Genomic DNA, 111,112 nt, shown 5'->3' with positions numbered 1-111,112 from the left:
GCCCGCCGTACTGCACGTTGTCACCGAAGCGGGCCAGCCCCGCGATGCCCGCGTAGAAGGGGACCGCCTTCTCGATGTCGGAGCGGATCGCCGGGGTGCCGGTGTAGCGGACGTCGGCCGCCGGGTTCACCAGCGCCGCGAGCTCGCCGAAGATCTTCCACTCCGGCCACGCCTCGCCGATGCGCCGGCCCTGGACCTCGGGGGAGAAGATGATGCGCCGCTCGGTCGAGGTCTCGGTGACGCCCCCGGCCATCTCGTACCGCGTCTGCGCGGGCAGCAGCAGCACGTCGCCGTCGGCCGGGACGAGCATCTGTGAGGAGAGCACGATGTCGATGTGCACCCGCAGCTTCAGCCGCGACAGCGCCTCCCGGCAGTAGGCGGGGTCGGGCAGCACCTCCAGGAAGTTGCCGCCGCTGGAGATCAGCACGTCCAGCTCGCCGGCGTGCGCGGCGTCGATCATCTCGGTCGCGGTCCGCCCGGGCTCGTCCGGCACCTCGAAACCCCACAGCTCGCTGAAGCGGGCCGCGTTCTCCGGGGTGATCGGCAGGCCGCCGGGCAGGCCGGTGGCGTAGGCGCCCATCTCCGCGCCGCCCTGCACGCCGCTGTGCCCGCGGATGGGCATCAGCCCGCACCTGTCGCGGCCCACGAAACCGCGCGCCATCGCCAAGTTGACGATCGCGCGCACGTTGTCCTCGCCGAAGGTGTGCTGCGTGATGCCCATCGACCAGACCAGCACGCCGGTCCTCGCCTCGCCGAGCAGCTTGGCCAGGCGGTACATCTGCTCGCGCGTCGAGCCGGACAGCGCCTCCAGCTCGGCCCACTCCATGGCCTCGACGCTCCGCCGTACCTCCTCGAAACCGGAGGTCCGGGCGTCGAGGAAGGCCTGATCGAGCCAGTCGTTCTCGATGAGGTGCTTGAGCACGCCGTTGAGGAAGCCCAGATCGCCGCCGACGTTGACGCCGAAGAACTCGTCGGTGATCTTCGTGCCGAACAGCGCGGACTCGGCGTTGGAGGGCACCCAGTACTTCTCCATGCCGGGCTCGCGGTAGCTGTTGACCATCACGATCCGGGTGCCGGCCTTCTTGGCGTGGTAGAGGTACTTCATCGCGACCGGCTGGTTGTTCGACGGGTTCGAGCCGATGAAGACGATCACATCGGAGCCGATCCAGTCGGTGTAGGAGCAGGTCGTGGCCGCCGCGCCGATCGTCTGCTTGAGCGCGACGGTCGAGGGGGAGTGGCAGATGCGCGCGGCGTTGTCGATGCTGTTGGTGCCCATCGCCCGCACCGCCTTCTGCGCGGCGAAGTAGTTCTCGTTCGGCATCCCGCGGCTGGTCAGATACGCCCCGAACCGCGAGCCGCCGGCCGCGCGCACCGCCTCGGCCGCCAGCCGCAACGCCTGGTCCCACCCGATCCGGGTGAACCCCGCCTCGCCCTTCCTGCGCAGCATCGGGTACGGCAGGCGTCCCAGCTCCCGCAGCTCGGCGGACTTCTTCCCGGCCAGCGCGGACACCTCGCCCAGCAGCCGGTGATCCAGCGCGGGCATGGTGTTGAGCGGCAGCAGCCGGAGCCGGATGTTGCACAGGTGGATCTCGTCCATCGTCCAGTCCCGCATGCCCTGCGTGCCGAGCGCGCAGCCGTCGCAGGTGCCCTGGTTGAGGATGCGCCAGGCGAACCGGCGCTCGCCCTTGACCGCCTTGAAGGCCTTCCAGAGCTCCAGGTAGTTGTTCGGCTTGCGCAGGCCGAGACCGAACGGCCGCCAGGAGGCCCAGTTGCGGGGGTCGAGACGCTTGCTCATCCGGCCATCTTCTCTCGTCTGCTCGGACGGGCACAGCCGCCCTTCCGTACAGTGGTCCCAGACCAACCTTCACCACCGCGATGGGACGACGTGTCCGACTCTCGATACACCGACCTCGATCGGCCGCCGCTGTCCCAGCAGGCGCTGAGCCGCGCGCTGGTGCGCCCCGGCAGCCTGTGGACCGCCCTGTCCGTCGTGGACCGCACCGGCTCGACCAACGCCGACCTGGCCCAGACCGCCCGAGCCGGCGCGCCGGAGGGCGCCGTGCTGGTGGCCGAGACGCAGTACGCCGGCCGGGGACGGCTCGGCCGCCCGTGGAACGCGCCGCCGCGCTCGGGGCTGACCTTCTCGGTGCTGCTGCGGCCCCGGGTGCCGGTGCAGCGCCAGGGCTGGCTCCCGCTGCTGTTCGGCGTCGCCGCGGCCTCGGCCGTCCGCCGGCTGGCCGAGCTGGACGTGCGCCTGAAGTGGCCCAACGACCTGCTGGTCGGCGAGCGCAAGCTGGCCGGCATCCTGGCCGAGCGCAGCGACGGCGCGGTGGTCGTCGGCATGGGCCTCAACGTGTCGCTGCGCGCGGACGAGATCCCGGTGCCGGGCGCCACCTCGCTGGCCATCGAGACGGCCGGGCGCACCGCCGCCGACCACGAGCGCACCGGCGGGCTCGACCGCGACCCGCTGCTGCGCGACATCCTGCGCGAGATCGAGACGCACTACCGCGACTGGTGCGAGGCGGACGGCGACGCCGACCGCTGCGGGCTGCGCGCCGCCTACCAGGCGATCAGCGCCACCATCGGCCAGGAGATCCGGGTCGAGCTGCCCGGCGAGCGGCTGCTGAAGGGCACCGCGACCGGCGTCGACCGCAACGGGCACCTGGTCGTGGACGAGCAACACACCCTGAGCGCGGGAGACGTGGTCCACGTGCGTGCCGCGCACTAGCCTTTGGCCATGACACTCCCCGACCACCATCTCACGCAGGGCGAGCGGCGGCTGCGCTCGTTCCACCCGCACTGGAAGCGGCTGCTCGGGCCGTTCACCGCCCTCGTCGTGCTGGCCCTGGCCAGCGGTGCCGGCCTCTACTTCGTCCCGGGCGACTGGGAGTACGCCACCTACGCCCGGCTCGCCATCGGCGCGCTCGCGCTGATCCTCATCACCATCTGGTCGTTCGTCCCGTACCTGCAGTGGAAGAACACCGGGTACGTGCTGACCACGCACCGCTTCAGCATCAGCACCGGGGTGCTCAACAAGTCGACGGACGAGATCCCGATGACCAAGGTCAACACGGTCAGCTCCGACCAGACCATCGTCGAGCGCATGCTGGGCTGCGGCACCCTGACCGTCGAGTCGGCCTCGGAGAAGGGGCAGATGATCCTCAAGGACATCCCGCAGATCCAGGAAGTGCGCGCCGAGCTGTTCCGCCTGGTCGAGGACGCCTCGGACGGTGACGTCGACGAGCATGTCTAGGCCGACCGCCGAGCAGATCGAGCGGCTGTTCGCCGGCCAGCGGGCCCGGCACACCCGCGCCGAGGTGGCCGCGGCGGCCGGGGTGTCCGGCGAGCTGGCGGCGCGGTTGTGGCGGGCGCTGGGTTTCGCGACGCTGCCCGACGACACGGTCGCCTTCACCGACGCCGACGTGGACGCGCTGGGCGTCGTCCGCACGCTGCTCGACGGCGGGCTGCTGGACGCGGAGAGCGCGATCCGGATGGCCAGGGCGCTCGGCCAGACCACCGCCCGCCTGGCCCAGTGGCAGGCCGAGATCGTGATCGGCGCGATGTTGCCCGGCGACGGCCCGCCCTCCGACGAGGAGCTCACCCGGGTCATGGAGGCCGCCGGCCGGCTCCTGCCCGATCTGGAGCAGTTGCTCGTGCACGTCTGGCGGGCCCAGCTCGGCGCCGCGGGCAGCCGGTTGCTGGCCCTCGCCGACCTGACCGACGAGGCCGCCCCGACCCGCGCCACCCTCGCCGTGGGCTTCGCCGATCTGGTCTCCTTCACCAGCCGCGCCCGCGAACTGGACGAGCGCGAGCTGGCCGAGCTGGTCGAGGGCTTCGAGTCGCGCGCCGCCGACGTCATCGCCGGGCACGGCGCCCGGCTGGTCAAGACGCTCGGCGACGAGGTGCTGTTCACCGCGCCGACCGCTCAGGTCGCCGCCGCGGTCGCCCTCGACCTGGTGGGGCCGGAGCTCCGCATCGGCCTGGCCTACGGGCCGGTGGTGCCCATGATGGGCGACGTGTTCGGCACCACGGTCAACCTCGCCTCCCGGCTGACCGGGCTGGCCCGGCCCGGGACCGTCCTGATCGACCAGGCCCTGGCCCGGCACGTCGCGCCCGAGCGGACCCGCCGGCTGCGCAGGCGCACGGTCGCGGGGCTCGGCCCGGTGCAGCCCTACCTGCTGCGCTCTTGACGGTGATCAGGCCGCCTGCTCACGATGTGGGGCATGCCGTACGAAGTCCAAGGTGTCATCGCACGTGGCAAGGGCGAGGCCGTCTCCCTGGAGACCGTGCTCGTCCCCGACCCCGGTCCGGGTGAGGCGGTCGTCCAGGTCAAGGCCTGCGGCGTGTGCCACACGGACCTGCACTACCGGGAAGGCGGCATCAACGACGACTTCCCCTTCCTGCTCGGCCACGAGGCGGCGGGCGTCGTCGAGGCGGTCGGACCCGGCGTGTCCGGCCTGGAGCCGGGCGACTACGTGATCCTCAACTGGCGCGCGGTCTGCGGCCAGTGCCGGGCGTGCGTGCGCGGCCGGCCGTGGTACTGCTTCGCCACGCACAACGCGGCCCAGAAGATGACCCTCGCCGACGGCACCGTGCTCTCGCCAGCGCTGGGCATCGGCGCCTTCGCCGAGAAGACGCTGGTGGCGGCGGGGCAGTGCACCAAGGTCGCGCCCCAGGCGCCGGCCGAGGTGGCCGGCCTGCTCGGCTGCGGCGTCATGGCCGGGCTGGGCGCCGCGCTCAACACCGGGGCGGTGACGCGCGGCGACACGGTCGCGGTGATCGGCTGCGGCGGCGTGGGCGACGCGGCGGTTCTCGGCGCCTCGCTGGCCGGCGCGTCGCGGATCATCGCCGTCGACGTGGACGACCGCAAGCTGGCCTGGGCGCGCGACTTCGGCGCGACCGACGTGGTGAACTCCGCCGAGCGCGACGCGGTCGAGGCGATCCGCGAGCTGACCGGAGGGTTCGGCGCGGACGTGGTGATCGAGGCGGTCGGCCGGGTCGAGACCTACAAGCAGGCCTTCTACGCCCGTGACCTGGCCGGGACGGTCGTACTCGTCGGCGTGCCGACGCCGGAGATGACGCTGGAGCTGCCGCTGCTGGACGTGTTCGGACGCGGCGGGTCGCTCAAGTCCTCGTGGTACGGCGACTGCCTGCCCTCGCGGGACTTCCCGATGCTGATCGACCTGTTCCTGCAGCGGCGGCTGCCGCTGGACCGGTTCGTCTCCGAGACGATCGCCCTGGATCAGGTGGAGGAGGCCTTCGCCAAGATGCATCGCGGCGAGGTGCTCCGCTCGGTGGTGGTCTTCTAGCGCGCCGTACCCATCAATCGACGGAGAGTAACCAAACCGCAGGGTGGAATGTCCTGTCCTGAGAGGTTCATGCCTGTGTCGCACGACACATAGGCAAGCCTTACCAAAGTGAGCTATCTTAGGTGTGCCTTACCTATCACTTCGAGAGGCTCTCCCCCGTGGCGTACGTCTGCATCTGTCGTGCTGTGACCGAGAACGAGGTCCACGACTGCATCACGGCCGGTGCGCGCTCTGCCAAGCAGATCCGCGACACCACCGGCGCCGGTGCCGACTGTGCCTCTTGCGTGCGCAAGATCTGTGCGATCCTGAAGCGGTCCGACGACCTGATTCCGACCGCATAGTACGAGGGGCCCGTTCAATGCAGGGCGACAAGCAGATCATCGAGCTGCTCAACGAGCAGCTCACCGCGGAGCTCACCGCGATCAACCAGTACTTCCTCCACGCCAAGATGCAGGAGAACTGGGGCTACACCAAGCTCGCGGCACACACCCGCGCCGAGTCCATCGACGAGATGCGGCACGCCGAGACGCTGACCGACCGCATCCTCTTCCTGGAGGGTCTGCCCAACTACCAGCGACTCGGCACGCTGCACATCGGGCAGACGGTCGAGGAGCAGCTCCGCGCCGACCTCGAGGTCGAGATGAGCGTGGTGCAGCGGCTGCGCCCGGCGATCCAGCTCATGCGCGAGAAGGGCGACAGCACCTCCGCCCGCATCTTCGAGGACATCCTCGCCGACGAGGAGCACCACATCGACTACCTCGAGACCGAGCTCTCCCTCATCCAGAGCCTCGGCGAGCAGCTCTACCTGGCGCGCTACGCCGAGCCCCCGTCGGCCGACTAGACGCCCTGAATTCCTGCGACACGCCCGCCGAATGACTATCCGGTGGGCGTGTCGCTTTTGCGATACGGAAAGAATCCCCGATCCTGACGGAGTTCGCGGTTATTTAACCCCGACTAACCGACATTTATCTGCGTTTGCCCAGGTCAATGGATAGGTCAACGACAAGTCAAACCGCGCGCTGTGGCCGGGAAACGATCGCTTAAGGTCCTACGATCGCTTCATGACCAGCGTACTTCTCGCCGAGGATGACGCCTCGATCTCGGAGCCGCTCGCACGCGCCCTGCGCCGCGAGGGTTACCAGGTCGAGGTCACCCCCGACGGCCCACAGGCCCTGGAGCGGGCCCTTTCGGGCGGGATAGACCTCATCGTCCTCGACCTCGGCCTGCCCGAGATGGATGGACTTGAGGTCGCTCGCCGGATCCGCGCCGAAGGGCACGGCACCCCGGTGCTGATCCTCACCGCCCGCGTCGACGAGGTCGACACCGTCGTCGGCCTCGATGCCGGCGCCGACGACTACGTGACCAAACCATTCCGTCTGGCCGAACTCCTCGCCCGCGTCCGGGCGCTGCTGCGGCGCGGCACCTCCGAGACCCCCGTGGTCCAGGGCGTGCGCATCGACGCCGACTCGCGCCGCGCCTGGATGGGCGACAAGGAGCTCCACCTGACCACCAAGGAGTTCGACCTGCTGCGCGTCCTCGTGCGCGACGCGGGCAAGGTGGTCACCCGCGAGCAGATCATGCGGGAGGTGTGGGACACCAACTGGTGGGGATCCACCAAGACCCTCGACATGCACATCTCGTGGCTTCGCCGCAAGCTGGGCGACGACGCCGCCAAGCCCCGTTACATCACCACCGTCCGGGGAGTCGGCTTCAGGTTCGAGCGCGAGTAGGCGATGCGGCGTCGCCTGCTCTCCTCCACTCTGGTCGTCGCGGTCATCGCGGTGCTCCTGCTGGGGGTCCCCCTGGGCGTGGTGGTAAGCCGCCTGATCGTCGACGAGGCGGCCGCTGAACTCCAGGGCGAGGCCAATCGCCTTGTTCAGGAGGTGGGATACGCGCAGATCCAGGAAACCCCCATCGATCCACAGCAGATCGAGCAGAACTACCCTGACCGCTACATCCAGATCTACACCACCGGCAATCCGCCGAAGGCCATCATCGTCGGTAGTGAGGTGGCGGCCGACCACGCCATGTGGGAGGACGCCAGATCCGACGACGGGGTCTACGTCCGCGTCACCCGCGACCGCGGCGAGGTCGAGCAGGACGTGCACGCGCGCCTGCTCCTCATCGTGGCCCTGGCGGCCGCGGCCCTGGCCGTCGCGGTGGGGCTGGCCATCGTCCAGTCCCGCCGGCTGACCCTGCCCCTGCGCGACCTGGCCAAGATCGCCGAGCGGCTGGGTTCGGGCGACGCCCGGCCCAGCAAACACCGCTACGGCATCCCCGAGCTCGACCGGGTCGCCGAGGTGCTCGACCGCAGCGCCTCCCGCATCTCCGACCTGCTGACCAGGGAACGCGAGTTCGCCACGGACGCCTCGCACCAGCTCCGCACCCCGCTCACCGGCCTCACCATGCGGCTGGAGGAGATCGTCGCCGCCTCCAACGAGCCGGCGACCGTACGCGAGGAGGGCGAGGCCGCGATCGTGCAGGCCGAACGGCTCACCGCGGTCATCGACGAACTGCTGGCCGCCGCCCGCCGCCAGCGGCACGCGCAGGCCGAGCCCATGTCGGTGGACGAGATCCTCATCCAGCAGGTCACCGAGTGGGAACCCGCTTTCCGCCGCGCCGGCCGTCAGCTTCTGCTGGAGGGCGACCGCGGGCTGCGCGCCCTGGCCACCGAGGGCGGATTCGGCCAGGTCATCGCCACGCTGCTGGAGAACTCCCTCCGCCACGGCGGGGGCGCGACCGTGGTCACCACCAGCAAGAGCGACACCTACGTGGTGATCGAGGTGGCCGACCAGGGGCCCGGCATCGCCGACGAGCTGGCTCCGAAGGTCTTCGAACGCAATGTCAGCGGGCGGGGCGGCACCGGTCTGGGGCTGACCCTGGCCCGCGCGCTGGCCGCCGCCGACGGCGGCCGGCTGGAGCTGGTACGGCGGCGCCCGGCCGCGTTCGCGTTGTTCCTCCGCCCGGCCGTCGACAACGCTCGTAACCGGGTGGTCAGCGGTCCTGCTTGATCGCCGGCAGCTCCGTCGGGATGGGCTCGGTGGCCTCCAGGAAGACCCACCGCTTGTAACTCCAGTAGCGGAACAGGGTGCCGAGCCCCACCCCGATGAGGTTGGCCACGTTCGTGCTGATCGGGTCGCTCAGCTTCAGCGTGTACTCGGTGAAGCCGAGCACCAGCAGGCTGATCAGCAGCCCGATGCCGTTGAGCAGGAAGAACAGGAAGTACTCGCGGCCCAGGCCGGACTGCTCGCGGTGCCGGAAGGTCCAGTACCGGTTGCCGAGGTAGGCGAAGGTGGTCGCGACGACGGCGGCGCCCACCTTCGACGACAGCACGCCGATGCCCATGACCACGTTGAGCAGGTTGAACAGGCCCAGGTCGAGCACGAAGGCGATGGCCCCGATGGTGCCGAACTTGGCGAACTCGTGGACCAGGTCGGTGAACCGGTGGTAGGCGCGTTTCAGGAACTGCACGGTCCTCGCACGGTCCTTCCTGGTCAAGAGGGCACGACCACCTCAGCGTACCGGCCGTGCCGCAGGGTCGGGGTCGAGGCCGGTGTAAAGAGTGCTCCCCGCAATATCTCCCCAAGAACGGAAATAACCCGACTTGTCCGCTCCAGGGGCGGAAAGCCCCAGGGTGGGCGCGGGAAAATGCCGGGTGAGCGGGTCAAGTATGCTCACTGCACGTGAGCAACCCCGTTGTCGGCATCGTCGGCGCAGGCCAACTGGCCCGGATGACGCAGCCCCCCGCCATCGCCCTGGGCGTCGAACTGCGCGTTCTCGCCAACTCCCACGACGAGAGCGCGGCCCGCGTGATCGTCGACACGCGACTCGGAGACTACCGAGACCTCGCCACGCTGCAGGAGTTCGCCAAGGGCTGCGACGCGGTCACCTTCGACCACGAGCACGTGCCGACCGAGCACATCGCCGCGCTGGCCGCCGAGGGCGTCGAGATCCATCCCGGCGCCGAGGCCCTGGTCCACGCGCAGGACAAGGCGGTCATGCGGGAGCGGCTCACCGCCATCGGGGCGCCCTGTCCGGCGTGGACCCGGATCTCCGGCATCGAGGACGTGACCCGGTTCGCCGACGAGCACGGCTGGCCGGTCGTGCTCAAGGCGGTGCGGGGCGGTTACGACGGCCGCGGGGTGTGGGTCGTGCGCACGCGCAAGGCCGCCGAGGAGGTGCTCGGCCACGGCGTCGAGCTGATGGCCGAGGCGTTCGTGCCCTTCCAGCGCGAGCTCGCGGTGCTGGTCGCCAGGTCCCCGCACGGCCAGGGGGTGAGCTACCCGGTCGTGGAGACCGTCCAGGAGGACGGCATCTGCGTCGAGGTGATCGCGCCCGCGCCTGGCCTCGACCCCGAGGACGCCGCCCAGGCCCAGCGCATCGCGCTCAAGATCGCCAACGAGCTCGGCGTGACCGGGCTGCTGGCCGTCGAGATGTTCGAGACCGAGCAGGGCCTGCTGGTCAACGAGCTGGCCATGCGCCCGCACAACTCCGGCCACTGGACCATCGAGGGCGCCCGCACCTCGCAGTTCGAGCAGCACCTGCGGGCCGTGCTCGACCTGCCGCTGGGCTCGCCCCGGCCGACCGCGCGCTGGGTGGTGATGGCCAACCTGCTCGGCGGCGACGATCCGGACATCTTCGCCCGCTACGAGCACGTCATGGCCCACGACCCCGCGGTCAAGGTGCACTTCTACGGCAAGGAAGTCCGGCCGGGCCGCAAGATCGGGCACGTCACCGCGCTCGGCGACGACCTCGACACCGTGCGCGCCAAGGCCCGGCACGCGGCCGTCTACCTCACCACCGGGGAGTACACATGAGCGTCGGCATCGTCATGGGCAGCGACTCCGACTGGCCGGTGATGCGGCTGGCCGCCGAGGCGCTCGCCGAGTTCGGCGTGCCGTTCGAGGCCGACGTCGTCTCCGCGCACCGCATGCCCACCGAGATGATCGAGTACGGCAGGCAGGCCGCCGGCCGCGGCGTGCGGGTCATCATCGCCGGGGCGGGCGGCGCGGCGCACCTGCCAGGCATGCTGGCCAGCGTGACCCCGCTGCCGGTCATCGGGGTGCCGGTGCCGCTGAAGTACCTCGACGGCATGGACTCGCTGATGTCGATCGTGCAGATGCCGGCGGGGGTGCCGGTGGCGACCGTCGCCATCGGGGGCGCCCGAAACGCGGGGTTGCTGGCCGTACGGATCCTGGCGGCGGCCGACCCGGAGCTGCGCGAGAAGATGGTGCGCTTCCAGGACGAGCTGCGCGAGCAGGCCTACGCCAAGGGCGAGAAGTTGCGCGCGGAGGCCGCCGAGCTGGGCTAGCGGCCCCCGCGCCGGGTCAGGCGGCCCGGACGAGCGAGCCCTTGACCGTCACCGGATTGCGGATCAGGTTGAGGATCGGGCAGACCCGCTCGACCTCGGCCTGCAACCGGGCCAGGTCCTCGTCGGAGGCAGGGGAGGCGAGCCGTACCTCGTAGCGGAAGTCGTAGGGGTTCTTCGGGATCGACGGGTCGTCGCCGCCCTGCGCCCGCGGGTCGTACTCCGCCTCGACCTCGACGGCGAGCGAGTCGAGCGGGATCTCCAGCTCGGCCGCCTTGATCAGGAAGATGTGCGTCACGCAGCTCCCGAGCACCCCGGCCTGCAGCTCGGGGGAGCCGGGGCCGAGGTCGTAGCCGGCGAAGTCGGTGGCGCTGTCGCTGAGGATCTGGAAGTCGCGGATCCGGATCCGCCGCACGCCGCTCCGGCCTTCGGCGGTGACCTGCGCGTGGAGCCGGACGGGCGTGCCCGGGCCGGGAGCCGCGCGGCGGGCCAGCAGGGCTTCGCGCTTGTGGGCGAGGTACTCGCGCAGGCTGCTCATCGCAACGTCACCAGGCCGTTCGGGGTGTGCAGCGCCGCCTCGAGCGCGGGCTCGCCGGCGGCCACGTCGAGCTTCGCGCCGAGGGCGTGGAGCGCGGCCTCGATCTTCGCCGGTTCGGGGTGGGTGCCGCTCAGCGCGACCAGTTCGAGCTGGGGCAGGCCCTCGGACGGGTGCGTGGTCGCGCCCCAGTCGATCACGAACGGCGCCAGCCGTACCGCCTCGGGGTTGTCGATCCGGGTCAGCCGCCACTCCAGCAGGGTGCCGTCCGGCTTGCGGCGGGACAGCGGGCTGACCTCGCCGGGGTCGTAGCCGGCCGCGCGGGCGCGGGCGACCAGGTCGTCGATCTCGGTGGTGCGCACCGCCCAGCCGGCCAGCCGGGGCTCGGCCAGCGTCTCCAGGCCGAAGGCGCGCGGGCGCTCGTCCTGCTCGGGGTCCGGGCCGATGATCTCCAGGTAGGCGCCGGAACCGAGGCCGACCAGGTAGTTGGCGGTGCCGCCGGGATGCGCGCCGCCCTTGACCGGGGCGACGCCGGTGAGGCGCGTGAAGGCGGCGACCCCGGCCTCCAGGTCGGGAACGGCGTAGACGAGGTGGTCGAGCACGGTCATGAGGGTTCTCCCAGGGAAAGCATGAGCCGGTTGGCCCAGTTGAAGAAGGCCGCCGCGTGGACGAGGTCGGCGATGGCCAGGTCGTCGAGCCCGGCCTCGCGCAGCGGCGCCGGGTCGAAGCTGGGCGGGGTGGCGGTGAGGGCCGCCGCCGCGTCGATGATCGCCCGCCACCGTGGCTCCTGCGGGCCCTCGACGCCCTCGTCGAGCAGGCGCTGGACGTCGTCGTGCCGCTTGGAGTGGTGGGTGGCGAAGCGGGAGTGCACCGAGGCGCAGAACACGCAGCCGTTGACCCGCGAGACCGCGGTCGCGGCCAACTCGCGCTCGGCCCGCGGCAGGCCGCCGTCGGCGTTGTAGAAGACGTCCAGGTCGGTCTGCGTGCGCGCGTGCAGGATGCCCGGATCGCGGGCCAGCAACCGGAAGTACGGCGAAGCCGCCCGCGCCCGGTCGACGAGCGCTTCGAGGTGGGCCTCGGTCAGCTCCTCCTCGGCCAGCGGTTCGAGCCACGGGCTCCAGCCGAGCGAGTCCTGGGTGAAGGCGGTCATCGGAGTCCTCTCAGCGCGCTGATCACCCGGATCTGGAAGGCCAGGAAGGCCACAAGCTGGGCGACGGTGACGATCTCGTCGGTGCTCCAGCCCGCCTTGGCCAGCGCCTCCAGCGCCTCGGGCGAGGCCTCGCGCGGGCGCAGGACGAGCAGGTGGGCGTGGGTGAAGGCGGCGTTCATCCGCTCCCCGAAGGGACCGGCGGCCTGGTAGACCGGGCCGAGCACGTTCTCGGCGGCCAGTTCGGGCTCGCGGTAGGCGCCGTACGGTCCGGTGGTGCGGGCCGCCTCCGCCTCGGCCCTGATCGACTCGGCCAGGCCGGGGTCGAGCCGCTCGGCGTAGAAGCGGGCGACGGCCGGCTGCTCGTGCAGCGTGGCGACGAAGGCGGCCAGCGCCAGCAGGTCGGGCCGGGCCTGCCCGAACAGCGCCTCGTAGCTGCGCTGGGCGTACTCGCGGGTCCGCGGCCGGCGGCGGCGCAGCTCGTCCAGGGCCGAGCCGGGCGCGATGCCGGCGAGGTGGTCGATGACGTCGATGCTCATGTCCTGCTCAAGGTGGTCGAAGGGGTCCAGCCGAGCGCGGGGGCGACCTCGGTCGCCAGCAGCTCGATGGAGCGAAGGATCAGAGGGTGGGGCGGGTCGATGGAGTGCACCTGGAAGACCAGGTCGGTGACGTGCTCCAGGACCGGGTCGGCGCTCAGCGAGGCGACGACCTCCTCCGGCGTGCCCACGTGCGCGTCCCAGGCGGCGACGAGCTGGTCCACCCCGCCACCGTCCGGCACCGGCCAGCCGGCCACCGCCCGGCTCAGGCCCAGCTCGGCGTGGCGCAGCGCCTCCTCCCGGCTGTCGGCGACGAAGGCGGTGCGGGAGGCCACGATGCGCGGCGGCACGCCCGCCGGGAGGTTGGCGTGGTAGGCGTCCACGATCGGCTGCTGCACCTCGGCCAGGCTCACGCCGGGCGCGCGCGGCTGGGTGCGCGACAACATCAGCCCGTTGCCCGCCCGCCCGGCGCGCTCGCCGCCCGAGACCGAGAAGGTCGCCTCCCACACCGACTCCAGCAGCCGCGGCGCCGCCGGATAGAGCCGGTTGCCGCCGCCCAGGTCGCCGCCCGACCAGGCGTCGACCAGCACCGCGAGGTGCTCGGCGTACACCTCGGCACGGCGCGCGTTGTCGACGCCGAAGGCGGCGAAGCTCGTCGGCGTGCCTCCGCCGCCGACCCCCACCTCCAGCCGGCCGCCGGACAGCAGGTCCAGCACCGCGGTGTCCTCGGCCACCCGCACCGGCTGCTCCAGCGGCAGCGTGATGATGCCGGTGCCCAGCCGGATCCGGCTGGTGCGCGCGGCCACGTGGCTCAGGAAGACCAGCGGCGCGGGCAGGCCGCCCTCGCCGCCGTCGAAGTGGTGCTGGGCGACCCAGGCGCTGTCGAAGCCGAGCCGCTCGGCGTGCTCGATCTGCTCGGCGGCCAGTCGGTAGCGCTCGCCGGCCGGCGCGTCGTCCAGCAGCCGGGTGAAGAAGCCGAGGCGCCTGGTCATGCGGCCCTCACCGGGACCGCGGCCAGCAGCTCACGGGTGTAGTCGTCCTGCGGGTCCTGGAAGACCCGCGAGGTGGTTCCGGATTCCACGATGCGTCCCTTGTTCATGACGGAAACGGTGTGCGAGATCTGCCGCACGACGGCCAGGTCGTGCGTGATGAACAGGTAGGTCAGGCCGAGGTCGCGCTGCAGCTCGGCGAGCAGGTCGAGGATCTGCGCCTGCACGCTGACGTCGAGAGCGGAGACCGCCTCGTCCAGCACGAGCACCTGCGGCCCGACGGCCAGCGCGCGGGCGATGGCCACCCGCTGGCGCTGCCCGCCGGACAGCTCGCGGGGCCGCCTGGTGAGCACGTCGGCGGGCAGCGCGACCCGCTCGACCAGCTCCTTCACCCTGGTACGGCGAGCCGCCCGGTCGCCGAGCCGGAAGTTGCGCAGCGGCTCCTCGACGATGTCGGCGATCCTCTGCCGGGGGTCGAGCGAGCTGTAGGGGTTCTGGTGGACGAGCTGCACGTGCCGCCGGAAGTCCGGCCCGGCCCCCGGGAGCTCGACCGTGCCGCCGGTGGGCTTCTCGAAGCGCACGATCATGCGCGCGGTCGTGGTCTTGCCCGAGCCGGACTCGCCGACCAGCGCGTGGGTGGTGCCGCGGCGGACCTCGAAGGACACCCCGTCCACCGCCCGGACCCGGCCGAACTCCTTCACCAGGTCCGTGACGACGATCGCGGCTGGGCCCGCCGCGGGCTCCTCGCGGAAGTCGCGGCCGGACAGCGCGGGGGCGTCGGCCAGCAGCCGGGCCGTGTAGGCGGCACGCGGCTCGGCCAGCACCGCCGGGGTCGGGCCCTGCTCCTCGATGCGGCCGTCCTTCATCACCACCAGCCGGTCGGAGCGGCCGGCTGCCACCCCCAGGTCGTGGGTGACCAGCAGGACCGCCGTCCCGTACTCCTGGCGCAGGTCGTCGATGAGATCCAGGATGCGGCGCTGGACGGTGACGTCAAGGGCGCTGGTGGGCTCGTCGGCGATGATCAGACGCGGCTTGAGCGCGATGGCGGCGGCGATCAGGACCCGCTGGCGCATGCCGCCGGAGAGCTGGTGCGGGTACTGCTTCGCGCGCAGCTCCGGGTCGGACAGGCCGACCCGCTCCAGCAGGTCGAGCACCTCGCCCTTGCGCTTGTGCAGGTGGAACACCTCGCCGAGCTGGGCGCCGATGGTCTTGACCGGGTTGAGGGAGGTGATCGGGTCCTGGGGGATGAGGCCGATCTGGGTGCCGCGGACGGACCGCCAGGCCTTCTCCCCGTACCCGGCGATGTCGGCGCCGTCGAGCAGGATCCGGCCGCCGGAGGCGGGGTGCAGGCCGATGAGCGCGTTGGCGGTGGTGGTCTTGCCCGAGCCGGACTCGCCGACGACCGCCAGCACCTCGCCGGGGTCGAGGTCGAAGGAGATGCCGTGCACGACCTCGCGCCTGCCGTACTGGATCTTGAGGTCACGGACCTGGAGCAGGCTCATCGGATCTCCTTCGCCAGCCGGCCGGCGGCCAGCACGACCGCGACCACGACCAGGCCGGGCAGGGTGGTCAGCCACCACGAGGTGGCCAGGTAGTTGCGGCCCTCGGAGATCAGCAGCCCCCACTCGGGCGTGGGCGGCTCCGCGCCGTACCCGAGGAAGCCGAGCGTCGAGATGGCCAGGATGGCCACCCCGAACTGCAGCGCGGCCAGCGCGATCACCGGGCCGAAGGAGTTGGGCAGGATGTGCCGCCAGAGCACCGAGGCGAAGCCGCCGCCGCTGCCGAAGGCGGCCTCGACGTAGTCGGACCGGCGGGTCTTGACCACCTCGGCGCGGGTCACGCGGGCGAAGGCGGCGATCGAGCCGACCCCGACCGCGATGGCCACGTTCACCGTGCCCGGGCCGAGCAGGATGATCACGACCAGCGCCAGCAGCAGCCCGGGTACGGCGAGCAGGACGTCCGCGAAGCGCATCACCGCCGCGTCCAGCACCCCGCCGGCCGACCCGGCCAGCAGGCCGAGCAACGTGCCGGCGACCAGCCCGACGCCCACGGCGACGGCCGCGCCGGACAGCGAGTGCACCGACCCGTGCACCACGCGGGCGAACAGGTCGCGCCCCACCGCGTCGGTGCCGAACCAGTGCGCCACGCTCGGCGGCTGCAGCTTGTCCGCGGGCACGCCGTTGAGCGGGTCCTGCCCGGCGAACAGACCGGGCAGCAGGGCCCAGAGCAGGACGAGGGCGACGACCGCCCAGGAGAGGACCTTCATGCCAGCCTCGGATCGAGCACGGGATAGAGCAGATCGACGACCAGGTTGACCAGGACGAAGACGCAGGTGGCCAGCACCACGATGGCCAGCAGGACCGGGGTGTCCTGCGCGTTGACCGACTGCTCGGTGAGCCGGCCGATGCCGTTGCGGCCGAAGACCGTCTCGGTGACCACCGACCCGGCGATCAGCTCGCCGAAGGTCAGGCCCGCGATGGTCAGCGTGGGCAGCAGGGCGTTGCGCGCCACGTGCCGGTGGAGTATCCACCGCCGCGAGGCGCCCTTCGCCGCGACGACCTGGATGAACGGCTGCCGCAACGTCTGGTCGATGCTGCGGCCGAGCACCTGCGCGATGGGCGCGGCGATCGGGATGGCCAGCGTCACCACCGGCAGCAGGAGCTGCTGCGCCGGGGTGCCGCCGATCACCGGGACCAGCTTGAGCTGGAAGGAGAAGACCTGGATGAGCACGATGCCCAGCCAGAACACCGGCACCGAGACGAACAGCGGCGGCAGCGCCCGCAGGAACCCGCGCGCGCTGAACGCGATCACCACGGCCAGCACGAGGGCGAGCAGGAAGGCCGGCCCGGCCAGCTTCGCGGTCTCCGGCAGGCCCTCGGCCAGGCGCTCGATCACCGGGGTGCCGGTCTCGACCGAGTAGCCGAAGTCGCCGCGCAGGAAGCCGAGGAGCGTGTGCAGGTAGCCGCCCGCGTCGTAGAACCGCCGGATCTCGGCGATCTGCTCGGGGGACAGGCCCAGCTCGGGGTTCTGGAACTTGATCAGGATGGAGTCGCCGGGCAGGGCCTGGAGCAGCAGGTAGGCCACGGTGAAGGCGGCCCACAGGACCAGGGCCGCCTGTCCCGTCCTGCCCGCGAGGTAGCGGGCTCTCACGACTTCCAGACCGAGTAGAACGTGGGCCTGGCCACGGCCTCGAAGTCGACGCCGTGCACGTTCGGGGCTCCGCCGTACACCTGGGGCTCCTCGAACAGCGGGATCGCGTAGGCCTGCTCGATCACGTAGCGCTGGATCTCGCCGACCTTCGCCGCGCGCTTGGCGGGATCGGCCAGGGCCGACTGCTCCTCCAGCAGGCGCTCCAGCCGGGCGTCGTTCGACAGGATGACGTCACGGTTCTTGGTGTGGAAGTGGCTCTTGATCACGTCGGGGTCGGCGCGGCCGACCATCGAGTGGTTGACCGCGGTCTTCTCCGCGTCCTTGATGTCCACGGCCAGCGTGCCGGCGTCCGCGGGGCGGATCTCCAGCTTCACGCCGAGCTTGGTCCACTGCTGGGCGATCAGTTCGAGGGTCTGCTTCGACAGCGGCTGCGGGCCGGCCACGAACACGCCCAGCTCCAGCCGGCGGCCGTCCTTGATCCGGACCCCGTCCGGGCCCGGCGTCCAGCCCGCCTCGTCCAGCAGCCTCTTCGCGCCGTCGAGGTCGTAGGCCAGCTCCTTCGACAGGTCGACATAGCCGGTCGCCAGCTTGCTCAGCACGCTGGTGGCCTGCGGGTAGCTCTTGGTGAACAGGGTGGCGACGACCTCCTTGGCGTCCGTGCCCCGCTGGAGCGCCTGGCGGACCTTGAGGTCCTTCAGGATGCTGTTGGCCGGACGCAGGTACAGGCCGTTGTTGACGCCCCTGGTCGGCTCGGCGTAGATCCGGAAACCGGCCTTCTCGACCGTCTGCTCGTCGTACGCCTGGACGTAGCGCACGAAGTCGGCCTGACCCGACGTCAGCGCGCCCACCCGGACGCTGTCCTCCGGGGTGACGATGATCTGGATCTTGTCCAGGTAGGCGCGGCCCTGGTGCTTGCTGCTCGGCGGGGCCCAGCCGTAGTCCTTGCGGGCGGCCAGGTCGATCTGCTTGTCCACGATCTGGTTGGCCACCGTGAACGGGCCGGAGCCGATGACGTTCTTGAGCTGGCACTGCTCCTCGTACGGCAGGCTGATCGTCTTCTTCGAGACCAGGCCCGCGCCGATGACCGACGTGCCCTGGAGGAAACCGGGAGAGGGCTTGGAGAAGTGGAACCGGACCGTCCTGGGGTCGATGACCTCGCTGCGGTCGTAGTTGTTCACGAACTCGGCCGGGGGGAGCTTCAGCGTCTCGCTGCCCTTGCCGTAGACGTCGAAGTTCGCCGCCACGGCGGCGGCGTCCAGGGGGGAGCCGTCGGAGAAGGTCACGCCGTCGCGCAGGTGGAAGGTGTACTCCGTGGCGTCGGCGTTCACCTCCCACTTCGTGGCGATCCAGGGCTCGATCTCCAAGGTGTCGGGGTTCTGCCAGGTCAGCTTGTCGGTGAGCTGGTTGAGCAGGCCGCCGTTGGGATAGAAACCGGCGGCCGGGAGGTACAGGCAGGTGGGGGGCTGGTGTTCCAGGTAGGTCAGGGTGCCGCCGTACACCGGGCTGCCTGTTGGTCCCGGGGTGCCGGGCTGGGCTTGGGTGGCCGTGCCGCAGGCGCTGAGCAGGCCCATGGCGACGAGGACAACTAGGGATCGCGAAACAGACATGGGGGAACAGCTCCTCACAGGCTCGACTCAATCCCACCATATCCTACTTGTATAGTCGGGAATGCCTCGGCCTCCGTCCCGGGCGCGCTTCACGCGTTCGAGCTTGGGCTCCTCTTATGGGGGTCCAGCTCCCCATAAGCCCTCGCCGGGGGCCCGAGCGTGAGGCGGGTCGGTCAGAAGGGGAGGGTGAGGGGTAGGGGCGCCCCCGTGATCACAGCCCCAGGAAGGACGGTCACGTCGGCGCGGTGAGTGAACAACCCGCCCAGGTCGGCGGTAGGTAAGATTCGCGGCGCGGTGGGAGAGAAGCGGGGTGTGGCTGCCCGAGGGAAAAGAGGAGGCGTCACTCCTTTCCACTCTCAACGTATAGCGCACCAGGGGGCTTGCCACAAGCCCCCGGTCATGGCGCAGAATCGTCCGCCGAGGCCAGAAGCTGCGAAAACGGGGGACGAGCAAGTGCGAGTGGTGTTGTCGACGTACGGGTCACGCGGTGACGTGGAGCCGCTGGTCGGGCTGGCGGTCAAGCTACGGGAGGCCGGTGCGGAGGTGCGGGTGTGCGCGCCGCCGGACGAGGACTTCACGGCGCGGCTGGACGGGGTAGGGGTGCCGCTGGTGCCGGTCGGCCCGTCGGCCAAGGCGCTGACGACGGCGAAGCAGCCGCCGGCGCCCGCCGATCTGCCACGGCGCGCGGCGGAGGTGATCGCGAGCCAGTTCGAGGCGGTCACGGAGGCCACCGAAGGGGCGGACGTGCTGATGGCGACCGGGATGATGCCGGCGGCGGCCGGTGCGCGGTCGGTGGCCGAGCGGTTGGGGGTGCCGTCGGTGTCGGTGACGTTCCAGCAGGTCACGCTGCCCTCGCCGACCCATGCGCCGCTGGCGTACCTGGGACGGCCGTTCCCGCCGGAGGTGACCGACAACGCCGAGCTGTGGGAGCTGGACGCGCAGAGCATCGACGCGTTGTTCGGGGACGCGCTCAACAGCAGCCGGGTGGCCGCCGGGATGGCGCCGGTCCGGCACGTGCGCGACTACGTGATCGGGAAGCGGCCGTGGCTGGCGACGGATCCGGTGCTGGACCCCTGGCGGGGGACGCTCCAGGTCGTGCAGACGGGCGCGTGGATCTCGGCGGACGAACGGCCGCTCCCGCCCGAGGTGACGGAGTTCCTGGCGGCGGGCGCCCCACCGGTGTACGTCGGGTTCGGGAGCATGCCGATGCGGAAGGCGGCGGACGCGGCCGAGGTGGCGATCGAGGCGGTGCGCGCCCAGGGGCGGCGGGTGCTGATCGGGCGCGGGTGGGCCGATCTGGCGCTGGTCGACGACCAGGACGACTGCCTCGCCGTACACGAAGCCAACCATCAGGAGCTGTTCCGGCGGGTGGCGGCGGTCGTGCACCACGGCGGGGCGGGGACGACGACCACGGCCGCGCGGGCGGGCGCGCCGCAGGTGGTCGTGCCGCAGGGCGCCGACCAGCCGTACTGGGCCGGGCGGGTGGCCGAGCTCGGGATCGGGGCGGCGCACGACGGGCCGGTCCCGACGGTCGAGTCGCTGTCGGCCGGGCTGAGGGTGGCGCTGAGCGACGAGGTCCGTGACCGCGCGGCGGCCGTCGCCGGTCGCATCCGCGCCGACGGGGCCGAGGTGGCGGCGAAGCTGCTGCTGGACCCCGCCACCTGGGAGATGCCGTCCGCGTGAGCCGCCACCAGAACAATGCCGAAAGAGCTACGCAGATCGGAGCCGATGTAGTGACCCCGCTGTCCACCAGCGCGTTCGACCTTCCCGAGCACCTGGCGGCCAAGGCCGACCCGGCCTTGATCGCCGGGGACGAGGCGCACTTCGCCGCCATCGCGGCGAGCCTGGAGCAGTCGATCGCCGAGCTGTCCGCGCGGCTGGACGCCGAACGTCTGGCGCCGGGCCGCAAGGGCCGCGAGGCGCTCGAACGGGACCTGGAGATCCACCGGCTGAGCGGGCGCCTTCGGGCGCTGCGGCGGTTCGGGCTGGACCTGTGCCTGGGGCACATGGTCGCCGAGGACGACCCCGAGCCGGTGTACATAGGCCGCCTCGGCCTCACCGACAAGGACGGCCGGCGGCTGCTGCTCGACTGGCGCTCGCCCGCGGCGGAGCCGTTCTTCGGCGCCACCCACGGCAACCCGATGGGCCTGGCCAACCGCCGCCGCTACCGCTGGACGCGGGGCCGGGTGAGCGACTACTGGGACGAGGTGTTCACCGCCGACGGGTTCGAGGGGCACGCCGCCGCGCTCGACGACCAGTCCGCCTTCATCGCCAGCCTGGGCGCCAACCGCTCGCCGCGGATGCGGGACGTGCTCGGCACCATCCAGGCCGACCAGGACGCCATCATCCGGGCCGGTTCGCGCGGCGCGCTGGTGGTGGACGGCGGCCCAGGCACCGGCAAGACGGTCGTCGCCCTGCACCGGTCCGCCTACCTCGTCTACTCCGACCCGCGCCTCGGGCACCACCGTGGCGGCGTGCTGTTCGTCGGCCCGCACCAGCCGTACCTGGCCTACGTCGCCGACGTCCTGCCCAGCCTGGGCGAGGAGGGCGTGCAGCTCTGCACGCTGCGCGACCTGGTCCCGGAAGGTGCGGAGGCGAAGATCGAGAGCGACCCGGAGGTGGCCCGGCTGAAGGCCAGCGCGGACCTGGTCAAGGCCATCGAGCCGGCGGTCAAGTTCTACGAGAACGCGCCGGACAAGGGCATGTCGATCACCACCCACTGGGAGGACATCTGGCTCAGCCCCGAGGACTGGGCCGAGGCGTTCGACGCGCCCGACCCGGGCACCCCGCACAACGACGCGCGCGACCAGATCTGGGCCGCCCTGATCACCATCCTGGCCGACAAGCATGACGGCGACGTCGCCCCCCAACTGCTGCGCAAGTCGCTGCTGCAGAACCGGGAGCTGCTCACCACTTTCAACCGCGCTTGGCCGCTGATCGAGGCGAACGACCTGGTCGGCGACCTGTGGTCGGTTCCGGCCTACCTGCGGATGTGCGCGCCGTGGCTCAGCGTCGAGGAGATCCGGCGGCTGCAGCGCGAGGACCCCAACGCCTGGACGGTCTCGGACCTGCCGCTGCTCGACGCCGCCCGGCAGCGTCTCGGCGACCCCGAGACCTCCCGGCGCAAGCGCAGGCAGGAGGCCGCGCTGGCGGTCCAGCGCGAGCGCATGGCCCAGGTCGTCGAGCACCTCATCGAGGCCGACGACGACGGCGAGGGCCTGGTGACCCAGCTCGGCCGGGCCGACCTCCAGCGCAACCTCATCGACGAGTCCGAGCTGCCCACCGTCGACCCGGACGTGCTGGCCGGGCCGTTCGCGCACATCGTGGTGGACGAGGCGCAGGAGCTCACCGACGCCGAATGGCAGATGTTGCTGCTGCGCTGCCCGTCACGCAGCTTCACCATCGTGGGCGACCGCGCCCAGGCCCGGCACGGGTTCACCGAGACGTGGCAGGAACGGCTGGAGCGGATCGGGCTCGACCGGGTCACCCTGGCCTCGCTCAGCATCAACTACCGCACGCCCGAGGAGATCATGGCGGAGGCCGAGCCGGTCATCCGGGCCGCGCTGCCCGACGCCAACGTGCCGACCTCCATCCGCAGCAGCGGCGTCCCCGTCGTCCGTGGCTCCGTCTCGGAGCTCGCCGCCGTCCTGGACGGCTGGCTCGCCGACCACGCCGAGGGTACGGCATGCGTCATCGGAGCCCCGGGCTTCGCGGAGAGCGCCCGGGTGCGGTCACTGACGCCGGAACTGGCCAAGGGGCTCGAGTTCGACCTGGTCGTGCTGGTCGACCCGGAACGCTTCGGCGACGGCATCGAGGGCGCGGTGGACCGCTACGTCGCCATGACGCGCGCCACCCAGCGGCTGGTCATCCTCACCAGTGCCTGAGGGGTGTGCGGCCGGCCGTCACGGCGGCCGGCCACGCACACCTCCTGGCCGTCTCCCTGGACAGGGCCCGGCCACGTGCGGCGACTGGGTCTGACCCATGCTTGCCGTACCGGGACTTGGAATGGGTCAGCCCGGCACGGGCGGGTCAGGGGCGGCCGAGGGCGCGGTAGTGCCAGCCGGCGGCGCGCCAGACGGTCGGGTCGAGGGCGTTGCGCCCGTCGACGATCTTGCGGGTGGCGACGACGGACCCCAGCTCGCCGGGGTCGAGCGCGAGGAACTCGGCCCACTCGGTGAGCAGCAGCACGACGTTCGCGCCACGGACGGCCTCGACGGCGGAGGTGGCGTAGCTGAGCTCGGGGTGCGCCTTGCGCGCGTTGTCGAGCGCGATCGGGTCGTAGACGGACACGAGCCCGCCGAGCTGCCCGATGGTGACGGCGACGTCGAGCGCGGGGGAGTCGCGGATGTCGTCGGAGTTGGGCTTGAAGGCGGCGCCGAGGACGCCGACGGTGCAGCCGTGGAAGGAGCCGCCGGCCAGCTCACGGGCGAGATCGACCATGCGCGCGCGGCGGCGCAGGTTGATCGCGTCCACCTCCCGCAGGAAGGTGAGGGCCTGGTCGGCGCCGAGCTCGCCGGCGCGGGCCATGAAGGCGCGGATGTCCTTGGGCAGGCAGCCGCCGCCGAAGCCGAGACCGGCGTTGAGGTAGCGTCCGCCGATGCGGTCGTCGTAGGACAGGGCCTCGGCGAGCTGCTTGACGTCGGCGTGCGCGGCCTCGCAGACCTCGGCCATGGCGTTGATGAAGGAGATCTTGGTGGCGAGGAAGGCGTTGGCGGCGGTCTTGACCAGCTCGGCGGTGGCGAAGTCGGTGACGACGATCGGGATCTCGCCGAGCGGCGCGTAGACCTCGCGCAACTTCTCCTCGGCCTGCGCCGAGCGCACGCCGATGACGATGCGGTCGGGCTTGAGGGTGTCCTGGACGGCGAAGCCCTCACGCAGGAACTCGGGGTTCCAGGCGAGCTCGGCGCCCGCACCGGCCGGGGCGAGGCGCTGCAGGCGCTCGGCGAGCCGGTCGGCGGTGCCGACGGGGACGGTGGACTTGCCGACGACCAGGCAGTCGCGCGTCAGATGCGGCGCGAGCGCCTCGATGGCGCTGTCGAGCTGGGAGACGTCGGCGGCGTACTCGCCCTTCTTCTGCGGCGTGCCGAGGCACAGGAAGTGGACGTCGCCGAAGGCGGCCACCTCTTCGTAGGAGGTGGTGAACCGCAGGCGGCCGGAAGCCAGGCCGCGCCGGAGCAGCTCCTCCAGGCCCTCTTCGTGGATGGGCAGTTCGCCGTTCTGCAGCCGGCGGATCTTGTCGGCGTCGATGTCGAGGCCGAGAACCTCGAAGCCGAGATCAGCCATGCACGCCGCGTGGGTGATCCCTAGATAACCGGTTCCGATCACCGTCAGGCGATTTGGCACGTGGAGGCTCCCTTCATCGGGACGCATGTTACCGGCCCCCCGCTACTACCTCTGTGCCACCTCCTTACTCCGGCAAACCGTACCGGCTAGTAACAAGATGCTCGGACGTCCTAGTATTTGTGCCATGTCTTTCTACGCGCCCACCGAAGAGCACGAGATGCTGCGCGAGACCGTCCGGGCGATCGCGGACGAGAAGATCGCGCCCCGCGCCGCCGAGACCGACGAGACGGCCGAGTTCCCCTGGGACGTCTACAAGGCCCTCGTCGCGGCGGACCTGCACGCGGTGCACGTGCCCGAGGAGTACGGCGGGGCGGGCGCGGACGCGCTGGCAGCGGTGATCGTCATCGAGGAGGTCGCCCGCGCCTGCGCCACCTCCTCGCTGATCCCGGCGGTCAACAAGCTCGGCACGGTTCCGCTGCTGCTGTCGGCCTCCGATGAGCTCAAGCAGCGCTACCTGCCACCGGTCGCGCGCGGCGAGGCGATGTTCTCCTACGCGCTCTCCGAGGCCGAAGCCGGCTCCGACGCCGCCGCCATGAAGACCCGCGCGGTGCTCGACGGCGACCACTACGTGCTCAACGGCACCAAGATGTGGATCACCAACGCGGGCGTCTCCGAGTACTACACCGTCATGGCGGTCACCGCCCCCGGCGAAGGCGCCCGCGGCATCTCCGCCTTTGTCGTGGAGAAGGACGACGAAGGCGTCTCCTTCGGGCCGAAGGAGAAGAAGCTCGGCATCAAGGGCTCCCCGACGCGCCAGGTCATCCTGGAGGACGTCCGCATCCCCGCCTCCCGCATGATCGGCGAGCCCGGCACCGGCTTCAAGACCGCGCTGGCCACCCTCGACCACACCCGGGTCACCATCGCCGCCCAGGCCCTCGGCATCGCCCAGGGCGCCCTGGACTACGCGATCGGGTACGCCAAGGAGCGCAAGCAGTTCGGCAAGCCGATCGCCGACTTCCAGGGGCTGCAGTTCATGATCGCCGACATGGCGATGAAGCTGGAGGCCGCCCGGCAGCTCACCTACCACGCCGCGGTCAAGTCCGAGCTCGCCATGCACGGGCAGCCGCAGAAGGACCTCACCTTCCTGTCCAGCGCGGCCAAGTGCGCGGCTTCCGACGCGGCCATGGAGATCACGGTGGACGCGGTGCAGTTGCTGGGTGGGTATGGGTATACGCGGGAGTTCCCGGTCGAGCGGATGATGCGGGATGCGAAGATCACGCAGATCTATGAGGGGACGAACCAGATCCAGCGGATGGTCATGGCTCGGCAGCTCCTCAAGTAGCTGACTGCTCGGGCCTTCGCCGGGGCGCGCTTCGCGCGTGCGGGGGGCTCGTCTTAGCGGGGGGCCGAGCCCCCCCGCACCCCCAGCCGGGGCTGCCGCCCCGGACCCCGGCCTGTGGTGCGGCTGCCCCGTGGCTGGGACCATGGCACGTCATGGACATCGACGGCTTCTGGGACCTGGTCGAGCGGTCCGACAGGGAGAGCGGCTCCAGGGCCGAGCGTCTGGCGTGGCTGGATGCTCACCTGCGTACCCTGCCGGTGGAGGAGATCCTCGACTACCAGGTGTGGATGAACCTAGCTGAACGGCGTATCCACGTGTGGGACATGTACGGGATGTACTGGCACCTGTACGGGTTCGGGTCAGGCGACGGATTCCTCTACTTCGTGCGGTGGCTCATCAGCCTGGGCCGTGACGCCTTCGAGTTCGCAGCCGAGTCGCCTGACCGCATCGCGGAGTTGCCACAGGTCCTCCACTCCCTCACCGACGAGGACTGTCGGACCCAAGAGTTCGAGCGCTTCGGATACGTCGCTCAAAAGGCCTATGACGTGGTCTCCGCTTCCGGCATCGATTCCATGCCGGACGCGCTCACCGTTCGTGCGGCTGAACTCGGCGTGGTCAGTGACTGGAACAGCTTCGGTGACGGTGAGCATTGGGACTTCGAGGACGAGGCCGAGGTCGAACGACACCTGCCCGGCCTGATCGAGTACCGGGCTCGCCTGGAAGGCACGACTCCGTCATGAGATGGCTCTCTTCCGCCTAGGTCATCTAGGCGCGACCGGCCGCACCTTCCAAGGCTTCGGCGTCTCTCGCGCCCAGGAGGCGTGCCGTCTGGGCCCACAGCTCGTCGAGCAAAGCAGGGTCGTCGTTCAGCTTGGCGAACAGGATCATGCCTTCCATCTGCGCCACCATGGCCCGGGCCGTGCCGCGGCCGGCGCTGGCCGCCGGGATGTCCCCGGCAGCGGCAGCCTCTTCCAGCACCGACAGGATGAGCCCGATCTCGTCCTCGAAGACCTCCCGAAGGCGGGCCTGGACCGCGGCTTCCTGGCCGCTCAGCTCCAGCGCCAGGTTGGCGAGCAGGCAGCCGCTGACCGCTCCGGCGGTCTCGCGCAGGGCCTCCTGAGTGGTCCGGGTGGCACGGAAGAGCTGTTCGAGGCGGTCGAGGGGGCTGCCGGGCTGCGACAAGGTCGCCACCCACTCCATCCGCTGCCCGGCCCAGTGGCTGTCGATCACCGCGAGGGTGAGCGCCTGCTTGGACTCGAAGAAGTGGTAGAAGCTGCCTTTCCGCACGTCGGCCAGGGCGCAGATCTCCGCGACCCCGACGCTGGCGTACCCGCGTCGCCGCATCAGCTGGCAGGCGGCGTCGAGGAGTCGCTCGTGCGCGGTGCTGGATCGTCCCATGCGGCGAGTATACGGCCGGTCAACTATGACTTGCAGATTAGTTGACCGGTCGTCTAGTGTCGCCTCCATCGAGATCCGAGAAAGGGACCGTCCATGTCAGAACCCATCACCGTCGTCATCGCCTTCCACAGCGGCCACGGCCACACGGCCCGCCAAGCACGGGCGGTCGCGGCCGGCGTGTCCTCCGTGCCAGGGGCCCAGGCCGATCTGCGCGATGTGACCGTCCTGGACGACGAGCTGTGGGCCGCCCTCGGCCGGGCGGACGCGATCGTCTTCGGCTCACCGACCTACATGGGCAGCCAGTCGAGCGCGTTCCAGACGTTCGCCGAGGCCAGCAGCTCCGTTTGGGCCACGCTCGGCTGGCGCGACAAGGTCGCGGCCGGCTTCACCAACTCCGCGGGCCTGAACGGCGACAAGCTCAACACATTGACGTCGATCGCCCTGTTCGCCGCCCAGCACGGCATGCACTGGGTGAACCTGGGCCTGCCGCCCGGCTGGCTCTACACCTCGACCGGAAGCGTCGACGACCTGAACAGGCTGGGCGGCTTCCTCGGCGCCATGGCGCAGTCCCCGTCCGACCTCGGCCCCGAGGAGGCGCCCCTGACGTCGGATCTGATGACCGCCGAGAATCTCGGCCGCAGAGTGGCCCTGACCGCCACGCAACTGGCGCACGGGCGCCGGGCGTTCACCGGCGTCGCAGCCGGCTGAGGGGACACGCGATGATCACGCGAGGACGGGTCGAGGCGCTGTTCGGCCTGGAACACCCCATCGTGCAAGGTCCCTTCGGGGGAGGGCTGTCCACCGTACGGCTGGCCGCCGCGGTGTCGGAGGCCGGCGGCCTCGGCTCCTTCGGCGCGCACATCCTCGAACCCGAGCAGATCACCAAGCTCGTCGCGGAGCTGAAGGCGGCCACGGACCGGCCCTTCGCGGTCAACCTGTGGGTGCCGCAGGCGGGGGAGACCGAACCCGCCGAGCTCGCCGCCCACATCGACCGGCTCCGCCCCTACTACGAGGAGCTCGGTGTCCCCGCGCCCGGACCGGTCCTGCCCCCGTCGCCGTCGTTCGCCGAGCAGGTGGAGGCCCTCGTCGAGGCGGCTCCCCCCGTGATCAGCTTCGTCATGGGCATCCCCTCCCCGGAGGTGCTCGCCGAGGCCGGGCGGCGCGGCATCCGCACCATCGGCACCGCGACGACGGTGGACGAGGCCGTGGCGGTGGAGGCGGCCGGCATGGACGCCGTCGTGGCGTCCGGCAGCGACGCGGGCGGCCACCGGGGGGCGTTCCTCCGGCTCGTCGACGAGTCGCTGGTGGGAACCTTCTCGCTGGTGCCCCAGGTGGCCGACGCGGTGACGATACCCGTCATCGCGGCGGGCGGCATCGCCGACGGCCGGGGCGTGGCCGCCGCCCTCGTCCTCGGCGCGGACGGAGTGCAGATCGGCACCGGCTTCCTCGCGACGGACGAGTCGGGCGCCAGTGCGGTCCACAAGCGGGCGCTCCATGGGCCCGACGCCCGGACGACCGTGCTCACCAGGCTCTTCTCCGGAAGGCTCGCTCGCGGCATCCCCAACCGTTTCGTACGCGAGCTGCGCCCGTACGAGGACGCGGTGCCCCCGTATCCCATCCAGAACGCGCTCATGCTGCCGATCCGCCGGGCGGCCGCCGAGCGGGGCCTGCCCGACCTCGTCAACCTGTGGTCCGGCCAGGCGGCGCCGCTGACCACGCCCCGGAGCGCCCGCGACTACCTGGAAGCCCTGGTCGCCGACGCCGCGCGGACTCTGGGCCACACCTGAGGCGGTGGATCAAGGGCGGCGATAGCAGAGGGCGACAGCACCCGTGGCCGGAATGGTGGTGGCGTGCGAGAGCCGCCATGTCGAGGCCAGACCGTCGGGCAGCAGCCGTACCCCACCACCCAGGGTCGCCGGGACCACGGTCATCCAGAGCTCGTCGATCAGGTCGGCCTTGAGCAGTGCCTTGATGATGCTGGCGCTGTTGATCACGAGGATGTCCCGCCCCGGCGCGGCCTTGAGCGAGCGCACCTCGGCTTCGAGGTCGCGGGAGACCCGGGCGTTGGTCCACTCCGTCTTGTCCAGGTCGCTCTGCTCCAGGGTCGTGGAGATGACCACCTTCTCGACCGTGGCCAGCCAGTTCCCCAGGTCCCGGGTCCTGGGCGAGCTGGCCGGGTCGCTGGTCAGGCCGGGCCACACGGACGTGAAGCCCTCCCAGTTGACCCGGCCGACGACCGCCGTGCTCACCCCGCGCCAGATCCCCTCGTACATGATCTCGCTCTGCTCGCTGGTGATGTGCTCCATCGCCCAGCTCATGTCGTCCTCGGGGCCGGTGCTGGTGTAGCCGTCCATCGAGACGACGGCGTCCGCGATGACCTTGCGCTGCTGGCCGGTGTTCTCAGGCATGGTGCCCCCTTGTCGCTGGCGACGAGCGAAGAATCAGTTTCCGTCGGACGCTCTGTATGCAGCAAGCGTCCGGCTTATGGAGGGTCGATTCGGACAGCACCGTGGAGCTGCTCTGGGGCGTGCGACAGCCGCCGAACCGGGCGCCCAAGCCCGCGTTCACCCTCGCGCACATCGCCAAGGCCACCATGGACCTCGCCGACGCCGAGGGGCTCGCCGCACTGTCCATGCAACGGGTCGCCGCCGAGCTCGGCTTTGCCCGACGCCACCGTCGGCGAGCGCGTCATGGGCCCGAAGGAGATCGGCTGGACGGAGGCCGCGGTCGCCGTCCTCGCCGGGAGCGGCCTGAGCGGAGGCGAGCAGATGGACGCGGTCCTCCTGCTCAGCGGCCACGTCCGCAACACCCGCTCCGTCGCGGCGGCCGGCACCCAGCCATGGACGCCGGGCGGCAGCCCAGCCCTGTCCTCAGGCTGCTGCCCGACCACGCCGCCGACCGTGTTCCGGCGTTGCGCGCCGCCCTCGCCTCGTCCGGCGACGCCACTGGACAGCAGCCGCGAGTTCGGCCTGCAGCGGCTCCTCGACGGCGTGGAAGCCCTCAGCGCCCAGCGCCCGCCGGTCGTGCGCCGAAGCGTACGGCGCAGCCGATCAACGACAGGGCAGCACATAGCATGTGGCGATGCTCCCCCAGCCTGCCGACGGCCCCCGCGCCGTCTACCCCGGAACCTTCGACCCCTTCACCGAAGGCCATCGGGACATCGTGGAGCGAGCGCGCCGGTTGTTCGCCCACGTGACGGTGCTGGTCGCCGTCAACGACGCCAAGCGCCCCACCAAGGCCGGCGCGGAACGCGCCCGGGACATCCAGGCGAGCCTCCCGACGGAGTGGGAAAACGTGTCGGTCGCCGCCTGGAGCGGGTTGACCGTGGACTACTGCCGCGCCCACGCCGCCGACGTGATCATCCGAGGCGTACGAAACGCCTTCGAAGGGGAGCGCGAAGCCCAGCTGGCCACGATGAACGAGGCACTGGGCATCACGACCCTGTTCCTGCCGGCCCGACCTGAACTCGCGGCCATCTCTTCGACAGCGGTCCGGGCGCAGCGGGTCCGTTAGGGGATCGCGGCCAGGTTGATCACCACGAGTGCATCGCCCCGGGGCCAGAAGAGGACCCCGGTGCCGCCGTACCAGTGCCTGCCTCCGCCGGCTCGTTCCGCGCCCTTGAAGGTCACCGTCGTGTCGGTGGATGCGTCGTAGATCTCTCCGGAACCGAGGAAGAGCCGGCCCCGGTAGGGGTGATCGGGCATACCTCCCCGGTGCACGCGGCTCCAGGACCCGTCGGTGCGCTGGACGACGGTGTCCTGTCCGCGAGAGCCGACGCACCACGCCGGCCCGCAGCGCAACCTCTCGACTCCCCGCACAGGACGGATCTTGATGCGCTGTCCCGTCACCAGGTTCACGACCCGCGTCGGATTCGTCCGCACGTCGAGCGGCTCGTCGGTCGCCCAGGGCCACTCCACGAGCTGGAGGCCCTTGGACCTGGCCACTCGCTCAGGCCGTCCGCCCTTGACGCTCATCCGCCAGACGCCGTTCAGAGGCGACGACCAGATGACGTGCTCGCCTGCGAGGGCGATCCGATCGACGTTCTCCCCGGTGATCGGCCCCACCTTCGTGGGCTTGCCACCGCCTCGCAGGGGAGCGACCCAAGCGTGGCCGTCGGCGAGCCACAGCACCCGGTCACCATCGACCGTGCGGTACTGCGGGGCCTCGGCGAGGGTGGCGACGATTCGCGACCGCCTGGTCACGGCGTCGTACACCTCCAGGGTTCCTCGTTCGTTCCAGATCAGCACCTCTGTGGCGTTGATCGCCGCCAGGACCCTCGGGCCCTTGGGCATGGTGAAGACCGCCTGGGGCCAGACCCGCTCGATCGACCCCGCATCAGGCGGGGGAGGTCCCGTGACCACAGGGGAGCGCGGCCGCAAGGCGAGCACTCCCCAGGCCATGGCCACCGCGACGATCCCGGCCAACGCCCCGGTCGCCCGTCTGCGGGCCCGAAGCCGCCGTTTCGCCAGCACGCCGGGCAGCACGTCCCGGTTCTCGGCTCGATCGGCGATCGTGCGCAGCGCCTGGGCCAGCTTCTCCTCGGTCGTCATCGCCGCCTCCCGGTGAGGGCTTGTGCGCGGATGCGAAGGGTGGCCAGCGCACGAGAGGCCTGGCTGCGTACGGTGGCCTGCGAGATGCCCAGCCGCGAGGCGATCTCCGCGTCGGTGAGGTCGTCGTAGTAGCGCAGCACCAGCACCGCGCGCTGCTTGGGCGGCAGCGCCCGTAGCCGCTGCCAGATGTCGTCCAGCTCGTGTTCGTCCTGGTGCACCGGTGACGGCACTTCGGCGGTGAGCTGTTCACGCCGTCGCCGCCGCCACCAGCTCACGTGTTGCCGGGCCATGACCGTCCGGACGTACCCCTCGGGATCGTCCTTGTTGCGCACCCGGCGCCAGGAGGAGCTCAGTTTGAGCAACGCCTCCTGCACCAGATCGGCGGCGTCGTCAGCGCTGCCGGTCAGCACCAGGCCGTAGCGCAGCAACGCATGGCTTCTGGCGCGGACGAACTCTTCGAACTCCACCACCCAAGGACGTCTCAGCCGCTGTCGTTGTTGCAGAAATCTTCGCGCGCCTCGGAAGTGGTCCCCCGGAGGAGGGAGGGGGTTCCCTCCTTGGAGGGAATCGGTGGCAGGGCGGGCTGCCTAGCGTGGCGGTCATGAGAGCTTCTGCGAGGCGTCTGATCCTGGCGGCCGGGTGGGTGGGGGCGGCCGGGCTGGCGGTGGTGGCGCCGGGGAACGTGGTCATGCGGCTGGTGTTCGGGAAGACGGACGATCCGACGCCCGGGTGGCAGCTCGTGCTGGGTGGGGTCGGGCTGGTGCTGGGTGGGGTGCTGGCGGGGTGGAGTGCACGAAGGCAGGCGGGGCGGGGTGCACAACCGGGCGTTCGGCCCAGCCGGTGGGTCAGGGCGGTGACGTGGGGGGCGGCGGCGGTGCCGGTGGCCGGGTTCTCGGTGCCGCATCTGCTGTGGGGGCTGGGGGTGCCGTTCGGGGTGGCGGGCGGGGCCGGGATCGGGGAGCTGGGGGGTTCGCCGGTGTTCTGGGGGGTGTTGGTGGCCGGGCCCGTGGCGGGGGCGGGGTTGACGCTGGGGCTGGTCAGTCGGTGGGGGCGGGTGATCGGGGGGCGGAGAGTGCCTAGGTGGGTCGCGGTCGTGCCGGCGACCGTGGTGGGGCTGCTGGTGGCGCAGTACGGGGCGATGATGACCGGCTGCCTGGCGTTCGGCGTCAGCCGTACCTGCGCGCCTGGGGGAGGGGAGGAGGTCCTGGACGGGAACTGGGGGTTCGCGGGGACGTACCCGGTCTTCCTGCTGTGGGGGGTGCTCCTGCTGGCCGCGGTGGTGGGGTACGTGCACACGACGGCTCGGGAGGGTTAGGGGCGGAGGACGGCGGCGCCGGCGAGTACGGCGGCGCCCAGGGCGAGGGCGGTGGCGGTGCCCTCGACAGGGTCGAAGAGGGCGACGAGGCCGCCGAGTCCGGCCACGCCGAGGGCGGCGCCGACCTGGCGGAAGGCGTTGAACAGGCCGCCGGCGACGCCGCCCGTGCCCGGGGGAGCGGCGGCGACGGTCATGGCGGTGAGGGGGACGAGGGTGAGCGGGGTGCCCAGGCCGGCGATCAGGAGGCCGGTCATGAGGAGGGCGAGGGGTGCGCCGGTGAGGATGGCCAGGGCGGTGAGGGCGGTTCCGGTGGCGCCGAGGGTCAGGCCGAGCCGGGTGGGGAGTTCGGGGCCTCGGGCGGCGACCAGGCGGCCGACCAGCGGGCCGATGGTGGCGGGGCCGATGGTGTACGGGAGGAGGGCCAGGCCGGTCTGACCGGGGGTCAGGTGCCGGGCCTGGAGGAAGTACAGGCCGAGGGTGAACAGGACGGAGGCCATGACGAACTGCTGGGCGGTGCCGAGCAGGGTCACGCGGCGGAGGCGGCGGATCTGGAGGAGGCGCGGGGGAAAGGCGGGGGCGGGGCTGCGGCGCTCGGTGAGGAGGAGGATCGGGAGGGCGAGGAGGGTGAGCAGGCCGAGGAGTGCGCTGCGCTCCAGCACGGCCGCGGTGAGCAGGCCCAGCGTGACGACGGCGGCGGTCTGACTGCGCCAGTCCAGTGGTGTGGTGGGCAAGGAGGGGGCGGCGGGTCGCTCGGCGGGCCCAAGAGGGGGGACGCTCGAAGCGGCGGCGGGAAAGGTGGGAGAGGGGGTGGCGGCGTTTCGGAAAGTCGCGGTGAGGGCCAGGCCGAGGAGGGCCAGGGGGAGGTTGACCAGGAAGATGGTCCGCCAGCCGCCCAGGTCCACCAGCAGACCCCCGACGAGCGGCCCGGCGGCGAAGCCGAGGCCGGTGAGGACGGCCCAGGTGCCGACGGCGCGAGCGCGGGCGGCGGGGGCGGGGTAGAGGGCGCCGAGCAGGGACAGGGTGCTGGCGGGGATGGCCGCCGCGGCGGCTCCCTGGAAGGCACGGAAGAGCACGAGCAACGGCAGACTGGGCGCGAGCGCGCAGAGCAAAGAGGCGGCGGCGAAGGCGATGAGGCCCAGGCGGAAGACCCGCCCGGCGCCGAAGCGGTCGGCCAGCGCGCCGCTGGAGAGCAGGAGCGCGCCGAAGGCGATCACGTAGGCGCTGACCGTCCATTGCTGCCCGGTGAGGGTCCCGCCGAGGGAGGCGGAGATGTCGGGCAGGGCGACGTTCAGGATGCTGCTGTCGAGCAGGACCATGAAAAAGCCGGTGGAGAGGCCCAGGAGCCGCAGACCGGCCGACGGAGTAGTACGGGTGTCGAGCATGGCCCCAGCATCGAAGCGGCCACCCCCACCGCTCCACCGGAAGAACCGCACCCTTCGTGCGGTTAATCCGAATCGTGGAGATGCGACAGCTCCGAACCTTCCTGGCCGTCGTCGAGCACCGTACGGTCACCGACGCCGCGACCGCGCTGGACCTGGCGCCGTCGTCGGTGTCGCAGCAGATCAGGGTGCTCGAAGCCGACCTGGGCGTGGCGCTGTTCGTGCGGCGGCACGGCGGCATGGACCTGACCGAGGCGGGCGAGCGGCTGAGCTCACGCGCGCCACGCCTGCTGGACGAGGTGGAACGGGCCCGCCGGGAGGTGGCCGGGCTGCCCAGGACGCTGCGCTTCGGCGCGATGGAGACGATGATCGCCACCCGCCTGCCGAGCCTGCTGCGCCGGCTGGGCGAGACGCGGCCCGACCTCGACGTGCGGGTGGACCGCGCCGACAACCACACCGACCTGATGGAGCGCGTGCGCGGCGGCGAGCTGGACGCGGGGCTGACGCTCGACTCGCGGGTGGCGGCGCTGCCGCCCGAGCTGGCGTACGTGGACCTCGAACCGGTGGTCCCGACGCTGGCCGTACGGGGGGATCACCCGCTCGCGGGACGCGGGCCGGTGACGCGCGCGGAGCTGCGCGGGCACCGGATGATCCTGGGCCCGAAGGCGTGCTCCTTCCACGTGCTGACCGAGCGGTATCTCGCCCCGCACGACGACCTGGCCCGGGTGTCGAGCGTTTTCGTGGCGCGGAGCTGGGCAGCGCAGGGCATCGGAGCGGTGCTGCTGCCGGACTTCACGCTGGCGGCCGAGCTCGATGCGGGCACGCTGGTGCGGGTGCCGCTCGCCGAGGAACTGCAGGAGTGCTGGATGAGGCTGGTGTGGCGGGCCGACCGCGAAACGGAGCCCGACCTGCGTGACCTGCTCTATTCGGCCAGCATTCCTGAAATCATTAGATAATGGGATCCGCGACACTGGTGCCGCAGACGCGCACGATGGAGCTGTCCGCCGACGACGCGTGGACCACGCTGCGCCAGTACGGCTTCCGCCACCTGGCCCACGACTCCTTCGTCCGTTTCCGCTACGGCGACGGCATGAGCCACTCGCGAGCGCTCGCGTTCCAGCTCTGCCTGTCGATCATCCCCGGCGCGATCGCCCTGGTCGGCCTCAGCTCGGTCACCCACCAGGAGCATCTCGGCCAGGTGCTGGAGCTCGCGCTGGCCCGCCTGGCGCCCGGCGAGGGCGGCGCGGCGGTCATGGACGTGCTCGGCGGCGGCGCCAGGCGGCGGGACGTCGTCGCGCTGGTGCTCGGCCTCGTCACCGCCCTCGTCTCGCTCACCAGCACCATGGCCCAGGTCGAGCGCGGCGCGAACCGGATCTACGGCATGGAACGCGACCGTCCTTTCCACCGCAAGTACGGCAGAGCGGTCGTGCTCGCCTCGACGGCGGGCGCGCTCATGGTCGCGGGCTTCACCGCGATGGTCGGCGGCGGCGCGATCGGCGGGGCGCTGGCCGAGGTGTACGGGTGGGGGCCGGGGCTGCGGTTCGGGTTCGACGTGGTGCGCTGGCCGGTGGGCTTCCTGCTGGCGCTCGCCTCGGCCTCGGTGCTGTTCCGCGCCGCGCCCCGGCGGCGGCAGCCCGGGCACACCTGGCTGGCCTTCGGCGCGCTGGTCACCCTGGCGTTGTGGACGGTGTTCACCTTCGGGTTCTCCCTCTACACCGGCAGCAGCGGCACCTTCGGCAGCACCTACGGGCCGCTGACGGCGATCATGGCGCTGCTGCTCTGGGCGTTCCTGAGCTCGATCGCGCTCTTCCTCGGTCTGGCCTTCGCGGCGCAGCTCGAAGCCTGCCGGGCCGGGTGCGTGGATCCGGCGGAACCCGACACCGGGCCCAGCGCGCAGGAGGAGCGGGAACCGCTGGTCGGCGCGGTCGGTTCGGCCGCCATCGCCGCGGCCCGCGGCCTGATCCGTGCGGCCCGCCGTACCCGCTCCAAGGCCACGACGCCCGCCGACCCGCCCGAGCGGTAAGCGCTACAGCGCGCCCAGCAGGTCGACCACCAGGCGGAGCGGCTCCGGGCCGGTGGGCCGCAGGACGACCGTGTCCGCCCCGGCCTCCCACAACGCGCGGAGCCGCGCGACGGCCTCGTCGGGCGTGCCGGAGAGTGAGGCGACCTCCGACGCGGGCACCTGAAGGAACCCGGCCATCTCCGCCGCCAGAGGCTCGGGCAGCTCGCCCGAGCACAGGTAGGTGAGCACCACCAGCTCGTGCGGCCCGGTGGGCGCGATGGCCTCCAGGGCCGCCCGCACCCGCTCCGGCCCGTACCCCTCGGGCACGATGGTGCCCTGGGCCAGCCGCCCCGACAACGCCAGCGACTTGGGCCCGATCGCGCCGGTCATGAGCGGCGGCGGCACCTGGGGCGGGTGCACGAGCCGCACCCCGTCCAGCCGGACCTCCCGGCCGTCCAGGCTCACCTGCTCGCCGCTCAGCAGCGCGGACACCGAGACCAGGGTCTCCTCCAGCAGCGACAGCGGCGATCGAGGCGCCACGCCGGCCTGCCGCATCCACTCCCGCACGCCGTGCCCGATGCCCGCGACGAAGCGCCCGGGGTGCAGGCGGGCGAGGTTGCCCAGCTCCATCGCCAGCAGCGCCGGGTTCCGCAGCGGCGCGGGCGTGATGCCGACCGCGACCCGCAACCGGGAGGTGACCGCGAGCGCGGTGGCGGCCGAGGTGAGCCCGCCGGTCCAGCCGAGGTCCTCCACGACCCAGAGGTCCTCGATCCCGGCCATGGTGTCCAGGGCCCGGGCGAAGGGCACGAGCTCCTCGGGCGGCAGCCCGCGGTCGAACATCACACCGAGCCTCATCGGCCCCTCCAGTAGTAGCGGAACAGGCGGCCGACCTCAGCGTAGCCAGCGCGCCGGAACGCCGCGGCGGTCGGTGTGTTCGCCACGTCGGTGGCGGCGACGATGCGCTCCAGTCCGGCCTCGGCCAGGGTGCGCGTGCCGTACGCGAGCAGGTCGTCGACGAAGCCGTGCCCGCGGTGCTCGGGGACGACGCCGATGTAGGCGATGGAGTGGTCGTCCGGCACCACCAGGCCGACCGGCTCGCCGCCGAGCAGGCCGACGGCGAACCAGCTCGGCTTGGCGCGGCGGTGGACGAGGTCGGCGTACATGACCCGGGCCTCGTGTTCCGCGCCGCTGGTGGCCAGCTCGACGCGGGTGTCGTGGTCGAGCGAGCCGCGCGAGATGCGCACCAGCAGGTCGAGCACGGCCTGCTCGCCCAGGTCGAGCGCGGGGACGTAGGTCAGCCGCCCGGGATCGGCGGGCAGGTCGGCCCCGGCCTGCCACTCCAGCCGGTGCCGCTCGACCTCCAGCTCGAAGCCGGCGCCGAGCACCGCGGCGTGCTCGGTGGAGCGGTCCAGGACCGGGGTGAGGCCGGGCTTGAGCGCGATGTCGTGGATCATCTTCGGCACGCCCAGCGAGCCGACCGCCTCACGCAGCAGCGCTGAGCCCGCACGCGGGTCGGGGCCGGGCTCGAAGTGCCAGGTCACGACCGGGTCCGCGCCGCGGTACGGTGCCCAGAAGGCCACCCGCACGGGGCCACGGGCGAAACACCACTCGGGTCGCGTCCTGCCCTCCTCGCCCGCGGCGACCAGTTGGGATCGGGCAGGCTCGGGGAACTGCTCGAACAAGGTGGCGAGCCTCCGGAGCCGGGATTCTCGCCACGATCATAGACAAGCCGGTCAGGCCGCGGCCAGCAGTGCGTCGGGCAGCGAATCGGTCGTCTCGAAGTGCCCGTCGAGGTTGGTGATCGTCAGCAACCGGGCGATCATGCCGGGGCCGAGGACCAGGACCAGGCGGCCGCGCGCCTGCCGTACCCGCTTGAGGGTGGAGACGAGCAGCCCCAGCCCCGTCGAGTCGCAGAACGGGACCTCGGTCAGGTCGAGGACGAGATGGGGTGGAGTTCCGGACGCGCAGGCGGAATCGATCGCCGCGCGCAGCCGGGGGACTCCAGAGGAATCCAGGTCGCCGATGACTTCCAGCACGATGCAGGGGCTCTCCCACCTGGACTTGACCACCATGATGAGCGAACTGCCCTGCATTGGGAAGAGTATGCCTAATTTTTGCAGATGTTCTGGGTTGCCGTCCTGGTCACCGGTGCGGCCGTCGGGGCGGCGGAGGCCGAGGCGGACGGGCTGGGCGTGACCACGGCGTTCGCCTTCACCTTGCGCACCTTGGGCTGGTCGCTGCCGAGCACGACCTCGATGCCGGGCTTGTCGGTGAGCTTCAGCTCGGCTCCGGGCAGCGCCGCGGCGACCGTGCGGGCGGAGTCCTCGCGGCCGGGGCCGTAGCGGATGACCGTGCGGGTGAAGTCCTTCTTCGGGGTGTTGCCGGCGGTCTCCGGGATGACGAAGCCCGAGGCCAGCAGCGCGTCGCGGGTGCGGGCGCCGAGCCCCTGGATGTCGGTGCCGTTGAGCACCCGCATGGTGATGCGCGCGGGCGGCACGGTCAGCGGCGACGGGCTGGCCGTGGGCGTGGCGGGCGCGGAGGCCGATGGGGAGGGGCTCGGCCGGCCGAGGTCCTCGTCGGCGGCGATCCGGCGGAACAGGTCCTTGGCTCCTGCCTGGTCCCACTTGACCGCCGACTCCCCGGTGGGCGTGCGGTAGTCGGGGTCGGCGATCGGGATGGAGGCGAAGCGCACGTCGTCGAGCGAGGTGTCGCGCAACTGCGTCACCAGCGAGTTGAGATCCTTCTGCGGGTCGATCTTCACGCTCGCCTGGACGCTCTTGATGAACTTGCCGAGCGCCGCCGGGTCGGTCAGCGTCGCGGGGCTGAGCACCTTGTCCAGCAGCGCGGACATGACCTGCTGCTGGCGGTCGATGCGGTCGAAGTCGGAGCGGACGGTGGCGCGCGTGCGGGCGTAGAAGAGCGCCTGGATCCCGTCGAGCTGGTGCGTGCCGGCCGCCAGGTTGAAATTGATCTTCTTGTCGTTGATCGGCACCGGCGTGCAGACGGTGACCCCGCCCTTGAGCGAGTCGACCACGTCGATGAAGCCCAGCACGTTGACCTCGACGTACAGGTTGATCGGCAGCCCGGTGGCCTGCTGGACCGTCTTGAGCGTCAGCGACGGCCCGCCGAGCTGGTAGGCCGAGTTGATCTTGTGGTGGCCCTTGCCGGGAATCGTCGTCCAGGAGTCGCGCGGCAGGCTGACCACGGTGATCCGGCGGTGGTCGGCCGACAGGTGGATCAGCATCATGGTGTCGGTGCGCTGGCCCACCTCGCGGCCGAGGCGCAGGTCGCGCTGCTCGCGCCGGGACAGGTTGTCGCGCTTGTCCACGCCGACCAGCAGGATGTTGAGCGCCCCGTCGGACTGGATGCCGGAGGCGCCCGCCTCGACCGCCTCGAAGCCGCCGAGGCCGTAGGTCGAGGTCGCCCAGACCGCGCCGGTGCCGGCCAGCACCACGCACGACAGCGCGCCGGACAGGATCAGGTTGCGGCGCCGCCGCCGTGGGCTCTTGCGAGCCGACCGCGGCAGGGTGACGCCTCCGTAGGCGTCGCCGCCCACACTGATCCCGGCGTCCTCCACGTTGCCTCCACCGTAAAGACCGGCAACCGTCAAGATTGCCCAACCACCCTGCTCGTACAGTAGCGTGAGGGCCGCCATGAAGCAGTTCCCCGACTCGCCGTCCACGCAGACCGGCCTCTGGCCGCCCGTCTCCGTGATCATGCCCGTGCTCAACGAGGAGCGCCACCTCGACGAGGCCGTCCAGATGGTCCTGTCCCAGGACTATCCGGGCCCGATCGAGGTCGTGCTGGCCGTTGGCCCCTCCCACGACCGCACGCAGGAGGTCGCCGACGCGATCGCCGCCCGTGATCCCCGCGTCGTCGTCGTGCCCAACCCCACCGGACGCACCCCCAACGCGCTCAACGCCGCCATCGGCGCCTCCCGCAACGAGATCGTGGCCCGGGTCGACGGCCACGCGATGCTCCCGGCCGACTACCTCCGGGTCGCCGTCGAGACGCTGCGCGAGACCGGCGCCGACAACGTCGGCGGCATCATGGCCGCCGAGGGCGTCACCCCCTTCGAGCAGGCCGTCGCCCGGGCGATGACCTCCAAGATCGGCGTGGGCGCCGCGGCCTTCCACGTGGGCGGTACGGCAGGCCCCGCCGACACCGTCTACCTGGGCGTCTTCCGCCGCACCGCGCTGCGCCGCGTGGGCGGGTACGACGAGCACTTCCAGCGCGCCCAGGACTGGGAGATGAACCACCGCATCCGCGAGAGCGGCGGCCTGGTCTGGTTCCAGCCCCGGATGCGCGTCTCCTACCGCCCGCGCCCGACCATCAAGGCGCTGGCCAAGCAGTACTTCCACTACGGCCGCTGGCGGCGCGTGGTGGCGCGCACCCACGAGGGCACCATCAACCTGCGTTACCTCGCCCCGCCCGCCGCGGTCGTGGCGATGCTCGCCGGCCTGCTGGTCTCGCCGTGGTTCCCGCTCGGCCTGATCATCCCCGGCGGTTACCTGCTGGCCATCGGCGCGGGCACCGTGCTGACCGGCAGCGGCCTGCCGTTCGGCGTCAAGGCCCGGCTCATGGCGGTCTACGCCACGATGCACCTGTCGTGGGGCTGGGGCTTCCTGACCAGCCCGCGCAAGCTCGCCCGCCCGCCGCGCGGCCTCTAATCCTGCTGCAGGGCCCGGTCCACCGCGTTGCCGAACCTCGTCATCGCGTCCGGGTACTCGGGCCCCAGCAGGTAGGTCCTGAGCTTGCGCCGCGCCTCGGCCAGCTCGTCCGGCCCCTCGACGAAGGCGGCCAGGTCCGCCAGGTCCTGGCCGATCAGCGTGCCCGCCTCCGTGCTGGGATAGCGGTCGAAGAAGGTGCGTTCGGGCAGCCCGGCCACGTTGGTCACCGCGTACGGCTTGCCGCTGGCCAGGAAGTCGGGCACCACGCTGGAGATGTCGGCGACCATCAGGTCGGCGAGGTTGAAGCAGTCGTACAGGTGCGGCTCGGTCCCGCTCACCACCAGGTGGTTGAACTGCGTCGCCGTCCCTGGTGAGGACGGGTGCCGGGCCTTGGCCGCGGCCAGGTTCGCCCCCTCCAGCAGCGTCACGACCTTGCGGTGCGCCCGCGCCGCCGCCCGGTCGCGGTAGCCGGTCAGCGGGTGCGCCTTGTAGATCACCCGCACGCCCAGCTCCATCAGCGCCCGCACCAGGCGCGGCCCCATGGACGGCAGCGAGGTGTGGAACAGGTCGTCGGTCCAGCCCTCCCACGTGGGCGCGTACAGCACCGTCTTGTACGGCAGGCCCGGCCCCTCGGTCAGGATGCCGTCGAGCTGCGGCCGCCCCACCTCGTGGACGTCCTCGTCGCGCACCCCCACCTCGGCCTTGCGGTAGCGGTCGCGCCCGGCAGGCCCGGCCACCCACACCTCGTCGTAGACCTTGGAGAAGGGGTTGAACGAGGCCTCCTTGTCGCTGTCGCCGTGCCCGATGAAGGCGCTGCGCAGCCCCTGGATGCGCAGCATGTGGATGTTCTTGCCGACGTTGGCGACGTACAGGCACAGCCGGGCGCTGCCCAGCGCGCGAAAGCCCATCAGGTCGGCGCTGGCCGGGATGCAGACCATCGGCAGCGAGGTCGGGCCCAGCCGCTCGGTCATGCCGCGCTCGCGCAGCACCACGATGCAGCGCCGGCCGAGCCGCTCCAGCGTCGGCAGCCACATCCGGGCCTGGTAGGCCGCCTCGGCCGCGCCGGAGAAGTACAGGACCACCTCGGGCGCGAACTCGCGGACCCTGCGGTCGGCGATCTCCAGCACGCGTTCGCGATCGGTGAGCGGGGCGGCTCGCCGTACCCATGGGACGAGGGCGAGCGCGGCGGCGAGGCCGATCGCCAGCGCCAGGCCCGCGCCCAGCGCGCCCGCGGCGGCGCCGAAGGCGGCGCCCAGCACCGGCAGCGCGTCGAGGTAGAGCCAGCGCACCCCGCGATGGTTGATCAGGAAGTTCGGCGGCGTGGACGGGATGCGCAGCTCGGAGACGTCCAGGTTGCGGGTGGACACCGGCATCGTGGCCAGCGTCTGCCGCAGCCGCATCGCCAGCCCGGTCTGGACGGCCCGCACGCCGTGCATGGCGAACAGTCCGGCGGCCAGGCCGGCGAGCCACGGCGAGTCGGCCCCGGCCGTCCGCGCGACCAGCAGCACCGCCGCCATCTCCCGTACGGCGAAGCGCAGCGTGACCCCGAGGTGCACCTTCGACAGCAGGTCCACGAAGGACTTGGCGACCCGGGGAGCGAGGAGCTCTGCGGCGTAGGACCCGGCGGCCACCAGCGCGAACAGGACCGGGGCCGGCCACAGCGCGGTGAGCAGCAGCAGAGGGTAGGCGCCCAGCAGGGCGATGATCGCGCAGAGTCTCCTCATGCGTTCAGAGAGTAACTGCCCCTTCCAGGCGGACATCGACAACCTGGCCGGTGAGGTCGGAAACGAGCACGTCGATGGAGGTCTGGGCGACCGCGCGGGGAGACAGCAGGGTGTGGGCGGGTTCGTCGCCGAACGCCCGCTCCCGCATGGGGGTGCTGGTCCGTTCCGGATTGACGCAGTTGACGCGGATGCCGTCGGCGGCCCACTCGTCGGCCAGCGCCTGGGTCAGGTTGACCACGGCGGCCTTGGAGGAGGAGTAGAGGCTGTAGCCGGCCCGGCCGCGGGTGTAGGAGCTGGAGGTGTAGAGCAGCAGCCGGCCGCGCGACTCGCGCAGGTACGGGTGGGCGGCTCTGGCCACGTTCACCGGCCCCAGGTAGTTGACCCCGACGGTCTCGGCGATGGCCTCGTCGCTCGCCTCGGCGAGCTTGCCCGTGTGCAGCACGCCCGCGGTGTTGACCACGAAGTCGGCCCGCCCGACCTTGGCCAGGGCCTTGGCGACCGAGTCGTAGTCCTCGACCCGGACCTCGTTCTGGGTGCGGGAGAAGGAGTGCACCTCGGCGCCGTAGCTCCGGGCCAGCTCGACCACGTCGGCCCCGATGCCGTAGCTGCCGCCGAAGACCACCACGGTCCTGCCGGCCAGCGCCTCGCGGTAGGCGAAGCTCGTGGGCAGCGGCGCGGTGGCCGCGGTGAGCTGGAAGAGCTTGTCGGCGATGTGCACGTCCACCGGGTGGGTGACCTTGATGTTGTGCTCGCTGCCGGGAACGATGTAGATCGGCACGTCCGGCAGGTAGCGCAGGACCACGCCGCAGTCGTCGGTGGCCGGCTGCCGCTCGAAGTCGGGGTCGGCGAAGGCGCGCTCGTAGGCCTCGCGGATGACCGAGAGCCGGAAGCACTGCGGGGTCTGCCCCCGCCGCAGCCGCGCCCGGTCGGGGATGTCACGGATGATCTCGCCGCGCGGCCCCGGCGCGGCCACCACGACCGTGTCGGAGCTGGGGATGGCCACGTCGACCGCCTCGTACACCTTCAGCGCCTGCACGCACTCGGTGATGATCGACGGCTTGAGCAGCGGCCGGACCGCGTCGTGCAGCAGCACGTTGCACTCGGCCGGCCCGAGCGCCTTGAGTGCCCGCCATGTGGTCTCTGTCCGGGAATCGCCGCCTTCGAGAATCTGGCTGACCTTCCCGAAGCCGGCGCGGGCCACGATCTCCTCCGCCTCGGGCGTGAAGCCGGGCGTCATCAGCACGATGATCTCGTCGATCTCGGGCGAGGCGTTGAACAGCGCCAGCGTGTGCTCCAGGATCGTCTTCCCGGCGATCTTGAGGAGCTGCTTGGGGGTGTTCAGGCCAAGCCGCTGGCCCACGCCGCCGGCGAGGACCACGGCGACCGAACGCAGACGAGATTCAACGGTCATACGGCGAGGGTAACGGTCGATTCGGCCACTACGTCGCTACGCTGTGTCCACGCACTCCCTCGCGACCGGGAGGAGACCTGCGCTTTGCAGAGTGACACGCCGCCGAGCCCGCGGCGAGACCAGATGTCGTCCAGCCCGAGGCGACCGTCCATGACCCCACAGAAGCCCACCGCGACCGCGGTGGTGCTGGCCGGCGTGCCGGCCACCCGCCTCGCCTGCGCCGACGGCACCCTGCTCGACCGGCTCAACGACCAGCTCGTCACCCTGCCCGTGCACGACGTGCAGACCGTGGCGGCCGGCGGCGGACCGGCCGGCGACCTGCGCGCGGTGGCCGCCCTCGTCCGGCTCCAGCAGGGGCCGGTCGTCGTGCTGCCCGGCGATCTCGTCGCGCATACCGAAGCCCTCGCGCTGCTGCTGGAGCATCCGGCGAGCGACACCGCGGCCCTGGTCTCGACCGAGCGCCCGCCCGGCCCGCTGCGCCCGCCCGTGCGGCTGCAGGCCCGCAAGGTCGCCGCCGCGGGCAGCTCCTTCCACACGGTGCCCGAGGCCAACGCCACCTTCCTGGGCGTGCTCCAGGTGAGCGAGCGCGACCTCGCGACGCTGGCCGACATCGCCGACGAGCTCGCCGACCTGGTCCAGGCGGGCCGGCTCGGCCCGGTGAGCCCGATCGAGACCGTCGACCTGCTGCTGGTCGGGCTGGTCCGCTCGGGCGTCGGCGTCCGCGCGGCCGACGCCGGCCCGCTCCACTGCGACCGGGTGACCGGCCAGTCCTCCGCCGACACGGCCATCGCCGCGCTGGCGGACGTCGACGAGGCCCGCGTACGGCTGGACACCGCGGTCAAGTCCGACGACGGCTTCTTCGCCACCTACTTCGTGTCGAGCTGGACCAGGCCCCTGGTCCGGCTGGCCGCCCGGCTCAAGCTCACCCCCAACGCGGTCACCGGCATCTCGATCGGCCTGGCCGTGACCGCGGCGGCGTGGTTCACCTACGGCGCGAGGGCGGCCCAGGTCGCCGGCGCCGTCCTCGTCTATCTCTCGTTCGTGCTCGACTGCGTGGACGGGCAGCTCGCTCGCTACACCAGGACCTTCACCCCGCTGGGCTCCTGGTCCGACGCCATGGCCGACCGGTTCAAGGAGTACGTGGTCTACGTCGGCCTGGCGGTCGGCTACTCGGCCGGGCAGGGCAACCCGGACGGCATCTGGCAGCTCGCGGTGGCCGCCATGGTGCTCCAGGTGGTCCGGCACACGCTCGACTTCTCCTTCTCCGGCGCGGTGGCCGACGCGGCCAAGGTCGGCGCCTCCTGGGCCCGGCCGCCGCGCTCGCTCATGGAGCCGGCCGACCAGGGGCCCCTGGGCCTGCGCGCCCGGCTGGAGCGCGACACGCTCACCCGCTGGCTGAAGAAGATGATCGTGCTGCCGATCGGGGAGCGCATGGCGCTCATCGCGGTCACCGCCGCCCTGTTCAACGCCCGCGTGACCTTCCTCGCGCTGCTGGCCTGGGGCGGCGTCGCGCTGCTCTACCAGCTCGCCGGCCGCATCGAAAGGGCGACGGCATGATCTCGGTGCAGCTCACCCCCATCCCGCGCAGCCGCGTGGTGGCCTACCGCGACGACGGCCCGCTCTCGCGCGGCATGGGCCTGCTGGTCGCCGGCCAGCTCCCGCCCCTGCCGCCGCTCGTCGTCGCCGCCTTCGTCATCGGCGTGCTGATGGCGATCGGCGTGGCCGGCTCCGACGACTGGGCGATCCTGGCCTTCGCCGTCACGCTGCTGCTGGCCGGGCCGGGCAGCTCGGCCCCGCACGACGGCCGCTACGACTGGCTGGTGCCGCCGATCCTGCGGGCGATCGAGTACTGCTGCATCGCGGCCGTCGGCTTCGCCCACGCCGTGCACCCGCTGTGGATCTTCGCGCTGCTCGGCGCGATGGCCTTCCACCACTACGACCTGGTCTACCGGCTGCGCCAGCGGGTCTACCCGCCACCGTGGCTGTCCACTTTCGGACTCGGCTGGGACGGCCGGATGATCGCCGTCTCGCTGGGCGTGGTGGCGGGCTGGCCCACCGTGGGGTTCGGCCTGCTGGCCGCCTACCTGTGGGCCTTCTTCGGCTGGGAGAGCCTGACGTGCTGGCTGGCCGCGCCCCGTGCGGGCGGCGAGGTGACCGAGGCGGGAACCCTGGACTGACACCGGATTACCCGATCAGGGCCATCTGGCAACTAACCTTTGGGTGCCACACAAGTCATGCTCGACCGAGGAGTGCACGTTGCTGGGAATGGTGCTGGCCGCTGGAGCCGGACGTCGCCTGCGGCCCTACACCGACACGCTGCCCAAGGCGCTGGTGCCGGTCGACGGGGAAACGACGATCATGGACATCTCGATCCGCAACCTGGCCGCGGTCGGGCTGCGCGACATCGTGATCATCGTCGGCTACCAGGCCCAGGCCGTGCACGAGCGCAAGGCCGCCTTCGAGGAGCGCTACGGCGTCACCCTGGAGCTGGTCCACAACGACAAGGCCGAGGAGTGGAACAACGCCTACTCCCTGTGGTGCGCGCGTGAGCACTTCGCCAAGGGCGCGCTGCTGCTCAACGGCGACACCGTGCACCCGGTCTCGGTCGAGAAGACCCTACTGGCCGCGCCCGAGGACAGCGACATCCTGCTCGCGGTCGACAACGTGAAGAAGCTGGCCGACGAGGAGATGAAGGTCACCCTCGGCCCCGGCGGCGAGCTGCGCCGCATCACCAAGCTGATGGACCCGGCCGAGGCGTACGGCGAGTACATCGGCGCCACCCTCATCCGCCCCGGCGCCGCCGAGCGCCTGGCCGACGCCCTCCAGGCCACCTTCGAGCGTGACCCCCAGCTCTACTACGAGGACGGCTACCAGGAGATGGTGGCCCGCGGCGAGAACATCCGCGTAGCCCCCATCGGCGAGGTCTCCTGGGTCGAGGTCGACAACCACGACGACCTCGCCAAGGCCCGCGAGATCGCCGTCGGCTACTGATCGAGGAGCCCAGATGCCGCTTCTGGCGAGGATGTTGCCCGCCCCGCTGACCATGGAGGTCAGGCGGGGCGCGGTCGCGCAACTCGGCGCGTTGCTCGCCGACAGCAGGGTGGCCACCTCCGGCCGGGTCGCCGTCGCGGTCGGCCCGGGCCAGGGCGACCACATCGAGCACCTCATCGCCCCCACGCTCGCCGAGGCGGAGGTCTTCCGCGTCGCCGACGGCTCGGTCGAGGCCGCCGTCTCGCTCGGCGCCGACCTGCGCAAGGGCGCCTACGAGGTGGTCGTCGGCGTGGGCGGCGGCAAGACCATCGACGTCACCAAGTACGCCGCGTCGCTGGCCGGCATCCCCATGGTGGCCGTGGCGACCAACCTGTCCCACGACGGCATCTGCTCGCCCACGGCCTCGCTGACCTACGAGGGCGGCAAGGGCTCCTTCGGCGTCCCGATGCCGCTGGCCATCCTGGTCGACCTCGACCTGGTGCGCACCGCGCCGCAGGCGCTGGTCCGCTCGGGCGTGGGCGACGTGGTGAGCAACCTGTCGGCGATCGACGACTGGCAGCTCGGCAACCTCGAGCGCGGCGAGCCGATCGACGGGCTGGCCTGCTCGATGGCCCGCACCGCGGCCGAGGCGCTGATCGGGCGTAAAGACTCCATCGAGTCCGACGCCTTCCTGACCGTGCTGGCCGAGTCGCTGATCCTGTCCAGCCTCTCGATGGTGATCGCCGGCTCCTCGCGCCCGTCCAGCGGCGGCGACCACGAGATCCTGCACGCGGTCGACCAGCTCTTCCCCGGCACCTCCAATCACGGCGAGCTGGCCGGCATCGGCGCCGCCTTCTGCTTCTTCCTGCGCGGCGACGCCGCCCGGCTGGAGCAGGTCGTGGGCTGCCTGCGCCAGCACCAGTTGCCGCTCACCCCGGGCGACATCGGGCTGACCGTCGAGCAGTTCACCGAGGCCGTGCTGTTCGCGCCCTCCACCCGGCCGGGCCGCTACACCATCCTGGAGCACCTCCGCCTGTCGGAGCCCGAGGTGCGGGAGCGGGTGGAGAGCTATGTCGAGTCCCTCGGTCACTGAGCTGCGCGCGGTCGCGCAGCCGCCCACCCACATCCAGCGCCGCAACGGCGAGCACTGGGCGGGCGTGCTGTACATGCGCCGCCTGTCGATCTACGTCACCTGGCTGCTGACCAAGACCTCGATCACCCCCAACCAGGTCACCTGGGTGATGACCGTGGTCGGCGTGCTCGGCGGCGTGGTGCTGGCCTTCGACGGTCTGCTCGCGGCGGTGGTGTCGTTCCTGCTCATCCAGCTTTACCTGCTGCTCGACTGCTCCGACGGCGAGCTGGCCCGCTGGACCGGGCAGACCTCGCTGGCCGGGGTCTACCTCGACCGGGTGGGCGCCTACTTCTGCGAGGCCGCGCTGCTGGCCGGGCTCGGCTGGCGCGCCTCGGAGACGCTGCCCGACTGGTACACGGTGATGGGCTTCGCCGCCGCGCTCGGCGCGATCCTCATCAAGTCCGAGACCGACCTGGTCGACGTGGCCCGGGCGCGCGCCGGGCTGCCCGCCGCCAGCGAGGCCTCCGCCGGTCAGTTGCGGTCGGGGCTGCTGGCCCTGGCCCGCCGGATCGTCGGCGCGACGAAGTTCCACCGCATCGTGCAGCCGGTGGAACTGTCAATCCTCGCCCTGATCACAGCCGTGATCGATATGGTGGTCGGCGACCTTACCGCGACGCGGGTGCTCACCGTGGCCTGCGTGGTAGCCGCCGCTCTCCAGGTGGTTCTTCACCTGGTGAGCATCATGGCGTCGAGGAGGCTGTCATGAACGAGGAACCGTCCGCGCCCGGCGTCCGTCGTAATGATCGGACCCCCGCGCTTCGGTGGGGGTTCACTTGCGGTTCCGATACTCTTGTGCCATCCCAAACTAGGACATAGACAGACTCGGTGATCATGACAGAATGCCACGCCCGTGCTCTCAACGCGTCGAGGCGATGACGCGTTGAAGATCTCGTGCGTCATCCTCACCATGGGCAACCGGGTCGCTGAGCTGAACCGGGCGGTCGAGTCCGCGTTCAACCAGACCGACGGCGACGTCGAAGTGGTGATCGTGGGCAACGGGGCCGACGTGCCCGAGGTGTCGGCCACGCCGCCCGCCGGCTCGTCCGCGGTGCTCAAGACGGTCCGCCTGGAGCAGAACGTCGGCATCCCGGCCGGGCGCAACCGTGGTGTGGAGGAGTGCTCGGGCGACGTCGTGCTGTTCCTCGACGACGACGGCTGGTACGCCAACCAGAAGGTGGCCGCGCACGTGCGCGAGCGCTTCGCCACCGAGCCCGACCTGGCCGTGCTCTCCTTCCGCGTGATGGACCCCGACGGCACCGGCTCCCAGCGGCGGCACGTGCCCCGGCTGCGCGCCGGCGACCCCGAGCGCTCCTCGCCCGTCACCACCTTCCTCGGCGGCGCCTCCGCCGTACGGCGCAGCGCCTTCCTCCAGGTCGGCGGCCTGCCCGAACGCTTCTTCTACGCGCACGAGGAGACCGACCTCGCCTGGCGGCTGCTCGGCGAGGGTTACCGGATCGAGTACGACGCCGAGACGGTGATGTACCACCCGTGGGTGCCGCCCACGCGGCACGAGAACTTCTACCGGATGAACGCCCGCAACCGGGTCTGGCTGGCGCGGCGCAACCTGCCCTGGCCGCTCGCGGCGCTCTACCTGATCGACTGGGTCGTGCTCACCCTGCTGCGCGAACGCTCCGGCAGCGCGCTCAAGGCTTGGTTCGGCGGCTTCGTGGAGGGCCTGCGCACCCCGGCGGGCGAACGCCGCCCGATGGCCTGGCGCACGGCCTGGCGCATGGTCAAGCTGGGCCGCCCGCCCATCGTCTGAGCCGCCCGGCCGATCAGGCCGGCTCGCCGCTCCAGCGGCCGGCCGCCTCGAACGACATCGCCACCCGGGCCGAGTAGCTGGTCAGCAGGGCCCGCTTGGGCAGGCCCAGCTCGCTCAGCTCCTTGGCCACCGGGTGGTTCCCCAGCCGGATCAGCGCCCCGCCGGGCCTGATCCGGCTCCCTCCGGCGCGCATCGTCGCCGGGATCCGCCGCGTGATGCCGTCCAGGTGCGTGTAGGCCGTCAGCGGCGTCACCGGCGTCCGGGCGGGCACCGGCAGGCCGGGCTTGATCAGCAGGTCGAGGACCAGCCGCCCGTCCTTGCGCACGATGCACCGCTTGTACGGCGAGCTCATCCGCAGCTCGACCTCCGCCAGTTCCTTCGGGAAGCCCCAGATGCCCCGCCCGGCCGCCAGCGTGAAGCGCTGGTCCACCGGCAGCCAGTGCACGAACGCCCCCGGCTGCCCGCCGCCGGGCGCCCGGACCAGGAAGGTCATCCCGAACTCGTGGTAGGCGCCCAGGTCGCTGTCGCCGTAGTCGACGAAGACCAGCGTGCACACGGCCTTGCCCGGCAGGACCTCGGCCACCTCCACCCCGGTGTAGGCCAGCACGGCCCGCGCCGCGTCGGCCCGCACCGCGTAGCTGGCGGTGCAGACCGCCGCCTGCCTCACCTGGACGGGCAGGGTGACCGTTCGGCCGTCGATCAGGTGCGATGCCATGCTTCCAGTACATCAACCGGATTGCCGTGTGACCATTCCCGCGTGGCCGGCGTCTTCTCCTGACATGACTGTCCCCGAGACGCGGAGGCCACCATCGAGGAGCTGTACCGCGAGCACTGGCTGCTCGTCTGCGGCTTCCTGCTGCGCCGTACCCGAGACCCCCACCTGGCCGAGGACCTCGCCCAGGAGACCTTCGTCCGGGCGACCCGGGCCTTCCTCGGCTGGCGCGGCGAGAACCCGGCGGCCTGGCTGCTGGCCATCGCTCGCACGACCCTGCTCGACCACGTCCGCCGGCGGCGGGTCGAGCTGCCCCTGCCCGACCCCGACGAGCTGGGCGTCCCGGGCTTCGACGCGACCGGCCTGGACGTCCGCCAGGCGCTCGACCGGCTGCCCGAGCAGACCAGAAAGCTGCTGGAGCTCGTCTACTTCGAAGGTTTCTCCCTGGTCGAGGTGGCCGCGATGACCGGCCGCACGACCGCCGCGATCAAGACCGCCGTGTGGCGGGCCCGCTCGGCCTTCGCCGAGGTCTATGGAGGTGCACGATGATCGAGATGCCGGAGTTCGACGTCAAGAGCACGCGGCGGGCCGTACGCCGGGGGGTGGCCAGGACCGCGCTGCGCGCGGTGGCGATCGTGGTGGCCCTGACCCTGGTCGCGGTGATCGGGCCGGTGCTGCTGCAGAAGCGGAGCGACCGGGCGGATCGGATGAGCACGGTGCTGGGGGTGGCCTTCGAGCTCTACGCCCCGGCCTACCGGCTCTCCTTCACCTCCTGCTGCGAGATGACGCCGTGGTCGATGGGCATGACCATGAGCGGCGGGCCGCTGCGCGCGCACGGCGGGTTCGTCACGCAGGGCGGCCAGGAGTACACGATCACGCAGACCTTCTTCGGGCGCGTGTCCGGCCACCTGCCGCTGGGCGCGTCGGCGATGACCACGCTGAGCTACGCCCTGATGAACGTCAGGACCGGCAACCAGCCCAAGGAGGACCAGCGCAAGGTCCTGGCCAGGCTGCCCGCCGAGTTGCGGGCGCTGTCGGTGGTCGAGTTCGAGCGGCCCCTCGACGCGGCCGCGCTGAAGGCCTTCGAGGCGCGGCACGGTGTGACGGCCGAGCGGGTGGTCTACGAGGAGCGGCCCAGGTCGATCCCGATCACCTGGGGCTACGATATGGACTTCAGCCTCCCGGACTCGCAGCCCGGCGACGAGCTGAAAAACTTCCGCGCCTGGGTGGACCTGCTGCGCGAGCACGACGACGCCAACCTGCGCGACTTCGACCTCACCCTGGAGCGGCTGCGCCGGGCGGCGAAGGACGGCCTGGCCTACGCCTTCGTGGACACCCTCACCACCGTCGGCGAGCTGCGCAAGGTCATCGAGGACCCGCTGGTCCGCACCGTGCGGGTGGCCGACCTCGCCTACGACCTGGAGAAGCCGTAACCGACCGCCGGGGCGGGCGCGGCTGCGGTCGCGCCCGCCCAGCGCTCCAGGAGCGAGACGAAGGCCGGGGCCTGGTCGGGCCAGTGGTGACGCGCCCGCGCCGCCTGATGCCCGCGCGCGCCCATGGCCGCCCGCAGCTCCGGGTCCTCCTTGAGATCCAGTACGGCATGCAGCACGGACTCGGTGTCGAAGGAGACCGTCAGGCCGCACGCGGCGCGCTCGACGAGCTCCTGCGGGGTGCTGACGACCGGCACGCCCCGGCCCATGTAGTCGAGGATCTTGGCCGGCAGGCCCGGCTCCCGGCTGAGCGAGATCCCGGCCAGCGCGCCCTCGGTCATCCGCAGCGCGTGCCGGAGCGGCACGTACCCGAACCAGTCGAGCAGCCCCACCCGCTGCGCGTCGCGGAGCATGGGCCGCACGCGCGGGTCGGCCGAGCCGATGAGGTCGAGCCGGATGCCGTGCGGTGCGAGGCGTTCGGCGAGCGCGACCAGCTCGGCGACGCCACGCTCGGCCGAGAGCCGGCCGAGGTGCACCACCCTGGTGTCGCCCGGGAGCGGGGGAGCGGACGACACCAGGGTGGCCTCGGGGACCGTCGAGGGGTCGATCACGTGGTGGCGGCGCCGGGCCCGGGCCGCGGCGGCGCGGCGCAACGGACCGCCGGGCTCCTCGCGCGCGTCCCACACGATCGGCGGGCGGCGTAGGGGCAGGACCCGCAGAACGTCGATGTCGTGCGCGAGGACGAGGTCGGCGTCCCGGCAGCCGCGGCGCAGCGCCATCCTGGCCCGGTTGAGGCCGCCGCCCCGCCGTACGTCTATGGCGGTGACGTGCGCGTCCGGCGTGACGTTGTAATAGGAGAAAGGCGCGACATACGTCACTTCGTGCCCCGCGTCGAGCAGGGCCCGGATCTGCTTGTGCATGATCCGGGCGTCCTCGGGGTGGTGGACGATTGTGGCGACGCATACCCGCATACGCCCATGCTGCGCGTCCAGGGCTTCACCGGCGTGAATCGGGAGGGAACTACCGCTTAACTTCCTGCGGGACCGACGGCCGGCGGTAGAGCCAGGTCAGCCGCGGTTCGACGAGCCACTTGAAGAGCGTGCGGGTGATCGGCAGGCACAGCACGATGGCCAGGGCGAAGGCGCTGGTGGAGATGGCCAGCGCGCCGAGCGGCCCGTGCAGCCAGGGCAGGTCGAGCAGCCCGGTCTCCTTGGCGATCAGCACCGGGATGCCGTGGAGCAGGTAGGCGTAGAGCGTGCGGGTGCCGAGGTCGGTGTACCAGGTCTCGCCGCGCGGCACGAGCGCCAGGAAGGCGAAGCACATGGCCAGCGAGGCGCCGAGGATGAGCAGGTGCTCGGCCAGGCCCATCCACCAGGACAGGTCCATGTCCTTGTAGCTGTGCTTGAAGTAGAAGGGCTTGAGGCTCAGCTTCTTCATCGACACCAGCATGGCCACGCCGGCCGCGCCGAGCAGGATCACGCCCGCCACGATCTTGACCCAGAGCCGGTTGAGCCACTCGAAGTGCTGCGGCTGCAGGGTCAGGCCGATCACGAAGAAGGGCAGCAGGCCGAAGAAGCGGTCCATGCTGAACTCGCCGGAGATCTGCGAGAAGCCGGCGAACAGGTAGACGGCGATCGAGACCGGGATGGGGAACTTCATCCGCTTCCACACCGGCGTGGACAGCCGCCAGAACAGCAGCGCCACCAGGTACCAGTTGAGCCAGGCCGGGTCGATGATCGTCAGGCTCCACTTCTGCCCGAGGGCGGTGCGGAGCGCGGCGTAGCCCACCTCGACGATCACGTAGGGGATCAGGAAGGTGTCGACCAGCTTGTTGGTCTTGGCGTTGGAGTTCCAGAAGTTCCTGGACAGGTAGCCGCTGATGACCACGAACAGCGGCATGTGGAAGGTGTAGATGAAGATGTAGAGCGAGCGCGAGGAGTCGGCGTTGAGCGTCGGCACCAGCGAGTGGCCGACGACCACCAGCGCGATCAGCAGGAACTTGACGTTGTCGAGATACGGCTCACGCGTCTTCTTCGGCGGCGCGGGCTTGTCGTCCTGCGGAGGCTCCTGCTGGGCCTCGGCGGGCGGCTGCGGCCACCACACACCCTTCGGGTCGGTGTCCGCACCCGAAGGAGTCCTGGGGACCGGCAAGGAGTATCTCGTGTCGCTCACAACAGGGGGACGCTCTTCTCGGGGGACCGCTGGGCGTGATCTACCCTAGCGGTCCCCTCTTGCAGCTCGCTGTCAGAAGAGCGCTTTACACAGAAAACTCGCAGGTCAGGTGCAAATGTTCTTTTGATCCGCGGTCACGGTGTTCTGCTCGACGACCTTGGACACCGTCGTCGGGACGCGCACGCCCTGGTAGTCGGCGCCGATGACGACCTGGACGATCGGACCGGGCTCGACCTTGCCCTCGAACTCCGGCGCGCTCACCCCGGCGCTCGGGCTGTACGGCTTCAGGTTGACCGGCTTGACCTTGGTCGCCGCGGCGGGCTTGGTGCCGCTCAGCTTGGCCGCCGCGAGCTCCGCGAAGGGCTTGTCGGCGGCGGACTTGGCCGAGTAGAGGACCTTCGTCTGCGGGGCGGCGGCCGGGGTGTTGCCCACGCCGACGACCTTGAAGCCCCACTTGGTCAGCTCGTCGGCCACCTTCTGCGCCTCGCCCACCCGGTCGGTGCCGTTGAGCACCTGGATCTGGACCTGCTGCGGCTTGAGCTGCGGGCCGGTCGGCTTGGCCGTGGCCTGCTGCACCACCTCGACGTCCTGGGAGATCTGCTGCCAGAGCAGGTCTGCCTCGCGCTTGACCCACTGGACGCGGTTCTTGTCCGCCGGGTAGGCCTCGACCGGGACCATGATGAACTTCACGCCGCTGGCGGTCAGCTTGCCGGCGCTGGCGGCGATGTCGAGCAGCTTCTGCGGGTCCTTGGCGAGGTCCTCGTCCATCAGCACCGACTCCTTGGCCGCGTCGATCAGCTTGGTGAGCTTGCCGACGTCGGTCATCAGGTTGGTCGAGGTGGCCGCCTGGACCATCTTGCTGAGGAACTTCTGCTGGCGCTTGATGCGCTGCAGGTCGCTCTGGTCGGCGCCGATCTTCCGCAGCCGCATGTAGGCCAGGGCCTGCTCGCCGTTGAGCTTGTGGGTGCCGGCGGTGATGTTGAACTTGGACAGCGGCTCGTTGATCGCGGTGGTGAAGCACATCTCCACGCCGCCGAGGGCGTCGACGATGTTCTTGAAGCCGGAGAAGTCCACCTCGACGAAGTGGTCGATGCGGATGCCCGTGAGGGTCTCGACGGTGTCGACCGTGCAGGCGATGCCGCCGTTGTTGTAGGCGGAGTTGATCATCTCCATGTGGGAGGGGATGGTCGCGCCGGTCTTCTCGTTCTGGCACTCGGGGATGAGGACCATCGAGTCACGGGGCAGGCTGACGATCTGCGCGGCGTCGCGGTTGGGCGAGATGTGCATCAGCAACATCGTGTCCGTGCGCTTGCCGCCCGCGTCCACCTCGCGGGCCAGCTTCTGGCCGTAGCGGGCGTTGCCCTTGCCCGCGCGGGTGTCGGAGCCGACGATGAGCACGTTGAGCGCGCCGGTGAGGTTCTGCGGGCGCGGGCCCTTGATCTTGCTGGCCACGTCCTCCGTGCGGAGGCCGCTGAAGGTGCTGCGCAGCATGCCGTAGCCGGTCAGCAGAGCGCCGACCAGCGCTACGGTCAGGCCGATGCTCACCCAGGCCATGACCCGCATGCGGTTGGGGCCGCCGTTGCCGCCCTTGGCCGCGCGGCGCCCGCCGGGGGGCGGTCCCTGCGGCGGAGGGCCGGACGCGCGATGGGACATGCGTTCCCGCGGCTGAGTCGGCGCGACGCGGCGGTCCTGGACGGAGACGCCCCGATGCTCACTCATTCGCCCCCCACGGCCTTTCCGACGCGGTCACACGCGGCCTCCTCCATCGCGCCGAGAGTAGGTCACACTCGGCGTGCCTGTGGGCAAGATCGAGGTAAATCAATCGTGACCGGGGCGTGATACACCCGCCGAAGAGCATACTCAGAGCCGGACATACCGTGGAATAACAACGTGAAAGACTTTACGTATCGCGAGGAGTACTCAGAACCGCCGCCAGGCAAGCCAGCGGTACGGCAGGCAGCACGTAGCGGTAGTCGAACTCCGCCACCGCCGGCGGCATGAGCAGTAGCGCCCAGGCCCCCGCCCAGGGCAGCGCCCACGCCGGAGGCCCTGACCAGGACCTTTCCCGGCCCGCCCGCCGAGCCTGCCAGATCCGGGCCACGGCGACGCCCGGCGGGACGAGGAGCACGAGCAAGAGAACGGCCCCCGGCAACCGCGCGAAATCTTGATAAGTCCGCATCCATCCGGCCCACGGCTCCACCACCCGCGTCGCGATCTCGCCCTGCTGGTACTCCCGGGCGAACTCCGTGCCCACCCGGGCCGGATAGCGGCCGGGCGGCGGCGGGGTCTGGGCCGGGAACTGGTAGTAGGCGTAGATCTCGGCGTCCGGGTAGACCGGCCGCCCCCAGGTGAAGGTCCGGCCCAGCTCGCCCAGCAGGGAGGCGGCGTAGTCGAGCGGCTGCGTGCGGATCGCCAGCAGGGCGAAGCGCATGGCCTTGTCGTCGGTCTCCTTGACGAAGGTCTCGTCCGGCAGCCGCACCAGCGGCGACTCGCGCGACCAGACGTACTCCTGCGACGGCGGCCGCTGCCCGGCCGGGCGCGGGTCGCACAGCACGGCCAGATCGGGCGGCGGGCGCATCCGGGCGCAGTCGGCGAAGGACATGGTGCGGGCGTAGAGGAAGACGCCGTTCGCACCGACCAGGCCGACGCGCTGGTAGGTGGCATAGAACCAGCCGCCGTAGGCCACGATCGGGATCAGCGCGGCGACCAGCAGGGCGACCGCCTTGCGCGGGCGGCGCCGTACCAGCAGCCACAGGCAGACCAGCCCGACCAGCGGCAGCCCGACCGTGCGGGTCAGCGCGGCGGCGGCCAGCAGGAGGCCGATGGCGAGCGCGGGCGGCTCCTCGCGCAGGGCCAGCACGACCGCGGCCACCACCAGCGCCATGAAGAGCGTGTCGGAGACGAGCAGATGCTCCAGCTCGATCTGGTAGGCGTCCAGCAGCACCGGCGCGGCGGCCAGCGCGGCGGCCCAGCGCGGGGCGCGGCGCACCGCCGCCCAGTAGACCAACGCGCCGACGGCCAGGCCGAGCAGGTGCTGAGTGGCGGCGACCACGCCGAAGCTGTGCAGGGGCTCCAGCAGCTTCATGAACATCGAGTAGCCCGCCGGGCGCACCAGGTCGGGGCGCGGGCGCATGACTGTGACGATGTAGCTGTAGGAGTCGGGGAACCACAGCGCGGGCCGGTAGCCCAGCATGGTCACCACGCGCAGGAGCGCGCCGAGCGCGAACAGGCCCGCGAACCAGCCGTGCCGCCGCAGCAGCCCCATGCGCACCCCCCGATCGTTTTCCCGGCGTACGCTACCCCGCGGCCACACCTGTTCGGGCAGGAGGCGGGCGGGTTGTCACCCCCATTGGATACGCTCCCGAGCACCGATGGCACTCACCGATCCTTCACGCCGGCCGTCGGCGGGCCGGGTGCTCGCCGTCCTGTCCGTGGTGCCCGCGCTCCTGGTGGCCGGGTGGCTGCTGGCCGGGCTGCCGCTGTTGCTGCTGGGCTGGTTCCGGCCCCTGGTCGCCGTGCCGCTGGGGATCGCCGTGGCCGGGGCGCTGTGCGTGGCCGCGCTGCGCCGGCTGCCCGAGACCGCCGACGCCACCGGCTGGCAGACCGGCGGCGTGCTCGCGGTGGCGCTGGGGTCCGGGGTGTTCAACGCGTTGCTGCACAGCGAGCAGCTCATCGTGCGCCGCGACCCGGCCACCTACGCGCAGTACGCCATCTGGATCGCCGAGCACGGCTCGCTGCCGGTCGACCGGCAGGAGGCCGCCTTCGGCGGGGCCGATCCCGCGCTCGACTTCGGCAGCGTCGGCTTCTACGACCGGCCAGAAGGGGTGGTGCCGCAGTTCATGCCGGGGCCGCCCATGGTGTTCGCGGCCGGGGAGTGGCTGGGCGGGCTCCTGGTCTCCCCGGCGGTGCTCGGGGCGCTGGCGGTGCTGGTCGTCGCCGGGGTGGCCGCGCGGCTGGGCGGCGGGCGCTGGGCGGTACCCACGGCGCTGGCCTTCGCGGTCAGCCTGCCCGTCCTCTACACCTCGCGCACCACGCTCAGCGAGATCACCTCGCTGATCCTGCTCTTCGGCGGGGTGGCCCTGCTGCACGACGCGCACGCCGCGGGCGGGCGCGGCTCGCCGGGGCGGGTGGCGCTGGCCGGGCTGGTGGCCGGGCTGGCGGTCCTCGTGCGGGTGGACGGGCTGCGGGACGTGCTGCCCGTGCTGGCCTACGCCGGGTTCCTCATCGCCCTCGGGCGCACGCGCGGCGGGGCTCCGGCCGGGGCCGGAGCGCGTGGGGGAGCGGTCCGCGGCGGGCCCGGGCGGCTGGGGCTGGCGTTGCTGGGCGGGCTGGCCGCCGGGGCCGGGCTGGGGTTCGTGGCGGCCGCGGTGCTGGCCAGGCCGTACCTCTCCTACCTGTCCCGCTCGGTCGTGCCCCTGCTGGCCGTCTGCGCGGCGGTGCTGCTGCTGACCGTGCTCGGGGCGGCGCTGGCGCCGAGGCTCGCTCGGTGGCGGCGCCCGGCGTTCCTGCCGGCGGCCGGGGCGGCGGCCGTGGTGGCGGTGATGCTCGGCTTCGCCGTCCGCCCCTGGGTGCAGCAGGTAACACGGCAGCCGGTCACGGAGGAGGACTGGCTCACCTACCGCTTCATCGAGGTCACCCAGCGCGACAACGGCCTGCCGATCGACGGCGGCCACCTCTACTTCGAGAACTCCCTCTACTGGGTGATCTGGTACATCGGCTTCCCCGCCGTCGTGCTCGCCACCCTCGCCGCCGCCGTGCTGGTGCGGCGGATGCTGCGGGACGGCGCCTCGGCCGAGTGGCTGCTGCCGCTCGCGCTCATCGGCTGGACCACCGTCACCACGCTGCTGCGTCCCGAGATCACGCCCGACCACCCGTGGGCCTCGCGCCGGCTGGTCCCGGTCGTGCTCCCCGGGCTCCTGCTGCTCGCCTTCTGGGGGCTGGCGTGGGTGCGCGACAAGGCCCGCCGCCTCGGGTACGGCAGGCGCGCCCAGGGCTGGATCGCCGGCGTGGGCGTCGTGCTGCTGCTGGTCCCGGGGGCGATCACCTCGATCGGCACCGCGTTCACCCCGGTCGAGCGCGGCGAGCGGGCGGCGGTCGAGGCGATGTGCGCCGCGATCCCGCCCCGGGCGTCCGTGCTCCTCGTCGAGCGGGTCACCGGCGACCGCTTCACCCAGGTCGTGCGCGGCATGTGCGGGGCGCCCTCGGCACAGGTCCGCCGGGCCGAGTCCACGGACACCCCGCCGGAGGCCGACGTGCGGCGGCTGATCGCGAAGATCCGGGCCGCCGGGCGGGTGCCGGTCCTGCTGGCCGCCCAGCCCGGCCAGCTCACCGCGTACGGCCCGCCGCGTCAGGTGCTGGCGCTGCGGACCAAGCAGGACGAACGTTCCCTGGTGAAGCCGCCCGACGGGGTGTGGAGCCTCAGCGCCACGGTCTGGATGGCCCTCCCCGCCTGACCAGGGGATAGCTCCGGCCTCGGCGGCCTCACCACCGGGGGTAGCTCCGGATGGACGGCCGGCCGGCGGTGACGACGACGGGTGCGACCAGGTGCTTGCCCAGCACCTCCGAGACCGTCGCCGCGTCGAGCCGCCCCAGCGCCTCCAGGTGGCCGGACAGCCACTCGGGCGGCAGCCCGGCCGCCGCGAGGGAGGCCAGCTCGTCGGCGAGTCCCGCGGCGCTCTCGAAACGCGACCACGCCCCGTCGAGACAGGCCGTGACCGCCCGCTCGCACTCCTCCGCGCCCACGCCGTGCGACGCGGTCTCGCGCAGGATGCCGAGCGCCAGCTTCGTGGCCTTCTCATCGCCCACCGCGCCTTGGACGAGCAGCACCGCGCCGCCCGGCCCGGGGTCGAGGGAGGCGGTGAAGCCGTAGGTTCGGCCGAGCTCCTCCCTGAGCACCCGGTTGAGCCGGGTGAACAGGCCCTCGCCGAGCACCCGGCACGCGACGGTGAGCGCGGCCCACGCCACGTGGTCCTCCCGGCCCGGCACCCGGTAGCCGATGGCGACGTGGGCCTGCAAAGCGCCCTCCCAGGGCAGGGCCAGCGGCGCCGCCTCCACTGCCACCGGACCCGCCGGCCCGGGCGGCAGCGCGGGACCGCACAGCTTGAGGAGCCGCTCGGCCCGCTGCCCGGAGAAGTCGCCGACCTCGCCGACCACCACCAGCGTCCCCGCCTGCCACGACCCCCTGAGCCGCGCGAGCAGGCGGGAGCGCGCGGCGTGACGCGGCGAGAGCGTGGAGTCCTCCGGATCGGGCGGCGCGAGCAGCCGCACCGCCTCCTCCAGCCGCGCGGCGGGCACCTCGAAGGCCACCTCGCCGGGCGAGACCCGCAGCTCGGCGCCGAGCGCCTCCCACGCGGGCGCGTCACCGGCCGGTCCGGCCGCCGCCCCGACCAGCCGGACGGCCGCCAGCCCACCGGCGGGCCGGTCACACACCACCGTCGACCCGGTACGGCGCAGCGCGGGCAGCGCCCACGTGTCGGACCCCATCAGCTCTCCTTCGGCAGGTAGGTCAGGACGCCCGCCGGTGCGCCCAGCCGCCACACGGCGGCGAGCGCGGCCGGCTCGGTCACGGCGGCGATTCTGCGGGCGGCGGTGAGCGCCCGTCCGGCCTCGCCCGTCTGGACGGCCTCCAAGGTGAGCTCGGCCGCCAGCCCGCCGACCGTCTCGACCCGTTCGAGCGCCGCCCGCGTGGCCATGGCCTTGGCGCGGGCCAGCTCACCCGGCCGGAAGCCGCCCGCGGCCAGCTCGGCGATCTCGTCGGTCACCGCCCGCTCCATCGCGGCGAGATCGGAGCCGGGCGCGGCGTGGACCTTGACGATCGCCAGCGAGGACGCGACGGCGAAGCGGTGGACGTCCACCTCGACGGACTGCGCGCCCTCCTCGGCCAGCCGCCGGTGCAGGCGCGACCCCTCGCCGGCGGCCAGCACGCGCAGGGCCAGGTCCGCCGCCTCGATCTCGGCCCCGCCCTCGGGCGGCAGCCGGAAGGCCTGGTAGACGGCCGGGAGCGGCTGCGGCTCCGGGACGGTGAGCCTGGGCGGCGCCTCACCGGTCACGTACCGTCCCGGCAGCTCGGGCGCGATCAGCTCGGTCCGGCCGGGCGGGACGGGGGTGAAGGCCAGGGCGGCCAGCTCGATCGCGGTCGCGGTCGGGACGTCGCCCACCACGGCCAGGACGGCGTTGCCCGGCACGTACCAGTTGCGATGGAAGGCGACGCAGTCGCGCAGGGTGATCGCGTCGAGGTCCTCCTCGATGCCCGCCGGGGTGTGGCCGAAGGGGTGGCAGAGCGGGAGCAGATGGGGGAGGTGCGTGCCGTACGGGAAGGCGAACACCCGCTGCAGCACCTCGGCCCGCACCACCTCGCGTTGCGCGCCCAGGCGGCGCGGCGACTCGCGCATCCGCGCGGCCTCCAGCCGCAGGACCCGTTCGAGATGTTGCGGCCTGACCAGGGTGTGGTAGGCCGTGTGCTCGAACCAGGTGTCGGCGTCGTAGACCGCGCCGAGCCCCTCCAGCTCCGTCATGTGGCCGGGCGCGAACATCAGGTGCTCGGTGAGGTGCGCGAGCCCGGTGCGTCCCCGCGGCTCGTGCCGCGAGCCCGCCCGGTACCGCAGGTCGACGGCCACCAGCCCGGTGCCCGGCCGTTCCACGACGAGGACGCGCAGGCCGTTGGCCAGCACGAGTTCACGCGGCACCGCGGACCTCCCTGACGACCCGCAGGATCTCCTCGATGACCAGGTCGGGCCGCTCCTGCGGGATCAGGTGCCCGGCGCGCGCGGCGACCACATGCCGGCCGCGCGGAACGCTCGCCGCGAGCCGCCGGTGGCTGGCGGCCAGGTTGTCCCACAGCTCGGCGAACTGCTTGGGCCGTTCGCCCGCGGTGAGCACGGTGACCGGGATGTCCGGCAACGGCGTGGTGCGGCGCAGCTCGAACAGGGCCGTGAGGCTGCGCTGCTGGGCCGCGCCCTCCGCCCGTACGGCTCGCGCCGCCGACCTGGTCGCCGCCTCGCGCAACGTCTGGGCCCGCAGGTCGGGCGGCATCGACGCGGCCACGTCACGGACGGCGGGCGAGGGCCTGGCCAGGGCCAGCCGTACCAGGTCGGAGGCGGCCTCAAGGGCGTCGGACACCGGCTGGAGCACCTTCAGCAGCCGGAACGCCGGCCCGCCCGGCAGAGGCACGTCCTGCTGCGGGGCGGAGGGGTCGACCAGCACCAGCCCGGCCACCCGGTCCGGCCGCGTCCTGGCGTACAGCTCGGCCACCGCGCCGCCCAGGCTGTGGCCCACGAGGACGACGGGCGTCCGCCCGATCAGGTCGTCGAGGTCGCACGCCATCCGCGCGTGGTCACGCGGTCCCGGGGCGGGGTCGCTGCGCCCGAGCCCGGCCCGGTCGTAGGCGAGCACCGTGGTCACCGCCGCCAGCGCGGGCGCCACCAGCGCCCACTGCGTGCGGGTGCCGCCCAGCCCGGCCTCCAGGAGCACGCGGGGCTCACCCGTACCCGTGCTCTCGACGTGCAGCGTCCTGCCGTCCCGTACGGCGAACCCGCTCATGCCCGTACCCCCGTCACCAGATCATCGCCGATCGTCCGGCCGGCCGAGGCGATCACCGCGGCGGCCACGACACCGGGCACGCCGATCGCGATCACCGCCCCCGCCACGCCCAGCGCCTCCTCCACCAGGCCGAGCAGGACCGCCCCCACCAGCCCGCCGCCCGCGAGCGCGAACGCGGTCACCGCCGCCGCGGGCGCACGATGCGCGGGCGCCACCACCGACTGGCTGATGAGCTGCGCGCACGGCACGATGAGCGACTGCGCGGCCGAGGCCAGCCCGAACGCGGCGAGCGTGAGGGGCAGCGACGGCGCGAGCACCCCCGCCGCGTAGAGGAGCGCCGTGCCGGTGACCGCCCCGCCGCAGATCACCGCCACGCCGCCGGGACGCGCGGAGAAGACGCGGTCCAGCGGCTGTCCCACGGCGAGCAGCGTCACCAGCATGACGCCCGCCGCGCAGGAGGCGTAGAGCCCGCGTGCGTCCGCGCCGAGGTGCCAGCGATCGGCCAGATGCACGGCCACCAGCGCCGACACCGGCACCTGAAGCGCACCGAAGGCGGCGAACCCGGCCAGGATCCGGCGCAGCGTGGGCGTCCTGGCCATGGCCTTGCCCGCCGCGAGCAGGCCCGTCTTCGAGGGCGCGCTCGGCTCCGGGTCGTGGCGGCCGATGCCGGGATCGCGCAACCGGATCGCGAACAGGCAGGTGAGCGCCGAGATGCCGCCCAGCGCGGCGAAGGTGGCCCGCCAGTCGAGGCCGAGCCGGCCGGTGAGCGCCGAGACGACCAGCGGCGCGGCCAGGTAGGCCAGCGCGCCCGCCGCGCCGTACAGGGTGAGCACGCGGGCGCGCACCTCGGGCGGGTAGGTGTCCACCAGCAGAGGCGTGTGCAGGGCGACCGTGCTGCCGTTGGCCAGCCCGAACACCAGCACGACCAGGGCGAGGCTCCACATCCCCGTGGTGAGCGCGACGGCCGCGGTCGCGGCGCTCCACACCAGCGCGGTGCCGAGCGACAGCAGCGCGCGCCGCGGCTTGGACGTCACCAGGGCGGCCAGGGCGAGCGGCGCGACGGCGAGGGCGAGGAACTGCACCGACATCGCGCTCGCGAGGTCGCCCACGCTCAGGCCGAGCTCGGTCCTGAGGTCGGGGCCGAGCACGGTCAGCCCGGTGTCGGCGAAGGAGTTGCCGACCACCAGCGCCCCGAGCGCGGTGACGGGATACATGCTCGGTCCGTGCCGGTGCGGCACGTTGCGGAGCGGTTGGTCCATGACCACACCCTGCGGAGTGCGGGCCCGGCCTGGACTGTGCGATCGGCTAACGTTGAGGCAGTTTCGTTGTCCTGGGGGGCGCGGGTGGGTGCTGGCTCGTCTCTGGCGGGACTTCTCGACGCGTTCACGCTGGTGGTGGCCCCGCGCGGGCTGGATGTCGCGATCACCGGCGCCGTGCTGCACGATCTGGCGGGCGCGCCGGTCACCCGCGCCGGTTCCGTGGTGCTGCTCGTGGGCGTGGACCCCGCGCGTCCCGAGTCGGCGTCGGTGCTGTCCGGGCTGACGGGGGCCGCGGCGGCGGTGGTGCGTTCCGAGCCGTGCGCGGCCCTGGTCAGCGCAGCGGAGGAGACGGGTGTCGCGCTGCTCCGGTCCCCGTCGCCGTGGGCGAAGGTGTTCGCCCTGGTCGAGGCGGCCTCGGCGGACCGCGCTCCGGGTCCGGCGGCCGAGGCGCTCGCCCGGGTGCCGCCAGGCGACCTCGACTGCCTGGCCGACGACGCGGCGGCGCTGCTCGGCCGGCCCGTGCTCGTCCTCGACGCGGAGTGGCGGCTGCTGGCCCACTCGGCGGTGCTCGACCAGTGGACCGACGAGCTCCACCGCGAACTGCTCCTGACCAGGGCCGTCCCGGAACGCGACGCGCCACCCGGCACCAGGCTGCTGCTGCTCGCCGGGCACCGGGCGCTGCGCTTCCGCAACGAGGAGGACGGCCGCCCGGTCTGGCGGATCGGCGCGGGCATCCGCTGGGCGGGACGGCCGGTGGGCATGCTGTGGGTGCACGAGGGCCGCACCGAACTCCCGACGGAGTACCTCCTGCTCGCCGAGGAGATCGCGAGCATCAGCGGCTTCCACGTGTCGAGACACCTCGCGGCCAGGAGGAACGACCGCGAGCGGCGCGGACGGCTCGCCGGTCAGGCGCTCGACGGCGTCGGCTCCGCGGCGGCCTGTCGCGCGCTCGGGCTCGGGCTCTCCTCCGGCTGCGTGGTCGCCGCCGTGCGCGCGGCCCGCCCCGGGCTGCTCGACGCCGTCTCGACGGCCCTGGCGGCCCGCGGGCAGCCGGCCGCCTGCGTGCTCAGGGACGAGATCGTCTACGCGATCCTCCCGGCGGGCACCGCCGATGCGATCGCCGGCGAGCTCGCCGGCGATCTCGGGGTCAGGGTCGCCCTCGGCTGTACGGCACGCACCGCCCACGGCCTCACCCGCTCCGCCCGGCTGGCCTCGCTCGTCCTGACCGTCATGGAGGACGCCGGCCCGCGCGACGCCGCCTCGCTCCGGGCACGGGTGGCCGTCGAGGAGGTGCTCGACCTGCTGGACGGCACGCCCGACCTCCTCCTGCACGAGCTCGGCACCGCCCAGGAGGAGACCGTGCTGACCTGGATCGAGGCGATGGGCGACGCGGCGCGGACCGCGGCCCGCACGGGACTGCACCCGAACGGGGTCCGCTACCGGGTGCGCCGCCTGGCCGAGGAGGGGCTCGACCTGGCCGACCCCGACACCCGGCTGCTGGCCTGGCTAAGGCTGCGCCTCCCCGGTCCTGGGCAGCGCCCGCGCGCTCAGGTAGACGAAGGCGGACCCGCCGTCGCCGGCCTCTCCGGCGAAGACGAGTGAGGTGCCGTCGGGGGCCACGAGCGTGGCGGCGTCGGCGGGCAGAGCCGTCGTGGTCTCGCTCTCGCCCTCGTCCTCGTCGGTGAGCGTCACCAGGAAGCCGCCCGACGGCTCGCGCCTGACCTCGACCGACACCGCCCTGGCCGCGTAGCGCCCCTCGAAGCGCGCCGGGTCGCACGGCGCGGCCTCGGCGGGAACGGGCGGCGGGGCGGGCGGCGTGACGCCGAGCAACGACGGCGCCAGGTCGTCGAACAACGCCCGGCCCGCGCCGCCGTTCGTGACCAGCGCCACCGCCACCCCGGTCCCCGGCACCGCACGCAGGAACGCCGCCTGCCCGTTCGTGGAGCCGTCGTGCCCGATCACCGGACCGCCGGGCCAGTCGCGCCCCTCCCAGCCCAGCGACCACCAGTCGCCCCGCCGCGCCATCCCCCGCGGCAGGCGCACCTGGGGACTCACCGCCCACGCGGCGTCCAGGTGCGCTCCGGCGAAACGGACGAGGTCGCGCGCGCTCATCGCCAGCGACGAGCCCGCGGGGGCGTTCGAGCGCGGCATCGCCCAGACCGGCACCACCTGCCCGCCCTCGTGGCCGACGGCCGGCCGCCCGAGGATCGCCTGGCCGGCCGAGGTGGCCACGGTCAGCCCGAGCGGCCCGGCGAGCCGTTCCTCCACGGCGCGTTCCCAGCTCAGCCCGGTGACGACCTCGACGATCCGGCCGAGGACGCAGTAGCCGGTGTTGCAGTAGGAGAAGCGCTCGCCCGCCGGGAAGACCTGGGGCGCGAGCTCGTCGAGCGCGGCGACGTACCGTTCGAGCGCGTCGTCGCCGGGACCGAAGTCGTCGTAGAGGTCGCCCTCCAGCCCCGAGGTGTGGGTGAGCAGGTGCCGCGGGGTGAGACCGGCGCGGAAGCCGGGCAGCAGCTCGCGCACCTCGGCGTCCAGGTCGAGGTCGAGCTCCATGACCAGCGCGGCGGTCCACAGCTTGGTGATCGAGCCGATCTGGAAGAGCGCGTCGATGGTGACGGGCCAGCCGGTGGCGAGGTTGAGCACGCCGGTCGCGGCGTCACGCACCTCCCCGCCGGCCAGCACCGCGACGGCGGCCCCCGGCACCCCGTGCCGGGCGGCGAGCTCGGCCAGCCGCTCGTCGAGCCTCATCGCGTCTCCTTCGTGCCCGCGAGCACCCGGCCCGCGTCGATCACGGCGGCGAGGACGGCGGCCACGTCCGCCTCCGGGTTCAGCACGGTCAGCTTGAGGCAGACCCGGCCGTCCAGCTCGGTGCGGCCGACCACGGCCCGGCCCTCGGCCAGCAGGCGGCGGCGCAGTCCGGCGTTCACCAGGTCGCCGTCCGGCGCCCGGTAGCGGAAGACCACGGTCGACAGCACGGGCCGCACGACCAGTTCGAGCTCGGGCGACGCCTCGACCAGGTCGGCGGCCCGGTTCGCGAGGGTGTGGCAGCGCTCGACGAGCGCGCCCAGGCCGCTCCTGCCCAGCGAGCGCAGCACGACGAGGATCTTCGCGCAGTCGGGCCGCCGGGTCGTCCGCAGCGAGACGCCGAGCAGCCCGTCGTAGCCCTCGGCCACGTCGTCGCCGGGATTGAGGTAGGCCGCGCTCATCTCCAGGGACCGCAGCGCCCCCGCCTCCTTCACGAGGAACACCCCGGCCGCCGCCGGCACCCAGCCGAACTTGTGCAGGTCGATCGCCACGGAGTCGGCCCGGCCCAGGCCGTCGAGCAGGGGAGCGAGCCGCGAGGAGAACAACGCGCCACCGCCGTGGGCGGCGTCCACGTGCAGCCACGCGCCGTGCGAGGCGCACAGCGCGGCGATCTCGTGCAGCGGGTCGATCGCGCCGGTGTCGGTGGTGCCCGCCGTGGCCACGACCGCCACCGGGATTTCGCCCATGGCCGCCGCGTCGGACAGCGCCGCGGCGAGGGCGCCCGCGTGCATCCGGTGGGAGGCGTCGGTGGGGACGGGGATCACGGCGTCCTCGCCGAGGCCCAGCAGGGCGGCGGCTCGCCGTACGGAGAAGTGGGCGGCGCGGGAGCAGAAGACCAGCCTGCGGCGCGACGCGGCGGGGCGGCGGTCGCGGGCCAGGAGCAGGCCCATGAGGTTCGACTCGCTGCCGCCCGTGGTGACCGTGCCCGAGGCGTGCTCGCCGTACCCGACAAGGGTGGCGAGGGCGGCGACGAGCGCCTTCTCCATGGTCACCGCGCTGGGCGCCTGGTCCCACGAGTCGAGCGACGGGTTGAGCATCGAGACCGCGAGATCGGTCGCGACCGCCTCGGGCAGCGGCGGGCAGTGCAGGTGGGCGGCGCAGCGCGGGTCGGCGGGGTCGGGGCCGCCGTAGGCCAGCAGCCAGGCGAGGGCGGTGGCCGCCTCCTCGGCTCCCGTGCCACGTTCGGGCAGCACGTCGCCGAGGACCCGGCGGACCCTCGCCTCCAGCTCGGCGGGCGACCCGGCGGGCACCGGGCCACCCCGCGCGGCCGAGCCCTCGGCCATCGCCTCGGTGACGCGGTCGATCAGCACGTTCAACGTCATGCGGCCCACGATGCCGCCGCCCGGCCGCCCGTGAACTGGCCTGTGGCACAAACGCGGGCCGCGTCGGTTGTCCGGGACGGCCAGGTCAGCCGGAGGGGCGGTGCGCCAGGCGGAGGCGGAGCCACGTGGCCAGCCTGACGTCAGGGTCGTGCAGGTCGAGGCCGCTCTCGGCGAGCTTGCGCACCCGGTACCTGAGCGTGTTCGGGTGCACGTCCAGCCGGTCGGCCGCCGCCCGGTAGTCGCCGCCCGCCTCCAGCCAGGCCAGCATCCACGGCTCGGCGGGCAGCCGGTGCACGAGCAGGTCGGTACGGTCACCCAGCAGGTGACGCAGCTCGCCGATCGCGGCCTCGGTCCGGACGTCGTCCACGCTCGCCACCGCGGGCCCGTCCGGCCGCCCGAGCAGCACGTCGAGCACCAGCGCCGCCTGGCGCGCCGAGCGCGGCAGTTCCTCGGCCGACCACACCTGGCCGCCCACTCCCGCGACCAGCCGCCGCCGCCCGCGCGGCCGCCCGACGGCGTCGGCGGCGAACTCCCTGGCCCTCGGCCCGAGCACCAGGCAGACCGTGTCGCCGCGCAGCGCGCAGGCGGCGGGCCGGCGATAGCCCTCCAGGTGCGCGGCCAGGCTCTCCAGCAGCACCCCGCCCGGCACGTCCGCCCTCGATCCCACCGCGACCACCGTGAGCCCCTCGGCCGGGTCGAGCCCGAGCTCCCGGCAGGCGCCGGCGGCGCCCTCGCCGCCCTCGACGGCCAGCCCGGCGAGCTCGCCCTGCCTCCGCCGTACGGCACGCGCCTGCCCGAGGTGCGTGGCCGCGAGCCGCGCGAACCGCTCCACCAGCTCCAGCCGGTCGTCCGGCAGGGGCGCCTCGCCGTCGATCACCCAGAGCATCCCGTACGGCACGCCGCCCGCCAGCACCCCCGCCCCGATCCGCCCGGAGGCCCCGCGGCCCAGCCGCCGCGCCCGCCCGTCACGCAGCAGCTCCCGCCGCATCTGGGGCAGCGCCTCCGCCTCGGGGACGATCCGGTTGAGCACGGTCTCCCGCATCAGGTCACCGGCGGTGCGCAGGTCGTGCGCGGAGTAGGCCAGCAGCCGCCACTGCGTGTCGACGAGCAGGACCGGCCGGTTGAGCGCGGCGCCCATGGCCCCGGCCAGCGCGGGCAGGTCGCCCGGCGGCACGCCGCCCAGGTCGCCCGCCACACCGCCGGCGTCGCGCCCGCCGGTGAGGTCGTCGGCCATGGTGAACAGGTGCGTCCAGGCCAGCGCCCACCGCATCCGCAGGAGCGCGACGCCCGCCTCCCGCGCCGCCGCGACGAGCGGTCCCACGGCCTCGTCCCGGCACGGCCCCACGACCGCAGCCGCGGCCCCGCGCAGCCCGCGCACCCCTTCGGCCGTCGCCGGGCCGGCGGGGTCGAGCCCGACCATCAGCACCAGCGAGCCGGGCGGCGGCGGATCGCCGAACACCGTCGTGCCACTCACCTCGACCGAGGAAGGACCCGACAGAACCTCGAGCAGACCCTCGCCCACCTGCGTGATCAGCAGGTCGAGCGGCACCCGCGCCCGCGCCTCAGCACCGTCCATGTCCCGCAGCCTAGGCGCGGATTCTTGCCGGGTAGTGCACCCGGCCTCCGGCTGGGCAGGGTAGCCTCAACGCCCGTGAGCAGCACTGGATCCCCCATGGCAGAAGCCCCCTACGTCACGATCGTCCTGCCGTGTTACAACGAGCAGGACCACGTCATCGACGAGGTCGACCGCATCTGCAAAGCCATGGACTCCAGCGGTTACACCTACGAGCTGGTCGCCGTGGACGACTGCTCGACCGACCAGACGCTCCAGCGCCTCCAGGACGCCGCCCCGGGCTACCCGCACCTGCGCATCCGCGCCTTCCACCGCAACGGCGGCTCGGGCACCGTGCGCCGGATCGGCACGCAGGAGGCCCGCGGCGAGATCGTCGTGTGGACCGACGCGGACATGACCTACCCGAACGAGCGCATCCCCGAGCTGGTCCAGCTCCTGGAGAAGGACCACACGATCGACCAGGTCGTGGGCGCGCGCACGTCGGAGGAGGGCTCGCACAAGATGTTGCGGGTCCCGGCGAAGTGGGTGATCAGGAAGATCGCCGAGCGCCTGGCCGGTCAGAAGATCCCCGACCTGAACTCCGGGCTGCGCGCCTTCCGCAAGAGCGTGGCCCGGCCTTATCTGCGGCTGCTGCCGCCCGGTTTCTCCTGCGTCACGACGATCACGCTGTCGTTCCTGATGAACCAGCACGACGTGCACTACCTGCCGATCGACTACGCCAAGCGGGCGGGCACGTCGAAGTTCAGCTTCGTCTCCGACGCCTACCGCTACATCCTGCAGGTGCTGCGGATGATCATGTACTTCAACCCGCTCAAGGTGCTCATGCCGGTGGCGTTGTGGCTGATCGTCATCGGGCTGGTCAAGGGCGTGTTCGACGTGGCGCGGTACGGGTTCTACCTGACCAGCAACACCATCGTGATCTTCCTGTCCGGGATGCTGATCGGGTCGGTGGCCCTGCTGGCCGACCTGATCGTGCGCTCGCGAGGGGAGTAGCGTGCGCATCGCGATCGTCGGGCCGACCTACCCCTACAAGGGCGGGGGCGCGCAGCACACCACCGAGCTGGCCAGGCGGCTGAGCGAGGCGGGCCACGACGTGGTGATCGAGTCGTGGCGGGCGCAGTACCCCTCCTTCCTGTACCCGGGGCAGCAGACGATCAGCGAGCCCGAGGGCCTGCCGTACCCGCGGACGCGGCGCGTGCTCGACTGGCGCAACCCGCTGGGCTGGGTGGCGGCCGGGCGGCGGCTGCGGGGGGCCGATCTGGTGGTGTTCGCGGTGCTGAGCCCGGTGCAGGTGCCGGCCTACCTGGGCATCCTGGCGGGGCTGCGCGGCGGGGCCCGGACGGTCGCGTTGTGCCACAACGTCCTGCCGCACGAGCGCAAGCCGTACGACCGGCCGCTGATGAAGGCCCTGCTGGGCCGGGTGGACGCGGTCCTGACGCACTCGGCCGAGCAGGCCGGCCTGGCCCGCGAGCTGACCGCGAAGCCGGTCGGCACCGCCGGGCTGCCGCCGCACCTGCCGGCGACCTCGGCCGACCGGTCGGCCGAGGTGCACCGGCGGCTGCTGTTCTTCGGCATCGTCCGCCCGTACAAGGGTCTCGACGTGCTGCTGCGGGCGTTGCCCGAGGGGATCGCGCTGACCGTGGCGGGTGAGTTCTGGGGCGGCCTGGAGCAGACGAAGGCCCTGATCGCCGAGCTCGGGCTGGGCGAGCGGGTGGACCTGCGGCCGGGGTACGTGGCGGCCGGCGAGGTGCCGGCCCTGTTCGCCGCCGCGGACGCGGTGGTCCTGCCCTACCGGAGCGCGACGGCCAGCCAGAACGTGTGGCTGGCGCACGAGCACGGCCTGCCGGTGATCGCCACCCGGGTGGGCGCGCTGGCCGACCACGTGACCGACGGCGTGGACGGGCTGCTGGTCCGGCCGGGCGACGTGGCCGGGCTGCGCGCGGCGATCGAGCGTTTCTACGAGCCGGGCGAGCCGGAGCGGTTGCGCTCGGGCGTCAAGGCGGTGGACCCGGAGCCGTTCTGGGCCTCGTACACCGCCGCGCTGCTGGAGCTCTGACGGCCCAGCAGGAAGAACAGCCCCGCCATGAGCAGCTCGGACAGGGTGAAGACCAGCCGCGAGACGATCCCGATGGCCAGGGCGACCGGCGCGCCGATCAGCGGGCCGAGCACCACGACCAGGGCGCCCTCGCGCACGCCGACGCCGGAGGGGATGAAGAAGACCAGCAGCCCGCTGGCCCAGGCGAAGGCGAAGGCGCCGGTCGAGACGGGGTAGCCGGAGCCGCCGAGCAGCCAGATGTGCAGGCCCCAGCAGGCCCAGCCAAGAGCGGTCCAGGCCACCGCGACCAGCAGCGCGCGGCCGGGCAGGACGCTCTCCAGCGGCTCGCGCCGCGCCAGCCGCAGGGCCAGGTTGAGGCCCCAGGTGAGCACCCGGGGATGCAGGCAGACGATGATCAGCGGGATGAGCAGCAGGAGGTACCACGCCCCGGCGAAGGCCTGCTGGGCGGTGGCCGCGGCCAGGCCGAGCGCGACGCCCAGGTTGACCAGCAGCCCGAGCGAGATGGTGGCGAAGGTGCGCGTGGGCGGGCTGCCCTGGCTGCGGCCCAGCTCCATCATCGCCGCGTAGGCCCAGACCGTGCCGGGGATGTACTTGCCGAGCTGGCCGACGAACATGATCCGCCCGGCCATCCGCAGCGGCAGCGGCGAGCCGAGACCGGCCAGGATGCGCCGCCAGGCCAGCACCATGCACAGTTGCCCGGCCAGCACCGCGGCGAGCGCGGCCAGCACCGAGGCGGGCGACATGGCCGACAGCGCCTTGCTGGTCTCGTCCCAGGTGCGGGCGACGCCGTACGCCAGGAAGCCGAGGGCGACCAGCGCGAGCAGGACCCGGAGCAGGGTGGAGGAACGCAGGCGGGCCAGCATCAGGCCAGCGTAGCCGGGCCGGCCGGGCGGAACCAGACGGCCGGGCGCCCGTGGGCCGGTACTGTGGGGCAGCGTGGCGAGGCAAAAGCAGCTCGAGTACTCCGAGTTCCAGGCGGCGATGCTGGACGAGGCCAAGCGGCGGCGCAAGGCGGCGAAGATCATCGCGGTCCTGGAGCACTTCCGCGGCTCGCTCGCCGGGCTGACCGTCGGCGACGTCGGCTGCTCGGCCGGGTTCATCGCCGACGAGCTGGCCGCGGTCTCCAAGCACACCCTCGGCGTCGACATCGACGTGCCGGGCCTGCGCAAGGCCGCCGACCGCTTCGGCGAGCGGGTGGCCTTCGTCTGCGGCGACGGCACCGCGCTGCCCTTCCCGGACGGCTCGGTGGACGTGCTGGTCTTCAACCACATCTACGAGCACGTGGTCGACCCGGACGCGGTGGTGGCCGAGATGCACCGGGTGCTGGCCGACGACGGCGTGCTCTACCTCGGGCTGGGCAACAAGCTCGGGATCATGGAGCCGCACTACAAGCTGCCGTTCCTGTCCTACCTGCCCGAGCGGGCGGCCGACCGGTACGTGCGGGCCTTCGGCAAGGCCGACCACTACTACGAGCGCTTCCGCACGCGGCGGGGGCTGCGCCGGATGCTGCGCGCCTTCCACGTGTGGGACTACACCTTCCCGGTGCTGGCCACGCCCGAGCGCTTCGCCGGCGGCGAGCTGTTCCCCGGCGTGCTCGGCAAGATCGCCCGGGCGGTGCTCGGCCTCACCCCGCGGGCGGTGCTGGGCCTGCTGCTGCCGCTGGTGCCGACCTACATCTGGGTGGCCACCAAGCGGCCGGCGCTCCCGGTGGGGGCGCGGCTGCCGCAGCCACCCGAGCGGGTCCGGCCGCTGTGACCACCCCCGATCTCCCGCCCACCGACCAGGCACCGGACGTGCCGCCCGTGACTCCAGGCGGAGGGAAGAACCGGCGGGCGCTGCTGCGGCGGGTCGTGCGGATCGTCTTCCTGCTCGTCGCCCTCGGCTTCGGCGCCTGGTTCGTCGCCCGGCAGTGGGACGAGGTGCGCGCCGGCTTCGCCCGCATCTCCCTGCCGATGACCGCCGCCTCGCTGGCCGCCGTCGTGGCCGCCCTGCTGGGCGCCATGTTCACCTGGCGCTCGCTGCTGGCCGACCTCGGCTCCCCCCTGCCCGTACGGCCGGCCGCCAAGGTCTTCTTCGTCGGCCAGCTCGGCAAGTACATCCCCGGCTCGCTCTGGCCGGTGCTGGCCCAGATGGAGATGGGCAAGGACCTCGGCGTCCCGCGCTCGCGCAGCGCCGCCGCCTTCTTCCTGATGATGCCGGTGCAACTGGCCAGCGGCCTGCTGGTCACCCTGGCGACGCTCGGCTGGGACCGCTACGGCTGGATCCTGCTGGCCGTGCCGGTGCTGCTGGTGCTGCTCGAACCCAAGGTGATCAACCGGCTGATCGGCCTGGTGCTGCGCAGGCTCAAGCGCGAGCCGCTGGAGCGCCCGCTGACCCGCCGCGGCATGCTCACCGCGCTGGCCTGGGCGTTGTCCGGCTGGATCGCCTACGGCGTGCACCTGTACTTCGTCGTCGGCTCCGACCTGCTGTTCTGCGTGGGCGCCTTCGCGCTGTCGTGGTGCCTGGGCATCCTGACCTTCGTCGTCCCGGCGGGGGCCGGGGTCCGTGAGGTCGCGATGGTCGCCGTGCTCGCGCCGATCCTCGACCAGGGGAGCGCCATCGCGGTCGCGCTGGTCTCCCGGATGGTCATCGTCGCCGGTGACGTGATCTGTGCCGGAGTGGCCGGTATAACGGCAAAGCGCACAGGTGTGTGACGCCCGCCACAGGGGGAGTGTCCCCGGCATAAGGTAAAGAGGATGCACGGTCTTGAGGGGAGAGATCTGCGTGATGCCTCGGGTGCTCATCGACGCCGCCGCGGTCCCCGCCGATCGCGGTGCGCTGATCCGCTATGTCGACGGGCTGATCGGAGCGCTCGACCGCGCCGGGGCCGACCTGGTGGTCGTCTGCCAGCGGGCGGACGCCGACCGCTACGCCAGGCTGGCGCCCTCGGCGCGGATCATTCCCGGCCCGCCGTCGATCACCAACCGGTCCACCCGGCTCGCCTGGGAGCAGGCCAGCCTGCCGGTGCTGGCGCTCCAGGCCGGCGCGCAGGTGATCCACGCCCCGTACTACTCCATGCCGCTGCGCTCCGGGCTGCCGACCGTGGTGACCGTGCACGACGTCACCTGGTTCACCGATCCCGGCCGGCACGACCCCGACCGGGCCTCCTTCATCCGCTCGGCCACCCGCACCGCCGCCCGGCACGCGACCCGGGTGATCGTGCCCTCCAAGGCCACCAGGGACGAGCTGATCCGGGTGCTGGCGGCCGACCCGACCCGGATCGACGTCGCCTATCACGGCGTCGACCAGGCGGTCTTCCACCCGCCGACGGCGGAGCAGACCCGGCGGGCGGCCAACCGGTGCGGGCTGCACGGCCGGCCGTACGTGGCCTTCCTGGGGGCGCTCGACCCGCGCAAGAACGTGCCCAACCTGATCCGCGGCTTCGCGATGGCGGTCGAGGGCATGGCCGAGCCGCCCGCGCTGGTGATCGGCGGCGGCATGCACACCGAGGACGTCGACGCCGCCTGCCGCGAGACCGAGGCGGTCGTCAAGGTGGTCCGGCCCGGCTACCTGTCCAACGGGGAGATCAGCGGCTTCCTCGGCGGCGCGCAGGTGGTCGCCTTCCCGTCGGTGGGCGAGGGTTTCGGGCTGCCGGTGCTGGAGGCCATGGCCTGCGGCGCTCCGGTGCTGACCACCCATCGCACCTCGCTGCCCGAGGTCGGCGGTGACGCGGTCGCCTACACCGAGCCCGACGCCGCCAGCATCGCGGTCGCGTTGCGCCAGTTGCTCGACGCACCCGAGCGCCGCGAGCAGCTCAGCGCCGCCGGGCTGGCCCGAGCCCGCGAATTCACCTGGGACGCATCGGCCGAAGCGCATCTCAGCGCTTATCTACGCGCCGTCGAATAGACTCGCCTGGGTGGAGAGTTCATTGCCGGATCTTGAGGCGATCCTACTGGTCGGTGGCCAGGGCACGAGGTTGCGCCCGCTGACCCTCGGCACCCCCAAGCCGCTGTTGCCCACGGCCGGCGTGCCCTTCCTCGCGCACCAGCTCGCCCGCGCCCGCTCCTTCGGGGTGCGCCGGATCGTCTTCGCGACGTCCTACAAGGCCTCCATGTTCGAGCCCGCCTTCGGCGACGGCTCCGACTTCGGCCTGGAGCTCGTCTACATGACCGAGGAGACGCCGCTGGGCACCGGCGGGGCCATCCGCAACGCCGCCCAGGCGCTCGCCGCCGGCCCGGACGCGCCGGTGCTCGTGCTCAACGGCGACATCCTGTCCGGTCACGACATCGGCGCCCAGATCCGGGAGCACGTCGCCCGGCGGGCGGCCGTGACGCTGCACCTGACCGAGGTGGAGGACCCCAGCCGGTTCGGCTGCGTGCCCACCGACGACTCGGGGCGGGTCACCGCCTTCCTGGAGAAGACCCCCAACCCGGTGACCAACCGGATCAACGCCGGCTGCTACGTCTTCACCCGCTCGGTGATCGACACGATCCCGGAGGGCGAGGTCGTCTCGGTCGAGCGGGAGACCTTCCCCGGCCTCATCGAGGCGGGCGAACTGGTCCTGGGCTACGCCGACCGCACCTACTGGCTCGACGTCGGCACGCCGGCCGCCTTCGTGCAGGGCTCGCGCGACCTCGTGCTGGGCCGGCTGGCCTCGGCGGTGCCGGCCGGTGACTTCCTGGCGCTCGACGGGGCGGTCATCTCGCCGGAGGCCAAGGTCGGCGGGGGCACCACCGTGGGCAAGGGATCCGTGGTCGCGCCGGGCGCCTCGGTGACCGGCAGCGTGCTCTTCGACGGCAGCACGATCGGGCGCGACGCGGTCGTGGTCGACTCGGTGGTCGGCGTGGGGGCCGAGATCGGCGCGGGCGCGGTGGTCCGCGACGCGGTGATCGGCGACCGGGCGGTGGTCGGGCCGGGCAACGAGCTGCAGGCCGGGGCCCGGGTCTGGCCCGAGATCGAGCTCGGCGAGTGCGCGATCCGGCACTCCAGCGACGTCTGATCCCCTCTGCAGGCACTCACTCCTTCTGCAGGAGATACGCGCGTGCCGGGTCGGCGGTGACGGTGACGTTCGTGCCCTCGGCCAGCACGTGCCGCGGGTCGGGGCCCGGCACGGTCACGGCCAGCGTGCCTGCGCCGGTCTCCACCTCGTAGTCCACGCTGGGCCCGTGGAAGGTGGTGCGCAACACCGCCCCCGTGCCGTCCTCGGCCGCCGGGGCCAGCGCCAGCGTCTCGGGCCGCATCATGAGGTAGGCCGGGGCGCCCGCCCGCACGGCGGGGTGGGCCTCGACGGCCATCGTCCGGCCGAGCGCGGTCACCACCGCCTTCCCCTCGCCGGCCCGTTCCGGCACGACCTCCACGAAGTTGGCCCGGCCGATGAAGTCGGCGACGAAGACGCTGGCCGGCCGGAAGTAGATGTCGGAGGGGGCGGCCACCTGTTCGATCCGGCCCCGGTTCATGACCACCACGCGGTCGGCCATGGTCATCGCCTCCTCCTGGTCGTGCGTGACGTAGAGGCTGGTGATGCCGAGCAGGCGCTGGATACGCCGGATCTCCGCGCGCATCGCCTCGCGCAGCTTGGCGTCCAGGTTGGACAGCGGCTCGTCGAAGAGCAGCACCTTGGGCTGCACGACCAGGGCGCGGGCGAGCGCCACCCGCTGCTGCTGGCCGCCGGACAGCTCGTGCGGGCTGCGCCGGTCGAGGCCGACCAGGTTCATGCCGGTGAGCGCGACGGCGACGGCCGACTCGATCTCGTCCCGGGGGCGGCGCTGGACGTGCAGGCCGTACGCGATGTTCTCGGCGACGGTGAGGTGCGGGAAGAGGGCGTAGTTCTGGAAGACCATGGCCATGGAGCGGCGTTGCGGCGGCAGCGCGTCGATGGCCCTGCCGTCGAGCAGGACCGAGCCGCTGGTGGCCGACTCCAGCCCGGCGACGATGCGCAGAGTGGTCGTCTTGCCGCAGCCGGAGGGGCCGAGCAGGGTGATGAACTCGCCCGGCGCGACGTCGAGGCAGACCGAATCGACGGCCAGGACCGGGCCGGCGCCGCGCACGCGGAAGCTCTTGGTGAGGTGCTGGAGCGTGAGGTGCCCGTCGGTCATGGTTGCCTTTCTGCGACGCGGTGAAGGGTGGGAGCCCGGCCCACCAGCAGGCGGATGACCCCGAACCCGGCCAGCACGAGCGCGGTCAGCACGGTGCAGTAGGCGAAGGCGACCCCGAACCGGCCGGTGCCGGCGGCCGACAGGATCTGCGAGGTGATGATCTGCGTCCCCGGCGTGACCAGGAAGACGATGGTGGACACGGAGGTCATGCACCGGGCGAAGCTGTAGCTGATCCCGGTGAGCAGGGCCGGGCGGATCAGCGGCAGGGTGACCGTCCGGAAGGTACGGCCCGGCCCCGCGCCCAGCCCGTGGGCGGCCTCCTCCAGGCTCGGATGGAGCTGGGCGAGCGCGCCGGAGGCAGTGCGCAGCCCGGCCGGCACCGACCGCACCACGTAGGCCAGCACGATGGCGAGCGCGCCCCCGGCGATCGCGCTGCCGCCGACCAGGCCCGGGACCACGAGCACGCCGCCGAGGTACAGGTCGCCCCGGTAGGCCAGCAGGAAGCCGATGCCCAGCACGGTCCCCGGCACGGCCACGCCGAGGGTGCCGGCGAAGTCCAGCCAGCCGCCCGCGCGCGGCAGGTGCCGCACGACGAGCCAGGCGATCACCAGCCCGGCCACCCCGGCGACCGGCGCGGCCAGCGCGGCCAGCAGCGTGGTGTCGCCCAGCGCCTCGCGGCCCACGCCCAGCACGACCTCGCGCAGATGGCCGAGGGTGAGGCTGTTGTCCACGCCGAAGACCCGGGTGAGCCCGCCGGCGACGACGGTGCCGTAGACGGCCGCGATGACCAGGGCGATGAGCACGGCCAGCCCGTAGATCGGCCAGCGCACCCAGTGGGTGATCAGGTGCACGCTCCCGGTCGGCTTGCCGGTGATGGTGGCCCGGACCCTGCGCCCCAGCCAGTAACGCTGGGCGACGAAGACGGCGACCGACGGCACCAGCAGGATCAGGCTGTAGACGGCGGCGCCGGTCAGGTCGTACTCGCCGGTCACCGCCAGGTAGGCGCGGCTGGCCAGCACGGTGTGGTCGCCGCCGAGCACCAGCGGGTTGGCCAGGTCGGCGATGGCCTCCACGAACAGCAGCAGGAAGGGCGCGGCCAGCCCGGGCGCCAGCAGCGGCACCAGAACCGTGCGGAAGATGCGCCACCGCGAGGCGCCCAGCGTCATCGCCGCCTCCTCCATCGCCGGGTCCAGCCCCCGCAACATCGCCAGCAGCCCGAGGTAGGCGACCGGGAACAGGGACAGCGACAACACGAAGACCAGCCCGTCGAGGCCGTAGATGTCCCACTCCAGCCCGAACAGGCCGTGGCTGATCAGCCCGCGCCGCCCGAAGAGCACCACGGTCGCGGTGGCCACCGCGAAGGGCGGGCTGACCACCGGGACCAGCGCCAGCACGTGCAGGACGCGCTTGCCCGGCACGTCCAGCCGGGCCTGCACGAAGGCGAACAGGAAGCCGATCGCGGTCCCGGCCAGCCCGACCAGCAGGCCGAGCTCCAGGGTGTGCCACAGGATGCGCAGGTCCACGGCCGAGGTGAAGAAGCGGGCGTAGCGGGGCCACGCCTCGGGGGAGAGGGCGGAGGCCAGCACGGAGCCGATGGGCACCACGCTGCCGGCCAGGACGAGCGCGGCGCAGGCCCCGATCGCGAGCCGTACCGAGCCGGGCCGGCGCATCGCGCCCCGCCGGGCCCTCACCTGGGCGCCTGGGCGACGGTGGCGTCGAACTCGCGGGTCAGCGCCGGCTTGGCGGTGCCCGCGCCGGCGATGTCGTAGTCGACGAGCCGGACCGTCTTCAGGTCCACGGTGTGGCCGGAGATCTTCGCCCGCGGGTTGGTCGGCACCTGGTAGGACCTGACCGACGGGCCGATCTCCTGGGCGGCGGGGGTGAGCGCCCAGTCGACGTAGGCCCGCGCGCTGACCGGGTTGTGAGCGCCCTTGACCAGGGCGACGCCGCCGACCTCGTAGCCGGTGCCCTCGACGGGGAAGGTGGACTCCAGGTGCGGGAAGCCCTGCTCGCGGGTGGCCACGCAGTCGTGGGAGAAGACCACCCCGACGCCGACCTCGCCGCGCGCCACCTGCTGTGCCGGGGCCGCGCCCGACTTGCTGTACTGCAGGACGTTGGGGTGCAGTTTCCGCATGTAGCGCAGCGCCGCCCGGGTGTCGCCGCCGTTGAGCACGACCTGCGTCCACAGGGCGGTGAAGGCCGTCCCCGAGGTCAGCGGGTGGGCGATGCCGATGTTCCGCGACAGGGCCGGGTCGAGCAGCGCCTGCCATGACGTGGGGCTGGCCACGCCCTTCTCGGCCAGCACCTCGGTGTTGGCGCAGAAGCCGAGCACCCCCACGTACACCCCGGTCCAGGCGCCGGACGGGTCCTTGTAGCGGGCCGGGATGGACGCGGCTCCCGGCGAGACGTACGGCTCCAGCAGCCCCTGCCCGGCCGCCGCCGCGTACCCGTCGGCCGGGCCGCCGTGCCAGACGTCGAACTCCGGGTCGGCCCGGCCCGCCTGGATGCGGGTCAGCGCGTCGCCGCTGGACAAGCGGACGAACTCCGCCTTCACCCCGGTGGCCGCGGTGAAGGCCGCCGTGTGCGCCGCGCACCACTCCTCGGTCGCGCCGCACGCCACCGTGACCTCGCCCGTGTCGGCGGCAGCCGTACCGGCCGGGGCCTGGCGCGTGCACGCGGCGGCGGCCAGGGCGAGCGCGCCCGCCAGCAGCAGCCTGCCTGGTGTGTGCATGGTCAACCTCCTTGACGGGGAGCCAACGCCCCGACCGTAGGCCGGGCAAGGGGCCGGTGCGGTGACGGCCGGGTGAGGCTTGGTGACGGGCTCGTCACCCACCACCGGAGTGCGGCTACCGTGACAGAGTGGAGGAACGTGCCTGGGTCCCGGAAGGCCCGCTCGACGTGGGCCAGGTGCTGGGGCCGCATCAGCACGGCGGCGGCGACCCGACGTGGCGCCGGACGCCGGACGGCACGATCTGGCGCGCCTGCCGCACCCCCGACGGCCCCGGCACGTTGCGCATCGGCGTGCGCGAGGGCGCGGTGCTGGGCCAGGCGTGGGGGCCGGGCGCGCGGTGGCTGCTGGAGACGATGCCCGCGCTGCTGGCCGCCGGCGACGACGTGTCCGGGTTCGTGGCGCACCACCGCGTGCTGGGCGAGGCCGCCCGGCGCCATCCGGGCCGGATCCGCATCGGTCGCAGCGGCCGGGTGATGGAGGCCCTCGTCCCGGCGATCCTGGAGCAGAAGGTGGTCGGCCAGGAGGCATGGCGCGCCTGGCGCTGGCTGCTCCACCGGTACGGCACGCCCGCCCCCGGCCCCGCCCCCGAGGGCCTGCGGGTGGTCCCCGAACCCGAGGTCTGGCGGCAGATCCCGGCCTGGGACTGGCACCGCGCCGGCGCCGAGGCGGTGCGCGCCCGCACCATCGCCACCGCCGCCTGGCACGCCGACAAGCTGGAGACCGCCGCCACCAGCGCCGAGGCCGACCGGCTGCTGCGCGCTCTGCCCGGCATCGGCGTCTGGACCTCGGCCGAGGTGCGCCAGCGCGCCTTCGGCGACCCCGACGCGGTGAGCGTGGGCGACTTCCACCTGGCCAAGATCGTGGGCTACGCGCTGACCGGGGAGAAGACCGACGACGAGGGGATGCTGCGGCTGCTGGAGCCGTACGCGGGGCACCGGCACCGGGCGACGATGCTCGTCGGCCTGACCGGGCTGCGCCCGCCGGCGCGCGGGCCGAGGCTGGCGGCGCGCGACTATCGTTCCTTCTGACGGACCTGGGTGCGCTCGCCGAACCTAGAGGGACGTAAGGTGCCGCGTATGACTGTGGTCAGCGATTCCGCCCTCCGCCGAGCCCTCGCCCGCGCCCGCGACGGGAAGGCCCTCGACCTCACCGAGGCCACCGTGTTGCTGCACGCGCGCGGCGAACACCTCGACGCCCTGCTGGAGCACGCCGGACGGGTCCGGGACGCGGGGCTGGGCGCCGCCGGACGCCCCGGCGTCATCACCTACAGCCGCAAGGTGTTCATCCCGCTCACCCGGCTGTGCCGCGACCGCTGCGGGTACTGCACCTTCGCCACCGCGCCGCACAAGCTGGACAGCCCCTTCCTCAGCCCGGACGAGGTGCTGGAGATCGCCCGCGCCGGAGCGGCGATGGGCTGCAAGGAGGCGCTGTTCACGCTGGGCGACCGGCCCGAGGAGCGCTGGAAGCCGGCCCGCGAGTGGCTCGACGCGCACGGCTACGACGACACGCTCTCCTACGTGCGCGCGATGGCGATCCGGGTGCTGGAGGAGACCGGCCTGCTGCCGCACCTCAACCCCGGCGTCATGTCCTGGCGCGACCTGCAGCGGCTCAAGCCGGTCTCGCCGTCCATGGGCATGATGCTGGAGACCACGTCGGAGCGGCTGTTCACGGAGAAGGGCGCGGCGCACTACGGCTCGCCGGACAAGGACCCGGCGGTACGGCTGCGCGTGCTGGAGGACGCCGGGCGGATCAACGTGCCGTTCACCACGGGCATCCTCATCGGCATCGGCGAGACGATCGAGGACCGCGCCGAGTCGATCTTCGCGATCCGGAAGGTGGCCCGCGAGTACGGCGGCATCCAGGAAGTGATCGTGCAGAACTTCCGCGCCAAGCCGGACACCGCGATGCGCGGCATGCCCGACGCCGACCTGCACGAGCTCGCCGCGACCATCGCGGTCACCCGGCTAGTGCTCGGCCCGCGGGTGCGGGTGCAGGCGCCCCCGAACCTGGTCGACGCCGAGTACGGGCTGATGATCCGCGCCGGCATCGACGACTGGGGCGGCGTCTCGCCGCTCACCCCCGACCACGTCAACCCCGAGCGGCCCTGGCCGAACATCGACGATCTCGCCGAGCGGACCGCGGCCTCGGGCTTCACGCTGAAGGAACGGCTGACGATCTACCCCGAGTACGTGCTGGCCGGGGAGCCGTGGCTCGACCCGCGGGTCTCCGCGCACGTCGCCGCCCTGGCCGACCCGGACACCGGCCTGGCCCGCGAGGGCGCGATGCCGGCCGGGCTGCCCTGGCAGGAACCCGACGGCGGGTTCGTCGCGGCCGGCCGTACCGACCTGCACGTGGCGGTCGACACCGAGGGCCGCACCGGCGACCGGCGCGACGACTTCGACTCCGTCTACGGCGACTGGGACGCGCTCAAGGAACGCCTGGACCCGGGCGCGTCCGCGGGCGGCGGCCCCGAGCGGTCGCTGATCAGGCAGGCGCTGCGCAGGGCCGAGGCCGACCCCGCCGGGCTGTCGGACGAGGAGGCCGTCGCGTTGCTCAGCGCGGACGGCGAGGAACTGGAGGCCCTGGCCGCGCTCGCCGACGAGCTGCGCAGGCAGGCCGCGGGCGACGACATCACCTACGTGGTCAACCGGAACATCAACTTCACCAACGTCTGCTACACCGGCTGCCGCTTCTGCGCCTTCGCCCAGCGCCGCACCGACGCCGACGCCTACACCCTCAGCCTCGACCAGGTCGCGCAGCGCGCCCAGGAGGCCTGGGACGCCGGGGCCACCGAGGTGTGCATGCAGGGCGGCATCCACCCGGACCTGCCCGGCACGGCCTACTTCGACATCGCCCGCGCGGTGAAGGTCCGCACGCCGCGCATGCACGTCCACGCCTTCTCCCCGATGGAGGTCATCAACGGCGCCAGCCGGACGAACCTGTCCATCGAGGACTGGCTGCACGCCGCCCGCGAGGCCGGCGTCGACTCGCTGCCGGGCACCGCGGCCGAGATCCTCGACGACGACGTGCGCTGGGTGCTGACCAAGGGCAAGCTGCCCACCCGCGAGTGGATCGACGTGATCACCACCGCGCACAAGGTCGGCCTGCCGACCACCTCGACGATGATGTACGGCCACGTCGACACGCACCTGCACTGGGTCAAGCACATCAAGCTGATCCGCCGCCTCCAGGAGGAGACCGGCGGCTTCTCCGAGTTCGTGCTGCTGCCGTTCGTGCACCACAGCGCGCCGATCTACCTGGCCGGCGTCGCCCGCCCCGGCCCCACCGCCCGGGAGAACCGCGCGGTGCACGCGCTGGCCCGCATCCTGCTGCACGGCGCGATCTCCAACATCCAGTGCTCGTGGGTCAAGCTCAAGGACGACGGCTGCCTCGACGTGCTGCGCGGCGGCGTCAACGACCTGGGCGGCACCCTGATGGAGGAGACCATCAGCCGGATGGCCGGCTCGGAGAACGGCTCCTACAAGACCATCAGCGAGCTGCGCGCGATGGCCGCCGTCTCCGGCCGTCCCGTCCGCCAGCGGACCACCGAGTACGGCGAGCCGGACGCCGAGCGCCTGGCCGCCTCGGCAGCCAGCGACGGGGTATGCAAGTCGGTTCTCCGGGTGGTGCCGCTGTAACAAGTTCTCCTATGCTCCGTTGACCGCCGGTCATGCGCTCGGTGGACCGGCGGGCGGCAGGAGGTACGGGTTTCGTGCGGCAGGGTCAGCACCGGTCTTTGCTGATGACCCGGCGGCGCAGGGCGCTGTGGCGGGGTCTCGCGGCGGCGCTCGGCGCCCTCGCGCTGATCGCCGTGGGCGTCGTGGCGATCCGCGCCGGCGGCGGTGGCGGATGCGCCGCGCGAGAGCCGGTTCTGGTCAGCGTGGCCGCGGCGGGCGACATCGCTCCCGCGGCCATGGAGGCGGCCGGGCGCTTCAACGAGACCAAGGCCGCCGTGGACGGCTGGTGCGTGCTGGTCCAGGTCAGCGAGCAGGCCCCGGCGACCGTGCTGCGCACCCTGCTCGGCGAGCGGGCCGGGGTGCTGAGCGAGCGGCCCGACGCCTGGATCTCCGACTCCTCGGCGTGGGTACGGCTGGCGCGCGAGAACGGCCGGCTGACCGGGCCCGAGACCGTGGTGGCGACCTCGCCCCTGGTGTTCGCCACCCGCTCCTCGCTCGCCCAGCGCTTCGCGGTCAGCCGTACCGAGATGAACTGGCAGCTCGTCTTCCCGGCCGCCGCGCGCGGACGGCTGCGGCCGACCGACAACGAGCCGGACATCGTGCGCGTGCCCGACCCGTCGCTGGCCGGAGCGGGGATCGCCACCGTGGCCGCCGCCCGCGACGTGGTCGGCTCGGGACCGGACGCGGACAAGGCGCTGACCGCCTTCGTGCGCTGGGCCCAGGCCGGCTCGGCGCCCGACTACCGCACGCTGCTGGCCGCCGCCGAGGATCGCTCCTTCTGGCAGCGGCCGGTGGTGATCGTGCCCGAGCAGTCGGTGCTCGCGCACACCGCGCTCGGCGCCGACCCGATCGTCGCCCTGCACCCGCGCGAGGGCACGATCAACCTGGACTACCCCTACCAGGTCACCGCGACCGATCCCCGGCTGGCCGAGGGCGCGGCGCTGTTCGGGCGGTGGCTGCGCGGCGCGGGCGGGCAGGAGGTCATCCGCCGGGCCGGCTTCCGCGCCGCCGACGGCAGCGGCGCGGGCGGCGCACCCGGCGCGCCCACGCCCCGGCTGCGGCCCACCGTCTCGCCCGGCGACATCGACGAGGCGCTCCAGGCGTGGAGCCGGCTCGCGCCGCCGACCAACATCCTGGTGCTGGCCGAGACCTCCAAGCACATGGCCGAGCCGCTGGCCGGCCGGACCCGCCTGGAGGTGGCCATGGACGCCGCCCGGCTCGGGCTGCAGCTCTTCCCGGACTCGACGCGGATGGGGTTGTGGGAGTTCGCCGAGACCCACCGCAAGCGGGTCTCCCTCGGGCCGGTGGCCGAACCGGAGGCCGGCGAGCTGGTCCGCCGGGGGCGGCTCACCACGCTCACCGGCGAGCTGCGCGCCCACCCCAAGCAGGGCAGCGCGCTGCACCAGGCCATCGACGCGGGCTTTCGCGAGATGACCTCGCGGTACGCCGAGACGATGAACAACACGCTCCTGGTGATCACGTCGGGCCGGGACGACGGCGGGCTGTCCAGGGCCGCGCTGCTGGAGCGGCTGCGCCGGGAGTGGGACCCCGAGCGGCCCGTGCAGATCGTGATCATCGCCTTCGGGAGCGGGGCGGACCGGGTTGGGCTGGGCGAGATCGCGGCGGCCACCAACGGCTCCCTGCACGTGGCCAAGGAGCCGGGGGAGATCATCGACGTCTTCCTGGCCGCCCTGGCCCGCCGCCTCTGCCACCCCGTCTGCGGAGCCACCCAGCCCCGCTGAGGGGGATCAGCGGACCGTCCGCTGACGGGGTCAGCGGACCTCGATGAAGCCGGCGGGGTCCGGCGGGAGTCGCTCGGGCTGCGGGGTGGCCGGGTAGCCGTAGGCCACCACCCCGGCCGGGGTCCACCCGCGCGGCAGGTCGAGGGCGACCTCCTCCGGGAACACCCAGGCGGCGGCCACTCCCTCCACGGCGAGCTGGACCAGCAGGTTCTCCACGCTCGCGCCCAGCGCCAGCAGGTTCGGCCGGTCGGGCTCGGCGCCCGCCAGGCACGGCACCAGCAGCCCGGGCGCGCTCGCGGGCACCTCCGGGGCCGCCGCGCGCAACCGCTCGCCGGCCTCGGCCGACTCGACCAGCACGAAGCGCCACGGCACGCCGTTCCCGGGGTTCCCAGCGGTCTCGGCGGTCGTCCCCTCGTTCCCGGCCTTGACAGCGGGGGCGGTGAGGGCGGCGGAGACGGCCTGCCGGACGATCCCTGGGCTGACCGGCCGGTCGGCGAAGGCCGTGGCGGTGCGCCGGGCGTGCACGACGTCGCGCGAGCCGTACCGGAAGAGGTCCTCGTCGGCGGGCCGGACCAGCGGCCGGACGCCGGGCCCGTCCTCGGCGGTGACCAGGTGCGCCAGCCCGCGCACCAGCGCGACCGGCACCCCGGTGAGCTTGCCCTTGACCAGCTCGGCCGCGGCGGCGATCTCGTCGGCCAGCGCGGTGACGGTCGCCACCAGCGGGTTGCCGTGCGTGTCCACCCCGCCACGGAAGTCCTCAAGGACCTGCACGCCGGCCGCTCCGATGGCGACGTCGGTGAGCCCGTGCCGCCACGGCCGCCCGAAGGTGTCGGTGATGACCACCCCGGCGGCCTTGCCCAGCGACTTGCGGATCCGCCGGGCCGACTCGTCCGCGTCCTCCGGCAGCAGCAGCACGGTGCCGGGCTCGGTGTTCGAGGCGTCCACGCCGGCCGCGGCCATGACGAAGCCGTGGCGCGTCTGCGCGATGACGGTGTCGCCGCGCCGGGCGACCACGCGCTCGGTCTCCTCGGCGATGGCCGCCGCCCGGTCGGGGGCGTGCCGGATCCGGCCCTCGGCCTTGCTGACGATCTTCGAGGTGATCACCACGATGTCCCCGTCGCGCACGTCCGCCCCGGCCAGCAGGGCCGCGAGGTCGTCACCGGGGCGGACCTCGCCCAGCCCGGTGACCGGCACGATCGTGATCACAGCGCCGCGGCCAGGTCGAGCGTGGCCTGGGCGAGCGCGCGGGTGGCGTCGGGGTCGGACATCAGCAGCGGCCGGGCCTCGACCCGCACCCCGTCGAGCGCCACGCCGGCGTCCTGCTCGGCGACCAGCCAGCCGTCGATCAGCGGCCTGCCGTACAGCTCCAGCACGGCCTGCGCGCTGGTCTCGACGCCGATCGCGCTCAGGCAGGCGTCGGCCATGCCGCGCACCGGCGCCCCGCCGATGATGGGGGAGACGCCGACGACCTTCTTCGCCTCGACCGCGGCCCGGATGCCGGGCACCTGGAGGATGGTGCCGATGCTCACCACCGGGTTGGACGGCGGCAGGATCACGACGTCGGCCTCGGCGACGGCCTCCAGGACGCCGGGCGCGGGCTTGGCGGAGTCGGCCCCGACCAGGCCGATCGACTCGGCGGGCACCGAGGCGCGCAGCCGTACCCACCACTCCTGGAAGTGCACGGCCCGGCGGCCCCGCTCGTCGGTGAGCACGACGTGGGTCTCGCAGCGATCGTCGCTCATCGGGATCAGCCGCACGCCGGGCTGCCAGCGGGCGCAGAGCGCCTCGGTGATCTGCGAGAGCGGGTAACCGGCCTCCAGCATCTGCGAACGCACGATGTGGGTGGCGAAGTCGCGGTCGCCGAGCCCGAACCACTGCGGCTCGACGCCGTACGCGGCCAGTTCCTCCTTGACGACGTGCGTCTCCTTCTCGCGGCCCCAGCCCTGCTCCTCGTTGATGCCGCCGCCGAGGGTGTACATGACGGTGTCGAGGTCGGGGCAGACCCGCAGGCCGAACAGGGTGATGTCGTCGCCGGTGTTACCGATCACGGTGATCTCGGCGTCGGGCGCGGCGGCCTTGAGACCGCGCAGGAAACGGGCGCCGCCGATGCCGCCGGCGAGGGAGACGATACGCATGCCGACCAGTCTGTCACCCCTGTCCGGGAGGTAAGGCTTCAGCTCCCGGAGCCCGGAAATCGGGGCAGTTTTAGCGATTTGTGACAGTTGTGGTTGTTGGGTCTACCGCCTACGAGGGGACTTATGTGGCACACTCCCATCGGACCAAAGGGTCTGTATGGGGGTAGATGTGAGCGAGTCCGTGAACAGAGAGACCGTCAACCGGCTGCGAGAACCCGCGGCCTGGCTGGTCGTGGCCTGGACGGCCGTCAACATCCTCGCCGCGCTGGTCCAGACGCTGTTCGGCAGCGGCGGCGGGCTGGTCGGACGCGGGTCCGCCCACCTCACCGGGCTGTCCGGACCGGTCGCCACCGCCCTGGTCTTCGGCGCGATCCTCCTGGTCGCGGCGGCTCAGGTGCGGTCCAAGCTCCTGCTGACCGTCCTCGCCTGCGAGCTCGCCGTCGCGGCGGGGCTCAGCGCGCTCGGACTGATCTTCCGGGTCATCTCCTGGGACTCGAGCGGGGTGATCTGGGCGTTTCTCTCCGGGGGGATCGAGATCGCGCTCATCCTGCTCGCGCTGATGTACGTGCGGCCGATGGTCCTCGGTGAGGGGTCCGCCGTCAAGGGGGGCACCGGTTTCGGGGCCTCTTACTCGCCGCCGTCCGGGTTCGCCGAGCAGGGCTTCGGGCAGCAGCCCCCCGCCTACGCCCAGTCGACGTACGGCCGGCAGCCCGACTCCTTGTACGGCCAGGCCGGCTACAACCAGCAGCCTGACTCCGTGTACGGCCAGCCCGGGCAGGCCCAGCAGCCCGACTCCCAGTACGGCCAGCCTGGGCCCAGCCAGCAGCCCGACCAGGCCGCCCAGCCCCAGCACGCCCACGCTCAGCCCGGCCAGCCCCAGCCCCAGCACGCTCAGGGCCAGCCCCAGCACGCTCAGGGCCAGCCCGGTCACCCCCAGGGCCAGCCCCAGCAGGCCGCCCAGCTCCAGCCCGCCCCCCAGGCGCTGCCCCAGGCCCAGCCGGTGCCCCAGCCGGTCTCGCAGGCGATCGGCCAGCCCGCCCCCCAGCAGCCGGCCCAGCCCCACGCCCAGCAGCCCCTCGCCCAGCAGCCTGTCTCCCCGCAGCAGCCCTCGTCGGTCCCCCCGATCCAGCCCCTGCACCAGGCCTACCAGCCCCCGACGCCCCAGCCCCTGCCCCCCGCGCAGCCGGAGCAGGTCGAGCCGTCCCGCCCGGCCCTGCCCCCGGCCGAGCCGCTCCAGCAGCCGGCCGCCTACCCGAGCCAGAGCTACCAGTCCGCCGATTCCGGCTACCACTCCCTGGATTCGGGCTTCCCGTCGCAGGATTCCGGCTACCCCTCCGCCGACTCGGCCTACCCCTCGTCCGACTCGGGTTATCAGCCGTCCGAAACCCTCCCCGAGACGGGCTACACCCCGGCCCCCTACGTCCCGGCGGACGCCCAGCCCGGCGGCGGCGGCACCTACCCCTCCCTGGACCGCCCGTCCTACGCCCCCTCCCACGCCCAGCAGCCCTCCGGCTACCAGACCGTGGACAGCAACCCCAACGTGTACGCCTCGGCCAACCCCGCCCCCTATGGCCCCGCCGAGACCCAGCCGGAGCTGAACTACCCGCAGCTCTCGGACCCGCAGCCGTACTACAACCAGGCCCCCGCGTTCGACCCGCAGAACCAGCAGCACCAGCCGAGCCCGCAGAACCAGCAGGGCGGCACCCCGTTCACCGGCTACTCGGGCCAGGAGTACGCCCAGCAGCCCGCCTTCCAGGTCCCCGAACCCCCGGTGGACCCGCGCTCGCAGCAGCTCATGGACGCCTACCAGCAGGCCAGCTCCTACCAGCAGAACTCCGGCGCGCACCAGCCGATGAACATCCCCGACTACGGGCACGCCCCCGCGGCCACGCCGTACGACGACCCGTTCGGCCACCCGCAGACCCCGCTCCAGCCCGCCGCGCAGGGCTACCCCCAGCAGCAGCAACAGCCGCAGCACCAGCAGCAGTGGAGCGAGCAGCCGGTCGACTCGACGGTCAGGCTCGACCCGTCGATGTACCGCGGTGACGCGCTCGGCGTCCCGGCCGGTCAGGGCGACGACCCGATCGATCCCACCGCCATCTACACCCCCGACCCGCGCAGGTAAGAGTCGGGCAAAGAGCAGCTAGAGAGAAGGTGAGCCGCGGGCGGTAGTCAATACCGCCCTGGTACGGTTCCGACGCTTACCGCGTTGACTATGTCAGGCCAATGCCATGGATTCCGACATGGGCCGCATGTCAACCGCACATCGCGAGCACACCGGGGCGAGCTGGTCTTTCCCCGGATACCGGCATGCCGCTTGACGATCCCTGCTGGACACGCGTGTAATTACAGCCATGTTGTTACGCCCCCTCCTGGGGTAAGAGGGGGGCGTGAATGGGGGGCTCCATTGCGGGCAGGCGGCAGGGAGGTGTGCAGTGGCCGAACTGGTCATCGCACCTGAGGAATTGGACGGCGAGGAACTCGGGTGGCAGGAGCGGGCTTTGTGCGCGCAGACTGACCCCGAGGCCTTCTTCCCGGAGAAGGGTGGTTCCACCCGAGAGGCGAAGAAGGTCTGCCGGGCCTGCGAGGTCCGGGCCGAGTGTCTGGAGTACGCGCTCGAGCACGACGAGCGCTTCGGCATCTGGGGCGGGTTGTCGGAGCGGGAAAGGCGCAGGTTGAAGCGCCAGGCCGGATGAAAAAGGGGGACCACTACGGTGGTCCCCTTGTTCGTGCGGTACGTGGTGTCCGTCAGCGCCTGTCGTCCCAGCCGGGATCGACCGTCTCGGGTGGCAGGCCCAGCAGGGTGGCGACCTGCTCCACGACCACGTCGTGGATCAGGGCGCCCAGCATGTCGCGATCGCGGGCGCGGGCCTCCAGAGGCCGCCGGTAGAGCACCACGGAGGCCGGCTCGCGCCCGCGCGCCGCGTCGGCTCGCCCGAAGGGCACCGACTCCGGGCGTGTCGGCCCGTCGCCCAGTTCGGCGAGGGGCGGCACCTCCTCCACGGCGAACTCGACGGAGGCCAGTTGCTTGCCCCACTGGGGGCGCAGCCGCTCGACCGCGTCGAGCACCAGATCGTCGAAGCGTTCGCTGCGTGAGCGGGCCATCGGCACCCAGGCGGGGGCGAGGGGGCCGCGAAGGCCCCGCCCGTGCCGGTCGCGGCGGCGGGGACCGCGCCGCTCGGTCAAGGCAAGAGTCCTGTCACGGAACCAGTCTACGAAAAGGCTGTGATAGGTGTCCGAATTGTGGCGACACGCTCGGTAAGAGCGCTCAGGTAGTGGCGCACGGGTCTCTTACCGGATACGGTCCCTCCGTGAGCCCCGTCCGCCGCTGTTCCCGCACTGCTTGCAGTCAGCCTGCCGTCTTCACGCTCACGTACGTGTACGCCGATTCGACCGCTGTGCTCGGCCCCCTGGCGACGTACGCGGAGCCACACTGCTATGACCTGTGCGCCGAACACGCCGAGCGGCTCACCGCCCCTCGCGGGTGGGAGGTCGTCCGGCTGCCGACCGATGGCGCGGCGCCGAGTTCCGACGACCTCGAAGCGCTGGCCAACGCCGTCCGTGAGGCCGCACGTCCGGCCCCAGGCGGGGTCGAGCCGGTCGGCCAGGGGGTGGAGGTCGGCCGCCGCGGGCACCTGCGTGTCCTCAGGTCCGCGCAGCAACACCGGGACCGCTAGGCTGCATAGCTGGGGTAGGCATCGTCCGGCTGCGCCGGAATCGCCCCATCGGGCCGTAGACGACTATCCAGGGGCGGAGCTGACGAGTGGGCGACCTCGCCGGGACCTTCAAGGCGTACGACGTTCGCGGCGTGGTGCCGGAGCAGTTCGACGAGCAGGACGCGGCGGCCGTCGGAGCCGCCTTCGTCGAGGTCACCGGGGCGCAGTCGCTGGTCGTGGCGCGTGACATGCGGGTCTCCTCGCCGGCGCTCTCGCGGGCCTTCATCCGCGGCGCGCTCTCCCGTGGCGCCGACGTGATCGACGCCGGGCTCGGCTCGACCGACCTGCTCTACTACGCCAGCGGCAGCCTCGGCCTGCCCGGCGTGATGTTCACCGCGAGCCACAACCCGGCCCGCTACAACGGCATGAAGATGTGCCACGCCGGCGCGGTGCCGGTCGGCACGGACACCGGGCTCACCGAGATCCGCGACCGCGCCGCCGCGATCCGCGACCGTGGCGCCGACCTCGGCCCGGCGACCGGCTCCGTCGTGGAGAAGGACCTGCTGCACGGCTACGCCGCGCACCTCAAGACGCTGGTCGACCTGTCCGGCAGCCGGCCGCTCAAGGTCGTCGTCGACGCGGGCAACGCCATGGGCGGCCACACCGTGCCCGCCGTGTTCGCCGGGCTCCCGCTGGAGCTCGTGCCGCTCTACTTCGAGCTCGACGGCACCTTCCCCAACCACGAGGCCAACCCGCTGGAGCCGGACAACCTGCGCGACCTGCAGCAGGCCGTCCGCGACCACGGCGCCGACCTCGGGCTCGCCTTCGACGGCGACGCCGACCGCTGCTGGGTGGTGGACGAGCGGGGCGAGTCGGTCTCGCCGAGCGCCATCACCGCGCTGGTCGCCACCCGCGAGCTGGCCAAGCACCCGGGCAGCGTGATCATCCACAACCTGATCACCTCGCTGGCCGTACCGGAGATCGTGGCCGAGCACGGCGGCGTGCCCGAGCGCACCCGGGTCGGGCACTCCTTCATCAAGGCCGAGATGGCCCGCACCGGCGCGGTCTTCGGCGGCGAGCACTCCGCCCACTACTACTTCCGCGACTTCTGGTACGCCGACTCCGGCATGCTGGCCGCGCTGCACGTGCTGGCCGCCCTCGGTGAGCAGGACGGTCCCCTGTCCGAGCTGGTCGCGGCCTACTCGCGCTACCACGCCTCCGGGGAGATCAACAGCACCGTGGCGGACGCGCGGGCCGCCATGGAGTCCGTACGGCAGGCGTTCGCCGGCCGCGGCGAGGTCGACGAGCTCGACGGCCTGACCGTGACCGGAGCCGGCTGGTGGTTCAACCTGCGCCCGTCCAACACCGAGCCGCTGCTGCGGCTCAACGCCGAGGCGGGCGACGAGGCCACCATGACGGCGATTCGTGACGAGGTACTTCGGAGGATCCAACTGTGAAGATCGACGACTGGCTGCTGGAGATCCTGGCCTGCCCGGCGTGCAAGGCGCCGCTGCGGGCCGAGACCGAGCGCGACGAGCTGGCCTGCACCTCGTGCGGGCTGATCTACCCGGTGCGCGACGACATCCCCGTGCTGCTGGTGGACGAGGCGCGCAAGCCGTGACCTGGCAGGATCACCTGCTGGACGACCAGGCGCACCTCGTCGAGACGGATCCCGGGGGCATGCTCCCGGCGGTGGCCGCCTCCGCGGCGCACGTGCGCACCGCCCACCGCATCGCGCTGGAGAGCGGGGTGGCCCGGCTCACCGGGCGCCCGCGCGCCATCGTGGTGGTCGGGATGGGCGCGCCGGGCCTGGTCGGCGACATTCTCACGACGATCTGCGGTCCGGGCGCGCCCGTGCCGATCGTCACCGTCAGCTCCTACCGGCTGCCCGGCTGGGTCGGCGCGGCCGACCTGGTCCTGGCCATCTCCGGCTCCGGTTTCGGCCGGGAGACCGTCGCGGTCGCCACCGAGGCGGTGCGGCGCGGCTGCCACCTGCTGGCGGTCGGCCGGGCCGGCTCGCCGCTGGAGGCGATCGCCAAGCAGGCCTCCGCGCCGTTCGTGGCGGTGCCGACGCACGGTCCCTCGCGCAGCAACCTGTGGCTGCTGGCCGTCCCGGCGCTGGTGGCGCTGTCCGGTCTCGGGCTGATCCGGGCCGACGACGAGGTCTACGAGCAGATGGCGGTCCGGCTGGAGGACGTGGCGCACCGCTGCCGTCCGGCCAGCGAGTCGTTCGTCAACCCGGGCAAGACCCTGGCCATGGAACTGGCCGGCAGCGTGCCGCTGATCTGGGGTTCGTCGGCCGTCGCGGCGGTCGCCGCGCACCGCATGGCCACGCAGCTCGGCAAGAACGCCAAGTACCCGGCGCTGCACGGCCAGCTCTTCGACCAGGTGGCCACCTTCGACGGTCCGCTGGCCCAGCGCGACATCTTCGCCGACGAGGCGGGTTTGAGCGTGCGTCTGGTGGTATTGAGAGACGTCGAGGAGGAGCCCGAACTGGCCCGCCGCCGGGTGCTTTCGATCCAGCTCGCCCAGGATCGCGGGGTGCCGGTGTCGGAGGTGGTCGCGGAAGGGGAGCATCCGCTCCACCGGCTGGCCACCTTGATCGAGCTGGTCGACTATGCCAGCGTCTACCTGGCGCTCGGCTATGGTCTCGATCCGACCCCGGTGTCGGCCGTCGCGGAGCTCAAGTCCAGAATTTCACAATAGGATCCCCTGGACCTGATTCAGACCGAGTGAGTGGGAGACAACCGGTGAGCGCGAGCGGCGGTACCAAAGCCATCATCGCGGCCCTGGCGGCCAACCTGGCCATCGCCGTGGCCAAGTTCGTGGCCGCGGTGGTGACGAATTCCTCCTCGATGCTCGCGGAGGGCATCCACTCGGTGGCCGACTCCGGCAACCAGGTGCTGCTGCTGGTCGGCGGTAAGCGCGCCAAGCGCGCCGGCACCGCGGAGCACCCGTTCGGTTACGGGCGGGAGCGCTACTTCTACTCCTTCATCGTGGCGGTCGTGCTCTTCACCATCGGCGCGGCGTTCTCCCTCTACGAGGGCATCTCCAAGCTGATGCACCCGCACAAGATCGACTCCGCCCAGTGGGCGATCGGCGTGCTGGTCTTCGCGATCATCGCGGAGTCCTTCTCCTTCCGCACCGCGATCAAAGAGTCGAACGCGGTCCGCGGGAAGCAGTCGTGGGTCGCCTTCGTGCGGCGGTCGAAGTCGCCCGAGCTTCCGGTGATCCTGCTGGAGGACCTCGGCGCGCTGTTCGGCCTGATCTTCGCCCTCTTCGGCGTGAGCATGACGGTGATCACCGGCAATCCGATCTGGGACGCCATCGGCACCCTGATGATCGGTGTGCTGCTCGCGATCATCGCGGTCATCCTCGCGGTGGAGACGAAGTCGCTGCTCATCGGCGAGGGCGCCGACGCCGGCACCGAGACCCAGATCCGCCAGGCGCTGGAGGGCGCGCCCGAGGTCAACCGCATCATCCACATGAAGACGCTGCACCTCGGCCCGGAGGAGCTGCTCGTCGCCGCCAAGATCGCCGTCGAGCACGACGACACGGCGGCCGACGTGGCCCGCGGCATCGACGAGGCCGAGCAGCGCATCCGCGCGGCGGTCCCGATTGCGCGGGTCATCTACCTGGAGCCCGACCTCGACCGGAGCAGCCGTCCGGTCTCCTGATCAGGCGAGGGGCGGGGCGGTGGGTCTTCCTGCCGCCCCGTTGCCATGCCGGGGGTCAGCAGCGGGGCAGGCCGCTCTCCGAGAAGGCGCAGGTGCCGTCGGGGTTGGCCAGGACGACCTTCTTGATCGAGGGGAACTGCTTCAGCGTGCGTTCCAGGGAGTACTTGATCGCGTAGTCGGCCAGGTGGCCGGGGCCGTAGGGCGTACGGCAGAAGCGGACGCGGGCCGTACCGGACTTGACGGTGAGCTTGAAGTCGGGGCCGCCGCAGTCGGAGAGGCCGGCCAGCTTCAGGTGGCTGAACAAGCCCTTCTTCCGCTCGGCCTTGGTCGGGCCGGCGATGAACTGCTCCACCGCGAACCGGGCGACTCCCGAGGTGGGAGCGTTCCTGACCACGGCCGCCACCTTGGGCGGATAGTCGACCTCGACGGGAAAGTACACCTTCACCGGGTGGCCGGGGCCCTGCGGCAGCGCCAGGGTCATGGCCAGGATGAGTTCCTTCATGTCCGGTTGGACGCCTGATCCCTTTGCGGCGTTTGCAACCATCGCAGGGCTTTTTCCTTTTCGAAGTCCAGGGCCCGGCGCGGCGCCTGCAGCCTTCCGATGCTCAACCCCAGCTCCCGTACGGCCTGCGCCACCGCCGGGTCGCTGAGCACCCGCAGCCCGAAGGCCAGCTCGGCGGGCGAGATGTCGAACCGTTTCTCCAGCTCCATGCCCTGCGCCACCGCGGCCAGCTCCTCGTCGCCGAACCGGCGGTGCGCGCCCTGCCCGCGCACGGGCGGCAAGAGCCCCAGCGCCTCGCGATAGCGGAGCATCCGGGGGGACATCCCCAGGCGTCGAGCGGCTTCGGTGATACGCATACGAGTAATTCTGACATTCTTGTGGCAGATTCCGCCCCTCCAGGATGCGATACCCCGCCGAGCCCGCCTAGACTCGACGGCGACGACTTTCCTAGAGGGGAATCAGATGGACTTCAAGGTCGCGGACCTGTCGCTGGCCGACTTCGGCCGCAAGGAGATCAGGCTGGCCGAGCACGAGATGCCCGGCCTCATGGCGGTGCGCAAGGAGTACGCCGACTCCCAGCCCCTCCGCGGCGCGAAGATCATGGGCTCGCTGCACATGACCATCCAGACCGCCGTGCTGATCGAGACGCTGGTCGCCCTCGGCGCCGAGGTGCGCTGGGTCTCCTGCAACATCTTCTCCACCCAGGACCACGCCGCCGCCGCGGTCGCCGTCGGCCCCAACGGCACGGTCGACGACCCGCAGGGCGTGCCGGTCTTCGCCTGGAAGGGCGAGACGCTGGAGGAGTACTGGTGGTGCACCGAGCAGGCGCTCACCTGGCCGGGCGGCGAGGGCCCGAACATGATCCTCGACGACGGCGGCGACGCCACGCTCCTGGTCCACAAGGGCGTCGAGTACGAGAAGGCCGGCGCCGTGCCGTCCGCCTCCGAGGAGGACCCGGAGGAGTGGCACGTCATCATCGACCTGCTCAAGCGCACCGTCGGTCCCGACAAGAAGTGGACCAAGATCGCTGAGCAGATCAAGGGCGTGACCGAGGAGACCACCACCGGTGTCCACCGCCTGTACGAGATGTTCAAGGCCGGCACCCTGCTCTTCCCGGCGATCAACGTCAACGACTCGGTGACCAAGTCGAAGTTCGACAACAAGTACGGCTGCCGCCACTCGGTCATCGACGGCCTCAACCGCGCCACCGACGTGCTGATCGGCGGCAAGGTCGCCGTCATCTGCGGCTACGGCGACGTCGGCAAGGGCTGCGCGGACGCGCTGCGCGGCCAGGGCGCCCGCGTCATCGTCACCGAGATCGACCCGATCTGCGCGCTCCAGGCGGCGATGGACGGCTTCCAGGTCACCACCCTGGAGGAGGTCGTCGGCTACGCGGACATCTTCGTGACCACGACCGGCAACTTCAACATCATCACGGCCGAGCACATGGCCCGGATGAAGCACAACGCGATCGTCTCCAACATCGGCCACTTCGACAACGAGATCGACATGGCCGGTCTGGCGCGCGTGCCGGGCATCAAGAAGTCCGAGGTCAAGCCGCAGGTCCACACCTGGGAGTTCCCCGACGGCCACCAGATCATCGTGCTGGCCGAAGGCCGCCTGATGAACCTCGGCTGCGCCACCGGCCACCCGAGCTTTGTGATGTCGAACTCCTTCACCAACCAGGTGATCGCGCAGATCGAGCTGTTCACGAAGACCGAGGAGTACCCGATCGGCGTCTACGTGCTGCCCAAGCACCTCGACGAGAAGGTCGCCCGGCTCCACCTCGACGCGCTCGGCGTCAAGCTCACCGAGCTGACCAAGGAGCAGGCCGACTACATCGGCGTGCCGGTCGAGGGCCCGTACAAGTCCGACCACTACCGCTACTGATCCGTCGGGCGCTTGAGGGGCGGGTCGTCGCGGCGGCCCGCCCCGCACGCCCGCTGACCGTCTCCCTGGACAGGGCCCGGCCACGTACGGCGGCCGGGCCCTCCCGTGCTTGCCGTACGAGATGGTGAGAAGGATGCTCGGCGAATCGAAGATCAGTTGGGCGGGCCGGTCGATGCCGGTGCTGACGGCGATCGGCACGCGGTTCGCCGGGGAGCGGCCCCTGGAGGGGCTGCGGATCGCGGCGTGCCTGCACGTCACGGCCGAGACGGCGGTGCTGATGGGCGCGCTGCGGGCGGGCGGCGCGGAGATCGCGCTGGCGGCCTCCAACCCGCTCTCGACGCAGGACGACGTGGCCGAGGCGCTACGCGAGTACGGCATAGCGGTCCACGCCAAGGCCGGGGTGGACCGGGCGGCCTACTACCGGCACATCCACGAGGCCCTGGACATCGGCCCCGACCTGGTGCTGGACGACGGCTGCGACCTGGTGAACATCCTGCACACCGAGCGCACCGACCTGCTGGATCGGGTGTCGGGCGGGTGCGAGGAGACCACGACGGGGATCATCCGGCTACGCCAGATGGCGGCCGAGGGGGCGCTGCGCTTCCCGATGGTGGCGGTGAACGACACCCGCACGAAGCGCATGTTCGACAACCGGTACGGCACGGGCCAGTCGACCTTCGACGGCATCATGCGCGCCACGAACACGATGCTCGCCGGGCGCGTGGTGGTGGTGGCCGGCTTCGGCTACTGCGGCCGGGGGGTGGCCGAGCGGGCCAAGGGCCTGGGGGCGCGGGTCGTGGTGACGGAGATCGACCCGGTGAAGGCCCTCGACGCGATGCTGCAGGGCTACGACGTGCTGCCGATGGAACGCGCGGCCCGGGCGGGCGAGGTGTTCATCACCGTGACCGGCAACCGCGACGTGATCCGCGAGGAACACCTGGCGGTGATGAAGGACGGCGCGATCCTGGCCAACGCCGGGCACTTCGACGTGGAGATCGATGTCCGGGCGCTGGACGAGCTGGCGGTGGAGATCAACCGCGGCGTGCGCCCGAACACCGACGAGTACGTGCTGGCCGACGGCCGCCGGCTTCTGCTGCTGGCCGAGGGCCGGCTGGTGAACCTGACCGCGGCGGAGGGCCATCCGGCGGCGGTGATGGACATGTCCTTCTCGGCCCAGGCACTGGCCGTGGCGTGGCTGGCCACGGAGCGGACCCGGCTCGCGCCAGGCGTCTACGACGTGCCGGAGGAGCTCGACGCGGAGGTGGCGCGGCTCAAGCTGGCGGCGGCGGGGCGGGAGATCGACCGGCTCACCACCGAGCAGGAGGACTACCTGCATTCCTGGAGAGTTGGTTCGTAACAGAAGAAGACTCTTGGTTGAGGCTTTACTTAGCTTCATAATCCTCCTCATTCCGCTAGAAAACGGAATGATCTGGAGGCACTCATGTCCCTGCGTGGCTTATCCGCCCGCATCCTCCTGGCGGCCGGCGTGGTGATGGCGTTCGTCGCCACCCCGGCCGGCGCGGCTCCCGACGACATCGTCAAGTCCGACAACATCTCCCTCCAAGCGCACCTCGACCTCCCGGCCGGCGCCGCGATCAACAGCGACATCGCCTTCCAGGGCGACTACGCCTACGTGGGCAACTTCACCGGCTTCGCGATCTACGACATCAAGCACCCGAAGAAGCCCAAGCTGGTGAGCTCGGTCCGCTGCCCCGGCGGGCAGATGGACGTCACGATCCTCGGCGACATCCTGGTGACCTCGGTCGACGACTCGCTGAGCAACGACTCCTGCAACGCCGTGCCGCAGAGCGCGCGCAACAAGGACTCGTGGGAGGGCCTGCGGATCTTCGACGTCAGCGACAAGGCCAACCCGAAGTACATCAAGTCGGTCGAGACGCAGTGCGGGTCGCACACCCACACGATGGTCCCCGACAAGGTGGGCGAGGCGTTCTACGTCTACGTCTCCTCCTACTTCCCGTCGGCCAGCTTCCCCGACTGCCAGCCGCCGCACGACAAGATCTCCGTCGTGAAGGTGCCGATCGCGAACCCGACCGCCGCCGCGGTGGTGGGCACGCCGTCGATCTTCCCCTACGGCACCTACCCGGGCGCCAACAGCACCAGCGGCTGCCACGACATCACCGCCTACGCCGAGCTCGACCTGGCCGCCGGCGCGTGCATGGGGGACGGGGTGCTCCTGGACATCTCCGACCGCGCCCAGCCGAAGGTGATCGAACAGGTCACCGACGCGAACTTCGCCTTCTGGCACTCCGCCACCTTCAACAACGCCGGGACCAAGGTCGTCTTCACCGACGAGCTGGGCGGCGGCACCTCGGCCCGCTGCACCGCGGCCGAAGGCCCGAACCGCGGGGCGGACGCGATCTTCGACATCGTGGACCGGAAGCTCGTGTTCAAGAGCTACTACAAGATCTCCCGGCTGCAGACGACGACCGAGAACTGCGTGGCCCACAACGGCTCGCTGATCCCGGTCAAGGGTCGGGACATCATGATCCAGGCGTGGTACCAGGGCGGGCTGTCGGTGTGGGACTTCACCGACTCGGCCAACCCGCAGGAGATCGCCTTCTTCGACCGGGCGCCGCTCGACGACACCCGCCTCATCCTGGGCGGCTACTGGTCGGCGTACTACTACAACGGCTACATCTACGGCAGTGAGATCGCGCGCGGCTTCGACGTCTTCAAGGTCAACGACCCGCGGGTCAACCAGGCCAACAGCGTCAAGCTCGACATCCTGAACGTCCAGACCCAGGGCTCGTACCGCGAGCCCGGCAACGGCGTCCCGGGCGGTCACTAGCCCGGCCCGCCTGCGCCCCCGGCCTCTGCCCGGGGGCGCAGGTCCCGCCGGGGTGTCAGAGCTCCGCGAGGATGCGGCGCATCCGGCCGATCTCGGCCGCCTGCCCGGCGCCCACGTCGTTGGCCAGCTCCTGGATCGCCCGCTGCGACCCGTCGATGAGCACCTTCGTCGACATCTCGACCGCGCCTTGGTGATGCTTGATCATCAGGTCCAGGAACAGCCGGTCGAAGGCCTCGCCCGAGGCGGCCTTGAGCGCGGCCATCTCCTCCGGGCTCGCCATCCCGGCCATGCCCTCGTGCGCGGCCCCGTGATGCGCCTCCGGGACCTTCTGCCCCTCGTTCTGGAGCCAGGAGACCAGGTAGGCGATCTCCGGCTCCTGCGAGTCCTTGATCCGCGAGGCGATGGCCTTCACCTTCGCCGCGCGGGCCCGGGTGGGCGCCAGCACGGCCATGTCGATCGCCTGCCGGTGGTGCACGACCATGTCCTGGACGTACTTCACGTCGGCCGCGTTGACCGGCGCGGACGGCACGCTGGTCGCGGCCTCCTCCGGGCTGATCGTCTTCGCCTCCTCGCCCGGCCGCCCCGGCACGATGACCGGCCCGCCGGAATCGGCCTGCGGCGGGGGCGCGGGGGAGCCGCTGCACCCGGTGAGGGTGACCAACGCGGCGGTGACGGCGATGAGCGCAGCGCGCACTCGGGACCTCCTCGACTTGCCTCACTCTATGGGCATATCCAATGCCTAAAGAAGACATCTACTGACATAGTGGGGACGCTTTCCCGTCCCTCAGCAGGAGGTTTCCGTGGCGTCCAGACTCGGCCGCTTCGCGCTGGCACTGGCGGCATGCCTCGCGGTGGTGTCCGCGGCGCCCGCCCAGGCGAGCGCCCCCCAGGCGGCCGCCAAGTCCAGCCCCAACGTCAAGCTCGTCGCCAACGTGCCCAAGAAGGGCGCGTTCGCCGACCTCACCGCCTACGGCACCGACCTCGCCTTCCAGGGCCGGTACGCCTACGTCGGCAACTACAACGGCTTCACCGTCTTCGACGTGGCCGATCCCACCAAGCCCAAGCGGGTCAGCCAGGTCCTGTGCCCCGGCGCCCAGAACGACATCTCAGTCAAGGGCGACCTGCTCTTCCTCTCCATCGACGAGCCGCTCAGCGGCAGCTCCTGCAAGAGCGACTACGGCGACCCGAGCAGCAGCCGCTCGTGGGAGGGCATCCGGATCTTCGACATCAGCGACAAGGCCCGGCCGCGCTACGTCAAGGCCGTCGAGACCGCCTGCGGCTCGCACACGCACACCCTCGTGCCCGACAAGCAGGGCAAGTCGCTCTACCTGTACGTCTCCTCGTACGGCCCGGCCGCCGCCTTCCCCGAGTGCAAGCCGCCGCACGACAAGATCTCCGTCGTCAAGGTCCCGATCAAGAACCCGAAGGCGGCCAAGGTCGTCTCCACGCCCGTGCTCTTCCCCGACGGAGGCAACGAGGACCAGCCCGGCCTGCTCCTGCCCACCTCCGGCTGCCACGACATCACCGTCTACCCGGCCAAGGACCTCGCCGCCGGGGCGTGCATGGGCGACGGCGTGCTGATGGACATCTCCAACCGCGAGCAGCCCAAGGTCATCGCCACCGCCACCGACGAGAACTTCGCCTTCTGGCACTCGGCGACCTTCAACAACGCCGGGAACAAGGTCGTCTTCACCGACGAGCTCGGCGGCGGCGGCGCGGCCACCTGCACCGCGTCCATCGGCCCCACCCGCGGCGCGGACGCGATCTTCGATATCGTCGGCAAGGAGCTCGTGTTCAAGAGCTACTACAAGATCTCGCGGCACCAGCAGGCGAGCGAGAACTGCGTCGCGCACAACGGCTCGCTGATCCCGGTCAAGGGGCGCGACATCATGGTCCAGGGGTGGTACCAGGGCGGGGTGTCCATCTGGGACTTCACCGACTCGGCCAAGCCGTTCGAGATCGGCTACTTCGACCGCGGGGCCTTCAAGCCGCGGGACATCGCGGGGTCGTGGTCGGCGTACTACTACAACGGCTACATCTTCAGCAGTGAGATCCAGCGCGGGCTCGACGTCCTCAAGCTCACCGACCGCCGGACCGACCCGGCCGGGCGGGTGCGCTTCAAGATCCTCAACGCCCAGACCCAGTACCGCTACTAGACCGGGGGCGCGAACCCCTCCGGTGTCGTCCGCGGATCCTCCCCCGCGGGCGGCACCGGAGCCCGGTACACCGGCTGCTGGGCCATCGGCGGGTGGGGGACGACCTGCTGGGGCTGCTGCTGGTACGGCAGGCCGCCTGGCGCGGGATGCGGGGGAACGGACCCGGCCCGCTGAGCCAGCCGTATCTGCTCACGACGCCGCCGCTCGGCCAGAACCGCACTGAGGAAGGCGTGCGGCGGCACCCCGGGCGGCGGAGGCGGCGAGATCGAGGCCGCCACCTGGGTGGCGATCCGGATCCCCATCTCGTACTGCGTCTGCGGATTGAGCTCCGACCAGCGCAGCAGGTACTGCCGGGCCGCCGCGGCCACGTCGTCCGGCAACTGCGACAACTCCAGCGTCGCCGCCCACTGCGCCAGCGGAGGCGGCATCTGGATCATCGCCGAGGTGTCCCGCGGCCCGCGCTCGGAGATCACGATCGTCCCGGCGAAGACGTCGCCCAGCCGCTTGCCCTGCTGCGACACCAGCGATGAGATCAGCGCGGGCGCGCCGTACAGCAGCCAGAACTCCAGGAACCCGGCCAGCCCGCGGAAGAGCGCCTGCCGGAACCGCTCAGGCCCGCCGTCGTCACTCACCACCCGGAGCCCGAGGGCCAGCTTGCCGAGGCTGCGTCCCCGGGTGAGGCTCTCCATGGCCACCGGGTAGCCCACGGTGACCAGGACCACCAGCAGGATGTTCGCCGCCGCGAAGATCGCCGGATCGCTGATCTCGGCGAAGAAGGCGAGCAGGAGAAAAGCCCCGATCAGGACCGTCCACTGGACGACCAGGTCGATGATGAGCGCGAGCGCCCGCGTGGGCAACTGCGCGACCCGCACCTCGACGACTACGGCATCGCCAGTGACAACCTCGGACATACCAGGAGCCTATTCGGTCCCGCCCGCTCACCAGGAAACAGCCCGAGACCCGGAGAGGCAGCCGGTTCGGTCACAAGGTGGGGCTGCTCGGGCAGAATGTCCGGGTGGACATCGATGCCTTCGCCGCGGCGCACCGGCCCGCCTGGGACCGCCTGGAGACGCTGGTCGCCCGGCGCAACCGGCTGACCGGCCCCGAGGTCGACGAACTGGTCGACCTCTACCAGCGGGTGTCCACCCAGCTCTCCGTCCTGCGCTCGGGCTCGGCCGACCCGATGCTGGTCGGCCGGCTGTCGGCGCTGGTCGCGCGGGCCCGTTCGGCGGTGACCGGCGCGCACGCGCCCGCCTGGCGGGAGTTCGCCCGCTTCTTCACCGTGTCCTTCCCGGTCGTGGCCTACCGGGCGCGGTGGTGGTGGCTGGGGACGACGCTGGCCTTCGTCGTCGTCTCCTGGGTCATGGCGGCCTGGGTGGCGGCCAACCCGGACGTCCAGGCGGCCATCGCCTCACCCGAGGAGATCACGCAGCTCGTCGAGCACGACTTCGCCGACTACTACTCCGAGAACCCGGCGGCCTCCTTCGCCAGCCGGGTGTGGATCAACAACGCCTGGGCCTCGATGATCATGATCATGTCGGCCATCCTGGGCGGCCTGCCGATCCCGTACTTCCTCTACCAGAACGCCGCGAACGTGGCCGTCTCCGCCGGTCTCATGGCCTCGCGCGACAAGCTGGACATCTTCTTCGGCCTGATCACCCCGCACGGCCTGCTGGAACTGACCGGGTTCTTCCTGGCCGCCGCCGTGGGCCTGCGGCTGGGCTGGACCGCCATCGACCCCGGTCCGCGCCGCCGCCTCGACGTCCTGGCCGAGCAGGGGCGGGCCGTGATGGCCGTCGCGCTGGGCCTGATCGTCGTGCTCTTCGTCTCCGGCCTCATCGAGGCGCTGGTCACCCCGTCCGGCCTGCCCACCGCCGCGCGGATCGCCATCGGGGTGGTCGCGGAAGTGCTGTTCCTGGTCTACGTCGTGGTCCTGGGCCGCCGGGCTCTCCGCGCCCAGGAGACCGGCGACGTCGAACGAGCCCCCGACCTGGCCCCCACCGCCTGAGACTCCCGGCCCAGGAGCGCTCGGTGGCTAGAGGCGGCCCTGGGCCTTCAGCGCGAGGTAGGCGTCGGCCAGGGCCGGGGCGATCTCGTCGGGGACGGCGTCGACCACTTCCACGCCGTTTCGCCGCAGCCTCGCGGTGATGCGCCGGCGCTCGGCCAGCGCCCGTTCGGCGGCTGCGGCGTCGTAGACCTCCTCCGCCGATCCCCGGCGCGAGGCCATGGCGGTGACCCGCGGGTCGGAAACCCCCGCGACCAGCACGAGGTGCCGGGCGGAGAGCTGGGGGAGCACCGGCATGAGCCCCTCCTCCATGGACGCGGAGTTGAGGTCGGTGAGCAGCACCACCAGGCACCGCCGCCTCGCCCGTGACAACACCGCGGCCACCATGCCCTGGGCGTCGGCCTCGATGAGCTCGGCCTCGATCGGCGCCATGACGTTCACCAGCGCGGGCAGCAGCTCGGTGCGCGAGGCACCGGCCACCCAGGCCCGGACGGCTCGGTCGTAGGCGAGGAAGTCCACCCGGTCACCCGCCCGCGCGGCCAGAGCGGCCAGCAGGAGGGCGGCGTCCATGGACCAGTCGAGCCTGGGCCACCCGGGAGCGGGGAGCGGCGCCGGGTCGGAGCCCCGCCTGGCCGGCAGCCCGAACTTCCGCGGACCCCCAGAGCTGGGCGAGCCCCCGTGGCTCGGAGAGGCCCCGGAGCCGTGGGAAGCCCCGGGTCCCAGCGACGCCCCCGACAGCAGCCCCTGCCGCGGCATCTCCCCAGCCAGAGGCACCGGTGCGGTGCCGACGCGGCCGGCGGAGGTGCGGCCGGTGTCGAGCACGATGAGCACGCGCCGATCCCGCTCGGGCCGCCAGGTGCGCACCACCACGTCGTGCCGCCGCGCGGTGGCCCGCCAGTCGATGGACCGGACGTCGTCGCCCACCACGTACTCCCGCAGCGAGTCGAACTCGGTGCCCTGACCGCGCACGAGCGCCGGGTGCTGCCCGTCGAGCTCGCGCAGCCGGGCCAGCCGGGAGGGCAGATGCTTGCGCGACAGGAACGGCGGGAGCACGCGGATGGTCCACGGCACCTGGTGGTTGCCCTGCCGGGCCGCCAGCCCGAGCGGACCCAGAGAGCGTACGGTCACCGCGGCGGATCGCCGGTCGCCCCGGCGGGTCGGGGTGAGCGCCACGGTCAGCTTCCGGCGCTCGCCCGGCGGGACGTTGAGGGCCAGCGAGCGCGGCTCGGCCCCGGCCGAGGGCGGCCAGGCGTCACGCAGCAGCCCGCGCACCCGCCGCGAGCCGGGGTTCTCGACCAGCAGCTCGACCGTGGCGACCTGGCCCAGCCGTACCAGGGTCTCGCCGGACCGCTGGAACCGCAGCCCGCGCACGCTCCCGGCCAGCGCGAGGTCGACCAGGACCGCGGCGGCCAGCAGCAGGCAGACCCCGGCCAGCGCGAAGCCGGGCTCGGGCGCGACGAGCACCACGACCACACCCAGGACCGCCAGCAGCGCGGCCCGCCCGGTCAGCGCCATGTCAGCGCGGCCCCCTCATCCACACCCGCTCCCGAACCTGCCGGACAGCGGGTCCTACTGGGCTCTTCCATGCCAAGACTCATCTCAGCGCGGCACCGGGACGGCGGCGAGGATGCCGTCGAGCAGACCGTCGGCGGTCGCGCCCTCCAGCTCGGCCTCCGGACGGAGCTGCACGCGGTGGCGGAGCGCGGGCCGCGCCAGCGCCTTGACGTCGTCGGGCGTCACATATGCCCGCCCCGACAACCACGCCCAGGCCCGCGCCGTCGCCAGCAGCGCGGTGGCGCCACGCGGGGAGACGCCGAGCTGCAGCGAGGGGGAGTGCCGGGTCGCCCGGCAGACGTCCACGATGTACCCCAGCACCTCGGGCCCGACGTGCGTCTTGCTGCACGCCTCCCGCGCCGCCGCCAGGTCGTCGGCGGTGGCGACCGCCTTGACCTGGCTCAGGTCACGCGGGTCGAAGCCCTGTGCGTGCCGCTCCAGCACCGCGATCTCGTGCTCGCGCGGCGGCAGCGGCACGGTCAGCTTGAGCAGGAACCGGTCGAGCTGCGCCTCGGGAAGCTGGTAGGTGCCTTCGTACTCCACCGGGTTCTGGGTCGCGCAGACCACGAACGGGTCGGGCAGCGCCAGGCCGTCGCCCTCGACGCTGACCTGCCGCTCCTCCATCGCCTCCAGGAGCGCCGCCTGCGTCTTGGGCGGCGTGCGGTTGATCTCGTCGGCCAGCAGCAGGTTCGTGAAGACCGGGCCGCGCCGGAACTCGAACTCCGCGGTCTTGGCGTCGTAGATCAGCGAGCCGGTGATGTCGCCGGGCATCAGGTCGGGAGTGAACTGCACCCGCTTGAAGTCGAGCGACAACGCCGCCGCGAGGGTGCGGACCATCAGGGTCTTGGCCACGCCGGGCACGCCTTCGAGCAGCACGTGTCCCCGGCACAACAAGGCGATGACCAGCCCGGTCACGACCGCGTCCTGGCCCACGACCGCCTTGGCCACCTCGGCCCGCAGCGCGCCGAGGGCCTCACGCGCGCTCTCCGCCCGGCCGGCCACCCGGGTGGTCTCCTCAATGTTCAATGATCTGCCTCTCCAGTTGCTCAAGGTATCGGGCCAGACCGACAAGCCCGCCGTCGTCGGCCGGGGCCGTGCCGTACAGCGCCCCGCCGATCTGCTGCGGATCCAGCCCCGTCCGTACGGCTACCGCGCTCACCACGGCGTGCGGGGGCGAGTCGCCGGTGAGGCCGAGCCTGGGCACGATCCGGTCGAGCGTCCCGGCGCGCAGGGCGGCGGCGGCCTGGCCGCGTGCCCGGCGGGCCCGGTAGAGCCCGCCGCGTCCCTCGACGGTCTCGGCGGCGCGCACCACCACCGGCAGCCGCTCGGCGACGACCGGGCCGAGCCGCCTGGCCCGCCACGCCACGGTGACCAGCAGCGCGACCAGCGCCATCCGCAGGCCCCAGCCGATGCTCTCGGGCATCAGGTCGTGGAAGGAACGGCTGCCGCCCCCGGGCGGCTGCCCGTCGCCCGGCTCGGCGGGCGGCGGGACCAGCCAGGTCACCGCGCGCTTGGCGCCGAGCAGGTTGAGCGCCAGGGCGGCGTTGCCGTCCTCGTCGAGGCGCTGGTTGGTCATGAAGGTGGTGCTGCTCAGGACCGTGACCGTGCGCTGGCCGTCGTGGTACTGGACGAGCGTGGGCTTGCCGCGCGACGGGTAGCACGCGGTCGCGCCGGCCGGCGGGTCGAGCGGCTGGCCGCCGAGGTACGCGCTGCCTGCGGCGGTCGCCGCCGGCAGGTCGCACTCGGGCTCGCGCGTGCGCTCCCGTGCCGGGTCGCGGGCCGGCTCGACGGCGGGGGCCAGGAGGTCGAGGTGCAGGTTGCGGGCGTCCACGACCCGGTCGCCAGGGAGTGCGGCGAGGGCGCCCGGGTTGGCCGGGTCGACGTTGCCGGTGACCAGGACCAGCCGGTCGCCGGGCAGGGCGGCGGCCTGCTCGGCGGAGTCGACCCGGTCCACCTGTACGCCGTGCGCGCGCAGGAGCTGGGCCAGGGCCTTGCCGCCGCGCAGCGTGCCGTCCTCCGGGTCGAGGTAGCGGGCCTGGCCGTCGCCGCCGGTGAACAGCACCGTGAGGGCGGCCACCAGCGTGAGCAGCGCGGCCACCAGCAGCGGCGCCCGAACGGCCCGCCAGATCCGCCCACCAGTGGGCGAGGTCGCCGTCCGGGCGGCGGGGCTCTGCGGGGAGGTCGCCGGGGTGTGCGGGGGAGCGCTCATCGCGGACCTTCCTGCCCGTTGACCGCCGATCGCGGCGCCTGCCCGGAAAAAGGCGGCTGCCCTGGCAACGGCGGTTGCGGTGGTTGGCCGGGGAGCGGAGGTTGCGGGGGAAGGGGAGTCGGGCGGGCCTGGCGCAGCCGCTCGTCGAGGTCACGCAGCATGCCGTACGCCTCGGCCGTCCCCGGCACATCGCCATAGGTCACGTCGTCGAACACCCGGGCCGCCGCCGCCAGCTCGCCCGCGAAACCGGGCAAAGCCCGTCCCGCCTCGGCGGCCAGCTCGTCCGCGGTACGGCCGGGCAGCCCGTCCACCAGAGCCCGCTCCTCCAGGTCACGGGCAATGGCCCGCAGACGCTCCTGGACCGCCTCGGCCCAGAGCTCCTCGCCCGCCAGCCGCTCGGCCTCCTGCCGGTGTTCCACGGCCGTGCGCGCCCGCGTCCCGAACAGCTCCCCACCCCCGCCCGCCGCACCACGAGTGGTCCGGCGCAACCGCCAGATCAGCAACCCGGCCAGCCCGCCCACGATGAGCACGATGAGCACGGCCGCGATCACCCCGCCGGCCGGCGCGCCGTCCACCTCGGGGTTCGTCAGGTCGCCGAGGAACTGCTGGAGCCGCCGCCAGACCTCGTCCACCAGCGGCTCGTGCTCGTACCCGGGCTTGAGCAGCTCGTCGGCGGCCTCACGCTGAGCGTCGTCCCTGCTGATGGGCGGGCTGATGGGCGGGCCGATGGGCGTCACGGGCTAGCGTCCGGAGGCGTTGGACGGGTGCCAGAGCTCGTCGGCGGAGGAGTGCACCCAGCCCTGCCGCTGCTGCTCGATGGCGGCGGTCTGCAGGACCAGGTCGAACGCCTCGCTGCGCATCCGGCGGTCGGTGTACAGGAGCCCGGCGACCCCGGCCTGGATCGGGTAGGAGATCATCCCGCCCACCATGGTGCCGACCGCGATCAGCACCGCGGCGATCACGGTGGAGCCCACCGTGCCGCCGCCGAGCATCCCGACGAACGAGCCGATGAAGGTGAAGGGCACCGCGATGATGCCGCTCACGAAACCGGCCAGCAGCGCGGTGACCAGCAGGATGCCGAGCACGCGCCAGAAGTCGCCGGTGACCAGCCGCCAGGACCGCCGCATGGCCGCGATCGGCCCCAGCCCCTCCAGCACCGCGGCCGGGGTGGCGAAGGAGAAGCGCGCCATGACGAAGAGCGCGTAGGCGACGTAGGCCAGGATCACCAGCACGCCTACGCCGAAGACGGCGCCACCGCTCGCGCTCACGCTCAGCAGCAGGACGAAGATCGGCACGAGCAGCAGCAGCGGCGCCAGCACCAGCCCGGCCATCAGCAGCACGACCCCGAACAACGCCGGCCAGCGGCCCTTGAGCAGCCGCCAGGCCTCCCCAGCGGTGATCTTCCCGCCGAAGACGGCACGGCCCAGGATGCGGGTGAGCACGCCGGTCAGCAGCGTGACCGCGATGTAGCCGATCAGCATCGAGACGAGCGAGCCGCCGTAGGTGGCCAGGAAGCCGGAGTTGACGCTCTCCAGGTCCTCGGGCCGGGTCTCCGGGTCGGTCAGCAGGCTGCCCATGTCGCCGAGCAGCAGCGACTGGCTGACCGCGACCGGGATGGCGACCAGCAGCGCGGTGATCGCGGACAGGCCGAGCACGGCTTTCGGGTTGGAGCGGATGAGCTTGATGGAGCCGTCGAGCACATCGCCCAAGGTCAGCGGCCGGAGCGGGATGATGCCGGGGCGCAGCGCGGGCGCGTGGTGCGCGTAGCCGTGGCCGGGCTGGCCGGGCATGCCGTAGGGCTGGCCACCGTACGGCTGACCGGGCTGGCCCGGGTGACCGTGCTGACCAGGCTGACCGTGCTGACCGGGCTGGGCAGTCTGACCAGGCTGGCCGGGCTGGGCGTGCGGGTGGCTCTGCTGGCCGTACGGCGAGCCATACGGCGTGCCGTACGGCAGGCCACCCTGCGCGGGCCCGGGCGCGCCCGGGCCGGGCGGCTCGGACGGCGGCGGGCTCTGGCCCGGCGCGGCCCACGGCGAGGACGCGGGCGCTCCGTAGGGCGGTGGCTGCTCGGCGGCCCAGCCGGGTGGACGCTCCTGACCTTCTGACATAGCCCAATCCTGGCATGTGTGACAACGGCACGGGGTTCCGCGGACGCCGCATTACCGGCTTTTCCGGCGAGCTGGGCCATGGGGATGGCCGAATGAGCCTGCGTTACCGCAGACTGAGGATTGTCGGGGGACCATCGGGCGTAAAATTTGGCATTTGACGGTCTCACGTCACATCCACGAGCTGGCCAAGGGTAACCTTCCAACAATCGTGGAGTATGTCCCACAATGCGTAGAACGAATGAGGGGCCATGAAAGGTCGCGTGCTGGTCGTCGACGACGACGCCGCTCTCGCCGAGATGCTCGGCATCGTGTTGCGTGGAGAAGGCTTCGAGCCCTCTTTCGTCTCTGACGGGGACAAGGCCCTCGACGCGTTCCGCGACACGCGCCCGGATCTGGTCCTGCTCGACCTGATGCTCCCCGGCGCCGACGGGATCGACGTCTGCCGTCGCATCCGGGCCGAGTCCGGGGTGCCGATCGTCATGCTGACCGCCAAGAGCGACACCATCGACGTGGTCCTCGGCCTCGAATCGGGCGCCGACGACTACATCGTCAAGCCGTTCAAGCCCAAGGAGCTCATCGCGCGGGTGCGGGCGCGGCTGCGCCGTACCGACGAGCCGACGCCGGAGATCCTGCAGATCGGCGACATCACCATCGACGTGGCCGGCCACTCGGTCAAGCGCGGCGAGGAGACCATCAACCTCACCCCGCTGGAGTTCGACCTGCTGGTGGCGCTGGCCCGCAAGCCGCGCCAGGTCTTCACCCGCGAGGTCCTGCTGGAGCAGGTCTGGGGCTACCGCCACG

105 protein-coding genes (2 of these 105 cut by a window edge) are annotated in these 111,112 nt (G+C 72.3%); 54 read left to right on the top strand and 51 right to left on the bottom strand.

Annotation, left to right across the window (positions count from 1 at the left end):
• Positions 1-1,795, bottom strand: partial view of an FdhF/YdeP family oxidoreductase gene (locus tag ACIBG7_RS03305; RefSeq protein ID WP_397335022.1) — the 5' portion only. Its footprint begins 416 nt before the window's first position; only the first 1,795 of its 2,211 coding nucleotides appear in the window; it begins with the start codon at positions 1,793-1,795; its stop codon lies beyond the left edge, outside the window.
• A 90-nt stretch (positions 1,796-1,885) separates the two neighbouring features.
• Here ACIBG7_RS03305 and ACIBG7_RS03300 point away from each other — a divergent pair, with 90 nt between their 5' ends.
• The 8 genes from ACIBG7_RS03300 (at position 1,886) to ACIBG7_RS03265 (ending at position 8,320) form a co-directional block, all read left to right on the top strand.
• Positions 1,886-2,728, top strand: a complete 843-nt coding sequence (locus ACIBG7_RS03300) for a biotin--[acetyl-CoA-carboxylase] ligase (RefSeq protein ID WP_397335021.1) — start codon at positions 1,886-1,888, stop codon at positions 2,726-2,728.
• A 9-nt stretch (positions 2,729-2,737) separates the two neighbouring features.
• A complete protein-coding gene (locus tag ACIBG7_RS03295) occupies positions 2,738-3,253 on the top strand; it encodes a PH domain-containing protein (RefSeq protein ID WP_357916543.1) in 516 nt (171 codons plus the stop codon).
• Positions 3,246-4,190, top strand: coding sequence for an adenylate cyclase regulatory domain-containing protein (locus ACIBG7_RS03290; RefSeq protein WP_397335020.1), 945 nt, complete (start codon positions 3,246-3,248; stop codon positions 4,188-4,190). The genes ACIBG7_RS03295 and ACIBG7_RS03290 overlap by 8 nt, the downstream gene beginning before the upstream one ends.
• A gap of 33 nt (positions 4,191-4,223) precedes the next feature.
• Positions 4,224-5,309 carry an S-(hydroxymethyl)mycothiol dehydrogenase gene (locus ACIBG7_RS03285; protein WP_357916549.1) on the top strand — a complete coding sequence of 362 codons (1,086 nt, stop codon included), beginning with the start codon at positions 4,224-4,226 and terminating at the stop codon, positions 5,307-5,309.
• A gap of 122 nt (positions 5,310-5,431) precedes the next feature.
• On the top strand, positions 5,432-5,650 hold the full coding sequence (locus ACIBG7_RS03280) for a bacterioferritin-associated ferredoxin (protein WP_397335019.1): 219 nt from the start codon (positions 5,432-5,434) through the stop codon (positions 5,648-5,650).
• Positions 5,651-5,667: 17 nt separating this feature from the next.
• Positions 5,668-6,150, top strand: a complete 483-nt coding sequence (gene bfr, locus ACIBG7_RS03275; protein ID WP_357916555.1) for a bacterioferritin — start codon at positions 5,668-5,670, stop codon at positions 6,148-6,150.
• Positions 6,151-6,370: 220 nt separating this feature from the next.
• The gene (locus ACIBG7_RS03270; RefSeq protein WP_084963617.1) at positions 6,371-7,039 is read left to right on the top strand and encodes a response regulator transcription factor; all 669 of its coding nucleotides are present in this window, start codon (positions 6,371-6,373) and stop codon (positions 7,037-7,039) included.
• Between the two features lie 3 nt (positions 7,040-7,042).
• A complete protein-coding gene (locus tag ACIBG7_RS03265) occupies positions 7,043-8,320 on the top strand; it encodes an ATP-binding protein (RefSeq protein WP_357916558.1) in 1,278 nt (425 codons plus the stop codon).
• On the opposite strand, the gene ACIBG7_RS03260 is transcribed toward ACIBG7_RS03265, so the two are convergent.
• Positions 8,304-8,780: a GtrA family protein gene (locus ACIBG7_RS03260; protein ID WP_397335018.1), complete on the bottom strand. Its 477-nt coding sequence runs from the start codon at positions 8,778-8,780 to the stop codon at positions 8,304-8,306. The two genes, ACIBG7_RS03265 and ACIBG7_RS03260, sit on opposite strands and share 17 nt — an antisense overlap.
• A gap of 212 nt (positions 8,781-8,992) precedes the next feature.
• Here ACIBG7_RS03260 and ACIBG7_RS03255 point away from each other — a divergent pair, with 212 nt between their 5' ends.
• Both ACIBG7_RS03255 and purE read left to right on the top strand, forming a co-directional pair.
• Positions 8,993-10,126, top strand: a complete 1,134-nt coding sequence (locus ACIBG7_RS03255) for a 5-(carboxyamino)imidazole ribonucleotide synthase (protein ID WP_357916564.1) — start codon at positions 8,993-8,995, stop codon at positions 10,124-10,126.
• On the top strand, positions 10,123-10,620 hold the full coding sequence (gene purE, locus ACIBG7_RS03250; protein WP_397335017.1) for a 5-(carboxyamino)imidazole ribonucleotide mutase: 498 nt from the start codon (positions 10,123-10,125) through the stop codon (positions 10,618-10,620). Before ACIBG7_RS03255 ends, purE begins: the two co-directional genes overlap by 4 nt.
• A gap of 16 nt (positions 10,621-10,636) precedes the next feature.
• Here the strand turns inward: purE and ACIBG7_RS03245 are convergent, their stop codons facing one another.
• Genes ACIBG7_RS03245 through ACIBG7_RS03205 form a run of 9 tightly spaced genes read right to left on the bottom strand, consistent with a single transcriptional unit; the run spans position 10,637 to position 18,581 of the window.
• Positions 10,637-11,155: an OsmC family protein gene (locus ACIBG7_RS03245; RefSeq protein WP_357916570.1), complete on the bottom strand. Its 519-nt coding sequence runs from the start codon at positions 11,153-11,155 to the stop codon at positions 10,637-10,639.
• Entirely contained in the window at positions 11,152-11,760 is a 609-nt protein-coding gene (locus tag ACIBG7_RS03240) for a VOC family protein (protein WP_357916573.1), read from the bottom strand. Before ACIBG7_RS03240 ends, ACIBG7_RS03245 begins: the two co-directional genes overlap by 4 nt.
• A complete protein-coding gene (locus ACIBG7_RS03235) occupies positions 11,757-12,302 on the bottom strand; it encodes an alkylhydroperoxidase domain protein (protein ID WP_397335016.1) in 546 nt (181 codons plus the stop codon). Before ACIBG7_RS03235 ends, ACIBG7_RS03240 begins: the two co-directional genes overlap by 4 nt.
• Positions 12,299-12,838, bottom strand: coding sequence for a CMD domain protein (locus ACIBG7_RS03230; RefSeq protein WP_357916579.1), 540 nt, complete (start codon positions 12,836-12,838; stop codon positions 12,299-12,301). The genes ACIBG7_RS03235 and ACIBG7_RS03230 overlap by 4 nt, the downstream gene beginning before the upstream one ends.
• Entirely contained in the window at positions 12,835-13,827 is a 993-nt protein-coding gene (locus ACIBG7_RS03225) for a putative FMN-dependent luciferase-like monooxygenase (RefSeq protein WP_357916582.1), read from the bottom strand. The genes ACIBG7_RS03230 and ACIBG7_RS03225 overlap by 4 nt, the downstream gene beginning before the upstream one ends.
• Positions 13,824-15,326, bottom strand: coding sequence for a dipeptide ABC transporter ATP-binding protein (locus tag ACIBG7_RS03220; protein ID WP_397335014.1), 1,503 nt, complete (start codon positions 15,324-15,326; stop codon positions 13,824-13,826). The genes ACIBG7_RS03225 and ACIBG7_RS03220 overlap by 4 nt, the downstream gene beginning before the upstream one ends.
• On the bottom strand, positions 15,323-16,090 hold the full coding sequence (locus ACIBG7_RS03215) for an ABC transporter permease (RefSeq protein WP_357916587.1): 768 nt from the start codon (positions 16,088-16,090) through the stop codon (positions 15,323-15,325). Before ACIBG7_RS03215 ends, ACIBG7_RS03220 begins: the two co-directional genes overlap by 4 nt.
• Positions 16,087-16,974, bottom strand: a complete 888-nt coding sequence (locus ACIBG7_RS03210) for an ABC transporter permease (protein WP_357916590.1) — start codon at positions 16,972-16,974, stop codon at positions 16,087-16,089. The genes ACIBG7_RS03215 and ACIBG7_RS03210 overlap by 4 nt, the downstream gene beginning before the upstream one ends.
• On the bottom strand, positions 16,971-18,581 hold the full coding sequence (locus tag ACIBG7_RS03205) for a TIGR04028 family ABC transporter substrate-binding protein (RefSeq protein ID WP_397335013.1): 1,611 nt from the start codon (positions 18,579-18,581) through the stop codon (positions 16,971-16,973). The genes ACIBG7_RS03210 and ACIBG7_RS03205 overlap by 4 nt, the downstream gene beginning before the upstream one ends.
• Before the next feature lie 453 nt (positions 18,582-19,034).
• Here ACIBG7_RS03205 and ACIBG7_RS03200 point away from each other — a divergent pair, with 453 nt between their 5' ends.
• Entirely contained in the window at positions 19,035-20,264 is a 1,230-nt protein-coding gene (locus ACIBG7_RS03200) for a glycosyltransferase (protein ID WP_397335012.1), read from the top strand.
• 50 nt (positions 20,265-20,314) lie between these two features.
• Positions 20,315-22,465: an RNA polymerase recycling motor ATPase HelR gene (gene helR / locus ACIBG7_RS03195; protein ID WP_397335011.1), complete on the top strand. Its 2,151-nt coding sequence runs from the start codon at positions 20,315-20,317 to the stop codon at positions 22,463-22,465.
• Between the two features lie 145 nt (positions 22,466-22,610).
• Here helR and ACIBG7_RS03190 read toward each other — a convergent pair whose 3' ends face one another.
• Positions 22,611-23,951 (bottom strand): UDP-glucose/GDP-mannose dehydrogenase family protein, encoded by a 1,341-nt coding sequence (locus ACIBG7_RS03190; RefSeq protein WP_357916600.1) that lies wholly within the window; start codon positions 23,949-23,951, stop codon positions 22,611-22,613.
• 97 nt (positions 23,952-24,048) lie between these two features.
• Here ACIBG7_RS03190 and ACIBG7_RS03185 point away from each other — a divergent pair, with 97 nt between their 5' ends.
• A complete protein-coding gene (locus ACIBG7_RS03185) occupies positions 24,049-25,206 on the top strand; it encodes an acyl-CoA dehydrogenase family protein (protein ID WP_397335010.1) in 1,158 nt (385 codons plus the stop codon).
• Positions 25,207-25,358: 152 nt separating this feature from the next.
• On the top strand, positions 25,359-25,946 hold the full coding sequence (locus tag ACIBG7_RS03180; RefSeq protein WP_357916605.1) for a DUF4240 domain-containing protein: 588 nt from the start codon (positions 25,359-25,361) through the stop codon (positions 25,944-25,946).
• 25 nt (positions 25,947-25,971) lie between these two features.
• Here ACIBG7_RS03180 and ACIBG7_RS03175 read toward each other — a convergent pair whose 3' ends face one another.
• Positions 25,972-26,604, bottom strand: coding sequence for a TetR/AcrR family transcriptional regulator (locus ACIBG7_RS03175; protein WP_397335009.1), 633 nt, complete (start codon positions 26,602-26,604; stop codon positions 25,972-25,974).
• 93 nt (positions 26,605-26,697) lie between these two features.
• Between ACIBG7_RS03175 and ACIBG7_RS03170 the strand changes: the two genes are divergently transcribed.
• Both ACIBG7_RS03170 and ACIBG7_RS03165 read left to right on the top strand, forming a co-directional pair.
• The gene (locus tag ACIBG7_RS03170; protein ID WP_397335008.1) at positions 26,698-27,312 is read left to right on the top strand and encodes a flavodoxin family protein; all 615 of its coding nucleotides are present in this window, start codon (positions 26,698-26,700) and stop codon (positions 27,310-27,312) included.
• Positions 27,313-27,323: 11 nt separating this feature from the next.
• The gene (locus ACIBG7_RS03165; protein ID WP_397335007.1) at positions 27,324-28,391 is read left to right on the top strand and encodes an NAD(P)H-dependent flavin oxidoreductase; all 1,068 of its coding nucleotides are present in this window, start codon (positions 27,324-27,326) and stop codon (positions 28,389-28,391) included.
• 9 nt (positions 28,392-28,400) lie between these two features.
• Here the strand turns inward: ACIBG7_RS03165 and ACIBG7_RS03160 are convergent, their stop codons facing one another.
• Complete coding sequence (locus tag ACIBG7_RS03160; RefSeq protein WP_357916616.1) at positions 28,401-29,012, bottom strand: dihydrofolate reductase family protein; 612 nt, start codon at positions 29,010-29,012, stop codon at positions 28,401-28,403.
• 673 nt (positions 29,013-29,685) lie between these two features.
• Between ACIBG7_RS03160 and coaD the strand changes: the two genes are divergently transcribed.
• Positions 29,686-30,117 carry a pantetheine-phosphate adenylyltransferase gene (coaD, locus tag ACIBG7_RS03155; RefSeq protein ID WP_397335005.1) on the top strand — a complete coding sequence of 144 codons (432 nt, stop codon included), beginning with the start codon at positions 29,686-29,688 and terminating at the stop codon, positions 30,115-30,117.
• On the opposite strand, the gene ACIBG7_RS03150 is transcribed toward coaD, so the two are convergent.
• A complete protein-coding gene (locus ACIBG7_RS03150) occupies positions 30,114-31,154 on the bottom strand; it encodes a hypothetical protein (protein ID WP_397335003.1) in 1,041 nt (346 codons plus the stop codon). The two genes, coaD and ACIBG7_RS03150, sit on opposite strands and share 4 nt — an antisense overlap.
• Positions 31,151-31,621, bottom strand: a complete 471-nt coding sequence (locus ACIBG7_RS03145) for a SigE family RNA polymerase sigma factor (RefSeq protein ID WP_397335002.1) — start codon at positions 31,619-31,621, stop codon at positions 31,151-31,153. The genes ACIBG7_RS03150 and ACIBG7_RS03145 overlap by 4 nt, the downstream gene beginning before the upstream one ends.
• 134 nt (positions 31,622-31,755) lie before the next feature.
• Between ACIBG7_RS03145 and ACIBG7_RS03140 the strand changes: the two genes are divergently transcribed.
• On the top strand, positions 31,756-32,469 hold the full coding sequence (locus ACIBG7_RS03140; RefSeq protein WP_397335001.1) for a hypothetical protein: 714 nt from the start codon (positions 31,756-31,758) through the stop codon (positions 32,467-32,469).
• Here the strand turns inward: ACIBG7_RS03140 and ACIBG7_RS03135 are convergent.
• Positions 32,466-33,851, bottom strand: coding sequence for an MFS transporter (locus ACIBG7_RS03135; RefSeq protein WP_397335000.1), 1,386 nt, complete (start codon positions 33,849-33,851; stop codon positions 32,466-32,468). The two genes, ACIBG7_RS03140 and ACIBG7_RS03135, sit on opposite strands and share 4 nt — an antisense overlap.
• Positions 33,852-33,931: 80 nt before the next feature.
• Between ACIBG7_RS03135 and ACIBG7_RS03130 the strand changes: the two genes are divergently transcribed.
• Together ACIBG7_RS03130 and ACIBG7_RS03125 are read left to right on the top strand one after the other, a co-directional pair.
• Positions 33,932-34,804 (top strand): LysR family transcriptional regulator, encoded by an 873-nt coding sequence (locus ACIBG7_RS03130; protein ID WP_357916631.1) that lies wholly within the window; start codon positions 33,932-33,934, stop codon positions 34,802-34,804.
• Positions 34,804-35,871: a YihY/virulence factor BrkB family protein gene (locus ACIBG7_RS03125; RefSeq protein WP_397334998.1), complete on the top strand. Its 1,068-nt coding sequence runs from the start codon at positions 34,804-34,806 to the stop codon at positions 35,869-35,871. Before ACIBG7_RS03130 ends, ACIBG7_RS03125 begins: the two co-directional genes overlap by 1 nt.
• Positions 35,872-35,874: 3 nt before the next feature.
• Here ACIBG7_RS03125 and ACIBG7_RS03120 read toward each other — a convergent pair whose 3' ends face one another.
• Genes ACIBG7_RS03120 through ACIBG7_RS03105 form a run of 4 tightly spaced genes read right to left on the bottom strand, consistent with a single transcriptional unit; the run spans position 35,875 to position 39,427 of the window.
• Entirely contained in the window at positions 35,875-36,705 is an 831-nt protein-coding gene (locus ACIBG7_RS03120; RefSeq protein ID WP_397334996.1) for an LLM class flavin-dependent oxidoreductase, read from the bottom strand.
• Entirely contained in the window at positions 36,702-37,532 is an 831-nt protein-coding gene (locus ACIBG7_RS03115; protein WP_357916637.1) for a GNAT family N-acetyltransferase, read from the bottom strand. The genes ACIBG7_RS03120 and ACIBG7_RS03115 overlap by 4 nt, the downstream gene beginning before the upstream one ends.
• Before the next feature lie 51 nt (positions 37,533-37,583).
• Positions 37,584-37,943 carry an STAS domain-containing protein gene (locus ACIBG7_RS03110; protein WP_357916640.1) on the bottom strand — a complete coding sequence of 120 codons (360 nt, stop codon included), beginning with the start codon at positions 37,941-37,943 and terminating at the stop codon, positions 37,584-37,586.
• Positions 37,944-37,957: 14 nt separating this feature from the next.
• On the bottom strand, positions 37,958-39,427 hold the full coding sequence (locus ACIBG7_RS03105) for an LCP family protein (protein WP_397334995.1): 1,470 nt from the start codon (positions 39,425-39,427) through the stop codon (positions 37,958-37,960).
• 76 nt (positions 39,428-39,503) lie between these two features.
• Between ACIBG7_RS03105 and ACIBG7_RS03100 the strand changes: the two genes are divergently transcribed.
• Positions 39,504-40,520, top strand: coding sequence for a glycosyltransferase family 2 protein (locus tag ACIBG7_RS03100; RefSeq protein WP_397334994.1), 1,017 nt, complete (start codon positions 39,504-39,506; stop codon positions 40,518-40,520).
• Here ACIBG7_RS03100 and ACIBG7_RS03095 read toward each other — a convergent pair.
• Complete coding sequence (locus ACIBG7_RS03095; RefSeq protein ID WP_397334993.1) at positions 40,517-42,244, bottom strand: CDP-glycerol glycerophosphotransferase family protein; 1,728 nt, start codon at positions 42,242-42,244, stop codon at positions 40,517-40,519. The two genes, ACIBG7_RS03100 and ACIBG7_RS03095, sit on opposite strands and share 4 nt — an antisense overlap.
• A 4-nt stretch (positions 42,245-42,248) precedes the next feature.
• Positions 42,249-43,655 (bottom strand): bifunctional cytidylyltransferase/SDR family oxidoreductase, encoded by a 1,407-nt coding sequence (locus ACIBG7_RS03090; protein WP_357916651.1) that lies wholly within the window; start codon positions 43,653-43,655, stop codon positions 42,249-42,251.
• Positions 43,656-43,805: 150 nt separating this feature from the next.
• On the opposite strand from ACIBG7_RS03090, the gene ACIBG7_RS03085 reads away from it, so the two are divergent.
• The 6 genes from ACIBG7_RS03085 (at position 43,806) to ACIBG7_RS03060 (ending at position 49,519) form a co-directional block, all read left to right on the top strand.
• Entirely contained in the window at positions 43,806-45,212 is a 1,407-nt protein-coding gene (locus ACIBG7_RS03085; protein ID WP_357916654.1) for a CDP-alcohol phosphatidyltransferase family protein, read from the top strand.
• Positions 45,209-45,832, top strand: a complete 624-nt coding sequence (locus ACIBG7_RS03080) for a DUF5941 domain-containing protein (protein ID WP_357916657.1) — start codon at positions 45,209-45,211, stop codon at positions 45,830-45,832. The genes ACIBG7_RS03085 and ACIBG7_RS03080 overlap by 4 nt, the downstream gene beginning before the upstream one ends.
• A 79-nt stretch (positions 45,833-45,911) precedes the next feature.
• Positions 45,912-46,646, top strand: coding sequence for a phosphocholine cytidylyltransferase family protein (locus ACIBG7_RS03075; protein ID WP_357916660.1), 735 nt, complete (start codon positions 45,912-45,914; stop codon positions 46,644-46,646).
• A 31-nt stretch (positions 46,647-46,677) separates the two neighbouring features.
• Positions 46,678-47,718, top strand: a complete 1,041-nt coding sequence (locus ACIBG7_RS03070) for an iron-containing alcohol dehydrogenase family protein (protein WP_357918367.1) — start codon at positions 46,678-46,680, stop codon at positions 47,716-47,718.
• Positions 47,696-48,463 (top strand): CDP-alcohol phosphatidyltransferase family protein, encoded by a 768-nt coding sequence (locus ACIBG7_RS03065; RefSeq protein WP_357916663.1) that lies wholly within the window; start codon positions 47,696-47,698, stop codon positions 48,461-48,463. Before ACIBG7_RS03070 ends, ACIBG7_RS03065 begins: the two co-directional genes overlap by 23 nt.
• Positions 48,464-48,637: 174 nt before the next feature.
• Positions 48,638-49,519: a glycosyltransferase gene (locus ACIBG7_RS03060; protein ID WP_357916666.1), complete on the top strand. Its 882-nt coding sequence runs from the start codon at positions 48,638-48,640 to the stop codon at positions 49,517-49,519.
• Between the two features lie 13 nt (positions 49,520-49,532).
• On the opposite strand, the gene ACIBG7_RS03055 is transcribed toward ACIBG7_RS03060, so the two are convergent.
• Positions 49,533-50,234, bottom strand: a complete 702-nt coding sequence (locus ACIBG7_RS03055) for an acetoacetate decarboxylase family protein (RefSeq protein ID WP_357916668.1) — start codon at positions 50,232-50,234, stop codon at positions 49,533-49,535.
• Between the two features lie 93 nt (positions 50,235-50,327).
• On the opposite strand from ACIBG7_RS03055, the gene ACIBG7_RS03050 reads away from it, so the two are divergent.
• Together ACIBG7_RS03050 and ACIBG7_RS03045 are read left to right on the top strand one after the other, a co-directional pair.
• Complete coding sequence (locus tag ACIBG7_RS03050; protein ID WP_397335338.1) at positions 50,328-50,780, top strand: RNA polymerase sigma factor; 453 nt, start codon at positions 50,328-50,330, stop codon at positions 50,778-50,780.
• A complete protein-coding gene (locus ACIBG7_RS03045; protein WP_397334992.1) occupies positions 50,777-51,664 on the top strand; it encodes a hypothetical protein in 888 nt (295 codons plus the stop codon). Before ACIBG7_RS03050 ends, ACIBG7_RS03045 begins: the two co-directional genes overlap by 4 nt.
• Here the strand turns inward: ACIBG7_RS03045 and ACIBG7_RS03040 are convergent.
• The 4 genes from ACIBG7_RS03040 to ACIBG7_RS03025 all read right to left on the bottom strand — a co-directional run bounded on the left by ACIBG7_RS03040 (position 51,643) and on the right by ACIBG7_RS03025 (position 57,098).
• Positions 51,643-52,632, bottom strand: coding sequence for a glycosyltransferase (locus tag ACIBG7_RS03040; protein WP_397334991.1), 990 nt, complete (start codon positions 52,630-52,632; stop codon positions 51,643-51,645). The two genes, ACIBG7_RS03045 and ACIBG7_RS03040, sit on opposite strands and share 22 nt — an antisense overlap.
• A gap of 49 nt (positions 52,633-52,681) precedes the next feature.
• Positions 52,682-53,833: an acyltransferase family protein gene (locus tag ACIBG7_RS03035; RefSeq protein ID WP_357916676.1), complete on the bottom strand. Its 1,152-nt coding sequence runs from the start codon at positions 53,831-53,833 to the stop codon at positions 52,682-52,684.
• A gap of 105 nt (positions 53,834-53,938) precedes the next feature.
• Entirely contained in the window at positions 53,939-55,552 is a 1,614-nt protein-coding gene (locus ACIBG7_RS03030; RefSeq protein ID WP_397334990.1) for an LCP family protein, read from the bottom strand.
• 181 nt (positions 55,553-55,733) lie between these two features.
• Positions 55,734-57,098 (bottom strand): hypothetical protein, encoded by a 1,365-nt coding sequence (locus ACIBG7_RS03025; protein ID WP_357918373.1) that lies wholly within the window; start codon positions 57,096-57,098, stop codon positions 55,734-55,736.
• A gap of 106 nt (positions 57,099-57,204) precedes the next feature.
• Between ACIBG7_RS03025 and ACIBG7_RS03020 the strand changes: the two genes are divergently transcribed.
• Positions 57,205-59,286: a hypothetical protein gene (locus ACIBG7_RS03020; protein ID WP_397334989.1), complete on the top strand. Its 2,082-nt coding sequence runs from the start codon at positions 57,205-57,207 to the stop codon at positions 59,284-59,286.
• Between the two features lie 28 nt (positions 59,287-59,314).
• On the opposite strand, the gene ACIBG7_RS03015 is transcribed toward ACIBG7_RS03020, so the two are convergent.
• From ACIBG7_RS03015 to ACIBG7_RS03000, 4 genes are read right to left on the bottom strand one after another with little or no spacing between them, the layout of a single operon-like run.
• Complete coding sequence (locus tag ACIBG7_RS03015; protein WP_397334988.1) at positions 59,315-60,316, bottom strand: M16 family metallopeptidase; 1,002 nt, start codon at positions 60,314-60,316, stop codon at positions 59,315-59,317.
• Positions 60,316-61,518 (bottom strand): M16 family metallopeptidase, encoded by a 1,203-nt coding sequence (locus ACIBG7_RS03010; RefSeq protein ID WP_397334987.1) that lies wholly within the window; start codon positions 61,516-61,518, stop codon positions 60,316-60,318. The genes ACIBG7_RS03015 and ACIBG7_RS03010 overlap by 1 nt, the downstream gene beginning before the upstream one ends.
• The gene (locus ACIBG7_RS03005; protein WP_397334986.1) at positions 61,508-62,371 is read right to left on the bottom strand and encodes an alpha/beta fold hydrolase; all 864 of its coding nucleotides are present in this window, start codon (positions 62,369-62,371) and stop codon (positions 61,508-61,510) included. The genes ACIBG7_RS03010 and ACIBG7_RS03005 overlap by 11 nt, the downstream gene beginning before the upstream one ends.
• Positions 62,368-63,630 (bottom strand): MFS transporter, encoded by a 1,263-nt coding sequence (locus ACIBG7_RS03000; protein ID WP_397334985.1) that lies wholly within the window; start codon positions 63,628-63,630, stop codon positions 62,368-62,370. The genes ACIBG7_RS03005 and ACIBG7_RS03000 overlap by 4 nt, the downstream gene beginning before the upstream one ends.
• An 84-nt stretch (positions 63,631-63,714) precedes the next feature.
• On the opposite strand from ACIBG7_RS03000, the gene ACIBG7_RS02995 reads away from it, so the two are divergent.
• A complete protein-coding gene (locus ACIBG7_RS02995) occupies positions 63,715-65,232 on the top strand; it encodes a PucR family transcriptional regulator (protein WP_397334984.1) in 1,518 nt (505 codons plus the stop codon).
• Here the strand turns inward: ACIBG7_RS02995 and ACIBG7_RS02990 are convergent.
• The 3 genes from ACIBG7_RS02990 to ACIBG7_RS02980 form a co-directional block, all read right to left on the bottom strand.
• Positions 65,137-66,378, bottom strand: a complete 1,242-nt coding sequence (locus tag ACIBG7_RS02990) for a serine hydrolase domain-containing protein (RefSeq protein WP_397334983.1) — start codon at positions 66,376-66,378, stop codon at positions 65,137-65,139. The two genes, ACIBG7_RS02995 and ACIBG7_RS02990, sit on opposite strands and share 96 nt — an antisense overlap.
• Positions 66,375-67,757, bottom strand: coding sequence for a pyridoxal phosphate-dependent decarboxylase family protein (locus tag ACIBG7_RS02985; protein WP_397334982.1), 1,383 nt, complete (start codon positions 67,755-67,757; stop codon positions 66,375-66,377). Before ACIBG7_RS02985 ends, ACIBG7_RS02990 begins: the two co-directional genes overlap by 4 nt.
• Positions 67,758-67,842: 85 nt before the next feature.
• Positions 67,843-69,333: a PucR family transcriptional regulator gene (locus tag ACIBG7_RS02980; protein ID WP_397334981.1), complete on the bottom strand. Its 1,491-nt coding sequence runs from the start codon at positions 69,331-69,333 to the stop codon at positions 67,843-67,845.
• A gap of 96 nt (positions 69,334-69,429) precedes the next feature.
• Between ACIBG7_RS02980 and ACIBG7_RS02975 the strand changes: the two genes are divergently transcribed.
• The gene (locus ACIBG7_RS02975) at positions 69,430-70,323 is read left to right on the top strand and encodes a glycosyltransferase family 2 protein (protein ID WP_357916699.1); all 894 of its coding nucleotides are present in this window, start codon (positions 69,430-69,432) and stop codon (positions 70,321-70,323) included.
• Between the two features lies 1 nt (position 70,324).
• Entirely contained in the window at positions 70,325-71,386 is a 1,062-nt protein-coding gene (locus tag ACIBG7_RS02970) for a glycosyltransferase family 4 protein (RefSeq protein WP_357916702.1), read from the top strand.
• On the opposite strand, the gene ACIBG7_RS02965 is transcribed toward ACIBG7_RS02970, so the two are convergent.
• Entirely contained in the window at positions 71,287-72,249 is a 963-nt protein-coding gene (locus ACIBG7_RS02965) for a lysylphosphatidylglycerol synthase domain-containing protein (protein ID WP_397334980.1), read from the bottom strand. The two genes, ACIBG7_RS02970 and ACIBG7_RS02965, sit on opposite strands and share 100 nt — an antisense overlap.
• A 73-nt stretch (positions 72,250-72,322) precedes the next feature.
• On the opposite strand from ACIBG7_RS02965, the gene ACIBG7_RS02960 reads away from it, so the two are divergent.
• From ACIBG7_RS02960 to ACIBG7_RS02945, 4 genes are read left to right on the top strand one after another with little or no spacing between them, the layout of a single operon-like run.
• A complete protein-coding gene (locus ACIBG7_RS02960) occupies positions 72,323-73,141 on the top strand; it encodes a methyltransferase domain-containing protein (protein WP_397334979.1) in 819 nt (272 codons plus the stop codon).
• Positions 73,138-74,079: a lysylphosphatidylglycerol synthase domain-containing protein gene (locus tag ACIBG7_RS02955; RefSeq protein WP_397334978.1), complete on the top strand. Its 942-nt coding sequence runs from the start codon at positions 73,138-73,140 to the stop codon at positions 74,077-74,079. Before ACIBG7_RS02960 ends, ACIBG7_RS02955 begins: the two co-directional genes overlap by 4 nt.
• Before the next feature lie 52 nt (positions 74,080-74,131).
• The gene (locus tag ACIBG7_RS02950; protein WP_357916714.1) at positions 74,132-75,271 is read left to right on the top strand and encodes a glycosyltransferase family 1 protein; all 1,140 of its coding nucleotides are present in this window, start codon (positions 74,132-74,134) and stop codon (positions 75,269-75,271) included.
• A gap of 10 nt (positions 75,272-75,281) precedes the next feature.
• Entirely contained in the window at positions 75,282-76,364 is a 1,083-nt protein-coding gene (locus ACIBG7_RS02945; RefSeq protein ID WP_357916717.1) for an NDP-sugar synthase, read from the top strand.
• 16 nt (positions 76,365-76,380) lie between these two features.
• Here the strand turns inward: ACIBG7_RS02945 and ACIBG7_RS02940 are convergent, their stop codons facing one another.
• The 3 genes from ACIBG7_RS02940 to ACIBG7_RS02930 are packed head-to-tail and all read right to left on the bottom strand — an operon-like array spanning position 76,381 to position 80,191.
• The gene (locus tag ACIBG7_RS02940) at positions 76,381-77,460 is read right to left on the bottom strand and encodes an ABC transporter ATP-binding protein (protein ID WP_357916720.1); all 1,080 of its coding nucleotides are present in this window, start codon (positions 77,458-77,460) and stop codon (positions 76,381-76,383) included.
• A complete protein-coding gene (locus ACIBG7_RS02935; protein WP_397334977.1) occupies positions 77,457-79,151 on the bottom strand; it encodes an ABC transporter permease in 1,695 nt (564 codons plus the stop codon). Before ACIBG7_RS02935 ends, ACIBG7_RS02940 begins: the two co-directional genes overlap by 4 nt.
• On the bottom strand, positions 79,148-80,191 hold the full coding sequence (locus tag ACIBG7_RS02930) for an ABC transporter substrate-binding protein (protein ID WP_397334976.1): 1,044 nt from the start codon (positions 80,189-80,191) through the stop codon (positions 79,148-79,150). Before ACIBG7_RS02930 ends, ACIBG7_RS02935 begins: the two co-directional genes overlap by 4 nt.
• A 128-nt stretch (positions 80,192-80,319) precedes the next feature.
• Here ACIBG7_RS02930 and ACIBG7_RS02925 point away from each other — a divergent pair, with 128 nt between their 5' ends.
• Genes ACIBG7_RS02925 through ACIBG7_RS02915 form a run of 3 tightly spaced genes read left to right on the top strand, consistent with a single transcriptional unit; the run spans position 80,320 to position 85,610 of the window.
• On the top strand, positions 80,320-81,219 hold the full coding sequence (locus ACIBG7_RS02925; protein ID WP_397334975.1) for a DNA-3-methyladenine glycosylase family protein: 900 nt from the start codon (positions 80,320-80,322) through the stop codon (positions 81,217-81,219).
• Between the two features lie 48 nt (positions 81,220-81,267).
• Positions 81,268-83,829: a bifunctional FO biosynthesis protein CofGH gene (locus ACIBG7_RS02920; protein WP_397334974.1), complete on the top strand. Its 2,562-nt coding sequence runs from the start codon at positions 81,268-81,270 to the stop codon at positions 83,827-83,829.
• Positions 83,830-83,861: 32 nt separating this feature from the next.
• On the top strand, positions 83,862-85,610 hold the full coding sequence (locus ACIBG7_RS02915; RefSeq protein ID WP_357916736.1) for a substrate-binding and VWA domain-containing protein: 1,749 nt from the start codon (positions 83,862-83,864) through the stop codon (positions 85,608-85,610).
• A 30-nt stretch (positions 85,611-85,640) separates the two neighbouring features.
• On the opposite strand, the gene ACIBG7_RS02910 is transcribed toward ACIBG7_RS02915, so the two are convergent.
• Positions 85,641-86,816 carry a coenzyme F420-0:L-glutamate ligase gene (locus ACIBG7_RS02910; protein ID WP_397334972.1) on the bottom strand — a complete coding sequence of 392 codons (1,176 nt, stop codon included), beginning with the start codon at positions 86,814-86,816 and terminating at the stop codon, positions 85,641-85,643.
• Positions 86,813-87,745, bottom strand: coding sequence for a 2-phospho-L-lactate transferase (gene cofD, locus ACIBG7_RS02905; protein ID WP_397334971.1), 933 nt, complete (start codon positions 87,743-87,745; stop codon positions 86,813-86,815). The genes ACIBG7_RS02910 and cofD overlap by 4 nt, the downstream gene beginning before the upstream one ends.
• A 181-nt stretch (positions 87,746-87,926) precedes the next feature.
• On the opposite strand from cofD, the gene ACIBG7_RS02900 reads away from it, so the two are divergent.
• Positions 87,927-89,870 carry a hypothetical protein gene (locus ACIBG7_RS02900; protein WP_357916744.1) on the top strand — a complete coding sequence of 648 codons (1,944 nt, stop codon included), beginning with the start codon at positions 87,927-87,929 and terminating at the stop codon, positions 89,868-89,870.
• Between the two features lie 310 nt (positions 89,871-90,180).
• Positions 90,181-90,441 carry a WhiB family transcriptional regulator gene (locus ACIBG7_RS02895; RefSeq protein ID WP_357916746.1) on the top strand — a complete coding sequence of 87 codons (261 nt, stop codon included), beginning with the start codon at positions 90,181-90,183 and terminating at the stop codon, positions 90,439-90,441.
• Between the two features lie 52 nt (positions 90,442-90,493).
• On the opposite strand, the gene ACIBG7_RS02890 is transcribed toward ACIBG7_RS02895, so the two are convergent.
• The gene (locus ACIBG7_RS02890; RefSeq protein WP_357916749.1) at positions 90,494-90,931 is read right to left on the bottom strand and encodes a metallopeptidase family protein; all 438 of its coding nucleotides are present in this window, start codon (positions 90,929-90,931) and stop codon (positions 90,494-90,496) included.
• Between the two features lie 125 nt (positions 90,932-91,056).
• Here ACIBG7_RS02890 and ACIBG7_RS02885 point away from each other — a divergent pair, with 125 nt between their 5' ends.
• The 5 genes from ACIBG7_RS02885 to ACIBG7_RS02865 all read left to right on the top strand — a co-directional run bounded on the left by ACIBG7_RS02885 (position 91,057) and on the right by ACIBG7_RS02865 (position 95,078).
• Positions 91,057-91,422: a DUF3499 domain-containing protein gene (locus tag ACIBG7_RS02885; RefSeq protein ID WP_357916752.1), complete on the top strand. Its 366-nt coding sequence runs from the start codon at positions 91,057-91,059 to the stop codon at positions 91,420-91,422.
• Between the two features lie 86 nt (positions 91,423-91,508).
• Positions 91,509-92,858, top strand: coding sequence for a phosphomannomutase/phosphoglucomutase (locus ACIBG7_RS02880; RefSeq protein ID WP_397334970.1), 1,350 nt, complete (start codon positions 91,509-91,511; stop codon positions 92,856-92,858).
• Positions 92,855-93,022, top strand: coding sequence for a Trm112 family protein (locus ACIBG7_RS02875; RefSeq protein ID WP_357916758.1), 168 nt, complete (start codon positions 92,855-92,857; stop codon positions 93,020-93,022). The genes ACIBG7_RS02880 and ACIBG7_RS02875 overlap by 4 nt, the downstream gene beginning before the upstream one ends.
• Positions 93,019-94,107 (top strand): SIS domain-containing protein, encoded by a 1,089-nt coding sequence (locus ACIBG7_RS02870; protein ID WP_357916761.1) that lies wholly within the window; start codon positions 93,019-93,021, stop codon positions 94,105-94,107. The genes ACIBG7_RS02875 and ACIBG7_RS02870 overlap by 4 nt, the downstream gene beginning before the upstream one ends.
• 44 nt (positions 94,108-94,151) lie before the next feature.
• Positions 94,152-95,078: a cation diffusion facilitator family transporter gene (locus ACIBG7_RS02865; RefSeq protein WP_357916764.1), complete on the top strand. Its 927-nt coding sequence runs from the start codon at positions 94,152-94,154 to the stop codon at positions 95,076-95,078.
• 55 nt (positions 95,079-95,133) lie between these two features.
• Here ACIBG7_RS02865 and ACIBG7_RS02860 read toward each other — a convergent pair whose 3' ends face one another.
• Together ACIBG7_RS02860 and ACIBG7_RS02855 are read right to left on the bottom strand one after the other, a co-directional pair.
• Entirely contained in the window at positions 95,134-95,580 is a 447-nt protein-coding gene (locus ACIBG7_RS02860) for a GerMN domain-containing protein (RefSeq protein ID WP_357916767.1), read from the bottom strand.
• A complete protein-coding gene (locus ACIBG7_RS02855; protein ID WP_357916770.1) occupies positions 95,577-95,936 on the bottom strand; it encodes a MerR family DNA-binding transcriptional regulator in 360 nt (119 codons plus the stop codon). The genes ACIBG7_RS02860 and ACIBG7_RS02855 overlap by 4 nt, the downstream gene beginning before the upstream one ends.
• A gap of 106 nt (positions 95,937-96,042) precedes the next feature.
• On the opposite strand from ACIBG7_RS02855, the gene ahcY reads away from it, so the two are divergent.
• The 3 genes from ahcY to ACIBG7_RS02840 all read left to right on the top strand — a co-directional run bounded on the left by ahcY (position 96,043) and on the right by ACIBG7_RS02840 (position 100,279).
• Positions 96,043-97,470: an adenosylhomocysteinase gene (gene ahcY / locus ACIBG7_RS02850; protein ID WP_357916773.1), complete on the top strand. Its 1,428-nt coding sequence runs from the start codon at positions 96,043-96,045 to the stop codon at positions 97,468-97,470.
• 133 nt (positions 97,471-97,603) lie between these two features.
• On the top strand, positions 97,604-98,827 hold the full coding sequence (locus ACIBG7_RS02845; protein ID WP_357916776.1) for an adenosylhomocysteinase: 1,224 nt from the start codon (positions 97,604-97,606) through the stop codon (positions 98,825-98,827).
• Between the two features lie 84 nt (positions 98,828-98,911).
• Positions 98,912-100,279: a hypothetical protein gene (locus ACIBG7_RS02840; RefSeq protein WP_357916779.1), complete on the top strand. Its 1,368-nt coding sequence runs from the start codon at positions 98,912-98,914 to the stop codon at positions 100,277-100,279.
• Positions 100,280-100,334: 55 nt separating this feature from the next.
• Here the strand turns inward: ACIBG7_RS02840 and ACIBG7_RS02835 are convergent, their stop codons facing one another.
• Positions 100,335-100,973: a DUF305 domain-containing protein gene (locus tag ACIBG7_RS02835; protein ID WP_357916782.1), complete on the bottom strand. Its 639-nt coding sequence runs from the start codon at positions 100,971-100,973 to the stop codon at positions 100,335-100,337.
• A 106-nt stretch (positions 100,974-101,079) separates the two neighbouring features.
• Between ACIBG7_RS02835 and ACIBG7_RS02830 the strand changes: the two genes are divergently transcribed.
• Complete coding sequence (locus ACIBG7_RS02830; RefSeq protein WP_397334967.1) at positions 101,080-102,435, top strand: LVIVD repeat-containing protein; 1,356 nt, start codon at positions 101,080-101,082, stop codon at positions 102,433-102,435.
• Here the strand turns inward: ACIBG7_RS02830 and ACIBG7_RS02825 are convergent.
• Complete coding sequence (locus ACIBG7_RS02825; RefSeq protein WP_397334966.1) at positions 102,432-103,346, bottom strand: RDD family protein; 915 nt, start codon at positions 103,344-103,346, stop codon at positions 102,432-102,434. The genes ACIBG7_RS02830 and ACIBG7_RS02825 overlap by 4 nt on opposite strands.
• 104 nt (positions 103,347-103,450) lie before the next feature.
• Between ACIBG7_RS02825 and ACIBG7_RS02820 the strand changes: the two genes are divergently transcribed.
• Positions 103,451-104,443 carry a stage II sporulation protein M gene (locus ACIBG7_RS02820; RefSeq protein ID WP_357916791.1) on the top strand — a complete coding sequence of 331 codons (993 nt, stop codon included), beginning with the start codon at positions 103,451-103,453 and terminating at the stop codon, positions 104,441-104,443.
• Positions 104,444-104,470: 27 nt separating this feature from the next.
• Here ACIBG7_RS02820 and ACIBG7_RS02815 read toward each other — a convergent pair whose 3' ends face one another.
• From ACIBG7_RS02815 to ACIBG7_RS02795, 5 genes are all read right to left on the bottom strand, one after another.
• Positions 104,471-105,955 carry a DUF58 domain-containing protein gene (locus ACIBG7_RS02815; RefSeq protein ID WP_397334964.1) on the bottom strand — a complete coding sequence of 495 codons (1,485 nt, stop codon included), beginning with the start codon at positions 105,953-105,955 and terminating at the stop codon, positions 104,471-104,473.
• 84 nt (positions 105,956-106,039) lie between these two features.
• Positions 106,040-107,014 carry a MoxR family ATPase gene (locus tag ACIBG7_RS02810; protein WP_357918376.1) on the bottom strand — a complete coding sequence of 325 codons (975 nt, stop codon included), beginning with the start codon at positions 107,012-107,014 and terminating at the stop codon, positions 106,040-106,042.
• Entirely contained in the window at positions 107,010-108,203 is a 1,194-nt protein-coding gene (locus ACIBG7_RS02805; RefSeq protein WP_397334963.1) for a DUF4350 domain-containing protein, read from the bottom strand. Before ACIBG7_RS02805 ends, ACIBG7_RS02810 begins: the two co-directional genes overlap by 5 nt.
• Entirely contained in the window at positions 108,200-108,940 is a 741-nt protein-coding gene (locus tag ACIBG7_RS02800; RefSeq protein WP_397334962.1) for a DUF4129 domain-containing protein, read from the bottom strand. The genes ACIBG7_RS02805 and ACIBG7_RS02800 overlap by 4 nt, the downstream gene beginning before the upstream one ends.
• Positions 108,941-108,943: 3 nt before the next feature.
• On the bottom strand, positions 108,944-109,993 hold the full coding sequence (locus tag ACIBG7_RS02795; protein ID WP_357916803.1) for a glycerophosphoryl diester phosphodiesterase membrane domain-containing protein: 1,050 nt from the start codon (positions 109,991-109,993) through the stop codon (positions 108,944-108,946).
• Here ACIBG7_RS02795 and ACIBG7_RS02790 point away from each other — a divergent pair.
• Complete coding sequence (locus ACIBG7_RS02790) at positions 109,958-110,308, top strand: hypothetical protein (protein WP_397334961.1); 351 nt, start codon at positions 109,958-109,960, stop codon at positions 110,306-110,308. The genes ACIBG7_RS02795 and ACIBG7_RS02790 overlap by 36 nt on opposite strands.
• Positions 110,309-110,559: 251 nt before the next feature.
• A protein-coding gene (mtrA, locus tag ACIBG7_RS02785; RefSeq protein WP_357916809.1) for an MtrAB system response regulator MtrA crosses the window boundary here: on the top strand, positions 110,560-111,112 show its 5' portion. 125 nt of this gene lie beyond the right edge of the window; 553 of the gene's 678 nt are visible here — the first part of the coding sequence; it begins with the start codon at positions 110,560-110,562; the stop codon falls past the right edge of the window.

It is taken from the genome of Nonomuraea sp. NPDC050328 (assembly GCF_044459405.1).
GTDB lineage: Bacteria > Actinomycetota > Actinomycetes > Streptosporangiales > Streptosporangiaceae > Nonomuraea.
Note: the sequence above shows the minus strand (reverse complement) of the source record. Positions and strands in the feature narration are given on the sequence as shown.

Excerpts from the sequence above, each read along its gene's own strand:
- ACIBG7_RS03135 (WP_397335000.1), bottom strand. The coding sequence starts at position 33,851 with ATGCTCGACACCCGTACTACTCCGTCGGCCGGTCTGCGGCTCCTGGGC.
- cofD (WP_397334971.1), bottom strand. The coding sequence starts at position 87,745 with ATGCGTATCGTCTCCCTCGCCGGCGGCATCGGCGGCGCCCGTTTCCTG.
- ACIBG7_RS03225 (WP_357916582.1), bottom strand. The coding sequence starts at position 13,827 with ATGACCAGGCGCCTCGGCTTCTTCACCCGGCTGCTGGACGACGCGCCG.
- ACIBG7_RS03070 (WP_357918367.1), top strand. The coding sequence starts at position 46,678 with ATGTTGCCCGCCCCGCTGACCATGGAGGTCAGGCGGGGCGCGGTCGCG.
- ACIBG7_RS03140 (WP_397335001.1), top strand. The coding sequence starts at position 31,756 with ATGAGAGCTTCTGCGAGGCGTCTGATCCTGGCGGCCGGGTGGGTGGGG.
- ACIBG7_RS03270 (WP_084963617.1), top strand. The coding sequence starts at position 6,371 with ATGACCAGCGTACTTCTCGCCGAGGATGACGCCTCGATCTCGGAGCCG.
- ACIBG7_RS03205 (WP_397335013.1), bottom strand. The coding sequence starts at position 18,581 with ATGTCTGTTTCGCGATCCCTAGTTGTCCTCGTCGCCATGGGCCTGCTC.
- ACIBG7_RS03185 (WP_397335010.1), top strand. The coding sequence starts at position 24,049 with ATGTCTTTCTACGCGCCCACCGAAGAGCACGAGATGCTGCGCGAGACC.
- ACIBG7_RS02980 (WP_397334981.1), bottom strand. The coding sequence starts at position 69,333 with ATGGACGGTGCTGAGGCGCGGGCGCGGGTGCCGCTCGACCTGCTGATC.
- ACIBG7_RS03165 (WP_397335007.1), top strand. The coding sequence starts at position 27,324 with ATGATCACGCGAGGACGGGTCGAGGCGCTGTTCGGCCTGGAACACCCC.
- ACIBG7_RS02985 (WP_397334982.1), bottom strand. The coding sequence starts at position 67,757 with ATGACGTTGAACGTGCTGATCGACCGCGTCACCGAGGCGATGGCCGAG.
- ACIBG7_RS03015 (WP_397334988.1), bottom strand. The coding sequence starts at position 60,316 with ATGGGGTCCGACACGTGGGCGCTGCCCGCGCTGCGCCGTACCGGGTCG.
- ACIBG7_RS02795 (WP_357916803.1), bottom strand. The coding sequence starts at position 109,993 with ATGCCCGGCCAGCCCGGCCACGGCTACGCGCACCACGCGCCCGCGCTG.
- ACIBG7_RS03220 (WP_397335014.1), bottom strand. The coding sequence starts at position 15,326 with ATGAGCCTGCTCCAGGTCCGTGACCTCAAGATCCAGTACGGCAGGCGC.
- ACIBG7_RS02990 (WP_397334983.1), bottom strand. The coding sequence starts at position 66,378 with ATGAGGCTCGACGAGCGGCTGGCCGAGCTCGCCGCCCGGCACGGGGTG.
- ACIBG7_RS03230 (WP_357916579.1), bottom strand. The coding sequence starts at position 12,838 with ATGAGCATCGACGTCATCGACCACCTCGCCGGCATCGCGCCCGGCTCG.
- ACIBG7_RS02840 (WP_357916779.1), top strand. The coding sequence starts at position 98,912 with ATGTCCCTGCGTGGCTTATCCGCCCGCATCCTCCTGGCGGCCGGCGTG.
- ACIBG7_RS03090 (WP_357916651.1), bottom strand. The coding sequence starts at position 43,655 with ATGACCGTTGAATCTCGTCTGCGTTCGGTCGCCGTGGTCCTCGCCGGC.
- ACIBG7_RS03245 (WP_357916570.1), bottom strand. The coding sequence starts at position 11,155 with ATGAGCAGCCTGCGCGAGTACCTCGCCCACAAGCGCGAAGCCCTGCTG.
- ACIBG7_RS03085 (WP_357916654.1), top strand. The coding sequence starts at position 43,806 with ATGACCCCACAGAAGCCCACCGCGACCGCGGTGGTGCTGGCCGGCGTG.
- ACIBG7_RS03100 (WP_397334994.1), top strand. The coding sequence starts at position 39,504 with ATGAAGCAGTTCCCCGACTCGCCGTCCACGCAGACCGGCCTCTGGCCG.
- ACIBG7_RS03240 (WP_357916573.1), bottom strand. The coding sequence starts at position 11,760 with ATGACCGTGCTCGACCACCTCGTCTACGCCGTTCCCGACCTGGAGGCC.
- ACIBG7_RS03005 (WP_397334986.1), bottom strand. The coding sequence starts at position 62,371 with ATGAGCGGGTTCGCCGTACGGGACGGCAGGACGCTGCACGTCGAGAGC.
- ACIBG7_RS03180 (WP_357916605.1), top strand. The coding sequence starts at position 25,359 with ATGGACATCGACGGCTTCTGGGACCTGGTCGAGCGGTCCGACAGGGAG.
- coaD (WP_397335005.1), top strand. The coding sequence starts at position 29,686 with ATGCTCCCCCAGCCTGCCGACGGCCCCCGCGCCGTCTACCCCGGAACC.
- ACIBG7_RS03130 (WP_357916631.1), top strand. The coding sequence starts at position 33,932 with ATGCGACAGCTCCGAACCTTCCTGGCCGTCGTCGAGCACCGTACGGTC.
- ACIBG7_RS03190 (WP_357916600.1), bottom strand. The coding sequence starts at position 23,951 with ATGCGTCCCGATGAAGGGAGCCTCCACGTGCCAAATCGCCTGACGGTG.
- ACIBG7_RS02975 (WP_357916699.1), top strand. The coding sequence starts at position 69,430 with ATGGCAGAAGCCCCCTACGTCACGATCGTCCTGCCGTGTTACAACGAG.
- ACIBG7_RS03215 (WP_357916587.1), bottom strand. The coding sequence starts at position 16,090 with ATGAAGGTCCTCTCCTGGGCGGTCGTCGCCCTCGTCCTGCTCTGGGCC.
- ACIBG7_RS03290 (WP_397335020.1), top strand. The coding sequence starts at position 3,246 with ATGTCTAGGCCGACCGCCGAGCAGATCGAGCGGCTGTTCGCCGGCCAG.
- ACIBG7_RS03040 (WP_397334991.1), bottom strand. The coding sequence starts at position 52,632 with ATGCGGGTATGCGTCGCCACAATCGTCCACCACCCCGAGGACGCCCGG.
- ACIBG7_RS02915 (WP_357916736.1), top strand. The coding sequence starts at position 83,862 with ATGCGCTCGGTGGACCGGCGGGCGGCAGGAGGTACGGGTTTCGTGCGG.
- ACIBG7_RS02825 (WP_397334966.1), bottom strand. The coding sequence starts at position 103,346 with ATGTCCGAGGTTGTCACTGGCGATGCCGTAGTCGTCGAGGTGCGGGTC.
- ACIBG7_RS03025 (WP_357918373.1), bottom strand. The coding sequence starts at position 57,098 with ATGGGGCTGCTGCGGCGGCACGGCTGGTTCGCGGGCCTGTTCGCGCTC.
- ACIBG7_RS03235 (WP_397335016.1), bottom strand. The coding sequence starts at position 12,302 with ATGACCGCCTTCACCCAGGACTCGCTCGGCTGGAGCCCGTGGCTCGAA.
- ACIBG7_RS02965 (WP_397334980.1), bottom strand. The coding sequence starts at position 72,249 with ATGCTGGCCCGCCTGCGTTCCTCCACCCTGCTCCGGGTCCTGCTCGCG.
- ACIBG7_RS02860 (WP_357916767.1), bottom strand. The coding sequence starts at position 95,580 with ATGAAGGAACTCATCCTGGCCATGACCCTGGCGCTGCCGCAGGGCCCC.
- bfr (WP_357916555.1), top strand. The coding sequence starts at position 5,668 with ATGCAGGGCGACAAGCAGATCATCGAGCTGCTCAACGAGCAGCTCACC.
- ACIBG7_RS03285 (WP_357916549.1), top strand. The coding sequence starts at position 4,224 with ATGCCGTACGAAGTCCAAGGTGTCATCGCACGTGGCAAGGGCGAGGCC.
- ACIBG7_RS03030 (WP_397334990.1), bottom strand. The coding sequence starts at position 55,552 with ATGAGTGAGCATCGGGGCGTCTCCGTCCAGGACCGCCGCGTCGCGCCG.
- ACIBG7_RS02940 (WP_357916720.1), bottom strand. The coding sequence starts at position 77,460 with ATGACCGACGGGCACCTCACGCTCCAGCACCTCACCAAGAGCTTCCGC.
- ACIBG7_RS02815 (WP_397334964.1), bottom strand. The coding sequence starts at position 105,955 with ATGGCGCTGACCGGGCGGGCCGCGCTGCTGGCGGTCCTGGGTGTGGTC.
- ACIBG7_RS03170 (WP_397335008.1), top strand. The coding sequence starts at position 26,698 with ATGTCAGAACCCATCACCGTCGTCATCGCCTTCCACAGCGGCCACGGC.
- ACIBG7_RS03175 (WP_397335009.1), bottom strand. The coding sequence starts at position 26,604 with ATGGGACGATCCAGCACCGCGCACGAGCGACTCCTCGACGCCGCCTGC.
- ACIBG7_RS03160 (WP_357916616.1), bottom strand. The coding sequence starts at position 29,012 with ATGCCTGAGAACACCGGCCAGCAGCGCAAGGTCATCGCGGACGCCGTC.
- ACIBG7_RS03055 (WP_357916668.1), bottom strand. The coding sequence starts at position 50,234 with ATGGCATCGCACCTGATCGACGGCCGAACGGTCACCCTGCCCGTCCAG.
- ACIBG7_RS02845 (WP_357916776.1), top strand. The coding sequence starts at position 97,604 with ATGCTCGGCGAATCGAAGATCAGTTGGGCGGGCCGGTCGATGCCGGTG.
- ACIBG7_RS03095 (WP_397334993.1), bottom strand. The coding sequence starts at position 42,244 with ATGAGGAGACTCTGCGCGATCATCGCCCTGCTGGGCGCCTACCCTCTG.
- purE (WP_397335017.1), top strand. The coding sequence starts at position 10,123 with ATGAGCGTCGGCATCGTCATGGGCAGCGACTCCGACTGGCCGGTGATG.
- ACIBG7_RS02920 (WP_397334974.1), top strand. The coding sequence starts at position 81,268 with ATGACTGTGGTCAGCGATTCCGCCCTCCGCCGAGCCCTCGCCCGCGCC.
- ACIBG7_RS03020 (WP_397334989.1), top strand. The coding sequence starts at position 57,205 with ATGGCACTCACCGATCCTTCACGCCGGCCGTCGGCGGGCCGGGTGCTC.
- ACIBG7_RS02930 (WP_397334976.1), bottom strand. The coding sequence starts at position 80,191 with ATGCACACACCAGGCAGGCTGCTGCTGGCGGGCGCGCTCGCCCTGGCC.
- ACIBG7_RS03065 (WP_357916663.1), top strand. The coding sequence starts at position 47,696 with ATGTCGAGTCCCTCGGTCACTGAGCTGCGCGCGGTCGCGCAGCCGCCC.
- ACIBG7_RS03000 (WP_397334985.1), bottom strand. The coding sequence starts at position 63,630 with ATGGACCAACCGCTCCGCAACGTGCCGCACCGGCACGGACCGAGCATG.
- ACIBG7_RS03150 (WP_397335003.1), bottom strand. The coding sequence starts at position 31,154 with ATGACGACCGAGGAGAAGCTGGCCCAGGCGCTGCGCACGATCGCCGAT.
- ACIBG7_RS03045 (WP_397334992.1), top strand. The coding sequence starts at position 50,777 with ATGATCGAGATGCCGGAGTTCGACGTCAAGAGCACGCGGCGGGCCGTA.
- ACIBG7_RS03295 (WP_357916543.1), top strand. The coding sequence starts at position 2,738 with ATGACACTCCCCGACCACCATCTCACGCAGGGCGAGCGGCGGCTGCGC.
- ahcY (WP_357916773.1), top strand. The coding sequence starts at position 96,043 with ATGGACTTCAAGGTCGCGGACCTGTCGCTGGCCGACTTCGGCCGCAAG.
- ACIBG7_RS03080 (WP_357916657.1), top strand. The coding sequence starts at position 45,209 with ATGATCTCGGTGCAGCTCACCCCCATCCCGCGCAGCCGCGTGGTGGCC.
- ACIBG7_RS02855 (WP_357916770.1), bottom strand. The coding sequence starts at position 95,936 with ATGCGTATCACCGAAGCCGCTCGACGCCTGGGGATGTCCCCCCGGATG.
- ACIBG7_RS03265 (WP_357916558.1), top strand. The coding sequence starts at position 7,043 with ATGCGGCGTCGCCTGCTCTCCTCCACTCTGGTCGTCGCGGTCATCGCG.
- ACIBG7_RS03120 (WP_397334996.1), bottom strand. The coding sequence starts at position 36,705 with ATGAGGCTCGGTGTGATGTTCGACCGCGGGCTGCCGCCCGAGGAGCTC.
- ACIBG7_RS02805 (WP_397334963.1), bottom strand. The coding sequence starts at position 108,203 with ATGAGCGCTCCCCCGCACACCCCGGCGACCTCCCCGCAGAGCCCCGCC.
- ACIBG7_RS03125 (WP_397334998.1), top strand. The coding sequence starts at position 34,804 with ATGGGATCCGCGACACTGGTGCCGCAGACGCGCACGATGGAGCTGTCC.
- ACIBG7_RS03110 (WP_357916640.1), bottom strand. The coding sequence starts at position 37,943 with ATGCAGGGCAGTTCGCTCATCATGGTGGTCAAGTCCAGGTGGGAGAGC.